This is a genomic window from Deinococcus sp. NW-56, from assembly GCF_002953415.1.
Classification (GTDB): Bacteria; Deinococcota; Deinococci; order Deinococcales; family Deinococcaceae; genus Deinococcus.
This window is the reverse complement of sequence record NZ_CP026518.1, coordinates 115,344-229,545: the sequence shown is the minus strand read 5'-3', so window position 1 is coordinate 229,545 and position 114,202 is coordinate 115,344. Positions and strand designations below refer to the sequence as shown.

The window sequence follows — 114,202 nt, the reverse complement described above, 5'->3', positions numbered from 1 at the left end:
CACCCGGCAGCCTGGTGGGCCGTCGCCACGACCTGTGGGCAGGCATCCCGTCGTCTGGCTGCCTGCCACCGATATATATATTAACATACATATCGGTTCGACCGGATGAGGGGCACCCCTGCTTCTACGGGTGCTTCCCATACGGTCGACGTGCTTTTTGGCACCCGGCGGCTCAGTCGCAGCAGGGGAGCCGTGAGAGACTCCACGTTTGCTCGTCACGTGACGAGCAAGCCAGGTTAGCCCCTAGCTGTACTTCGGGAATATTCAGGGAGGGGACACAGGGGCCAGCATCTCGGATGCTGGCCCCTGTGCTATGGCTCGTTCTCTGCCTCGCTGGACCCGACATTTCCCTACCTGGTTTGCGCCCTTTCTGGTGCATTTTCGCCACCGAGCCCAGCGGACCTGGGCGCCTCTGTACGTCCGTGGATTGTGCAGCACGGTCCACCGAAAAAGCATGCAGCCCTTGGCTGCCGTCGTGGCGCCCGGGAAAGAGGACCATCTCCAGCAGTTCATCACCGACAGCCCCTGGCTGACCGAACCCCTGGAAACCCTGCTCGCTCAGCGGGCTCAGCAGATGCTGGGTGGCAAAGACGCCGTGCTGATCATCGACGACACCTGCTTGACAAAGTTCGGCACCAAGTCTGTCGGCGTCGCCCGTCAGTATTCCGGGCAGGTCGGGAAGATCACCCCCTGTCAATGCCTCGTCTCCCTGACGTTGGCCCAGCACGACTTGCCGGTTCCGCTCGCCCTACGGCTCTTCTTGCCACAGGAGTGGACCAACGATCCCGCTCGGCTCAGGGCGGCTGGTGTTCCGTTGGAACACCAGCCGCCACAGACCAAGTGCGAACTGGCGCTGAAAGAGTTGGACCGGGTGCGTCCACACGTCACCTTCGGCATGGTTCTGGCGGATGCGGGGTACGGCGTGAACGCCCGGTTCCGGCAGGCACTCACCGAGCGAGGACTGCTGTGGTCGGTCGGCATCACCCGCACGCAGACGGTCTATCCCAGGGACGTTCGCTTGATCCCCATCCCTCGGATCTTCCGGGGCAGGAAACCGACGCACCCAACCCCATCCGAGGACCGACTGTCGGTAGAAGAAGTGCTGGCGGGTGCTGCATGGCAGCACCTGGTATGGCGACATGGAACCAAAGGCCCGCTCTCCGGACGCTTCGCGGCTGAATACGTTCGCCTGGCAGACGGGGAGGAGTACGCTCGCAGTCAACATCTGCCGGGTCAAGCCGCCTGGATCATCGGAGAACAGCGACGAGGTGAGGAGCGCAAATACTACGTCTGCAATCTGCCCCTGACACGCCGTTGTCGCGGTTGGTGGAAGTCACCAAGCGCCGCTGGGCGTGTGAGCTGAGCCACCGGGAGCTGAAGGACGAAGTCGGGCTGGACCACTTCGAGGGCCGGTCCTGGCAAGGTCTGCATCACCACGCCGTGCTGTGTATGGTGGCCCTGACCTTCCTGCAATGGCTTCGCCTCACCCAGCCCGACGACCTCAGAGGCGACACCATTCCGGCCATTCGAGCGGAGGTGGCAGGGGACTTGCCCCTGCCACCTCCTTGCCGCCGATGTCACACCTGCACCGCCTTATTCAGCGGCCCCTGAATATCCCCGAAGTACAGCTAGAGGCTGAGAGTATGGGTTTTGAAGCGTGACAGAACTTTTCTGCCCTGAGCAGAGAGGAGTCCTTTTTCCGCGTTCAGATCGATAATCCGAGGATGGACCGGCGAGCCTACCCCAGCGACGTTGACGACGAGATGTGGCTGTTCATGCGCCCGTACCTGACCCTCGTTCCAGAAAACGCACCCCAGCGCAAGTATTCGCTCAGGGAGATGCTCAATGCCACGTTATGGGTCGCTCGCACCGGGAGCCAGTGGGCGTACCTACCGCACGATTTCCCGCCGTACGAGCTGGTGTACCAGCAGGCCAGGCGGTGGATGGAGCACGGGTGCTTCGAGAACATGGCGCACGATCTACGTGCACTCAAACGAGAGGATGCCCTCAGAGAGGGCATTCCCACGGTGGCCATCATCGACAGCCGGACGCTACAGAGCACCGCTGAAAGCGGTGCAAGGGCCGGGTATGACGGGGCCAAACGACGCAAAGGCAGCAAAATTCACGCCGCTGTCGACACGCTCGGGAACGTGTTGACACTGCTCGTGACCCCCGGGAATGAGCAGGATCGAGACCAGGTGTATGACCTGTGCCGGGAGGTGCAGGCGCTCACGGGTGGAAGCATTGACGTGGTGATTGCAGACCAGGGCTATACCGGGGATCAGGCGAGCACCGATGCAGCGGTGAACGACGTCGAGCTGGTGGTCGTGAAAAGGCCGTCTGGGGCGCATGGATTTGTCTTGCTCCCGAGGAGGTGGATTGTGGAGCGGACCTTCGCCTGGACTGCGCGTTTCAGGCGGCTGGCACGGGATTTAGAGCGGTTACCCGAGATGTTGCTCGGCTTTCACTGGTTGGCCTTGTCGGTTCTGTTACTGCACAACCTCAGTCCCATTCTTGGGATGGGTTCCTAGCACGCTCTAAAGCGTCTCAGAAGTTCCGAGCTGGCGCGGGTCAGCAGCAGCACATCCACCCCTACTGCGACGAAGGTGTAGCCCCACTCCAGATACCGCCGGGCCGTTCCCTCGTCGGTGGCAAGGATGCCCGCCGCCTTGCCCGCCGCGCGGATGCGCGAAGCCGCGTTCTGAATGGCGGCCTGCACGTCCGGGTGGGCCGGGTTGCCCAGATGTCCCATGCTCGCGGCGAGGTCGGCGGGGCCTATAAACACGCCGTCCACGCCTTCGACCCCCGCGATGGCGTCCAGCGCTTCTAGTCCAGCGACGGACTCCACCTGAACCAGCAGGCAAAGGCCGTCGTTGGCGTGCTGCAAGTAGGTGGCGTCGCGCGAGAAGCGGCTGGCCCGTACCAGCGCACTCGCCACTCCGCGCACTCCCTGCGGCGGATACCGCGTCGCCGCGACCAGCTCGCGGGCCTGCGCCGCCGACTCCACCATCGGAATGAGCAGATTCCGGGCACCGATATCGAGCACCTGTTTGATCTGCACCGGGTCGCCCACGGGCAGGCGAACCACCGGGGCCGAAGGATATGCGGCCAGTGCCTGAAGCTGTCCGAGGATGCTTCGCAGGTCATTGGGCGCGTGCTCGCCGTCCACGACCAGCCAGTCGAAGCCCGCCCCGGCACAGACCTCGGCGCTGTAGGCATCGGCCAGGGCCAGCCACAGGCCGTAGAGCGGCTGGCCGGATGTCAGCGCGTGTTTGAAGGCGTTGGGAGCCGTCATGCCGTGCGCTCCCGGTGCGGCCCACGCAAGCCCAGCAGATTGCCCCAGGGGTCGCGTACCTGCGCCATTCGCTGCCCGCCTTCTATATCCATCGGTCCACGGTACAGCTCGGCCCCCAGAGCTTGCCATTGGGCGAGCCGTCCTTCAAAGTCGGGCGTGGCCCAGTACACCACGCTGCCCGCCGCCCCCGACGCGACCTTGGCATCCGCGGGTACGAGTTCCAGCGTTGCTCCGCCGAGGTCCAGCAGCGTAAACCCGTTGACCTCACGCCGCTCGGCTTCGGGAAAGGCCCGTGCGTACCAGTCCAGCGCGGCGGGGACGTCCGGCACGTGAATCATCACAGCGGCAATCTGCCCTTTAGGCGCCACGCGGTGTTCCCGCGAACCGGCATGAGAAGCTCCCTAGCGGCCCGTAGTCGAAGGTGAAGACGTCTCCAGAAGCGATGTCCACCGGACGGGTAAACGACCCAGCCAGCACCACCTCTCCGGCTCTCAGCCCTTCTCCGTGCGGCGCGAGGCGGTTCGCCAGCCACGCGATGCCCGCCGCTGGGTGCCCCAGCACGCCCGCTGCCACGCCGGTTTCCTCGACCACCCCGTTGCGGAGGCACAGGGCCGCCGCCCAGCGCAGGTCGAGGTCGTCGGGTCGCATCGCCCGTCCACCCACGATCACGCCTGCATTGGCCGCGTTGTCGCTGATGGTGTCGGTCACCCGGCGAGGCTTGCCCGTTTCCGCGCTGACCCGCTGGATGCGGGCGTCGATGATCTCGGCGGCGGGCGTCACGTATTCGGTGGCCCGCAGCACGTCAAAGATCGTCATGCCGGGGCCGCGCAGGTCCGCTTTGAGCAAGAACGCCAACTCGACCTCCACCTTGGGAGCCACGAAGCGCGAGAGGGGAATGTCCCCGTTCGGCTCGAAGAACATGTCGTCCAGCAGTGCCCCATAGTCCGGCTCGGTGATCTGTGAGGCCATCTGCATCGCCCGCGAGGTCAACCCGATCTTGTGTCCCAGGATGCGCCGCCCGCCCGCGACTTTCCGTGCCATCCAGGCCCGCTGCACCGCGTAAGCGTCGGCAACTGTCATGCCCGGGAAGCGTTCGGAGAAGGGGGCGAGTTGCACGCCCGTCGCCTCCGCCCCCTCCAGCTCGTCGGCCAGGCCGGGCAGGAGGTCGTCGGGAATGACCCGCTCAGATGACATTGATGGGCATCCCCTTCAGCTCGCTCTCGGTCAGCTCCTGCCAGCCGCCGCCGAAGGCCTCCATACGGGAGCCTTCCTCGAACCAGCTTCGCGGTGTCTTGGCCCCCCAGAGGGTCTGTCGCCGGGGGTCGTCGCGCTGCCAGCGGATCGTCTCGAAATCGGGGTCGACCGTGATGTAGTCGGAGGTGTACAGCTCAATGCGGTGCCCGTCGGGATCGCGCACATACAGGAAAAAGGCGTTGGAGATGCCGTGCCGCCCCGGTCCCCGCTCTATGCGCTCAGGCTGCCGCGCCCCGGCCAGGATGTCGCACGCCCGGATAATGCTCACGGCGTCGGGCATCCAGTAGGCCCAGTGGTGCAACCTCGGCCCGGCGCCGTTCGTCATGGCGAGGTCGTGAACCCCGCCCCGGCGCTGAATCCAGGCGGCCCAGATGCGCCCGTCCTCGTCCTCGGTGAGTTCGGAGGCGCGGAAGCCCAGCCGCTCGCCGTACCAGGCCATCATAGAGGCCACGTCGGGGGTCATCACGTTGACGTGGTCCACCCGTTGCAGGCCCGGCCCCCGGTGCAGGTGGTAGTCCTGAAGCAGCCAGCGGTGCGTGCGGCTCTCGCGGTAGAAGGCCACGGGTACGCCGAAGGGGTCCTGCATCCGCAGCACGCGGGGGCGGTCGAGTTCCTCCTCCCAGCGGTAGGGGAGACCCTCGCGCTCGGCCAGGGCGACCAGCCCGTCCAGGCAGGCGTCCGTCCGCACCCGGTAGCCCAGGTGCCGCACGCCCGCTTCGGGGGCCTGCTCCAGCTTCAGCGTCCACTCGCGGTCTTCCACGCCCCGCAGGTAGAGCGCTCCCGGCTCCTCGTGCAGCACATTCAGGCCGAGCAGGTTCACGTAGAAATCACGCGAGGCTTCGAGGTCGGTGACGGTAAAGACGGTGTGCGCGATGCGAATCACGTCCGGGCGGGGATCAGTCATCGGCGGCCACCCCCTCCGGCTTCGCGCTGCGGCTCAGGAACGCCCCGATGCGCTCCACGTAGGGCTGCTTGTTGTAGACCTCGTACAGCGCCGAGTGCATCCGCACCGGGTCCCCGAAGAAGAACTTCTCGTACAAGCTCTGACGTCCGCCGAAAGAACTCATGGACATGTCCCAGGCGAGCCGGAAGAGCTTGAGGCGGTCTTCGGCGCTCGCGTTTCCGGCCTGCAAATACTTGCTGATCTGCGGCCCCAGCGGTCCCTCGCGGTCGGCCTTGCTCGGCATCATGATGATGCCCGACGCGCCGAGGAGTTGCAGCAGCTCGGGCAGGCGGGCATACACCGCCGGGTAGTAGTTGCGGGCGGCGTCCAGCGGGCCACGGGCGGGGGTCATCACCCCGTACTCGTTGACGGTGGCCCCCGCGACGGCGGCGACCTCCAGCGCCTTCATGATCTCCAACATGACGATGATCTCTGCGACCTTGCTCTGGACGTGCTGGAACTGGCCGGAGCCGATGGCGTTCACGATGCTTTGCGCGGTGCCCAGGAAGGCTTCGGTCTTGGCGACCTTCAGGTTGACCACCTGATAGGCCATGTGCAGCACGGCGTCGGTGGCGGCATACGCCTTGTTCGCCAGTTCCACGTCGTACAGCAGGAAGACGCGCTCCCAGGGCACGAGCACGTCGTCGAAGATCACGAAGGCGTCCTGCTCGTCGAAGCGGCTGCCGAGCGGGTGGTCCTCGGGGTCGCGGCCCACGTCGAAGGGTTCGCGGCACTGGAAGCTCAGGCCGGGCGCGTTCGTGGGGATGGCAAAGCCCATCGCATAGCGGCTCTTGTCGGCGTTCTCCTTAAGCACGGTGGACGGAAACACCAGAATCTCGTCCGCGATGGGCAGGGTCGCCATCATGCGGGCGCCGCGCATGACCACGCCGTCCTCGCGCTCCTCCACAATCCCCAGCGCGATGTAGGGGTCGGGCATCTCGGAGGCCATCTTGGCGCGGTTGACCTGCGGGTTGGTCAGCGCGTGCGTCAGGCACAGGTCGTGGTCGCGCACGTACTCGTAGTAGCGGCGCATGTTGCCCGCGAAGTCGGGCTGGTGGTCGCCCTCCACCTCGCAACTGGCGAAGTAACCCGCGCCCATGCCCGCCGCCATCACGTTGGCGTTCATGTAGTCCGGCGCCCGGCCCAGGAAGCCCAGCGAGTAGTTCGCGCGGAGGCGGTGCGCCTCCCCGATGCGGGCGAGGTCCTCCTTGGTGCGCGGCACCATTAGGCTCATGGGGTGGCGCTCGCCGCCCTCCTCGTAGGTGAGCTTCTCGCGCAGCTCCGGCTGGTGCTGGAGGTCATACAGCCCCGCGAGCGAGTGCGCCATGTTGCGGGTCGCGGGGTGGGTGGTGGGGTCCTCGACCCGCTGCCCGTCGATGTAGAGGGTGGGCGGATTCTTCCGCAGGCGGTCGAGGAATTGCTGTCCGGTGATGGCTGCCATAGCGGGTGCCTCCTTACGCCTCTTCGGCGCCGTGGTACTTGAAGACTTTGAGGACGTAGCCGTCGGGATCGGTCACGAAAAAGCCGTAGGGTCCGGTGGCGTGCCGGTACTGCTCGCGCATGTCGCGCTGGATGCTGGTCTGACCGGAGATTCGGGCGAACAGCCGGTCCACCTCGTCAAACGAGTCCAGTTCAAGGCCCAGGTAGGTCACGGCGCGTACGTCGGGGGCCGTCTCGCTGCGGTCGAAGATCAGCCGCGTTCCGCCGTGAAAGGTGGCGAACAGCCGTGCTCCGTGAAGGGACGTTTCCACCCCGAGCAACTCGTAAAAAGCCTGAGTGCGGTCCAGGTCCCTGGCCTTGAAGGCGACATGCTCCAGCACGGCCATATCAGCCCTCCTTCCCCGCCAGCCCCCGATAGTCCGGGTCCACGAAAATGCCGCCCTGCCGCTGCTCGGTGATGTCTCGCGGGTCACCGTGGATGTGCTCCACCTCGGCGGCATAGGCTTCGGCGTCGTCCTGGGGCACGTAATCCAGCACGTCCCAGCCTTCGGGGGTCATCCAGCGGCGGGTGTTGCCGCTGATGCCCGCGACGATCAGGAAGCCCACGTCGGGAACAGTGACCGCCTTTTCAAAAAGCTGTACCGCGTCACGGGGGCTGAGCCAGGTCGAGAGGTGCCGGGCATCCTTCGGCTTGGGTTGGAAAGAACAGATGCGGACGCCGACAAACTCGATGTCGTACCGCTCCCAGTACATGCGGCCCAGTGCCTCACCGAAGACCTTGCTGACGCCGTAGTAGGTGTCGGGGCGCACCGGCACGTCCGGCCCGATCTGCTCCGAGCGGGGATAGAAGCCGACCGCGTGGATGGAGGATGCGAAGGCCACCCGCCGCACGCCCGCCTGCCGCGCTGCTTCGAGGACGTGGTAGGTGCCGTCCACGTTCACGTCGCGGATACGCTCGTAGGTGTGCTCGTCCGCGATGCCGCCGAGGTGGATCACGGCGTCCACCCCTTCCATCGCGGCGCGGACTTCTTCAAAGTTGGTGAGGTCGGCGGAGACGATCTCCTCGCCTGCCTGCGCCTCCCCCAGGTCGCGGTTGTCGGTCAGGCGCAGGACGGGGAAGCGCCCGCGCAGGCCCTCGCGCAGGGCCGAACCGACCTGTCCAGCGGCTCCGGTGAGGAGGACGGTGTGGGGGGTTGGGGTCATTGGGGGCCTCCTTCGTGGGGCAGCCTCCGGCTGCCACCCCCCTCCCAGCCTCCCCCGCAAGGGGGGAGGGGTTTTAGGCTGCACGCGTGGAAAGGTTTTCCCGGTCGGAACAGAACAGGCGGGCGCGGGAGTTGCGGCGCACCATGACGCCGGAGGAGCGGTTGTTGTGGAGTCGCTTGCGGGCGGGTCAGTTGGGCGTGGCATTTCGCAAGCAGCAGGCGCTCGGCTTTTATTTCGCTGACTTCGTGTGCCTGGAGAAAAAGCTCGTCATTGAGCTGGACGGGAGCCAGCACGCCGGAAGAGAGTATGACGCCGTGCGGGACGCCGAACTCACCGCACGAGGGTTCCGCGTTCTGCGCTTCTGGAACAACGAAGTCCGCACCAACTTGAACGGAGTGCTGGAGCGAATAGCCGAGGCGTTGTAACCCCTCCCCCCCTGCGGGGGACTCGTATGAGCTGCTTGCAGAGGCTGGGAGGGGGGTGTCAAGCGCAGCTTGACCGTTAAAGACCCTCACCCCTCCGCCACCTCCTTCTCCACCTTCGGCGCCTGCCCCACGCCCAGCCGCGCCGTCTTGTGCGTCCCCAGCGAAATCGCTATGTTCTTCGTCTCCATGTAGAACTCGAAGGAATAGTCGCCGCCGTCGCGCCCGATGCCGCTGTTTTTCACCCCGCCAAAGGGCGTGGGCAGGTGCCGTACGTTTTCGGAGTTCACCCAGATCATCCCAGCTTCCAGCCCGTGCGCGAAACGGTGCGCCCGCGTGAGGTCGTTCGTCCACAGGTACCCGGCCAGCCCGTATTTCACGTCGTTGGCAAGGGCCAGGGCGTCCGCCTCGTCGGTGAAGGGGATGGCGGTCAGGACCGGCCCGAAAATTTCCTCCTGGCTGATCTGCATGTCGTTGCGTGCCCCGGTAAAGAGGGTGGGGGAGACGTAGTTCCCCTCGCCGCCCACCCGCCCGCCGCCCGCCGCGATGGTGGCCCCTTCCTCGCGGGCCTTGTCGAAGTAGGACAGGACCTTCTCGAAATGGCGGGGGTGAACCAGCGGCCCAACCTCGGTGTCGGGGTCGAGGGGGTCGCCCACCCGGATGTTCCGCGCCCGCTCGGCGATGCGGGCGGTGAACTCGTCGTAGATGCCCTCTTGGATGAGCACGCGGCTGGAGCTGGTGCAGCGTTCCCCGTTCAGGCTGTAGATCATGAAGACCACGGCGTCGAGCGCCTTGTCGAGGTCGGCGTCGTCGAACACTACGACCGGATTCTTGCCCCCCAGCTCGAAATGCACGCGCTTCAGGGTGTCGGCCCCCTGCCGCATGATGTGGCTGCCCGTGACCGTCTCGCCGACGAAGGCGACCGCCTTGATCAGCGGGTGCTCGGTCAGCGCTTTGCCCGCGCTCTCCCCGAAGCCGTGGACGAGGTTGTGGACGCCCTTCGGCAACCCCGCCTCGTCCATGATCTCGGCGAGCAGGGTCGCCGTGACCGGGCTCCATTCGGCGGGCTTGTGGACGACCGTGCAGCCCGCGGCCAGCGCCGGGGCGATCTTCCAGGTGCTCAGCATGAAGGGCGTGTTCCAGGGCGTGATCACTCCCACCGGGCCGATGGGCTGCCGGATGGAGTAGTTCAGGAAGCCGGGGGCGGGCAGGCTCTCCCCGTCCTGAGCACCGGGAGCACGGTCGGCGTAGAAGCGGAAGTTCTCCGCCCCACGCGCCGCCGCCGATTTCATGAAGCGGATGGCCTGCCCGGTGTCCACGCTCTCCAGCACGGCGATTTCCTGCGACCGCTTTTCGATCAGGTCGGCGATCTTGTGCAGGATTTTGCGGCGCTCGGCCCCGCTCACCTCACGCCACGTCTGGAAGGCGTCGTGGGCGGCGCGGGCGGCGCGGTCGATGTCGGTCGCGTCGCCGCTCGCCACGGTCGCCAGCGCGGAGTTGTTGGTGGGCGTGTGGGTCTGGAAAGTTTCGCCGCTTTTAGAGTCCACCCACTCGCCGCCGATGAAGTGGTGCAGGCCGCCGCTGAGCTTGCTTTCACGCAGTTCACGGGCGAGATCGTGGTTGGGGTGCTGTGCCGCTGGGGGAGGGGTCTGGGTCATGGTTGCTCCTGAACGGGTTGGCTGTAGGAGTAGGCGAGGAAGGTCTCGGTCCGCAGGGTGCGTCCGCCCCGCTGCACCCGCACGAAGGCGGCGTAGGGATGGAACTTCACGAGGTAGGTGTAGCTTCCGTTGCGGAAGGTGTACTCCGGCCCGATGTCGTCGGCACTGACCTTCCCGCCCGTCACGTACACCCCCGGCGTCCCGTCGAAATTGCGCGTGGCGTAGGTGGCCGTCCTGCCGTTGTCCCAGACGATCACCGTGCGCTTGGCCGTCGCGCCCATGAACACGGCCTGGGGTTGGTAACGACAGGGAAAGGAGCCTTCCGGCGTGCGGAACTCGTTCACGCGGCTCAGGCGGTAGGCCGGGTCGAGGACGTTCTCTACGTTGCTGGTGCGGATGAAGAAGTTGGCGTTCGTTCCCGAACCATCCGGAAAGGAGAGGCGGGTATAGATGCTCCCGGCGGCCCCCTCACTCGGCCCGAGCAGGAAGGGGGCCGTCAGCTTCCCCGCGTCCGACTCCATTTGTGGGCGCTTGAGCCAGCGGTGAAGGGTGACGGGTTGGGCGGTGGTTCGGGGGTCGTGGGCGGGCTGGGTGACGGCCAGCACCCGGTCCGGGGCGTCGCACCAGGCGAAGGCGGGCTGAACGGCACCGACCCGGCCCTCCACGTTCACGAAGGAGCGCATCTCGAAGCGTGGCGACGCCGCGAAGGCGGCCCCGGCGAGCGCCAGGGCTGTCAGGGTCGCCCCAGTCCGGCTCACCGCCCGTCCCACTCGCCTTCCTTCGCTTCCTTGCCCTTGATGGGTTCAGCGCCCTCGTCCTCCTCCTGAATGTCGTTTTCCAGCACGCCCAGTCCCTCGACCTCCAGCCGCATCACGTCGCCGGGGTGAACGTGCGAGATGCCCTTCGGGGTGCCCGTCAGGATCACGTCGTCCTTCTGGAGGGTCATGAAGCGGCTGATGTGCTCGATCAGTTCGGGAATCGAGAAGATCATGTCGCGGGTGCTGCCCTGCTGCCGCAGCTCGCCGTTGACGTGCGCGGTGAGGGCGAGGTTATGCGGGTCCGCGATCTCATCGGCCGTCACGTAGTACGGTCCCAGCGGGCCAAAGGTGTCCCAGCCCTTGCCGCGCAGGGGCGGACGGAAGGTGTTCGTCACGTAGTCGCGCACCACGAGGTCGTTGCCGATGGTGTAGCCGCCGACGTAGTCCATCGCGTCCTTCGCCTTCACCCGGCGGGCGTCGCGGCCGAGGATCACACCGAGTTCGACCTCGTAGTGCATGAACTCCGCGCCGCGCGGGTAGATCACGGTGCCCCGGTGCGGCAGCAGGGTGGTGTTCGGCTTCCAGAAGAGGGCCGGTTCGCTGGGCTGCGTCAGCCCGAGTTCGCCCGCGTGGTCGTTGTAGTTCAGGGCGAGGGCAATCACCTTGGGGGGGTCCACGGGCAGGCGGAACTGCACCCTGTCCGGATCGTGGGCGACGCCTGCGGCGTCAATGAGGTGGCCGTCGTGCAGGTGACCGTTCAGGGCGCGGCCCCCGGCGATAAAGCGGGCGTATTTCAAGGTGGGTCTCCGTTCGTAGGTGAGAAAACGAGGGGGTCTGCCTTCCAGCATACGGCCCGGCTCCTCACCCTTTCCCTTGTAGGGTGCGTGAATCTCCCCCCACCCTGTTGTAGGTTGGAACAAATGCGGGACACCTCGCCCTCTTCGCCCGAGCTGCTCGCGCTGTCGGGTGTGGCCACTTTGCTGGCCTCCTTGCGAGAAGCCGTCACCGGACCACAACCCGAACGCGAACTGGTGACGCGGCTGGCGCGGCTGACGGGGGGGCGGGCCGAGATTCGCGCGAGTTGGGGAGACGTGGTGGCGGTGGCGGGAGAAGCTGCCGGGCCGGAGGTCACCCGCCGCCTGAGCTACGGGGACGCGAGCGGCGAGCGGCATGTCGGCAGCCTCACCCTGGCGGTGCCGCCGGAGTGGGCCGCCCTGCTTCCTGTGGCGGTGGAATATGCGCTGCTGGCGAGGCTTCAGGCGGCGGCGGCGGGCGCGGCGCGGCGGCGGGTGGGGGAGAGGACGCTGGACGCCCTGCTGTCGGGCACCGTTCCAGAGGCCAGCCTCCCGGATGCCGAACCCATCGCTGTGGCGGTGGCGGCCTTCGCCCGGCCTCCCGCGCCCGGTTCAGCCGCCCGGACGGCCCATGCCCACGCCCTCGACGTGCTCGCGGCGGTGGGGGAGGGCTACTTCCTGGAACGCGGCCTGCCTGCCCATTCCACTGTGCGGGGGGACCGGGCGGTGTGGCTGTGGCCGACCCTCGACCTGGCGCGGGAGGCGCGGGACCTCCACGCCGCGCTGCTGGCGAGCACCGCGCAGGACGTGCGCCTGGGAGTCAGCGCCCCGCACCCCGGTCCCCGGCATGCCCGCACCGCCGAGGGCGAAGCGAGGCACGCCCTCGCCGCCACCCGGCAGGCGCGGGGGTCCACGACCTATCACGCGATGGACCCCCTCTATGCCCTGCTCGCGGACGGTTCCTTCGCCCCGTTGCGGGGGCAGGTGCGGTCGCGGCTGGCCGCGCTGGAGGACGGGGGCCGCATCGAGGCCACCCTGCGGGCCTACCTCGCCCACTCGGGGCCGCTGCCCGACCTCGCCGCTCGGTTGCACGTGCATGTCAACACCCTGCGGTACCGCCTGCGCCGCGCGGAGGAGGTGCTGGGCGGCTCCCTGCGTGACCCCTCGGTGCTGGCCCGGCTGTACCTCGCGTTTGAAGCCGAGGAAAAGGGTTCTGCCGCTCACCGCTAGGGGCCTGCCCTTCTGCTAAGCTTCATGAACCAACCCCCAGTTCATCTTCTGCCCGGTTCCGCCGGGCTGCCCCCTCGCCGTGGAGGTTTACCCATGAAGCACCCGCGCCGCACCACCCGTCTGCTCGTGACCGCCGCCTTGCTCGCTTCGTCGTCCCTTGCCGCTGCCCAGATTCGGGTGGGTGTGGTCGTGTCCTCGACCGGACCAGCGGCCAGCCTGGGCATTCCGGAGAAGAACACGGTCGCCCTGCTTCCCCAGACCATCGGCGGGCAGAAGGTGACCTACACGGTCCTCGACGACGCGTCCGACACGACCGCTGCCGTGACCGCCACCCGCAAGCTGATTCAGGACAACAAGGTGGACGTGATTATCGGCACGACGACCACGCCCGCCAGCCTCGCCATGATCGACGTGGTGGCCGAGGCGAAGGTGCCCATGATCAGCCTCGCCGCGTCCGAGACGATCATCAAGCCGGTGGACGCGCGGCGGCGCTGGGTGTTCAAGACCCCGCAGACCGACGCGATCATGGCGAACGCGATCGTGGCCCACATGGCGCAGAACCGGGTCAAGACGGTGGGCTACATCGGCTTCAACGACGCCTACGGCGAGGGCTGGCTGTCCGAGCTGCAGCGGGCGGCAGCGGCCCGGAATATCCGGGTGGTCGCGGTCGAGAAGTACAACCGCGCCGATACCAGCGTTACCGGCCAGATTCTCAAGATCGTGGCTGCGCGACCCGACGCCGTGCTCGTCGGGGCCTCCGGCGTGCCCGCCGTGCTGCCGCAAAAGACCCTGAACGACCGGGGCTACGCGGGCAAGATCTACCAGACCCACGGGGTCGCCAACGCCGACTTCCTGCGGGTGGGCGGCAAGGACGTGGAGGGCGCGATTCTACCCGCCGGACCCGTGCTGGTGGCCGATCAGCTGCCGAGCACCAACCCCACCCAGCGCGTGGGCCTCGCCTACACCCAGGCCTACGAGCGGCGTTTCGGCCAGAACTCGGTGAGCACCTTCGGGGCGCACATGTGGGACGCGGGGCTGATCCTGCAAAAGGCGATTCCGGCCGCGCTGAAAAAGGCCAAGCCCGGCACCCCGCAGTTCCGTTCGGCGCTGCGCGACGCCATTGAGGGCACCCGCAACGTGATCGGGGCGCACGGCATCTTCAACATGAGCGCGACCGATCACCTCGGCCTCGACGCCCGCAGCCGGGTGATGGTGCAGGTCGTGAACGGCACGTGGAAGATGATCAAGTAATGCAGATTCCGGTTGAACAGTTTTTGTCACTGTTCAACCCGAGCGAAGCGAGAAGGAACGAAACGGTTGCCGGGAAAGGAGTTCTTCCCTCGGCGCTCTCCTGAGGGGAGAACGGATTGGACGGAAACCGTAGAACAGGCTGGCGGGAGGCGTTACGGTCCCGCTTGGGCGAGTGCGTCAGCCTCGCCCCCGGTGACCGGAGCGCCCACGCCCGCGACGAGGGCACTCCGCTGACCTGGGTGCCCGGCGCGGTGGTCTACGCCCGCTCGGAAGGGGACGTGCTGGAGACGCTGGCGGTGGCCCGCGACTGGCGCGTTCCCGTCACTCCCTGGGGTGCGGGCACCAGCCTGGAGGGAGCGGCCCTGCCCGTGCCGGGCGCCATTTCGCTGGACCTGGGCGGAATGGACGGGGTCGGCGAACCGGACCTCCTGGGCTTCACCGTCACCGTGGGGCCGGGGGTGCGGCGCGTGGCCCTGAACCGCCGCCTGCGTCCGCACGGCCTCTTCTTCCCGGTGGACCCCGGAGCGGACGCCTCACTGGGTGGGATGGCGGCCACCAACGCGAGCGGCACAACCACCGTGCGCTACGGAGGGATGCGCGAGAACGTGGCCGCCCTGCGGGTGGCGCTGGCGGATGGCCGGGTACTCACGCTGGGCAATGCGGCCCGCAAGAGCAGCAGCGGCTACGCGCTGAAGCAGCTTTTCTTGGGCTCGGAGGGGACGCTGGGCGTGATCACCGCCCTCACGCTGCGGCTGCATCCCCTGCCACCCGCGACGGCCAGCGTGCAGCTCGCCTTCAGGGACGTGGAGGGGGCCGTCGCCGCCAGCGTGACCCTGCGCGGCCTGGGTCTGACCCCGGAGCGGCTGGAGTTCGTGGATGCCGCGACCGTGGCCGCCGTGAACCGCCACCGTGCCCGCCGCGACCCGGAGGCCCCGACCCTCTGGGTGGAGGTTGCAGGCCGGGACCGGGCCGATCTGGACGCGCAGCTCGCCCTGCTGCGGGAGGCGGCCTCCCTGCATGGCGGCGCCCTCGTCGGCGCGGCCCGCACGCCCGAGGCGCAGACCGAGCTGTGGGCGGCCCGCCACGGCGTGTACGACGCGCTGCGAGCGGCCTGGCCCGGTCACGCGACCCGGATTGGGGACGTGTGCGTGCCCCTCTCGGCGCTGGCAGGAACGGTGGCGCTGGCTCAGGAACTTTTAGAGCAGTACGGCCTGACCGCGCCCCTCGTGGGTCACGTCGGGGACGGCAACCTGCACCTCCTGATGCACGCCCCTCCCGACGACGCGGACGCCTGGACCCGGATCGACCAAGTCCTGCATGCCCTCGCCGCGCACGCCGTCGCGGTGGGCGGCACCTGCACGGGCGAGCATGGGGTGGGGCTGCGCAAACGGGCGTACCTGCGTTCGGAACACGGGGACGCGCTGGACGTGATGCGGGAGGTGAAGGCTATGCTGGACCCGCTGAACCTGCTGAATCCCGGCAAGGTGGTGGGCGACCCGGCCCTCCTCCCCGCCTTTCCCGTTTCCGATCACGGCGCGGCCGACGGCACCGCTGCCGACTGGAGGCCCGATGTTCCAGCCCGACCGTGAGGGCATGCCCCTCCCCGACCTCCGCGCCCTGCAACTTGCCCGCCTTCAGGCCACCGCCGCCCGCATGGATGAGCGGGTGCCCGCCCACCGCGCCCGCTTCGGGGCGGCGGGGGTCACCCCGAACGACCTGCGGACCCTGGAGGACCTCGCCCGTTTTCCGCTGACCCGCAAGAGCGACCTGCGCGACCACTACCCCCTGGGCCTCAGCGCCGTGCCCCGGCACGAGCTGCACCGCCTGCACGCCAGCAGCGGCACGACCGGCAAGCCCACCGTGGTCGCCTACGATGAGAACGACCTCGCCGTCTTTGCAGAGGTCGTCGCCCGCTCGCTGTACGCGGCGGGGGCACGGCCGGGCATGACCTTTCACAATGCCTACGGCTACGGCCTGTTCACCGGGGGCCTGGGCCTGCACGGCGGGGCCGAGCGCCTGGGCCTGTGCACCGTGCCCGTCTCAGGCGGCGGCACCGAGCGGCAGGTCAGCCTGATCCTCGACCTCGAACCCGAGGTGATCGCCTGCACGCCGAGCTACGCCCTGGTCCTCGCGGACGAGTTCACCCGCCGGGGCGTGCGGCCAGAGGACACCTCGCTGCGCTACGCCGTGCTGGGCGCCGAACCCTGGACCGAGAAGACGCGCCGCGAGGTCGAGGCCCGGCTGGGCGTCACGGCGACGAACATCTACGGCCTCTCGGAGATCATCGGCCCCGGCGTCTCCAACGAGGACGCGACCGAGCAGCACGGCAGCTACCTCTGGGAGGACCACTTCTACCCCGAGATCGTCGACCCCGAGACGGGGGAGGTGCTGCCCGACGGTGAGTGGGGCGTGCTGGTGCTGTCCTCCATCAGCCGCACCGCCCTGCCCATGCTGCGCTACTGGACGGGCGATATCACCCGCCTGCTGCCGGAGGCCACCGAACCCAACGCCACCGGGCGCACGATGCGCCGCATGGACGGCATCCGGGGCCGCGCCGACGACCTGATCATCCTGCGCGGGGTCAACGTGTACCCCACCCAGCTGGAGGCCGTGCTGGTCGGCATGGGGCAGGTCAGCCCGCACTACCACGTGGTCCTGACCCGCACGGGCACCCGCGACGACCTGTTGCTGCGCGTGGAGGCGGGCGAGGAGACCGCCGCCCTGCGGGGCGAGATCGAGCGGCTGGTCAAGGTTCAGGTGGGCGTGACCGTGCGCTGCGAGCTGTGCGTGCCCGGCTCCCTGCCCCGCAGCGAGGGGGGCAAGTTGCGGCGGGTGACGGACCTGCGCGGGGAGATGTAAACCGGAGTCCAACGCAAAAGGCCCCTCCCAGTGGTGGAGGGGCCTCGCACTTGCGCCGCTGGGGTCAGCGCACCTCGTACCACTGGGCCGTGAGGGGCGTCAGGCTGCCGGTGACCGCTCCGGCCTTGAGGGTCAGGCTCTTGGCCCGGCCCGCGAAGAGGGGGGTCAGGGTGGTGGCCCCGCCGGGCACCGTGACCTTGACACTCTGGCGCTGGGTTTCGTTCAGGCTCAGCACTTGCAGGTAGCGGCGGCCTCCGTGGGTCCACAGGGTGGCGCGGGCTTCCCCGAGGTTGCCGGTCAGGGCGAGCGTCTGCCGCTGGCCGTTCAGGAGCACGGGTGCGAGCAGCTTGATCTCGGCGGCCAGTTTCTTCAGCTCGGTGCGCAGCCCCGTGTAGGTCGCCAGATCGTTGGCGTTGTCGAGGTAGGTGTAGTACAGGATGCCCTTGACGCCCGCGCCGAGCGCCTGGTTGGTCATCGAGTTCAGCTCGGTGGCGGTGGGGTAACGCCCGCCCGGCCAGCGGAAGCTCTGGAGGTTGGCGATGGGCAGGGTGCCGGTGCGGGCCGATTCGGCCACCAGGCGCTGCATCACCGGGTACACCACGGTCAGTGAGTCGCCGTACCCCGCAGGCCCCACCGGGTAGGACTGGTTGCCCACCGCGTCGGCCCGCCCGAAGAACTCGGGGTGGCTGTTGGAGTAGGAGATCGCCATGCTGGTGTAGGTGAGGTGGTGGGGGTCAAGCGCTTTGGTCGCCAGGTGCCGCCGCTCCAGTTCCTCGGGGGTAATGCGGGCGTTGCAGTCGTCGGCGATCATCCAGCCCAGGGTGGCGGGGTGGGTCTTGAAGGTGTTGATCGAGACGTCCCCGAAATCTTCCACGAACAGCTTCATGCCCCGCCCGTGCGCTGCGTCGAGCAGCTGCCCGAACTGCTGGAGGTCGGCTTCGGGGTCGAACATCGTCACGTTCATGGTGTTGAAGCCCAGGTCGGCCACGGCGTGCATGTCGCGCAGCCGCTTTTGCACCTGCACGCTTCTCTCGGCGGCCCACGACACGTGGTAAAAGCCCATCGGGAACATCGGTGCTTCACCGACGAGAAGTGTGCCGTCGGGACGCACGCTCGCCGCGCCGACGGGAGCCGGGTTCAGGCTGAGCGCTTCAAGGGCGGCGGTGGCGGCGGCGGTTTCCTGCTCGGTGGCGACCCCCTCGGCGGCCACGTCGGTCTGAGGGGCCGGGGTGTCCTGCGGGGCCGGGAGGGCAGGGCTGGTGGGCTGGGGGGCCGAGCAGGCCGCGAGGAACAGGGTCAGGGCACAGGCCAGGGGAGCAAATTTCTGCATGGTTCTTCCTTCGGTGGCCCGGCTGACTTCGGTCAAAGTCCCGTGGCTTTGCGTCCCCTCCTCACGGAGGGTTTGCCTTTGTCGAGAAGACGTGGGGGTAAGGGGTGGGAGACTGCGGCGCTCCGGGGAGGTCTCCGGGGCCTTCAGCTCAAGAACAGGTTAAGACCTGCCTCTGACAAAATCGGCACAATGCGCCGCCAGCGCTGCGTAGAACTTCACAACGGACTCGGGCGCCTGATGGCCCGTGCAGATTCGGGTGGGACAGTTGGAGGGACTATCCTAACCGAGCGGACTGGAGGAGAACCGTATCAGCGGGCGCCGAAGCCGGTCAGGATGGTCAGGATGGTCCTCCAGACGATCAGGAGGTCCAGCGGCGCCGAGAGGTGCTTGACGTAGTAGAAGTCGTACTGCAGCTTCTCGTGCAACTGGTCCACGCTGTCGGTGTAGCCCTGGGTGACCTGTGCCCAACCCGTGATGCCGGGGCGCACCCAGTGCCGGGTGGCGTACAGCGGGATACTTTCCTCGAGGTCGGCGGCGAAGGCGAACTGCTCGGGCCGGGGGCCGATGATGCTCATCTCGCCGCGCAGCACGTTGTAAAACTGCGGCAGTTCGTCCAGCCGGAACTTGCGCAGGAAGGCCCCGCCCCGAATGATGCGGGCGTCTCCCTGCCGCGCGAAGGCCGCGCCCCCCCGTTCGGAGTCGCGGGTCCTGGTGCGGAACTTGACCAGCCGGAAGGGCCGCCCCCCCAGCCCGATGCGCTCCTGCCAGAACAGCACCGGTCGCCCGCCACTCGCCAGCACGACCAGCGCCACCGCCCCCATCAGCGGCAGCAACGCGGGCAGCAGCAGCAGGGTCAGCGCCACGTCCAGTGCCCGCTTGACCGGCATATAGCCCGATTGAAAGCGCTCGGCGTCCAGCCAGTCGCGCTCCACGAGGTCGAGGGACACCCGCCCGGTGAGCACCTCCGCGAGCAGTTCGCGCGAGTACAGCGGCACTCCGGTCACGCGGGCGTGTTCCAGCAGCCGGGCGTGTTCGGCCGGGACCTGCTGACGGTGCCCCACGACCAGCCCGTTCAGGCCGCGCAGCACGTCAGGCTCGTGCGGAGCGACCGGCAGGTAGGTCAGGCGGGGGTGCGGGGGCGGGGGCGGAGTGTCCGGGGCGCTGAGGAGTCCCAGCCGCAGCGGGGGCAGGCGCTCCCGCCAGATCAGCTCCAGCCCTGACAGCGCGAGCCACAGGGCCGCGGCCAGCCCCAGGGCTTCCAGCTGGTGGGTCCAGCCCAGCGCCAGCGCGAGTGCCCCGGCGATACTCGCCCCCCACAGCGGTGGAGCCACCACCGGCCAGCGCGGCGGCAACGGTGAGCGCTGTCCCCCCGGCGCCCGCCCCAGCCGCAGGGCAAGGACCGCGGCGATCGCCCACAGCCACAGGGCGCTGCGCAGTTCCTCACGGGAGACCGGCTGCGTGTTCAGCGTATACCACAGCAGCACACCCGCCGCCACGGGCGCGGCGTAGCGCAGCAGCCGCAGCCACGTCCGGGACGGCAGGCTGGCAGGCGACTGGGCAGAGACCGAGCGGACGTTTTGCTTAGCAGCCACGCCAAGCTATCCGAGAGAAGTCCGGACGCCCCGCCACCTGTCTGGCCGGGGGTGTCCTGCTGGGGTCGGTCGGCTCGGCACCGTGCTCAGCGCTCCGCGGGCAGAGCCGCCTAACCCAGCCGCTCCGGCCGCACGGCCTCCCAGGCCAGGGCGGAGGCGAGCGCCTCGGCGGTGGTGTGCCGGGGTGTCCAATTCAGCAGCTCGCGGGCGCGGGTGATATCGGCATAGGCCCCGGCGCTGTCGCCCGGGCGGCGCGGTCCCTCGCGCACGGTGAGCGGCGTGGGCGACACCTCCGAAAAGGCCGTCACCAGCTCGCGCACGGTCACGCCCTGCCCGGTGCCGACATTGATCGTCAGGAAGCCGCGTGGGTCTGTCCCCTGTCCGGCAGCCCGCTCAAAGGCCGTGTCAAAGCTCTCCAGCGCCGCCACGTGGGCCAGCGCGAGGTCCCAGACATGAACATAGTCACGCAGGCCGGTGCCGTCGCGGGTCGCATAGTCGGTTCCGGTGATCTCGAAGGCCGCCTGCCGCCCCTGCGAGGCCGCCACCAGCCGCCCCAGGATGTGCGACGGCTCGGCGAGGTATGGCCCGGTGCGGAGTCGCGGATCGGCCCCCAGCGGATTGAAGTACCGCAGCGCGACGGCGCGCAGCCCGCTGCCGGGCGCCGCGCAGAGGTCTTCGAGCATCTCCTCGGTCATCCGCTTGGAGCGGGCGTAGGGACTCAGGGGCCGCAGGGGGCTGCTCTCGGTGACCCGGAAGTCGGTGGGCGAGTCGTAGATGCTCGCGCTGGAGCTGAAGACCACCCGCGTCTGCCCCAGGGCCTGAAGCGTCTCGAAGAGGGTCAGGCTGGCGACCACGTTCTCGCGGTAGTAGCGCCCCGGGTGCGCCACCGACTCGGGCACCACGATCAGCGCCGCGAAATGCAGGGTGGCGGCGATCTCCGGGTGCTCGGCGAAGATGCGGCGCACCAGGGCCGAGTCCGCCACGTCCCCCCGGTAGAAGATGCGGTCCCGCGTGAAGGCTTCCGGCCCCGTCACCAGCGAGTCCAGCACCACCGGGGTGTGCCCCGCGTCCTCCAGAGCCGAACAGACCGTGCTGCCGATATACCCGGCGCCGCCGGTCACCAGAACTTTCATGGGGGGCAGCATACCCGCGTGAACCTGACGGAGTTCTTGACGCCCCGCTGCCCGCCGCCCCCTTCTCCTTCACACTTGCCGGGCGGTCCCGCCGCTGCGCCGCAGGAAGCGCCACAGCAGCGCCGCCGCCGCCGTGAACAGCCCCGCCGTCAGACCGAACCACAGCCCACGCGGCCCCAGCCCCAGCCCGAAGGCGAGCAGCGAACCGACCCCCAACCCCACCCCCCAGTAGGACGCGAGCGAGATCAAGAGCGGCACGCGGGTGTCCTGCAGCCCGCGCAGCGCTGCGTTCGCGGTGACCTGCACCCCATCCACCGTCTGGAACAGGGCGGCGATGGCGAGCAGGCCCGCGCCGGTCGCCAGCAAGGCCACGTTTGCGGGGTCTCCCGCGTCCACGAACACGCCCAGCACCAGCCGGGGCGCCAGCAGTTCCAGCGCGGCGAAGGCCAGCATCACGCCCCCCGCCAGCCCAATGCCGGTCAGCCCGGCGCGGCGAACCGCAGCAAGGTTCCCGCCGCCCGCCGTCTGCGCCACCCGAATGCCGGTGGCGGTGGACAGCCCCAGCGGCACCATGAAGACCGCTGTGATGACCTGCAACGCCACGTTATGCGCCGCGAGAGCCTCGGCCCCGAAGCGGGCCATCAGCAGCGAGGTCACGCTGAACATCCCGCCCTCGGCCCCCAGGGTCAGGCCGATGGGCCAGCCCAGGCGCAGCAGCGCCCCCACCTCCGGCCCCACCCGGCCTCCCGGCACGGCGGGAAAGCGGCGCAGCGCCACCGGCAACAGCGTCAGCGCCATCGCCCAGGCGGTCACGGCACTCGCGGCGGCGGCTCCCGGCAGCCCCAGCGCGGGCAGCGGCCCCCACCCGAAGGCGAGCGCGGGACTCAGGAAGGCAACCACCGCCACCCCGCCCAGCGCCGTCACCGTGACCAGACGGGGCTGCCCGGTCCCCTCCAGCGCCCCCCGCAGGGCCACGAAGGCGAGCACCGGGAGCATCCCCAGCGCGTAGAGCCGCAGGTAGCTCGCCGCGAGGTCGCCGCGCACCCCTTCCGGGGCGAGGCCGGGAAGGAGCGCCGCGACGCCCCACATCAGTGGCAGGGCCACCGCCGTCAGGCCCAGGGCCAGCCGCAAGCCCCCGCGCAGGGCGAGGGCCACCCCCGCCGGGTCGCCCCGGCCGTGCGCCTGCGCCGCCCTTGGCCCCACCGCCAGCATGATCCCGCTCAGGATCAGGAACAGCAGGTAGTAGGTCGCGTTCGCGTAGGCCGCCGCCGCGAGTTCCGGGGTGCCCAGCCGTCCGATCACCGCCGTGGAGATCAGCGTCAGCGCGTTGGCCGCGAACTGCGACACGATCACCGGCCCCGCCAGCCGCACGAGGGGGCCGAGTTCGCTTGTGCGGGGGGTGGGAGGAGAGGCCGGGCCGGACGTCACCGGGAGAGTGTAGGCCAACTGGTTGGGTCTAGCCCGCCCTTTCCCCCTCCAGCGCCTCGGGGTCCAGCGGTTCCACCTCGCCCCCGGTAAAGCGCTTGGTGAGCCAGCGGTCGAAGCGGGCCAGCCCCTCGGCCTGCCGGGCATAGGCCTCCTGCAACAGCCGCAGCCGGGCGTGAATCACCCGCAACCGCTCGTCGGAGAGCGGGATATCGGCACGGGTCCAGTCGCGGCGGTAGGTGCCGTCGAGGGTGTGGGTCGCCCGGCGCAGGGTCACCATGTCGCGGGCCTCGTCGAGCGGCACCCCCAGCGCCCGCAGGTCCAGCACGTCGCGGAGTAGCCGCAGGGCGTAGGGACCGTACAGTGCCCGCCCGGACGCCGTGACCTGGTCGGGCGTCAGCAGCCCGAGGTCGGCGTAGTGCATCACCGTGCGCCGGGTCACGCCCGCCTCCCGCGCGAGTTCGGCGGTCGTGTAGAAGGTCAGCGGGGTCAAGGGGTGACGACCACCTTCCCGGTGACTCGCCGTTCCAGCAGCGCCCGCAGCGCCTCCGGGGTGCGCTCCAGCGGGTAGCGCCCACTCACCAGGGGCCGCACCGTGCCGTCCGCCACCCACCCCAGCAGCCGGGCGAGGTTGCGGGCATTGGCGCGGGGGTCGCGCCGGGCGAACTCGCCCCAGAACACGCCCACCAGCGACGCGCCCTTGAGCAGCGGCAGATTCAGCGGCAGCTTCGGAATCCCGCCCCCCGCAAACCCCACCACGAGGTAACGCCCGCCCCAGCCGATGGACCGGAAGGCCGCTTCCGCAAAGTTGCCGCCCACCGGGTCAAAGATCACGTCCGGCCCCCGGCCCCCCGTCAGCGTCTTGATCCGCTCGCGCAGATCCTCCGAGCTGTAGTTCAGCGTCTCATCCGCTCCATGCTCGCGGCAGAGGGCCAGCTTCTCCTCGCTGCTCGCCGCCGCGATCACCCGAGCGCCCAGCGCCTTGCCGATCATGACGGCGGCCAGCCCCACGCCCCCCGCCGCCCCCAGCACCAGCAGCGTCTCGCCTTCCCGGAGGTTCGCCCGGTCGACCAGCGCGTGCATGGTGGTCCCGAAGGCGAGCGGCAGCCCGGCGGCGACTTCGGTGCTGACTCCATCGGGCAGCGGCATGACCGCGTTCGCCGGGGCGAGGAGGTGTTCTGCAAAAGCCCCGGTGCCGGTGAAGGCCGCGACCCGTTGCCCTGGCCGCAGATGCGTCACCCCCTCGCCCAGGGCTGCGACCGTCCCAGCGGCTTCCGCCCCCGGCGTGAAGGGCAGGGGAGGTTTGACCTGATACTGCCCCATCACCATCAGGGCGTCGGGGTAGTTCACGCCCGCTGCCTCCACCCGCAAGACCACCTCGCCGGGGCCGGGGGCAGGGTCGGGAACGGTCTGAACGCTGAGGGCTTCGGGTTCGGCGAAAGCGGTGCAGGTCACGGCACGCATGGAAAACCTCCGGTAGGACGGCGAATGAGGGTCTGAACGTGCCCTATAGTAAACGCCAGCGTTCACAGTTGACGTTCACGGACATTCCGCCTTGAAAGGAGCACCCCCGATGGCCCCCTTCCTGTCCCGCCGCGACCTCCAGTTCCAGCTTTACGAGGTGCTCGACACCGCCGCGCTGCCCTCCCGCCCCCGCTTTGCCGAACACTCGCGCGAGGTCTACGACGACGTGCTGAACCTCGCCTACAGCGTGGCCGAGCGCTACTTCGCCAACCACCTGCGCGAGGCGGATGTCCACGAGCCGCACGTCGTGGACGGCAAGGTCAAGCTGCCCCCGCAGATGGCCGACGCGATGCGGGCCTTCCGGGACGCGGGCTTCTTCAGCGCCCATCACGACGAGGAGCTGGGCGGGCTGCAACTGCCCTGGGTGGTCATGCAAGCGGTGCAGGCGCACTTTCAGGCGGCCAACATTTCCACGAGCGGCTATCCCTTCCTGACCATCGGCAACGCCAACCTGCTGCGTGAGTTCGCGTCCGAGGAACAGCAGGCGAAGTACCTCACCCCACTGCTGGAAGGCCGCTGGTTCGGCACGATGGCCCTCTCCGAGCCGCACGCCGGGTCCGGCCTGGCCGACATCACGACGACGGCCACGCCGCGTGGGGACGGCACCTACAGCCTCACCGGGACCAAGATGTGGATTTCGGGCGGCGAGCACGAACTGTCCGAGAACATCGTCCATCTCGTCCTTGCTCGCATCAAGGGCGCTCCGGCGGGCGTGAAGGGCATCTCGCTCTTCATCGTGCCGCGCTACCGGGTGGGGGAAGACGGAAAGCCCGGCGAGTCCAACCACGTCGTCCTGGCGGGACTGAACCACAAGATGGGCTACCGGGGCACCACGAACACGCTGCTCAATTTCGGGGAGGGCGGCGAGACGGTGGGCGAACTCGTGGGCGAGCCAGGGCAGGGGCTGGCGCAGATGTTCCACATGATGAACGAGGCCCGCATCGGCGTCGGGATGGGCGCGGTGATGCTGGGGTACGCGGGCTACCTCGCCAGCCTGGAATACGCCCGCGAGCGGCGGCAGGGGCGCTCCCCCGGCAACAAGGACCCCCACGCCGAGCCGGTGCCCATCATCCAGCACCCCGACGTGCGCCGGATGCTGCTGCGGCAAAAAAGCTTCGTGGAGGGGGGCCTCGCGCTGGGGCTCTACGCCTCCTCGCTGGTGGACGACCTGCACACCGGGCCGGAGGAAGGGCGGAAGGACACCGGGCTGCTCCTCGACCTGCTGACCCCCATCGTCAAATCGTGGCCCAGCAAGTACAGCCAGGAGGCGCTGAGTGACGCGATTCAGGTCATGGGCGGGGCGGGCTACACCCGCGACTCCCCGGTCGAGCTGTACTACCGCGACAACCGCCTCAACCCCATCCACGAGGGGACAGAAGGGATTCAGGCCCTCGACCTGCTGGGGCGCAAGGTCACCCAGGCGGGTGGGCGCGGCCTGGCCGTGCTGCTGGAACGGATGTCGGCGGACCTGACAGCCTCCGAGGAGCTGGAGGGGGTGGCCGAGATTCGTACCGCGCTCGCCACCGCCGTCGCCCAGAGCACGGCGGCCCTGCGCGGCCTGCTGGCCCAGGCCCCGACCCTCGGCCCCGACCGTTTTCTCGCCAATGCCCACAGTGCCCTGGAGATGCTGGGGCACACGGTCGTGGGCTGGATGTGGCTGCGGCAGGCGGCGGTCGCGGCCCGCAGGCTGCCGCAGGCGCGGGGCGAGGGTGCCGACTTCTACCAGGGCAAGCTCCACGCCGCCCGCTTCTTCGCCGTGCACGAGCTGCCCAAGGTCAAGGCCCACGCCGACCTGCTGGTAAGCGCGGACCCCACGACGCTGGAGATGCAGGAGGCGTGGTTCTGAGGCCAGGTCTTATCCGGCTCCTTCCAGTTGCCGCCGATGGTGGCCGACGTGATAGGCCGCCATCCGCAGCCAGTCCAGCGCGGTCAGGTCGCCCATGAAGGGGTGAAAAAAGGTCCGCTCCGGGTCGTCCCCGGCATGCTCCACCAGCATCAGCAGTTGCGCCCGTACCGCCGCGTGCCGCCCCGCCAGGGCCTCCCAGGACTGATCCGGGCCGGGGCGGGTGCCTTCTGGCGCCTGCCGTTTACCCCCCACCTCCTCACCGGGAACGCGCGGCGTGGGCCGCAGCGGCCGGTCGGAGGCCAGCAGCGCGGCGATCCGGGCACTGCTCTCGTTGACGAGGATGACGTGCTCGGCTTCCTGCGCGGCGGTCCACTCGCGGCCGGAGAGCGGCTGGTGCCAGCGGTCCTGTGACCGCGCAACAACGGCTTCGAAGGCGTCCAGCTCGCGGGTGAGCCGGGCCGCCACCTCGTCCCCCGTCGTGCCCAGGCGGCGCAGCCCGGCGGCGGCCTGTGCCCACGCTTCTTCTTGCTGTCGGGTCATGCCGCAGTGTAGGGCCGGGGCGCCTGCCCGTTACAGGGACGCCCGCAGGATGGCCTCCAGGTCGGCGGCGCTCGGCGTGCGGGGGGCGACCGCCAGCAGCCGCTGCTGTTTCAAGGCCCCCTCCACCAGCGCGGGCAGGTCGGCCTCGCTGTACCCCAGTTCGGTCAGGGTGGTGGGTGCGCCCACGTCGCGCATCAGCTCTGAAAGCGCGTTCGGCAGGGCGTCCTCGTCATCCGGAGCGTACTCACGCCCGGTGAGCAGAGACGCGGCCCGCACATGCTTTTCGGGGTCCGCCGCGAAGGTGAAGCGGAAGGCGGCGGGCGCGGTCACGATCACGCTGTAGCCGTGCGGCACGAAGGCATGGTCCTGCGAATACCCGGTTGCTTGATAGGTCTGCCGCAGTCCCGCGATGGGATAGGCGCAGGCATGCGGGATATGTACCCCCGCCGACCCGAAGCCCACCCCCGCCATCGTCGCGGAAAGCATCATGAAGCCGCGTGCCTCCAGGTCGTCGGGGTCGGCCACCGCCCGGCGCAGGTACTCGCCGCCGAAGCGCAGCGCCTGCGCCGACCACACGTCCGCGACCGGGTTGCTGCCCTGGTAGGGGGGGCGGGCGGCGGGCGACTCCGGCCGGGGGCGCGAGGTGTACGAGCGGCTCAGCAGGCTCTCGGCGGCGTGACACACCACGTCCAGCCCCGCCGACGCGATCACGCCCGCCGGGGCGGTGCGGGTGAGTTCGGGGTCCACCAGCGCCTGTGCGGGCCGCAAATAGCGGTGGCTGATCCCGCTCTTGATTCCCAGGTCCGGCAGGTCGAGGATCGCCACCGTGGTCGCCTCCGACCCCGACCCCGCCGTCGTGGGAATCGCCAGCAGCGGGCGCAGCGGCCCCGGCACCGCCCGCCCGCCGCCCACCGGGGCATTGACCCAGTCCATCACCGCGCCGCCGTGGGTGGCGAGCAGGTTGGCGACCTTTGCCGTGTCGAGCGTCGAGCCGCCCCCCAGCCCCACGAAGCCGTCGGCCCCCGCCTCCCGCGCCGCCGCCCCCGCCCGCTCCAGGCTGGGGAGGTCCGGTTCGACCCGCACGCCCGTGTAGAGGACGACCTCTACCCCCGCCCCGCGCAGGCTGTCCAGCACGCGCCCGGCCGCCTCGCTCCCGGCCAGCGCCGGGTCGACCACCACGAAGGCCCGGCGCATGCCCAGCCGCGCCGCCTCCCAGCCCGCGTCGGCGGACGCACCGGGGCCGAACTTGAAGGGGGTGGCCTCGACGGTAAAGAGGGTCTCAAAGGCGGGGAGCTGGGACATGGGTGAACCTCCTGCGTCCCAGCCTACGGGGTCCGGGCGGGACGGGGCGGGGCAGGCCGGTGACCGCTGCTCGTCACGTGACGAGCAACGCCGCGTATTTGCCGCGGGCGCCCCATGCCCTACACTCGGGGCACGCACAATTCACGCTCCGGCTGCCCGTCTCCCGGCCTCGGGGGCAGGTGGCCCGGCTCTCCCGGAGGTTTTTCATGTCGCACGACCCCGAACTGAACCTGCCCACCGAGCATCCCCGCCCGGTCGCCCCGGCCACCCGCACGGCGGGCCGTTACTGGCCCCCTGGCAAGCCCCGGCAACTGACGCTGCCGCGCACCGGCCTGATGCACAACCTGCGCGTGTCGGCCGAGCGGTATCCCGACAAGACGGCGATGTGGTTCTACGGCCGCGAGCTGAGCTACCGCGAACTGCGCGAATCCGCCGAGCGCCTCGCCGGACACCTCGCCGCGCAGGGGGTCGGGAAAGGCGACCGGGTGGCCGTCTGGCTTCAGAACAGCCCCGCGTGGGCCATCGCCGCGCACGCCGCGTGGCACCTCGGGGCGGTCGTGGTGCCCCTGGCGCCCATGCTCCAGGCCCGCGAGTTCGGCTTCTTTCTGCAAGACGCGGGCATTCGCGCGGGGGTCGTCGGCGCCGAGCTGTACGAGAAAGCCAAGCAGGGAGGCCTCGCCCACGCGGTCGTCGCCAACGTGATGGCCGGGACCGACGCGGAACGTGCCGGAATCCCGCTGCCGGGCGAGCTGGACGTGACCCCCGAGCTGCACTCCGGCGACGTGACGCTGGAAGCGGCATTGGAGGCGGCCTCCGCCCCCGCCGCCGAGGTCGGCCCCGACGATCTGGCCGTCATGCCCTACACCAGCGGCACGACCGGGCTGCCCAAGGGCTGCATGCACACCCACCGCAGCGTGCAGGCGAACGTGTTCGGGGCCGGGGCCTGGGTAGACGGCACGGTCGAGGACGTGTTCCTGGCCTCGCTGCCCTTCTTCCACGTCACCGGCTTCGTCAACAGCCTGCTCGCGCCGCTGAACGGCGGCGGCACGGTCGTCGCGCTGGCCCGCTGGGACCGGGACGCCGCGCGGCAACTCATCCGCGACCGGGGCGTGACCCTCTGGACGAACACCGCCACGATGGTGATCGACCTGATGGCCTCCCCGAACTTCAACCCGGCGGACCTCGCCAGCTTGCGGAACGTGACGGGGGGCGGCGCGAGCCTCCCGGCGGCGATCGGGCAGCGGCTGCTGGACCTCACGGGCATCACCTTCACCGAGGGCTACGGCCTGACCGAGACGATGGCGCAGTCGCACTCCAACCCCAAAGGGCGTCAGAAGCTGCAATGCCTGGGAATCGCCCTGTTCGGGGTCGACGCCCGCGTCCTCGACCTCGACACCGGACGCGAGCTGCCCCCCGGCGAGATCGGCGAGATCGTGATGCACGGCGAACAGGTCATGCAGGGCTACTGGAACCGCCCCGACGCGACTGCCGAAGCGTTCGTGGAGCTGGACGGCAAGCGCTTTTTCCGCTCCGGCGACCTGGGCTACATGGACGAGGAGGGCTACTTCTTCTTCACCGACCGCCTCAAGCGCATGGTGAACGTCTCCGGCATGAAGGTCTGGCCCGCCGAGGTCGAGAACCTGTTGCACGGCCACCCCGCCATTCAGGAAGCCTGCGTGATCTCGGTGCCCGACGAGCGGACCGGGGAACGCGCCCGCGCCCTGATCGTGCTGAAGCCCGGTGGGCAGGCCACCGCCGGGGAGATCGAGGCCTGGGCCAGAACCCAGATGGCGACCTACAAGGTGCCGCGCGACTACGAGTTCGTGGAGAGCCTGCCGCGCGGGGCGACGGGCAAGGTGGCGTGGCGTCCCTTGCAGGAGCAGGCCCGCGCCGCGATGGCGGCCCGGCAGGGCTAACGGCCCCACCCGGCGGACCCACATCCGCAGGAGTGGCCGCGTCCGGCAGGGAGGACGCGGCCACTCTTAAAGACAGGCTTCATGGAAGGGGCACCGATCCGCGGCGGCCGCTCACTATGGTTGGCGTATTTTCAGTCGTCCGAGCGCTGGCGGTGTCCACTCCAGGCTCGCCCAGTTCCAGCCTTCAGGAGTCCGCCTGCCCCATGACCCCCACCAAACCCATCGAAATCCTGCTGGTCGAGGACAACCCGGCCGATATCCTCCTGACCGAAGAAGCCTTCGGGGAGGCGCACTTTCCCCACCGCCTGCACATTGCCCGCGATGGGGTCGACGCGCTGGCCTTCCTGCGGCGCGAGGGTCCCTACGCCGGGGCCGCCACTCCCGACGTGATTCTGCTCGACCTGAACATGCCGCGCATGGGCGGGCTAGAAGTGCTCGACGTGCTGAAGGTCGACGACGCCCTGCGGAATATCCCGGTGGTGGTCCTGACCACGTCACGGGCCGAGAGCGACATCTGGCGGTCGTATAACCTCCACGCGAACGCCTACATCCCCAAGCCCGTGACCATCAGCGAATTCGTGGAGGTCATCAAATCCTTTGGGACCTTCTGGTTCGCCACGGCGGCGCTGTCGCCCAAGGAACGACCTTAGCCTGACCTATCAGCGGTGCAGTTCGGTCAGGGCCGCCTCCAGCACGTCCACCGCCCGCCCGTACTCCGCGAGGCAGAGGTGCTCGTGCGGCGTGTGGTCGAGCGCCGCGTCGCCCGGCCCGTAGGCCACGGCCGGACACCCCCACACCGGGCCGACCACGTTCAGGTCGGCCGTGCCCGTCTTGAGCACCAGCCCCGGCTGCTCTCCCTGCGCCCGAATCGCGCGGGTAAAGGTGCGGACCAGGGGTGAGGTACGGTCCGTCTGAAAGGCCGCGCACTGCCCCACCACCTCCAGCGTAAGGTCGGGGAGGTCGGCGGCCAGCTCCCGCAGGCCCTCCAGCACGGGGCCGGGCGGGTGCGCGGGGGGCAGGCGAAGGTGCAATTCCGCGGCCGCCGTTTCGGTCAGGCCGTCGCTGGCCGTGTTGAGGTGCAGCAGGGTGGGCTGAAGCTGGTCGAAGGCACGGGCCGCGTGCCCGGTGAGGTCGGCGGCCCACCCCTCCACCCGTTGCCAGAAGGCCACCATCGTCTCTGCCGCCGTCTGCCGCTGGTGGGCGGAGTGGCCGCAGGGCACCGAGAGCCGTGCCCGCAGCCGCAGCGACCCCTTGTACCCCAACGTGACCCGCCGCCAGTCGCTGGGCTCGCCCACGATGCAGAAGTCGGGCGTGTACTCGGTCAGCGCGTGGTGTGCCCCCTTGCTGGAGGACGCCTCCTCCTCCACGCAGCCCACGACGACGATCTGGCCGCGCAGGTTCCCCCGACGCGCCAGCCGCGCCGCCGCGCTCACGAAGGCGGCGAGCGCCCCCTTGGCATCCACCGCGCCCCGGCCATGCAGCATGCCACCCTCCACCCGCACCGGGAGGTCGCCGGGGACGGTGTCGATGTGGCCCAGCAGGACGGTCTGCGGGGTGCCTGTGCCCAGCACCCCGACCGCATTTCCCGCTTCGTCCACGTGGGCGGTCAGACCCAGCGCGGTCATCTGGTCCACCAGCCAGGTCACGGCCTCCCCCTCCTGCCCGGAGACGCTGGGAATGGCGACGAGGCCGTAGGCGAGCGCTTCCTCGGCGGTGAGGACGGGGGCGAGCGTCACGCCAGCACCTCGTCCACCGCCCGCACGACCTGTTCCAGTTCGGCGCCAGAGATCACCAGCGGGGGCAGCAGCCGCAGCACGCTCGGCCCGGCGGGCAGGGCGAGGACGCCGCGCTCCTGAAGGGCGGCGAGGTGGGGGGCCACCCGGTCGCGCAGTTCCAGCCCGACCATCAACCCCAGCCCGCGCACCTCGCGGATGCGGCGGTGCGGCAGCGCCCGCAGCCGGTCCAGCAGCCACTCGCCTTTGCGGGCCGCTTCGGCAGGCAGGTTCTCGTCGCGCAAGATGCCCAGCACCGCCCGCGCCGCCGCGCACGCCAGCGGATTGCCGCCGAAGGTCGAGCCGTGGGTGCCCGGCGCCATCTGCGCCACCCGTGGGCCGAGGGCAACCGCCCCCATCGGCACGCCGCCCGCGATGGCCTTCCCGAGGATCAGGATGTCCGGCTCCAGCCCGCTGTGCTCGCAGGCAAACAGCCGCCCGGTGCGCCCGAAGCCCGTCTGTACCTCGTCGATCAGGAGCAGGGCGCCGCGCTCCCGGCAGAGCCGCTCGGCCCCACGCAAAAACTCGTCAGAGGCGGGCCGCACACCGCCCTCGCCCTGCACGACTTCGAGCAAGACGGCGGCGGTCTGGTCGGTAATCGCCCCCTCCAGGGCCTCCAAGTTGCCGTAGGGGACATGGCCGAACTCCGGCACCAGTGGCACGAAGGGCTCGCGGTAGTGGGCTTCCCAGGTCGCGCTGAGCGCTCCCAGCGTGCGCCCGTGAAAGCCGCGCATCGCCGCGACAACGCCAGGCCGCCCAGTGCTCGCGCGGGCGAACTTGACCCCCGCCTCGACCGCCTCCGCGCCGGAGTTGCAGAGGAAGATGCGGTCCAGCCCGGCGGGCAGCACCCCCGCGAGTTCGGAGAGGTACGCCGCCCGCACGTCGTTGTGAACGGCTTCCTGACAGGTGACCAGTGTGGCGGCCTGCGCCTGCACGGCAGCCACGACGCGGGGATGGCTGTGTCCCACGTTCGCCACCCCCTGCCCGGAAGCGCAGTCGAGGTACGTCCGGCCTGCGTCGTCCCAGAGGGTCGCGCCCTGCCCGCGCACCAGCGTGAGGGGCCGCTTGGCATAGACGCCCGTGCCGTGCCGGGCCTCCAGCGTGCGGGGGTCCAGGGTGGCCGTCATGCGGGCACCATTCCGGTCAGCGGAGCGCCCAGCACGGTGCCGCGCCCAGCGAGCGCATCCCCAACAGGTGCAGCCCGGCGACCGTCCCCGATCACGACGGTAGACACGCCCGCCGCGAGGGCCTCACCCGCCCCCAGTACCTTGCGCTTCATCCGGCCCTGCGCCCAGCCCTGCGCCTCCTCCAGCCTGTCGGCCGGGATATGCCCGACCAGACTGTCCTCGTCGGGGTAGGAGCGCAGCAGCCCCGCCACGTTGCTGAGCAGCAGCAGCGTCCCGGCCCCCACCGCTCCAGCGACGGCGGCGGCAGCCCGGTCACCGTCCACATTGAGGAGTTCGCCCCGGTCACTGATCGCCAGCGGCGCGACGACGGGGAGGTATCCGGCCCCCAGCAGCAGGCGCAGAAGGTCGCCATTCGCCGCCGTCACCGTGCCCGTCCAGTCGTCGCGCACGAGCCGCACCCGGCCCCCCTCCACGCTGCGCTGCACCTCCTTGCGCCGTGCCCGCAGCAGTTGTCCGTCCGCTCCGCTGAGGCCCAGCGCGTTCACGCCGAGGCCTTGCAAGGTTTCGACCAGCAGGCGGTTCACGCGGGCCGTCGCCATCGCAAAAATCTCCAGCGTGCGGCGGTCGGTGTAGCGGCTGACGTGGCCCGAGGGGGCGGTCAGCGTACGCGAGGGGTGGCCCAGCGCGGCGGCCAGGGCGTTCGTCTCCGCTGAGCCGCCGTGGACGACGACAAGCGGGCGGCCGGAGCGCCACTGCGCGGCAATGTCCTGGCACAGCGCCTGCTGATCCACGCCTTCGGCGCCGCCGATCTTGATGACGAGGGGGGAAGGGATCATAGGAGGGGAAATCCTTTCACCCTCTCCCCTGGTGGGAGAGGGCCTGGCGAAGCCAGGGGTGAGGGGGCGTACAGACCAACCTGTCCTGCATCACACCGGGTGCAGCCCGATCAGCCGCAGCCCCGCCTGTTCCGGCCAGCCGTGCATCAGGTTGAGGGCCTGCACCGCCGTGCCCGCCGCCCCCTTCATCAGGTTGTCGATGGCGCAGAGGGCGACGACGCGGCCCGTGCGGGGGTCCACGCTCCAGCCCACGTCCGTTAGGTTGGTCCCCGCCAGAATCTTGGGCTCGGGGTGGCGGTAGTTGCCGCCCTTCTCGTGGACGATGCGGACGAAAGGCTCGGCGCCGTAGGTCGCGCGGTACGCCTTCCAGAGCTGGCGGTCCTCCAGCGGCTCCCGCAGCCAGGCGTGAACGGTCGCCAGCGCCCCGCGCACGAGTTCCACCGACGTGACCGACAGCTCGGCGTCGACCCCCAGCACCTGCCGCACCTCGGCGGTGTGGCGGTGCCCGGTGGGGGCGAAGGAGCGCACGACGTGGGAGCGCTCGGGGTGGTGGCTGGACTCGCTGGCCCGGTCGCCGCCCTCCGAGGAGCCGACCTTCACGTCGGCGATGATGGGCCGCGCGGGGTCCAGCAGCCCGGCCCGCACCAGCGGCAGCAGCGCGAGGTTCACGGCGGTCGCGTTGCAGCCCACCCCGGAGACAAAGCGGGCATCCCGAATCGCGTCCCGGTTGGCCTCCGGCAGCCCGTAGGCAAAGCGGGTCAGCCACTCCGGGGCCGCGTGCTCGCGCCCGTACCACTCGCGGTAGGCGTTCGCGTCTTCCAGCCGAAAGTCGGCCGAGCAGTCGATCAGGCGGGGAGCCAGGGTGGAGAGGTGCTCAATCTGCTCTGCTGCATACCCGTGCGGTAAGGCCGTGAACAGCACGTCGCAGGCAGGCAACTCCGCGAGCGGCACGAAACGCAGGTCGGTCCAGCCGCGCAGGTTGGGGTGCGTGGCGGCCACGTACTGCCCGGCGCGGCGCTCGGAGGTGACGGCCACGACCTCCACCTCCGGGTGCCCCAGCAGCAGCCGCAGCAGTTCGCCACCCACGTAGCCCGAGCCGCCCGCGATGGCAGCGCGGATCATGCCACAGCCTCCGGGGTGGGGGTAGCCACCTGTGCCTGCGCGAGCAGGTAGTCGATCATCGCGCCGGGAATGTCCACTCCGGTCGTGTCGATGGAGTTGCGGAATTCCATCGTGTGGTTGACCTCATTGACGAGCAGCTCGCCGTCCGCCGTCTCCAGCAGGTCCACCGCGAGGATGCCGCCGCCCACCGCCCGCGCCGCCCGCAAAGCCAGGTCGCCCACACCGCCCGTCAGCGGGCAGTTCGACGCCAGCCCGCCCCGCGCGGTGTTGGTAATCCAGTGCGCCGAGGTGCGGTAGATAGCCGCGACCGGCTCGTCGCCGACCACGAAGGCGCGGATGTCGCGGCCCGGCTTGCGGACATGCTCCTGCACGTAATAAATGTGCTGCTGCCATGAACCCAGCACTTGCAGGTGTTCCAGCACGGCCTCCGCCGCGTCGCGGTCGTTCACGCGGGACACCAGACGGCCCCACGAGCCGACGACGGGCTTGAGCACCGCCGGATAGCCCAGCCGCTCGATCGCCTCCAGCGCGGCCTCCGGCGTGAAGGCGATCAGGGTCCGGGGAGTGGGCACGCCCGCCACCTCCAGCGCCTGGGTCGTGCGGAACTTGTCGCCGCACGTCTCCACGACCGCCGCCGGGTTCACGCAGCGCACCCCCCGCGCCTCCAGCGCCCGCAGGGTGTAGAGGGTCCGCCCGTAGGAGATGGACCGCTCCAGCACGGTGCCGAAGGGAAACTCGCGCTCGCGCAGGTCGAACACGAGGTCGCCGTCGTCAATGCGGGTGTAGGGCACCCGGCGGCGGTCCAGTTCCGAGAGCAGCAGCTTCTCCTCCGCGCGGATACGCGACACGAGGACACCGAGGCGGGGGGTCACGGTCACTCGCCCCAGTCCTCTTCGACGGAAGGCGCGAGCGCGAGTTCGACGGGCGAGACCGACAGCACTTCCAGCTCGGCGCCGCAGTCGGGGCAGGGAATGATCTCGCCTTCGATCACGTCAGGGGCGATGGTGAGGGGGGCGTCGCATTCGGGGCAGGTCATGGGGACTCCTTGGGGGTCGGAAGGGGTTAAAGGGCCGAGGGCACGCCGGGAAAGCGGCCGTGGGTGCGGTAGTAGGGCACGATGCCGCCCGCCTGCCAGACCTCGCGCATCCAGGCGGGGGGCTGGGGCAGCCGAAGCTCGCCGCGCCCCGTGTACAGCACGGCCGTTTCCAGGTCGAGGTGGACCCGCTCGCCGTCCTCCAGCTCGGTCAGGTCGGCCTCGAAAACGGGGATGCCGAGGTTCAGGGCGTTCCGGAAGAAGATGCGGGCGAAGCTCGGAGCGATGATCGCGCCGACCTCCACGAGCTTCAGCGCTTGCGGGGCGTACTCGCGCGACGACCCGCAGCCGAAGTTGTTGCCCGCGATGATCAGGTCGCCGGGCTGCACGGTGGGCGCAAACTCGGGCCGCGCCTCGATGAAGGGGGCCTTGCGCAGCTCCGCCTCCGAGGTCATGTAGGGGGCGAAGCGTCCCGGCACGATCTGGTCGGTGTTCACGTCGGCGCCGAAGCGCCAGACGCGGGCGGTGAGGGTGGGGGGGGTTTGGGTCGGGGGAGCGGTCAGGGTCATGGCAGGGCCTCCGGAAAGGGAATCAGGCGGAAAGGGGCGCCAGGGTGCGGGGGTCGGTCAGGTACCCCGTTACGGCGGTGGCGGCGGCCACCTCCGGCGAGCCGAGGTAGATCTGGGCTTCCGGGCTGCCCATCCGGCCCCGGAAGTTGCGGTTGCCGGTAAAGAGGCACACGTCGCCGGGAGCCAGCACACCCATGTGCCGCCCGATGCACGCGCCGCAGCCCGGCGTGCCGATGGCCGCGCCCGCCTCCAGCAGCACGCTGAGGGTGCCGTCCTCCGCCGCCTGCGCCAATGCCTGCGACGACGCGGGCACCACGATCAGCCGCACCCCCCGCGCCACCCGCCGCCCGCGCAGGATGCGGGCCGCCGCCGCCATGTCCTCGTGGCGCCCGTTGGTGCAGGTGCCCAGGTACACGACATTCACGGCGATGGGGTCCCCGCCCGCCACCTCGTCCAGGTCGGTCACGTTGTCCACGAAGCTGGGGGCGGCGACTTGCGGCTCCAGGGCGCCGAGGTCGATCTCCAGCACCCGGCGGTAGCTCGCGCCGGGCTGCACGCCGAACCACTCCGGCACGTCGTACTCGGCCAGCGCCGGACCCGTGGGTGCCACGATCCCGGCCTTGGCGCCGACCTCCACCGCCATGCTCGTCAGGGTGGTGCGCTCGCCCAGGGTGAAGGCATCGAAGCCGTGGTATTCAATGGCCTCGTAGGTCGCGCCGTCGGCCCGCAGCTCGCGGGCGATGTGGAGGGCCACGTCCTTGGCCGAGACGCCGGGCCGCAGTTCCCCACGGGCGCGGATCAGCACCGTCTCCGGCACCCGCAGCCACGTCTGCCCGGTCGCCAGCGCGAGCGCGATGTCGGTCGCGCCCATCCCGGTCCCGAAGGCCCCCGCCGCTCCGTACGCCGTCGAGTGCGAGTCCGAGCCGACGACCAGCATGCCGGGCCGCGCCAGCCGCTCCTCCAGGATCACCTGATGGCAGATGCCCCGGCCCGTCTCGAAGAAGTGGGGGAGGTCCTGCTCCAGCGCCCAGCGCCGCACCCCGTCCTGCGCGGTCGCGGTCTGGATGGTGGCGGCGGGCGCGACGTGGTCGATGGCGACGGCCACCCGCTCGCGGTCCCACACGCCCGCGGCGCCCAGCTCCCCGGTCAGGATGCGAATCACGGCGGGCGCGATGGAGTCGTGCACCATCGCGAGGTCCACCGCGCAGGTGACGACCTCGCCCGCGTAGACACGGCGCCCAGAGGCGTGCGAGAGAATTTGTTCAGCGAGGGTTTGGGGAGAAGTGGTCATGGAAGTCCTTTCAGGCGTTCGAGACGAGGGCGGCGGGCACGGGCAGCGTCCGGGCGAAGGCGAGAATCAGCGCGTCCAGCTCGGCATTCCCCAGCGCTCCGGCATCGGCGGCGGCCTTGACCTCGGCAGTCAGGCGGCGCAGGTCGGCGGGAGCGAGGTGAATGCCCAGCCCGGCGGCGCGGTGGGCGACGGCGTGACGCCCGGTGAGACGGCTCCCGCTCAGCAGGTGCCGCTCGCGCCCAAAGACGCCGGGGTCCAGCGCCTCATACGCGCGTGGCTCGCGCAGCACGGCATTGGTGTGCAGCCCGGCTTTATGCGTAAAGGCCGTCTCGCCCGTGATGCACGCGTTGAACGGGATATTCACGCCCACCATCTCCGCGACCAGCGCGTCCAGGGCAGGGAGCGCCGCGAGGTCGTAGGCGCCGACCAGCGCCGGGTTCGAGAGGTACAGCCGGGCGATCAGGCCCGAGAGCGGCGCGATCCCGTTGCGCTCGCCGATGCCCAGCACCGTCACGTTGAGATGGGTGGCCCCCGCCTCGAACGCGGCAGCGGCGTTGGCGACCGCGCAGCCGCCGTCGTTGTGCCCGTGGAATTCGATGTCGCAGCGCACCGCCGCCCGCACGGTGCCCACCAGCCGCTCCACCTCGCGCGGGGTGGCAACCCCCACCGTGTCGGCCACGCCCACCCGGTCCACTCCGCAGGCGTCCACGGCGGTGTAAATCCGCAGCAGGTCGGCCGTCTCGGTACGGAAGGCGTCCTCGCACGAGAAGCGCACCTCCACCCCCGCCCCCTGCGCGAGTCGGATGGCCGTGAGCGCCTCGGCCAGCAGCGCCTCCACGCCCCGTCCGTGGCTGGCCTCCCGCAGCACGGCCGAGGTGCCGAACAGAAGGTTCACCCCGTCCACACCGCAGTCCAGCGCCCGGCGCACGTCGTCTTCGTGACAGCGGACGTGGGTGACCACGCGGGCATTCAGCCCCAGCCCCACCAGCGCCCGCAGGTCGCGCTCGCTGCCCGGCGAGGCCACGGGCGAGGTGTGTTCGAGGTACTCCACCCCGAAGGCGTCGAGGGCGCGGGCCAGCCGCCCCTTCTGCTCGGAGCTGAAGTGCGCGGCGGCGAACTGCTCACCTTCCCGCAGGGTGGTGTCCACGATCAGGGGGCGGCGAGGTGGGGCTGGGGTCATGTCTCTCTCCGGGGATAGGGGGGATGGGGGAGGGGCCAAAACAAGCCCCGCCTGCTCGGGTCAGGCGGGGCACGCGTCTCACGACAGCACTCACCTCACCCAGGGGGCGCGGTGGGTTTTTTGCTGGCGGTCGCAAGGGCGGTCATGCGTTGAAGCTTACAAGCGAATGATAGAGGTGTCAACAGATTTACATTTGATAACCACATCCATGAAAAAAGGGCGTACCCGCAGGCACGCCCCCTCTGACCGGTTCTTCCCTTACTTCGGCTCGTTCACCAGCACGATGCGGCCTTCCGGCTGCGCGTCGATGGTGGGGTTGGCCTTGAAGTAGTTCACCAGAATGTCGATGTCGAGGGTGCCGGTGTCCAGGCGGCGGCCCTTCGCACCTTTGAACACGTCGAACCCGTCGCCGCCGTTGGCGGTGAAGGTGTTCATGGCGACCGTGTAGGTCTGCGTGTCGCTCAGCGGCTGGCCGTTCAGGGTTACCGAGGTGACGCGGCTTCCGGCGGGCTTGGACAGGTCGAAGGTGTAGCTCATGCCCCTGGACACGTGCAGGAACTGGCCCTTGTTCTCGCTCCAGGTCGCCACGCCGTGCTCCAGCGCCCGTTTGATCTCGGCGCCCGTGAGGTCGAGGATCGTCAGCGTGTTGCCGAAGGGCTGCACGGTGATCGCTTCCTCGAAGGTGATCGGCCCCGCGTCGATCGAGGAGCGCACGCCGCCGCCGTTCACGAAGGCGATCTGCGCCCCGGCCCGCTGTCCGGCGGCGAGCGCGGCGTCGGCCAGCACGTTCGCCATGGGGCTCTCGCGCTTGCGGACGATCTCGCGGGCTCCGTTCAGGCCACGGGTGGTCGTGCCCACGACCTGACGGCGCAGGTTGGCGATCGGCACGCTGAGCGTTTCGATCATGCGCTTGGCGGTGGGGTCCTCGGCGACCGCCGCCGACACCACGATGGGGTTGCCCTCAAAGCTGTCCACCGCGCCCGCGTCGTTGAAGGTGACCTTCAGGCGCCCCAGCACCTTGCCCCACTCCCAGGCGGCGACGAGCAGGGTGCGGTTGCCGTCGGGGTTGGGCACGATGGTCGGGTAGGGGCCTTCGGGAGTCGGGAAGTCCTTGTTGTTGAAGGTGCCCAGCAGGGTGTGCGAGTGCCCGCCCACGATCACGTCGATGCCGGGCACCGTCTTGGCGACCTGCTGCTCGACCGTGTAGCCCAGGTGCGACACCAGCACGATCTTGTTGATGCCCTGGGCCTGCAAAGCCTTGACGCTGTTGTTCAGGCTGCCCATCAGTTCCAGCATCTTCACGTTCGGGCCGGGCGAGCTGATCAGGGGCAGGTCGGGCGTCACGGCGCCGATCACACCCACCCGGTCGCCGCCCACGCTCAGGACCGCGTAGGGCTTGATCAGGTCGCGCAGCAGCGGCTCGGCGCTGAGGTCGAGGTTGGAGGCCAGCAGCGGGAACTGCGCTTTCTGCGCGAAGCGGGCCAGCGCCTCGGGGCCGTTGTCGAACTCGTGGTTGCCCACGGCCATGGCCTGATAGCCCTGGTAATTCATGAACAGCACGTCGGCGAGGCCCTGGTAGACGTTGTAAAACAGCGTGCCCTGGAAGGTGTCGCCGCCCGAGAGGACCAGCGGGTTTACGTCCTGCGCGGCGTACTGCTTGATCAGGGTGGTCTGGCGGGCGTAGCCGCCGTAGGTGCCTTCCCCGATCTTGACCGGGTCGAGGTGCCCGTGCAGGTCGTCGGTGTGGAGGATGGTAACGGTGAGGGGCGCGGCCGTGGCGACGGAGCCCAGCAGCGCGGCGGTCAGGAACCAGCGTTTCATAACGGGTTCATGATAGGCGCAAGCGGGCGCCGCCGGGTGATGGCGGGGTCAGCCCGGCGGGGCGGGGCGGCGGCTCCAAGTGTGGGTCGGCCGCCCCGTCCCCTCCCGCTCAGCGCTGGGTCTGGATGTCGACGCCGCTGAGGTTGCCGCTGACCTGCACGCTGCGCGTTCCCGCGGCCGTCTCATTCGGGTTATTCAGCGTGACGCGGGCGGTCAGGGTGTAGCTTCCCGCCGCGAGGCCGTTCAGGCTGTAGTTGATCGCCCGCTGCCCCTGCGACAGCGTGCCCGTGAAGGTCTTGGTCGTCACGGCGCTGCCGCCGCGCCGCGCCTCCACGACGAGGGTGTACGCCCGGTTGGTGGGGGCAGTCGTGAGCCGCTCGGCCTGGGCGACGGCGCCCGCTACGTCCAGAATCCGCTGCCCATTCGCCTGCCGGGCGCCCGCCGTGAGGGCCTGCCGCACCTGCGCCGCCGTCAGGCTGGGAAAGGCGCCGCGCAGCAGTGAGGCCGTCCCGCTGACCTGCGGCGCCGCCTCGCTAGTGCCGACGCGTAATGCGTACCCGCCCAGCGAGGAAGCCGTGAGGGTCAGGATGTTGAAATCAGTGGTCCCGGTGCAGGGAGAGTCTCCGCCCGGCGCCACGATGTCCAACGGCCTCTGGTTGCCTCTCGGGCGGGCGCTGTAGCAGGCCAGGGTGTCGCCCCGCCCGATAGCCCCCACAGCCAAGACGTTAGGATCGCTGGCGGGGTAGTACAGGCCGTCATTCGGCGTGTTGCCCGCCGCCGCGACAACCACCGCGTCGGCCTGCGCGGCGGCGGCCAGGGCTCGGGCGATCTCTGGGTCGGCGGGGGCAAGCTGACCGTTCTCCCCACCAAACCCCAGGCTGAGGTTGATAACCCTAGCCCCCTGCGCCACCGCGTAGTTTAGCCCCGCTGCCAAGCTGGCGCTGGTGGCCCCGACGGTCCCCGCGCCCGCACCGAAGACTTTGACAGGCAACACCGTGCCACCCCAGGTCAGCGCGGCGATGCCGTCGCCGTTGTTGGTGTTCGCGGCGATAATGCCCGCCACCCCGGTCCCGTGTCCCACATCTCCAGCCGTGGCCTCAGCAGGGTCGTCGTCCTGACCCTGACAGGCGTAATTTCCACCACTCACAAGCACTAACTGCGAGCAGAAGTCGCGGCCCGGCCGCAGCCGATCTCTGAGTTCGGGATGCGTGCGGTCCACCCCGGTGTCCAGAACCGCCGTTAGCACGCCTGACTTGGGCCTGCCCAGCGCTTCCAGCCGGTTCCAGCCCTCCAGCGCCCGGATGCGCGTGAGGTAGTCCTGATCGTAGAAATTGGTCCCAACCTGAACACCCCGACGATCTGGCAGCGGGAATCCGGGGTCGTTGGGCACCGCCAGCGGGCGGTAGATCAGGTTGGGCTGCACCTCCAGCCCCGCCGCCGCGAGCCTCTGCGCGAACGCCTCGTCTCGCTCACCTGCCGGGGTCGTCGCCCGGCTGAGGTCAGTGCCCGGCACCGCTTGAAGGGTGACCCCCGACAGCACGGAAAGGGCCTGTGCCCCCAGCCCCCCTTCCCCCGCGTCCCGGACCAGCACCTCGCCGGGGACGTGCGGCAGCGCCCAGAGGGCCTCCAACTCACCCTGCGTCAGCGACGCCGCGCCCGCTCCCGGCAGCAGCACCTGCCCACTGACCGAGTAGGTCGGCGTTCCCGGCGAGGGAGCAGGTGACGGAGCGGGTCCCCCGCAGCCGACGAGCAGGGCACCCAGCAACGCGGAACCGATCAGCTTTTGCATGCTCCCAGTGTGCGCCCGGTGAGAAGCCGCCGGATGACGCGGGCGTGAACGGGGCGGTCAGACGGGCATCAGTTGCCGGGAGCTGGGCTCACTTCCCGGTGTGGCGGTGGGGCACCTCCACCTCCTTGGACTCGGCCGAGCCGCGCTCGCGCAGGAAAATGGTCAGCACCACCATCGCCCCGACCGACAGGAACTCGCTCTGCCAGTTCTGAAAGGACTGCTGCCAGAAGTCCGCGCTGCCCAGGAACTCCAGGACCGAGATGGGGGGAGCGCCGTGCAGGGCCTCTTCCAGATTGTGCTCGGCGGTGCCGCCCAGCAGGTGCATCACGAAGGACACGGCGAAGAGGGTCAGCAGCGTCAGCGACAGCGAGTGGCCGTAGAGTTGCGCTGCCCAGCCGCCGCGCCGCACCGGGCCGGGGACCGGGCCGTCCGGCTTGGGCTGGGGGGGTAGCTCCTCGTCGGGCAATGGGTTCGATTCGGCCGAGCCGCGCTGGTAGAGCCGCGCGGTCAGCAGCACGAAGGCGGCCATCTGGAGAAATTCGCTCTCCCAGTTCTCGCCCGTCGCTTCCCAGAAGTGCCCGGTGCCGAGGTACTGCCCGAACGAAAGCGCCGCGCGGCCGTGTTCCTCCAGGTCGCTGTTGTGGACCTGAAAGCCCGTCAGGGCCTGCGCCGCCCAGAACACCAGGAACAGCCCCAGGGTCACCACCGACAGCCCGTTGTCCCGAAAAAACGTCTTCACGCCGCCCCCCACCTTTCCGGGCCGGTTCGCCCCGTTCACACAACCAGGGCCAGAGGTATCACATCCCACAGTGCTCGGCTAGCGCGAAGCGGGCGGGGGGCGGTACCCCAATGCCCACTCCACCTCCGCCGCCGCCGCGTGCAGGGTGCGCAGCAGCGTCTCGCGTTCCCGCAGCCGGGAGGTCGGCAGGCTGACGCCGAGCGCGGCGAGCACCTCTCCGCCCGCGCCATGCAGGGGTACGGCCAAGCCCCCGGTGCCCACGGCCCATTCGTCGGCAGTGGCCGCGTGCCCGGCGCCCCGGATGGCGGCAGCCTCGGCCTCCCACGCGGCGGGGTCGGTCAGGGTGGCGGCCGTGTAGGCCGGGGCGGGGGAGGGCAGGGGACGCTCTGCCAACGCCAGCAGCAGTTTGCCGCTCGCGGTGGCGTGGGCAGGCAGCTCGAAGTCCAGTTCCCCCGCCACCGGCGGCCCGTCCCGGCCCTGCACGCTGCGGGCGACGCACAGCAGCCGCCCGCTTCCCGCGTCCTGGCCGTCCAGCACGCACAGAAAGGCCAGCAGGTGCGTTCCCCGCGCCACCCGCTCCATCGCCGCGTGGGCGGGGGCATACCACGGCAGGCTCCCGTACAGCGCCGAACTCAGCTTCAGCCGCCGCCAGCCCAGCCGGTAACGGCCCCGGCCCACCCGCGTCAGCAGGCCGGTCGCCGTCAGCGTACTCAGCCCCTCGTGAACGGTCGAGGTGGGCTGCCCCAGATGCCGCGCCAGCTCCCCCAGCGTCCATTCCGTATGGTCCGCGTCGAACAGCTCCAGCAGCCGCACGGCATGAACGACGGTGCTCTGGGTGCGGGACATGGCTCCAGGGTAAGTGGCTGGCGGCGAAGGTGGAGAGCATTCGGGCGCCTTTCTCGGATGCGCGGAACCGGAGCCGCCAGCCACCCCCTGCTTCTCGCTTCGCTCGGGGTGATGACCCGGTCATCACCCGCCAGCTCTTCAGAGCAATTCCGGAAAAGCCGGAAAACAAACTTGTGGGTGGGCGGGGGGCGTTCAAGATGGGCACACCACTCGCCGCGCTCCCGCCCCCCCTCCAGAGGTGTCCCATGACCCAGACCGTCGATCCGTCCGCCCCCGTCATCCGCGCTCCGCGTGGCCCGCACCGCACCGCCAAGGGCTGGATTCAGGAAGCCGCCAAGCGAATGCTGATGAACAACCTCGACCCGGAGGTGGCCGAGCACCCGGCCGAGCTGATCGTGTACGGCGGGCGCGGCAAGGCGGCGCGGAACTGGCCCGCCTTCCACAAGATCGTGGAGACGCTCGACCGCCTGGAAAACGACGAGACGCTGCTGATCCAGTCGGGCAAGCCGGTCGCCGTCCTGAAAACGCACGAGTGGGCGCCGCGCGTGCTGCTCGCCAACTCCAACCTCGTGCCGCACTGGGCGACCTGGGAGGAGTTCGACCGCCTCGACCGCGCGGGCCTCGCCATGTACGGGCAGATGACCGCCGGAAGCTGGATTTACATCGGCACCCAGGGCATTCTCCAGGGCACCTACGAGACGTTCGCGGCGGCGGGCCGCAAGCACTTCGGCGGCTCGCTGAAGGGCACCGTCACCGTGACGGCGGGGCTGGGCGGAATGGGCGGCGCCCAGCCCCTGGCGGTGAAGCTCGCAGGCGGGGTGAGCATCACGGTCGAGATCGACCCCACCCGCGTGCAGAAACGGCTGGACACCCGCTATCTGGACGAGGTGGCCGACTCGCTCGAAGACGCCATCGCACGGGCCGAGCGGTACAAGGCGGCGGGGGAGGCCCGTTCCATCGGCCTCCTCGGCAACGCTGCCGACCTGATTCCCCGACTGGTGGAGATCGGCTATATCCCCGACCTCGTCACCGACCAGACGAGCGCCCACGACCCCATGTGGGGCTATATCCCGCCTGTCGCCGCCGACGAGGACGCCTCCCGCCTGCGGCAGGACGAGCCGGAAGAGTACCGTCGCCGCGCCTACGAGGCGATGGCCGCACATGTCCGGGCGATCCTCGAACTCCAGCGGCGGGGAGCCGTCGCCTTCGACTACGGCAACAACCTGCGGCACCGGGCACGGGAGGCGGGCGTGGAAAACGCCTTCGACTACCCCGGCTTCGTGCCCGCCTTTATCCGCGATTCGTTCTGCGAGGGACGCGGCCCCTTCCGCTGGGTGGCCCTCTCCGGCGACCCCGAGGACATCCGGGCGACCGACCGGGCGCTGCTGGACCTCTTCCCCGAAGATGAACGCCTGCAATCCTGGCTGACCTACGCGGCGGGCGAGATCGCCTTTCAGGGCCTGCCCGCCCGCATCTGCTGGTTAGGCTACCGGGAACGCGACCGCGCCGCGCTGCTGTTCAACGAGATGGTGGCCGACGGGCGGCTGAAGGCGCCTATCGTGATCGGCCGCGACCACCTCGATGCGGGGTCGGTCGCCAGCCCCTACCGGGAGACGGAGGCGATGAAGGACGGCTCGGACGCCGTGTCCGACTGGCCGCTGCTGAACTTCGGGGTGGGCATCGCGTCGGGTGCGGCGTGGATGAGCTTTCACCACGGCGGGGGCGTAGGCCTGGGCTTCTCGCAGCACTCTGGGCTGGTCGCGGTGGCGGACGGAACGCCGGAGGCCGCGAGGCGTCTCAGCCGTTGCCTGACGAACGACCCTGGCATGGGCGTCATCCGCCACGCGGACGCGGGCTACGACCTCGCGCTGGACGTGGCGCGGGAGCGGGGGCTGGACCTGCCGAGCCTGGGCGTTGAGGACCACACGAAGGAGCAGGGGTGAGCCAGCCCGCCCACCTCCCCTACGGGGGCATTCCCACCTTCGCCCGTGCTCCCCACGCGCCCCCGGACGGCGACTGGCGCTCGGACGTGGCCGTCTTGGGCATCCCCTTCGACATCGCGCTGGGTTTCCGTCCCGGCGCCCGCTTCGCGCCGCGTGCGCTGCGGGAGGCCAGCCTGCGCTACGTGCCGCCCTTCACCGGGCTGGACGGGACCTCCCGCTTGGGGGGCGTGACCTTCACCGACGCGGGCGACGTGGTGCTGCCTTCCCTCGAACCCGAACTCGCCCGCGACCGTACCACCGAGGCCGCGCGGCAGGTGCGGGGGCGCTGCCGCGTGCCGGTGTTCCTGGGGGGGGACCACTCCGTCACCTTCCCGCTGCTGCGGGCTTACGACGACGTGCCCGATCTCCACGTCGTGCAACTCGACGCGCACCTCGACTTCACCGACACTCGCAACGACACGCGCTATTCCAACTCCAGCCCCTTTCGCCGGGCGGCGGAGGCCCTGCCGAACCTCGTTCACATCACGACCGTGGGCCTGCGTGGGCTGCGCTTCGACCCCGAGGCGGTGGCGGCGGCGCGGGCACGGGGCCATACCCTGATCCCGATGGAGGACGTATCTGCCGACCTCGCCGGGGTGTTGACACGGTTGCTGACTGGGAAAAACGTCTATCTCAGCGTGGACGCCGATGCCCTTGACCCCGCCGTGCTGCCGGGGACGAGCAGCCCGGAGCCGGATGGACTGAGTTACGGTCAGGCGATGCGCGTGCTGGCGGAAACGGCCCGCCGGAACACGGTCGTGGGCCTCGACCTCGTGGAACTCGCGCCCAACCTCGACCCAACCGGGCGCAGCGAGCTGATCGGGGCGCGGCTGATCATGGAGACGCTGGCGGAGGTCTTCCGTGACTGACACGCTTTACACGGGCATTTCCCTGCTCGTCACCCCCCACCCCGGCCCTCAGCGGGGGCGGGCGATGCGCGAGCTGACCGTGCTGGAGGACGCCGCCCTCCTTGTCTCCGGCGAGCGGATTCGCTGGGTGGGCCACCGCGCCGACGCTCCTGGGGCCGCCAATGAGCGCGACCTCGGCGGGGTGGCAGTCGTTCCCGGCCTGGTGGACCCCCATACCCACGCGGTCTGGGCCGGGGACCGCCTCGCGGATTTCGAGGCGCGGGTGGAGGGGGTCCCCTACGAAACCCTCCTCGCGCGGGGCGGCGGTATCCGCTCGACCATGCGGGCGACGGCGGCAGCGAGTGAAGAGGAGCTGGCAAGGCTGGCCCTTCCACGCCTTGAAGCGCTGCAACATTCAGGCGCGACGACAATAGAGGTCAAGAGCGGTTACGGGCTGGATTTTGATGCTGAGCTTCGGATGCTTCAAGCGGCTTACTTTGCCGAGACGGAATTTGTCGGCGATGTGGTCCGCACCCTCTTGGTCCATGTTCCCCCAACCGAGGGCCGCGCCGAGTACGTCCGCGCGGTTTGCGAGGAACTGATTCCGGAAGTGGCAGAGGACAATCTGGCTCAGGCTGTAGACGTGTTCTGCGAGAAGGAAGCCTTCAGCGTCGCAGAGACGCGGGCCATCCTCGAAGCTGCCAGAGTCTACGGCCTCGCCACCAAGCTCCACGCCGACCAGTTCCACGCCATCGGGGGCACCGAACTCGCCTGTGAGGTGGGGGCGCTCAGTGTGGACCATCTGGAGGCGAGCGGTCCGGCGCAGATCGCGGCGCTGGCCGCCTCATCCACGGTGGCGACCGTCCTCCCCGGCGTCACCCTTCACCTCGGCCTGCCCACCGCCCCCGCCCGTGCGCTGGTGGACGCGGGGGCGTGCGTGGCGGTGGGAACGGACCTCAACCCCGGTTCCTCGCCCGTGTTCAGCTCGCAACTGGCCCTCGCGCTCGCCGTGCGGCTGTGTGGGCTAACCCCCGCTGAGGCACTGACGGCCTGCACCGTCAACGCGGCTGCCGCACTGGGCCTGAGTGACCGGGGTGCCCTCGTGCCCGGGGCGCGGGCTGATTTTCTCGCCCTGCATTCGGCGGACTGGCGCGACCTCGCCTACACGTTGGGGGTCAGTCCGGTGCGCGGCGTGTATGTGGGCGGCCAGCCCGTGAAGGAGACCCCGCTGTGATTCTGGACCGACATCTTGATCTGGACGCTTTTCTCGCCGTGGTGCGCGGTGGCGAACCTGTGCAGCTCGCGGACGCGGCCCGCGAACGCATCCTCCGGGCGCGGGCGGTCGTGGAACGCATCGTGGATGGCGACGAGGCCGTCTATGGCGTGAATACGGGCTTCGGCAAGTTCGCCTCGGTGCGGGTGGGCCGGGATCAACTCGCGCAGCTTCAGCACAACCTGATCGTGTCGCACGCCATCGGGGTGGGGGAGGCCCTGCCCGCCGAGGTCGTGCGCGGCATGCTGCTGCTGCGGGCACAGTCGCTCGCGCTGGGGCACTCGGGGGTGCGGCCGGAGGTCGTGGAGCTGCTGCTCGCGCTGCTGAACGCCCGCGCCCACCCGGTCATCCCCGCGCAGGGCAGCGTGGGGGCATCGGGGGACCTCGCGCCGCTCGCGCACCTCGCGCTGGCGCTGATCGGGCTGGGGGAGGTGGAATACGGGGGAGCAGTGCGCCCCGCCGCCGACGTGCTGGCCGACCTCGGCCTCTCGCCGCTGGTGCTGGAGGCCAAAGAAGGTCTCGCCCTGATCAACGGCACCCAGATGATGGGCAGCCTGCTGGCCCTCGCTCTGGCCGACGCCCGCACCCTGCTGGGCACCGCGAATCTGGCCGCCGCGATGACGGTGGAGGCGCTGTCGGGCTCGCACCGCCCCTTCTCGGCGGGCGTGGTGGCCCTGCGGCCCCACCCCGGCGCGGTGACCGTAGCCGAGGAAGTCCGCGCCTTCTTGCACGGCTCGGAAATCGCCCCCGCCCACGCGAACTGCGGCAAGGTGCAGGACGCCTACAGCCTGCGGGCGGTGCCCCAGGTGCATGGGGCGACGTGGGACGCCTTGGCGCAGGCGGGGCGCGTCCTGGCCGTCGAGTTCGCGTCCGTCACCGACAATCCCCTGATCTTCCCCGACACCGGGGAGGTTATTTCGGGCGGCAATTTCCACGGCCAGCCTCTCGCCCTGACCGCCGATGCGCTCAAGGTGGCGGTGGCCGAACTCGGCAGCATCTCCGAGCGGCGCACCGAGCAACTGCTCAACCCGGCCCTCTCCGGCCTGCCCGCCTTCCTCGCGCCGGAGGGCGGCCTGAACTCCGGCCTGATGATCGCGCAGTACACGGCGGCGGCCCTCGTCAGCGAGAACAAGGTGCTCGCGCATCCCGCCAGCGTGGACTCCATCCCCACCTCGGCCAATCAGGAGGACCACGTCAGCATGGGAGCGCACGGAGCGCGGCACCTGCGGCAGATCGTGGAGAACGTGGCCTCCGTGCTGTCGGTCGAGCTGCTGGCAGGAGCGCAGGCCCTCGACTTCGGCGGCCTGCGGGCGGGCGCGGGCGTGCAGGCGGCGTGGGAGCGACTGCGGGAGGAGGTCGCCCCGATGGAACGTGACCGCTACTACCGCCCCGACCTCCTGCGGGTGCGCGAGCTGATCGTCAGCGGGGAACTGCTGCGGGCAGCGCGGAAGGCCTGACTCCTCAGGCGTTCGCCGCGACCCGCTCCTGCACCTCGGTCAGCACCTCCGCCGCGTGGGTGCCGGGGTCCACGTTGGTCCAGTGCCGCACGACCTGGCCTTCCGGCGAGATCAGGAAGGTTTCGCGGCGGGCCGGACGCACCGGGCTGTCGGGCCAGGCGTCGTCCAGCACGCCGTAGCATTCACTGAGCACATGGTCCGGGTCGGGCACGAGGGGGTAGCTCACCCGGCACACGTCGTGGAAGGTGACGAGCTGGGTGCGGCTGTCGCTGCTCACCCCGATGGGCTGGGCGCCCAGCGCCCGGAACTCGGGCATCAGGGCCTCGAAGCGCCGCGCCTGAAGCTGGCAGTGGGTGGTGTTGGCCCGTGGAAAGAAGAAGAGAACCACCCACTGCCCGCGCAGGGCCGCGAGGTGAATGGGGTCGTTTCGCTCGCTGCGGGCCTGAAAGTCGGGGGCGGGGTCGCCGGGACGCGGACTCATGCGCCCGAGTATAGGGAGGCGGCCGCCTTCCTTCCGCCCCGCCTTCATGCCCCCTGAAGACTGTCTCCAAGCGAAGGAACACCCCGGCGGGGTATGGCAGTCTGGAACTGGAGGCCAGGACACGGCCAGGCACCTCGCCTGCCTGCACGCTGAGCCACAGGAGGACCCATGAGCGACCAGAAGCTTCCCGATCACCCCACCGCCACCGAGGGCGAGCGCACCCTGACCACCCGGCAGGGCCACCCCGTCCGCAACAACCAGCAGCAGCGCACCGTGGGCACGCGCGGCCCCGCCACCCTGGAGAACTACCAGTTCCTCGAGAAGATCAGCCACTTCGACCGCGAACGCATCCCCGAGCGGGTCGTGCACGCCCGAGGCGCCGGGGCGCACGGCTACTTCGAGGCCTACGGCAAGGTGGGCGACGAGCCGGTGAGCAAGTACACCCGCGCCAAGCTCTTCCAGGAGGCGGGCAAGCGCACCCCCGTCTTCGTGCGCTTCTCCACCGTGATCCACTCCAGCCACTCGCCCGAGACGATGCGCGACCCGCGCGGCTTCGCGGTGAAGTTCTACACGGAAGACGGCAACTGGGACCTCGTGGGGAACAACCTCAAGGTCTTTTTCATCCGCGACGCGATCAAGTTCCCCGACGTGATCCACTCCTTGAAGCCCGACCCGGTCACCAACCGGCAGGACGGCGGGCGCATCTTCGACTTCATGAGCCACACGCCCGAAGCGATGCACATGCTGACCCTGCTGTTCTCGCCGTGGGGTATTCCGGCCAACTACCGCCAGATGCAGGGCTCGGGCGTCAACACCTATAAGTGGGTGAACGACAAAGGCGAGGCCGTGCTCGTAAAGTACCACTGGGAGCCGGTGCAGGGCATCAAGAACCTCACCCAGCGCGAGGCCGAGCAGATTCAGGCCAAGAACATCAGCCACGCCACCCAGGACCTCTACGAGGCCATCGAGCGCGGCGACTATCCGCAGTGGGAACTGTTCGTCCAGATCATGTCGGATGACGACCACCCCGAACTCGATTTCGATCCGCTCGACGACACCAAGATCTGGCCGAGGGAGCAGTTCCCCTGGCTTCCGGTCGGCAAAATGACCCTCGACCGCAACCCCGAGAACTACTTCGCGGAAGTCGAGCAGGCCGCCTTCGGTACGGGCGTCCTGGTGGACGGGCTGGACTTCTCCGACGACAAGATGCTGGTGGGCCGCACCTTCTCGTACTCGGACACGCAGCGGTACCGGGTGGGCACGAACTACCTCCAGCTTCCCATCAACGCGCCCAAAAAGCACGTCGCCACCAACCAGCGCGACGGGCAGATGGCCTACCGGGTGGACGTGGCGCCGGGGCAGAACCCGCACGTCAACTACGAACCCAACTCCATGAACGGCCTGCGTGAGGCGCCGCGTGACGTGGTGGAATACACCCCCTGGGTCGAGGGCCACCTCCAGCGGGCACCCCTCGAGCGCACGAACGACTTCCAGCAGGCGGGCGAACAGTACCGCGCCTTCGAGGACTGGGAGCGCGACGACCTGATCGCCAACCTCGTGGAGAACATCTCCGCCGCTACCCCCGAGGTGCAGGCCCGGATGGTCGAACTGTTCACGAAGTGCGACGAGGACTATGGCCGCCGCGTGGCCGAGGGGCTGGCGGAAGTGCGCCGGGGCCGCGAGGAGCGCGAGCGCGAGGCCGTGCGGCAGGCGGAGGAGCGCAGCAAGGAAGCGCAGCCTTACTGACCCCCTCACCCCGCTGCTTCGCAGCGCCCCTCTCCTACCAGGGAGAGGGGTTTTCTATGCTCTCTCTATGAACTGGCGGGCTGTGCTGGAAGACACCTACCGGGAGGCGCTAGAGGCGGTGGCCCCAGCCCGGCTGCTTGCGCCCCATCTGGACGGGCCGCGCCCCGACCTCGTGGTCGCGTTCGGCAAGGCGGCCTTGCCCATGCTGCGGGCGGCGCTGGAGGCCTCCCCAGGGGTTCCCGGTCTCGCTGTTCCGCCCCGCGACTCGGCCGACCTGACGGCTCCACCCGGCGCCGAGGTCTACCCCGCCTCCCACCCCGTCCCCGGCGAGGACAGCGTGCGGGCGGCGGAGGCGGTGCTGGCCCGCGTTTCGGCGCTCCCGGCCGGAAGCCGCCTGCTCGTCCTCGTCTCGGGTGGCGGCAGCGCCCTGCTCTCGGCGCCCTGGGGAGTCACGCTGGCGCAGAAGCAGGCCCTGACCCGTGAACTGCTGGCGGCCGGGGCGGACATCACCGCGATCAACACCGTCCGCAAGCACCTCTCGCGCGTCAAGGGCGGGCGGCTGGCAGCGGCCACCCAGGCCGAGGTGCGGGCGCTCCTGATCTCCGACGTGATCGGGGACGACCCCTCCGTGATCGCGTCGGGGCCGACGGTGCCCGACCCCACGACCTTCGCGGACGCGCTGGCAGTACTGGACCGCTTCGGCATCGCGGCTCCCGAGGCCCGCACCCATCTGGAGGCGGGAGCGCGGGGCGAGGTCCCCGAAACCCCCAAGCCTGGCGAACTGCCCCATGCCCAGACCCAGATCGTCGGCTCCGGGCGGGTGCTGCTGGAAGCGGCCCAAGGCGCCCTCGCCCGGCGCGGGATCGCGGCCCACCTTCTCTCCGCGACCCAGGACGGCGACGTGCGCGACCTCGCGGCCTGGCACGCGGCGGAACTCCGGCGGCGTCTCCCCGGCCTGACCGCTCCATTGGTCCTCCTCTCCGGGGGCGAGGCCACCGTGACCCTACGCGGTGCCGGGGTGGGTGGGCGCAACCAGGAATTCGCGCTGTGGCTGCTGCGCGACCTGGGCGACGCGGGGGTGTATGTCCTCTCCGCCGGGTCGGACGGGGTGGACGGCAGCAGCGCGGCGGCGGGGGCCTTCCTGACGCCTGACTCCCTCGCGCGGGCGCGGCGGCTGGGCCTCGACCTCGACGCTTCTCTCGCCCGCAACGATTCCGGCACCTTCTTTCACCGTCTGGGAGACGCGCTGGTCACCGGACCGACCGGGCACAACCTGGGGGACCTGCGGCTGCTGGTGCTCCTCCCCGTCATCTGAAGAAGGACTCTAGGCTGCCTCTGGAGTCACTGAACGGGAGGCCATGGCAGAGTCGGGGGCCGCTCCGCACACTGGAGGCATGGAACTGACCCTCGTAATGGCCGCGACCACCCTGCTGCTGGTCGTCCTGGGCTTTCTATCGCTGAACGACGAGCCCCGAGTCTCCTCGGCCCGCGCTGAACGCCCAGGTCCTCTTCCGGAGGAGGGGGCCGGGATGCCCCTCGGGGTTCGGCGAGGTTGACAGATGGCCGTGGGCGACAGCGACTTCACTCCAGTGGCCTGCCCTCCGGCTCGCTGAGTGGCCTGTGAGGGCACGGTGACAAACTGCCCATTAGAGTCACCGGGCATGTCTCCCACCCTTCCTGCAGAGGAATTCGCGCGGCTGGAGGCGCTGGCCCGTTACGCCGTCCTCGACGAGCTGCCGGCCGAGGCCTTCGCACGCCTGGCGACCCTGGCCGCTCAGTTTTTCCGGGCACCCATTGCGCTGATCAACTTTGTCGCTGAGGACAGTGCCCGCTGTCAGGCGTGCGTGGGCATCGACCTGCGGGTGCTGGACCGGCAGGTGTCCTTTTGCACCTATACCGTGATGCAGTCCGACGTGCTGGTCGTCCCCGACCTGGGGCAAGACCCACGCTTCGTGGACAATCCGCTCGTGACGGCAGCGGGGGGCTACCGTTTCTACGCCGGAGCACCGCTGACCACGCCGTCGGGCCACAACATCGGGACCCTGTGTGTGCTGGACACCGTGCCGCGTGAAGGCGCCAGTTCCGCCGAACGCGAGGCCCTCCAGAACCTTGCGGCCCTGGCCGTCGATGAACTGGAGCTGCGGCGGGTGGCGACCGAACTGGAGCGCGAGGCCCGCGCCCGTGACCGGCTGATGCAGGAATTGCGCCGGGTGAGCCGCCACAGCGAGACCCTGCTGGCCGTCTTTGAACTCGCCGACCTCGATCTGCTCCCCCATGAACTGGCAGAACACGCCGTCGCCCTCGTCGCGGACGTGACGGACCTCGACTGGGCCGGACTGGTCTCCACAGACGGGGCCACCGGACGTGCCCGTACCCTCTGGCAGGCTCCGGGACTGAATCCCCAACTGGAAGAACAGCTGACCCGGCCGTTCCCTCGGGGTACAGGGTTCGGCAGCGAGTCTGCACTCTTTCTGGACAACCCCGGCAGCCTGGTCCGCCTGCGGCCCGATCTCTCAGGGACCGGAGTCTGTGTCGCGGCACAGGTGCCACTGGGGACCGCCGGTGATCAGGAGTTGCACCTCCTCGCCGTGCGGACCCGGCCGCTCGCCTGGGCCGCTGCCGACCGCATCCTGCTGGAGACCGTGGGCCGCTGCGTGATGACGGGGATACGCCGCCGCGCCGCACTGGCCGCCGCCCAACATGAAGCCACCTTCGACGCCCTCACGGGACTGCCGGGCCGCCGCGCCTTTGAGCGCGACCTTGACGCGCGGGTGGCCGGGGGAGAGCCGTTCGCGCTGGTGCGGTGCGCCTTTACCGACTTTGCTGCCTTGAATGGAGCGTTGGGGCATGTGGAGGGTGACCTGCTGCTGGCGCGGTGCGCCGCAGCACTGGGCAGCAGCCTGAGCGACGGGGACCGGGCCTACCGACTCGACGGCGTGCAGTTCGCCCTGCTGCTGTCGGCCCCCCCGGAAGGCGAGCGGGGAGCTGCCGAGCGCCAGGCCCGCGAGGCCCCCGCCCGCGCCCTGAGCGCCGCACGGGACGCCGGGTTCGAACTGCCCGGCGTCAGCGTCGGCACCGCGCTGTGGCCACGCGACGCCCGCTCGGCCCGTGCCCTGCTGCATCTCGCCAGCCAGCGCCGCCAGGCCGACGAGCGCCGCAACAACTCGGTGGCGGACAGGTAGGAGTAGGGAGGGACCATCCCCACACCCGTGGGGAACACGCCCGCAGCGTGGGCATGATCTCCTCGCCCCACGGACCATCCCCACACCCGTGGGGAACACCACCGCTCATGGACGATAAAGCGCGGGGCGGGCGGACCATCCCCACACCCGTGGGGAAACCCAGCGCCACATCGGCGCGGCCTCCAGCCCCGCCAGCCGGACCCGACCCCCACGCCAGAGGTCGGGTCCGGCTCACATTGTCATGTGGCCCAGGGAGACCCCTTTCCAGTCTAGGGTGCTTCCGCTGACCGCAGGGCTGCTCCTGAGCGGGCGGAAGCGGGCGCGAAAAGCCACCACCAAGTGGGCAAAGGAGGCCCCGGACAACAGGCCACTACGCGGCGACCGGTTTCGTCGCTGAGCTGGCCCACAGTGCGCGGCGTCACCGCGAGGAGCGCCCCGGAGCGCACCGCAGGCGGCGACCCGCCCGGCACGCCTGGCCGCGTGCCCTAGCCCCGCCTCCGCCCACCACAGTCAGGACCCCCAGAGGGTGCCTGAGGGGGAGGCCTGTTGTCCCAGGAGGCCCGCCCATGCGTGCTCTGCGCCTTGTTCTCTCTGCCCTGCTCGTCCTTGCCCCGCTGGCCGGGGGCACCTGCGCCCAGTCGGCCACGCCCCCGGCCACTGGAACCCTGGCCGAGCCGCCCCCACCCCTGCCGCAGGGAGACGACCCGAAGAGTGGAGGTGGCCTGGGCTGAGTTCGGGCCACCAGAGAGTCGCGCACCTGGCACCCGGTCCCTCTCGGGGGGGCCTCTCCCGGCCTAGACTCGCGGGGATGTCGCCCGCCGACCACCCCCCCTCCGGCCTTCCCGTCACTGTCAGCCCTGCCGAGTGGGACGCCTCGGTCCAGGCGCTGCTGGCGGCGGGACGAGCGGAGGACGCCCTTCAGACCCTCACGCGAGCGGCGGAAGGCGTCTCGCAGCCCGCCCGCTTCGGGGAGCTGCTGAATCTCTTCCTGACCCTGCCCCCGCAGGTGCGGGAGGGCCGGGAGGGCGTGCGGCTGCACCTGCGGCTGCTGGGCAACGTGCGCCCGGCGGGCGAGGTGCGGCAGCTGGCCGAATGGGCGCTGGGGCAGGGCCTGGAGGCGCCCTTCGTCCACGCCGTTCTCGCCTGGTCGTTGGCGCGGGAGGACGACTATGCTGGGGCGCTGGTCGCCGCCGACCGTGCCCTGGCCGGGGAGGCCGAACTCGCCCCCCACGAGGCCGGGGCGGCGTGGCGGGTGCGGGGCCGCTCGCTCGCGCACCTGGGGCGGGAGGGCTGGCAGGCGGCCTTCGCGCGGGCAGCGGCCTTCGTGACGGGCCGGGCGCTGGGCATCCTGCGGATGGAAGAAGGCGCGTTGCTGGGCCGCTCGGGCGACCAGGCGGGAGCGCTGCGGGCCTATGCCGAGGCGCTGACCCACTTCCGGCACGACGGGCACCACCGCGCCTGGACGCTGCACAACATGGGGCTGGCCTGCCTGGTATCGGGACGCTTCGAGGAGGCCGAGGGTTACTTCGCGCGGGTCACGGCCATTCGCCGGGGGGCGGAAGCAGCCCGCGCCCGCGCGTGGTGCGGGCAGGCGGCGGCGCGGCGGGCGCTGGGCGAGTGGGCACGGGCAGCGGCCCTCTACCGTCAGGCCGCCGCCGAGGCCGAGCGGCAGGGCGACCTCGACGACGTGCGGCAGGCCCTGCGTGGGCTGGGGCACACCCTGCGGCTCTCGGGGCAGACCTTCGCGGCCCTCGAACCGCTGACCCAGGCCACCCGCGCCGCGCCGGGGGACCGCGCCTCGGGCACGTCCTGGGTCCACGTGGACCTCGCCGCCGCCCACGCCGCGCTGGGGCAAGCCGAGCGGGCCGAGGCCGTGCTCGCCCTCACCGGCCCGCTGGAGGGCGAGGACGAGGGCCGCGCCCGGATCGTGCGGGCCGAACTCGCCCGGCAACGGGGGGACCGGGCCGGAGCGCTGGCGCTGCTGCGGCCGCTGAATCCTGACACGCTCTGGGCGCGCGAGGAGGCGCACGCCTTTCCAGGGCTGTTCGCGCTGCTCTCGGCGGCGGGTCTGCCCACCCCGGCTCCCCTCCCGCGCCCGGCCCGCACGTTGGTCCGGGTGCGGGCGATGGGCACCCCCCGCGTGGAGGTCGGCGGACGCCCGGTGCCCCTGGGTGGCCCCGGTCTCGCGGTGCTGTGTGCGCTGCTCGACGGCGGCGGCGAGGGCCTGACCGACCTGCTCGCGGAAGTCGTGGAGGACGGCACCCCCCGCCCCCCCCGGCTCCAGCGCCAGCGCGTCTCGGCGGCGGTGCGGGCGGTGCGGGACGCGCTGGGCTGGCCGGGGAGCGTGGGGAGCGTCCCCGGCGGCTACCGCCTCGACCCCGCCGCCGAGTGGCACTACGACGTGGGAGAGGCGCTGCGGCGGGGCGACCCGGTCGAGACCTTCCTGCCGGGGGTCTCCCTCCCCTGGGTCCTGGCCCGCGAGCAGGAGTTGAGGCAAAGGGACGCAAATCTGCTGAGTGGGCGGGTGGACTGACCCTCGCGGTGACACTGGCGCGACAGCCGCCCGGCATCCTCCGCGTTGGAGGACCACCGTGGGCGAGCCCCAGCAGACGCACCCTGACAACGACCTTCCGACCCCCCGGCGCCGACCCCTGCCCCGTCAGCCCCTGGTGTGGGACCGGGCCAAACGCCTCGCCGCGCTGGCCGACAAGCTGAAGCAGGCGCCGCGCACCACCGAGCAACTCGCCGCGCACTTCGGCGTGACCCAGCGCAGCATCCAGCGCGACCTGCTGGCCCTCTCGCAGATGGAACACCGGGTCATCCGGGACCATCAGGGCGCCTACCACATCCCGCAGGGGGGCCGGGCGCTGAATCCCGCCGAGGCCCTCGCCGTCTACACCGCCGTGCGGCTCCTGCACCACCACGCGCCCGTGACCAGCGGACATTACCTCAGCGCCCTGGAAACGGTCGCGGCGGACCTGCCGCAGCACCTGCGCCATCTGCTGCACCGCTCGCTGCTGGAAACCGGGGCCACCCACGCGACCGACCGCGCCCTGGACTTCGTGGCCGCCGCGTGGACCCACCGCGAGGTGCTGCGCTTCGACTACCGCAAGCCCGGCGGCGAGGCCCTGCGCGGCAACGAGCTGGAGGTCTACTTCGTGGAGATCAGCCGCGACAACCTCGCGCCCTACGTGATCGGGTGCGAGACGCGGCACCGGGGGGCCATCCGCACCTTCAAGGTGAGCCGGATGGAGAACCTCGCCCGGCTGGCGCGGACCTACGACATCCCCGAGGACTTCGACCCCCGCGACTACCTCTCGGACGCCTGGGGCGTGATCGGCGGCAAAAACCCGGTCACCGTGCGGGTGCGCTTCGCGCCGGAAGCCGCCTACCGGGTGCTGGAGGGCGGCTACCCCAACGCCACGCGGGTGGACACCACCCTGATTCACCGCGACGGCAGCGTCGAACTCGACATCCGCGCCGGAACCGACGCCAGCGGCCTGCCGCGTGAACTGATCCCCTTCCTGCTGGGCTGGGGACCCAGGGTCGAGGTCCTCTCGCCGCCCCACGTCCGCGACCACTGGCTGGGAGAACTGCGGGCGGCCCTGGCCCGGCACGACCCGACCTATCCGGGGATGCTGTTGGATGTGATGGAGGGACGGCGGTAGGGGACCCCTCACCCCTTGGCTCCGCTAGGCCCCTCTGACCGAGGGAAGACTCGTAGAGCTGTGAAGCCGAGGGTGGGGAGAGGAGTCTGCGCGGCTTTCCCTGCCGTTCACGCCTTCACGTACACCAGCCCCTGTTCCGGGTCCAGGCGCACCTGAAGCCCTTGCACCTCGGCCACTCCAGCCTTGAACACGAGCGGCACGGCGTCACGCAGGAGGGGATGCGCCCGCCAGCCCCGGTGCTGCGTGCCCAGTGAGCCTTCCCAGAGGGTTCCTTGCTTGGCAGCCTTGAGAAGTTCCCAGCGCGAGACGCTCAGGGAGCGGCGGTAAATCTGGCGGGCGTGGTCGGTGTCGCGTTTGTCCAACTCAGCGAATTGAGGACGCAGAGGCGACCGTTTGTCTTCCGGGGTGGCGAAGGCAGAGACACAAACCTGCCAGATGTTGTTCTCGGCCCGCTCCACCGGCACGATCCGCACCCCTTCCTCGCCCAGGCGGGTGCGGGGGCGCTCCGGATCGTCCCCGGCTCCCACGGCGGCGGGGTCGTCGCTGAGGCTTTCGCTGTCGGGGTTGGCGTCGGGGCGGCGGTGCAGGAGCGTCTGCCAGAAGTCGGCGGGGCGGCCGATATGGGCGAACAGGCCGGTCGTGGCCTCGTTGCCGCGCCGGTTCTCCAGGTCCGCCTCGGCCGCTGCCAGTTGCTCACGCTGCTCCGGGGCCAGTTCGGGCGCGGCGAACTCGGGGGCGTAGACCTCCTGCACCAATTCGTCCAGATCGTCGGGCAAGGTCAGGCCTGCCTCCAGCCGCCGCCGCAGCGAGAGCCACGAGCGGTAGAGCAACGCGGGGGCGTAGACGCGGCCCCAGAACTCGCGCTCCATGCTGGCGTCCGGCCACTCGTCCAGCCCGGCGACGTACAGCACGGCGTCGTCGTGGCCGTGCCGCTTGCCCTGATTGGCCGCGTGGCGGTGCAGCCGTCCGGCCCGTTGCAGCACGAGGTCGGCGGGGGCGAGGTCGGTGAGCATCACGTCCGCGTCGAAATCCAGGCTCTGCTCGGCCACCTGGGTGGCGATCAAGATGAAGCGGTCGGGACGGAAAAAGCCTTCGACCTTCTGACCATCCTCTTCTTCCGTGTACGGCTGCTTGCCCAGGAACTTCCGCACTCTCTTTTCACGCTGCAAACGCTCGTCCGCCGGGTAGCGGGCGTGGTAGAGCAGCACGTTGACGGCCCGTGGGTCCTTGCTGCCGCCCTTCGTGCAGGTCCGGGCGGTCATCCCCCGCGCCTCCAGCTCGGCCAGCACCTGCGCCTGCACCGCCTGCGCCCGCGCCACCGTGTTCACGATCACCGCCACGCACCCACCGTCCGCCGCGAGGTCCACCGCCTGCCGGGCCATCTCCTCCGCCGCGCTGCCCAGGGGCCGCAGGGTGACGTGCTGGCGCGGTCGGCTGGCGTTGCCGTCCTCGTCGTGGTCAGGGATGGTCACGGTCTGGACCTCTCCTTGCGCCGGGGCCACCGTCAGGCGCGGGTAGGCCGCCGTGGGCGCGTCCTCCACCCCCCAGGCCCGCAGCAGGGCGCGGCGGCCCGACTCGGGAAGGGTCGCGCTCATGATGACCACGCTGGACCCCAGCGCCCGCAGCCACGCGACGAGGGCGGCAATCAACTCGGAGGTGTAGGTGTCGTAGGCGTGGACCTCGTCCAGCACGACCACCCGGTTGCCCAGGCCCCAGAGGCGCACGAACTGGTGCGACACGCCCAGCACCCCCAGCAGCGCCTGATCCACTGTGCCCACCCCGTACTCGGAGAGCAGCGCCCGCTTGCGGTTGGTGAACCATTCCTCGGCGCGGACCCCGTAGCCCCCCGCCTCGGCGGGGTCGCACTCGGCGTTGCGGGTGCGCTGGACGGTCGCCTGGAAGTCCTTGTTCAGCAGGGTGCCCCCGTGTGCGAGTTGCAGGTCGGGCGGCGTCTCCCGGCCCTGCGCCTTCAGGAACTCCGCGAACCGCTCGTACATCGCGTTCCCGGTCGCCTGGGTCGGCAGCGCCACGTACATGCCCCGGTGCCCCGCCGCCCGCTGAAGCTGGAGGTGCGCGTAAAAGGCCGCCTCCGTCTTGCCCTCGCCCATCGGGGCCTCGACGAGCACCAGGGCCGGGCCGCTCACGTCCGCCAGAGCCTGCGCCAGTGCCGTCTGGAGGGGGCGGGGTGGGAAGCCGAAGACCTCGGGGAAGGGGGGCAGTTCCTCGCGTAGAGGGGCGAACACGGGCCAGCGAATCCCGGCCAGCGTCTGCCGCGCCCGTTCCCGCGCCCGCGCGAAGTAGGCCGCCGGGTCCTCGTAGGCCGAGAAATCCGTGACCGTGGGCAGTGGAAAGGAACTCCCCAGCCAGTCCGCGAAACTGGTCAGCCCGGCGAGGCGCATGAAGGCGGCGGCGGTGAGGGTGGAGATGGTGGGGACGGCGTCGTAGCGAGCACCCGTCCCCTGTGTCACGAGGCGGCACAGCTCCTTGCGAACCTGCGCCCAGCGGGCGTCCCCGGTCTGCGCCTGCGCGAGGTTGAGTTCGCGGTCCTCCACCCGGAAGCCGTGATGGCACCCCACCGCGTCCGCGACGCCCCGCGCCACCGGCCCCGGCCACCCCAACCCGGTCAGGAAGTCCGGCAGCACCGCCTGGGTCACGACTCCGTGCGGTGCATAAGGCTCGCGCAACTCGGCGGGAAAGCGTAGGGCCGGGTCCACCCCACTTTTTCCCTCCGCCCACAGCACCTGAAAAGCCGGGCTCGCCTTTCCCAGGTCGTGCAGGGCCACCAGCGCCAGCGTCCAGGCCAGCGCCTGCTCGCCCTCCAGCCCTAAGTCGCCCTCAAACAGCGCCCGCGTCTGCGGCGGCTCCAGGCTCAAAATCTCGGCCGCGCACGCCGCCACGTCCAGCAGGTGATTGAGGACGGGCAGCCACGCGCCCTGCGTGCCGTCCGCGTTCTTCTTCGCACTCTTGGCCCACAGGGTCCGCGCCGCCGACGTGATGGGGTGGAGTTGAGTCATGCGGGGAGGGTACATGGGGGAGGCGACGAAACCGGTCGCGGAGCCGTGCCCTATCGCCCATGAGGAAGGCAGGCTCAACTTTCATGCCTGTATGGGAGCGGCGAAAACACCTGTGACAGTTCAGCGACACCCCATCCCGACAATGACGGTGGAGGTGAACCGTTGGACACTTTTTCCCTGCTGGACAGGGAGTGGATTCCTGTTGTCGCCCGCAGCGGCGAGCGGCGGCACGTCTCCCTGCGGGATTCCCTGCTGCGGGCCGCCGACTTCTGCCGCATCGACGCCGGGCACCCCTTGCAGACTGCCGCGCTCTACCGGCTCCATCTGACCCTCCTGTACCGGTCGCTTCGGGGACCCAGGGACGCCGAGCAGGGGGCCGACTGGTATCTGGCCGGGCAGTTTCCGGACGACGTGGCCCGCTATCTGGACCAGTACGCCGACCGCTTCTGCCTCTTCGGGCCGCAGCCCTTTATGCAGGTCGCGGGGCTGGACCCGGCCGTGGTGGGCGAGAACTTCCGCAGCCACTGGACCCGCCTCAGCACCGAGGAGGGCAGCCCGAACACGACCGCCCTCTTCAACGTGGAGGCCCGACCCGGCGGCAACCGCAGCGACGCCCTCACGCCCGCGCAGGCGGCGCTGCAACTGGTGGCCCACCAGACCTTCGCGCTGGGGGGGCTGATCAAACGCTTCACCACGGCGGCGCGGGCGGCTCCGGTGGCGACGGCGGGCCTCTTTCTGGCGGAGGGAGCGAACCTGCACCAGACCCTCTGCCTGAACCTCGTGCCCTACCCAGCGGCCATGCAGGAGCAGGACCTGCCCCCCTGGGAGGAGGAGCCGCTGACCGTGGAGCAGATTCGCGCCCGGTATGATCCCGAAAAACCCCGTGTGGCCGCTGGGTACGCCAGCCGTTACGCCTGGCCGAGCCGCAGCGTCCTGCTGTTGCCCGAGGAAACGCCAGAGGGCGTGGTCGTGCGCTCAGTCGGCTTCGGCGCCGGGATTCCGCTGGAGGGGGCGGGCGAGGGCAGCGGCACGGGCACCGACCCGATGGTCAGCCTACGCCCCAGCCGCGACCCCAAGAACGAGCAACCCTTTCCCTACAAACTGCGCCGAGAGCGGATGCTGTGGCGCGATATGACCGCCCTGCTCCCCGATCCCGCCGCTCAGGTGTCCGAGGACCGCAAGGGTGGGGTGAAGGTGAAGGCAGGTACGCCGCCCAAGACCGTCACGCACGCCCGCGCCGTGATGCTGGCCGCCGCCGAGCGGCTGGGGCAGACGAGAAGGCCGAAGCCCGCCTCCTCCCAGGACACGCCCGACGACGGCTGGGAGGAGGAAGGCACCCCCGACGCCCGCGCCCCACACCCGGTTATTCCCGTCGTCGTTTTTGGCCAACTGACCGACCAGGGCAAAGCCTTTGCCATGCGCCAGGAAACCTACACGCTGCCGGAAGCCTTTATCCAGAACCCGGAGGCGTTCCGCGACCACGTGCAGGCGGCCCTGACCGACGCGGGCACCGTGGGCGAGGGCCTGCGCCGCTCGGTTCACCTCCTCGCCCACGCGCTGCTGAAAAAGGACGGCGAGCGCGACCCCCACAAGGACGACGTGGGCAAGCTGGCCGCCCAGATTCCCGCCGAGCCGACCTACTGGGCCGGGCTGGACACCCCCTTCCGCACCTACCTGCTGGCGCTGGACAGGGACCCGAAAGTCGCTCTGGCGGGCTGGCACGCCGCCCTGAGCCGCGCCGCGTGGGCAGGTTGGCGCACCGCTGAGCAAGCCGCCGGGATGAACGCGGTGGGCCTGCGGGCCATAGAGAAATCGCAGGGACCGCTCCTCAAGGCCCTGGGCACCCTCAAAAATGGAGACACCCCATGACCAAGCAAGTGGCGGATGACCGCCCCGCCCGCTTCGTGGCCGAGCTTTCCCGGCTGGAACGCGGCTCCCTCGCGCAGCTCCGGCGGGGGCTGAGCGGCGACGAACGCGGCGTGTACTGGCTGGAGGGGCTGTATACCCGCACCGGCTATGGCACGGCGGAACCCTATCAGAAGGAGGCCCTGGGACTCGTCGCGGGCCTGTACGCCCTCAAGCCCCAGGCCCGGCAGGACGAGGGGGACGCGGCGGAGGTGGAGACGCCGCCCGCCGAGAACACCGATGCGGAAAAAGGCCCTTCCATCGGCCTGCTGATGGGCAAACTCTACCTCGCCCAAGGCAGCCGCCCCAGCACCGAGAAACGCTTCCTGGCGCTGCTGGACGCCGACCGCGACGGCCTGAACTACCAGATGCGGCAGGCGGTGACCCTGCTCGCCACCGAGGACCTGACGCCCGACTGGGTGCGCCTGACCACGGACCTCCTGTACTGGGGCGACCGCGTGCGCCGTCAGTGGGCGCAGGACTTCTACCGCGAGATCAGCCGAGAGGCGAAGGACACCGCTGCCGCCCCCTCCGACACCACCACTGCCCCCCCAGGAGCCGAAGAATGAAAGCCCTCCTCGAACTGCACTACCTCCAGAACTTTGCCCCCAGCAACCTCAACCGCGACGACACCGGCAGCCCCAAAGACGCTTTTTTCGGTGGCACGCGGCGGCTGCGGATTTCCTCGCAGTCGTTCAAGCGGGCGATGCGGCAGGACTTCGGGGGGCGGCAGCTTCTCCAGCCGGACGAGATGGGCGTCAGGACCAAGCGGGCGCACGAGGCGATTGCCGAATTGCTCGCGGGCGAGGGCCGCACGGGGGAGCAGCGCCGCGCCGCCGCCGAACTCGCGCTGGGCGGGCTGGGATTGCCCGTCAAGGACGGCAAGAACCAGTACCTCCTCTTCCTGGGCCGCGACGAGCTGCGCCGGGTGGCCGACATCATCGGCGCCCACTGGGCCGAGTTCCAGGCGGCAGCCCCCGCGCCCGAGGAGGGCGGCAAGAAGAAGGTCAGCAAGAAGGCGACCCTGGGCGGCGACCTCGGCAAGCAACTCGCGGGGGCGCTCAACGGCAGCAAGGCGGTGGACGTGGCCCTCTTCGGGCGGATGCTGGCGGACCTCCCCGACAAGAACGCGGACGCGGCGGCGCAGGTCGCGCACGCGATCAGCACCCACGCCCTGCGCGAGCGGCAGTACGACTTTTACACGGCGGTGGACGACCTCAAGCCCGACGACAACGCCGGGGCCGACATGCTGGGCACGGTGGAGTTCGCCAGCGCGACCGTCTACCGCTACGCCTGCATCGACCTGGGCAAGCTGCTGGAAAACCTGCAGGGCGACCGCGAGCTGCTGGAGCGGGGCTTGCGGGCTTTCCTGTACGCCTCGGTCTTCGCCGCGCCGACGGGCAAACAGAACACCTTCGCCGCACACAACCTGCCGGGGCTGATGGTGCAGGTGGTTCGCCGGAACACCTCGCCGCGCAACCTCGCCAACGCCTTCGAGAAGGGCGTGCGGGCCGAGGGCGGGCAGGGCTACCTAGCCCCCAGTATCGCGGCACTGGCCGGGGAGATGGGCTGGCAGAACGGCGTGTTCGGGGACGCCGGGCAGGCCCGCTTCGTGGCGCGGGAGGGCGGGCACGAGGTCTTCGGGGAGGCGATGCCGGACGTGACGGCATTGATCGACGCGACGGTCGCGGACGCCCTGCACGCGCTGGGGGCCTGACGGTGGCGACCCTGCTGCTGCGGCTGGCAGCGCCCATGCAGGCGTGGGGCACGCGCAGCCGCTTCGACGACCGCGACACCGAGGCCGAACCCAGCCGCTCGGGCGTACTGGGCCTGTGCGCGGCGGCGCTGGGCATCGACCGGGCCGACTCCGTGGACCACCTGACCCGCCTCGCGTTCGGGGTGCGGGTGGACCGCGCGGGGGTGGCCGCCAGCGACTACCACACCGCCCAACTGCGCCCCGGCGACCCGAAGACGAGGACCGACATCACCCGCCGCGCCTACCTCGCGGACGCCGCGTTCTGGGCCGGGCTGGAGGGGGACGCGGGCCTGCTGGCCGATCTACACGCCGCCCTGAAAAATCCGCACTGGCCGCTGTCGCTGGGACGCAAAGCCTTTGTGCCGAGCCTGCCCCTGTTCGACCGCCCCCCGCTGGACCTGCCCCTCTGGGGGGCGCTGCTGATCGCCCCCAGCCTGCGCCGCGAGGACTGGGCGGAACCTTACCGCCTCGTCCTTGACCGGGAAGCGGTGCCCGAACGCCTGCGAGCTTCTGCGTCCCCTTCCCGGCGGCAGGACGTACCCGACGGCCCCTTCGCCCGGCGGCGCTACGTGTCCCGCGACGTGCTGACGGTGACGCTGCCCCTGACCCCGGAACCCGACCCCTGGCTGCGGCTGTCCCCGCCCGAGGAGGTGGGCGCGTGACGCCGCTGCACCTCTCCCGCCTGACCTTCGACGACCGCGACCCCCGCACCGCCCGCGACCTCGCCAGCCCCTACGCGCTGCACCAGACCCTGCGCTGGGCCTTTCCGGGGGCGGGGGTGGAGGGGGCACCCCTGCCGGACGGCGAACGGCTGCTGTGGCGTCAGGAGGACCGCGAGACCCTCCTCGTCCAGAGCCTGACCCCGCCCGACTGGGAGGCGCTGAACGCCCGGCATCCCGGCTCGCTGCGGGGCTGGGAGGTCAAGGCGGTGGACCTGACCGGAGCGCTGACCCCCGGCCGCGCCCTGCGCTTCCGCCTGCGGGCGAATGTGACCGTGCGGAAGCTGGACGAGCGGGGCCGCAGTCGCCGCCACGCCCTGCGCGGCCCGCACGAGCAGCTCGGATGGCTGGAGCGGCAGGGCGGTCAGCACGGCTTCGACCTGCTCGCCGCCGACATCGCCCACAGCGGCACCGTCCGCACCCGCAAGGGCGCTCAGACCCTGACCCTTCACACCGTGACCTTCGAGGGTCGCCTCTGTGTGACCGACCCGGCCGCCCTACAAGGCGCGGTGTGCGGCGGCCTGGGCCACGCCAAGGCGCTGGGCTGCGGGCTGTTGAGCCTGGGGCCGGGCTGACCCCCTCCCCACCGAGGTACTCCATGACCGATCCCACCTCCATTCCGCCGACCTCGAACGCCATCATCTGGCAGCGGCAGAATCTGCGCGAGCTGCCCAAGTTCCGCGACGGCACGACCTATCTCTACCTCGACCACACCCGCCTGGAGCAAGATGGGCGGGGCGTGCGGGCCTATCACCCGGAGGGCATGGTGACCATCCCGGCGGCCAGCCTCAGCGTGCTGCTGCTGGGGCCGGGTTGCTCGGTCAGCCACGAGGCGGTCAAGGCCCTGTCCGACACCGGCTGCTCGCTGCTGTGGGTGGGCGAGGAGGGCGTGCGGCTCTACGCCAGCGGCCTGGGCGAGACGCGCAGCGCGGCGCGGCTTCAGCGGCAGGCGCTGCTGTGGGCCAATCCCCAGAGCCGATTGCGGGTGGTACGGCAGATGTACGCGATGCGCTTTCCGGAAGGGCTGCCCCCGGACCTCACCCTCCAGCAGATTCGTGGGCGCGAGGGGGCACGGGTGCGGGATGCCTACGCCCGCTACAGCCGGGCGCACGGAGTCAAGTGGGACACGCGCCAGTACAAGCAGCAGGACTGGAACCGCGCCACGCCGGTGAACAAGGCGGTCAGCGCCGGGAATGCTTGCCTCTATGGCCTCGCGCACGCGGCGATCCTGAGCATGGGCTACAGCCCCGCGCTGGGCTTCGTCCACACCGGCAAGATGCTGAGCTTCGTCTACGACGTGGCCGACCTCTACAAGCTGGAGGTGGTGCTGCCCGTTGCCTTCCGCGAGGCCGCCACCCCCGGCGACGATCTGGAGAGGCGTGTCCGCACCGGCCTGCGCGACCACATGACGCGGTTGCGCCTGCTGGAGCGCATGGCCGCCGACCTGCTGCACCTGCTGGGCGGCGACGACCCCGACCCTGAGCCGATGGCCCCCGGCGACCTGTGGGACCCGGAGGGCAACGCGGCGGGAGGAGTGAACCATGCTGGTCATGACTCTTGAGGCCGTCCCCGAGAGCCTGCGCGGTGAGCTTTCGCGCTGGCTGATCGAAGTCCAGCCCGGGGTGTACGTGGGCAACGCCTCGGCCCTCGTGCGCGACCTGCTGTGGGACAAGGCCGTGGGGCATACCCGCCGGGGCCGCTGCACCCAGGTCTACCGTGCCAGCAATGAGCAGGGCTTCGTCATCCGCACCCACGGCGACGCGACCCGGCGGGTGGTCAGCCTCGACGGATACCAGCTCGTTGCCGTCCGCAACGCGCGTCATGCAGAATTGGCCCAGGAGTACGACCCTCCAGAGGACGATGACAAATTGTGATGTGAATTGGGGAGGGGGCAGGGGCCTTCTCCGGGGATGAGGAGCGGAAAGGGCCGCGTTTCTAAAGTGTTTTCCCCACGGGTGTGGGGATGGTCCGCCCCGCCGTACATCGTCCATCCCGACGCCCATGTTTTCCCCACGGGTGTGGGGATGGTCCGTTGTCGCCACTATATTCATGCCCTTTTGCGCAGTTTTCCCCACGGGTGTGGGGATGGTCCGGGCTGGCGCAGAACGGCCTGAGCATCGTGCAGGTTTTCCCCACGGGTGTGGGGATGGTCCGTTCAAGCCTGCGGAGGGCGTGGGCCTCAATCCGTTTTCCCCACGGGTGTGGGGATGGTCCGATTGTTGCTGTAATGGAAGAGACCGAGTACCAGTTTTCCCCACGGGTGTGGGGATGGTCCGGCGGGCGCGTGCTTGTCCAGCCACGCCCCCACGTTTTCCCCACGGGTGTGGGGATGGTCCGCCTGCCCGCGCCCCCTCTCCCACCGTGCGGAGGTTTTCCCCACGGGTGTGGGGATGGTCCGAACCCGCTCCCTGCCACCGGAAGCAGCGTTGGGTTTTCCCCACGGGTGTGGGGATGGTCCTGTTCCGCCGCGATGTACTCCGGCGTTCCTGCCGTTTTCCCCACGGGTGTGGGGATGGTCCGCGAGAAACGCCATGTAGCACGCGGTTCTAATGGTTTTCCCCACGGGTGTGGGGATGGTCCGCCCTCGGCCTACGTGTACCCCACGCATGTGGTGTTTTCCCCACGGGTGTGGGGATGGTCCGCGCTACCGGCTGATTCCCGGCGGACGCCTGGTGTTTTCCCCACGGGTGTGGGGATGGTCCGATCACCCCGCTGCACCCCCTCACCGTCGAGAAGTTTTCCCCACGGGTGTGGGGATGGTCCGGAATACACCGGCCTCTGGTACAAGCGGTTCATGTTTTCCCCACGGGTGTGGGGATGGTCCGATCGTGATCGACAAGCAGAGCCCGGACAACCCGTTTTCCCCACGGGTGTGGGGATGGTCCGGTGACCACCACGAATCGGCCCAGGACGCCTACGTTTTCCCCACGGGTGTGGGGATGGTCCTCCAGAAGGTCGACCTCACCCTGAACAGCACCCGTTTTCCCCACGGGTGTGGGGATGGTCCGGCGGCGGGGGTCCTGACCTGACACCACACAGCAGTTTTCCCCACGGGTGTGGGGATGGTCCGCTCAGGATGCACGCCTGCGCCGCGCGGCGGTGGTTTTCCCCACGGGTGTGGGGATGGTCCGTTCACGCCCGCGCCCGCCTCGGCGTCCCCGAAGTTTTCCCCACGGGTGTGGGGATGGTCCGGTCACCGGCCCGCGCAGGGCAGGGTCGGTGGGGTTTTCCCCACGGGTGTGGGGATGGTCCGGCGGTGGCCTCGGCCAGGGAGAGCAGCTTGGCGTTTTCCCCACGGGTGTGGGGATGGTCCATGGGCTGACACCTGGTTTGACGTGGGCGACAGGTTTTCCCCACGGGTGTGGGGATGGTCCGCTGAAAGAGGACGATACCGACGAACTCGGCGGGTTTTCCCCACGGGTGTGGGGATGGTCCGACGCTTGCCTACCGGGGCAGCGTTTTTGTGCAGTTTTCCCCACGGGTGTGGGGATGGTCCGCTCCCCGCCGATGTGGACACCGACAGCGAGAGGTTTTCCCCACGGGTGTGGGGATGGTCCGCCCCTGGCGAGCCTCCAGAGTGACGCCTACAAGTTTTCCCCACGGGTGTGGGGATGGTCCGGCAGCTTCATTGAGGCCAGCGACTTCCACGAGGTTTTCCCCACGGGTGTGGGGATGGTCCGCCGTTCAGAGCGTGCTGAACGGCTTCGGAGTAGTTTTCCCCACGGGTGTGGGGATGGTCCGTCCCAGGCCGGTAGCAGAGAGCCAGACGGTAAGTTTTCCCCACGGGTGTGGGGATGGTCCGTCGGACTGGTCGAGTTTGCCGACGACGCGGAGCGGACGCGTTTTCCCCACGGGTGTGGGGATGGTCCGGCGGGATCCAGCCGCGCGGCAAGCGCGTCTTCGTTTTCCCCACGGGTGTGGGGATGGTCCGACGGGCAAGAAAGGGCTGCCACTCAAGCAGTCGTTTTCCCCACGGGTGTGGGGATGGTCCGCGCACCGACGACCAAGACGCCGCCGAGTGGCGGTTTTCCCCATGGGTGTGGGGATGGTCCGGGTCAGAGGTGGCGTTCCGAGCAAACTTCTCAGTTTTCCCCACGGCTGCAGGCGTGGCCGAACCTCAGTGCGCTTTTGCCCCGCGCCCCGGCCGCAGGTGCAGCACCGCCACGATCACGGCGCCCACCAGCAGCCCGAACAGGCCCGATCCCAGCGTCTCGACCAGCCACTCGACGAAGCCTTGCGCGAAGGGGACCGCGTGCCCCGCCGCCACGGCGAGACCGTGGAAGAAGTGGAGGGGGCCGCCCAGGCCGAAATCCTCCAGCCCCGCGAGGATGATGTGCCCGCCCACCCACAGCATGGCGGCGGTGCCGATCACCGAGAGGGCCGAGAGCACCTTGGGCATGCCGCGCACCAGCCCACGCCCGAAGGTGCGCCCCGCGCCCGACGCGCCGTTCGCCAGCCGCAGGCCGAAGTCGTCCATTTTCACGATGAGTCCCACGACCCCGTACACCAGCGCGGTGATCAGCAGTGCCACGACCACCAGGGTCGCCGCCCGCAGCCAGAAGGTCTGGTCGGCCACCTCCGCGAGCGAGATCGCCATGATCTCGGCCGAGAGGATGAAGTCCGTGCGGATCGCTCCCGCGACCATCTGTTCCTCGTGGGCCTGCCCCGTCAGGGCGGCGGGGTCCTCGCTCCCGTGGCCTTCCTCGTGGCCGCTGACAGCTTCATAGACCTTCTCGGCGCCCTCAAAGCAGAGGTAGGCCCCGCCCAGCATCAGGATCGGGGGGATCGCGCCGGGCAGAAACTGGCTGAGCAGCAGCGCGGCAGGGAGGATAAACACCACCTTGTTGCGCAGCGATCCCCGCGCGATCCGCCAGATGATGGGCAGCTCGCGGTCGGGGGTAAAGCCCGTCACGTAGCGGGGGGTGACCGCCGTGTCGTCCACGACCACGCCCACCGCCTTGCTGCCCGCCTTGGCGGCGGCGGCCCCGATATCGTCGACCGACGCCGCCGCGAGCTTGGCGATGGCCGCCACGTCGTCGAGCAGCGCGACGAGGCCGCCGCTCACAGGTGGGCCTCTGGGCGGGGGGGGACGGGGGGGGCAGCGGGCACGAATCTGGCGACCATCAGGCCCACAGCCTAGTGCATCGGCCCCGCCGCCCCAGGCTGCACCTCCGCCGGGGAAACGGCACCGTATCCTGCGCGTATGGTCTGTCCGCCCGCCCCCGTCCACACCGATCTCCTGCTCGTCGTCGCCGAGGCCCTCGCCGCGGCCAGGCGGCCGCAGGAGGTGGTGGAGGTTCTGCTCGCGCACGCCCACGCGGCCCTGCGCGTGCCCGTCGCCGCGTGGCTGGTGCCGGGAGGGGAGCAGGAGATCGCCCCGGCGCCCACTGCCCAGGAGGGAGACGGGGTGGCGTGGCCGGACCTCGCGACCCTGCGGGCCGTGTGGCAGCGCCGCGAGCCTGTCTTGCTGGAGGGGAGCGGCGCCGCCCTGCTGCCCCTTCAGGTCGGGGAGGAACCCGTGCGGGGCCTGCTGGGGTTGGCGTGGCCGCAGGCGCCAGACGCGGCCGGGATACGTCTCGCGCGGGCACTCGCGGGGCAGGCGGCGCTGCACCTCGGGCGGCTGTCGCGGGAGGGCCGCGCTGACCCGGAGGGCACCGATCCGGTGGGTGGGCTGGCGCGGGCGGCGCTGCGGATCGGGCAGGCGCCGGGTCTACAAGCGGCCCTGGAGGTCATCACCGAGGAAGCCCGCCTGCTGGTGGGGGCACACCAGTCGGTCGTGAGCCTGACCGTCAGCGAGGACTGGGCGCAGGCGATCACGGCGGTGTCTCTCAGCGACAAGTACGCCGCGTGGCAGGACTACGCCGTGCCCCCGGACGGGAGCGGTATCTACGCGCTGGTGTGCCGGGTCAACGGGCCGCTGCGGCTGACCCAGGCCGAGCTGGAAGCGCATCCGGCGTGGCGCGGCTTTGGCCAACACGCCGACCAGCATCCCCCCATGCGCGGCTGGCTGGCAGTGCCGCTGGTGGGCAAGGGCGGGCGCAACATCGGCCTGATTCAGCTCAGCGACCGCGAGGAAGGCGAGTTCTCCGCGCGGGACGAGCAGATTCTCGTGCAGCTCGCGCAGTTCGCCGCCGTGACGGTCGAGAACGCCCGGTTGATCGAACTCGCGCAGGCCGAGCTGGAGCGGCGCGAGCAGGCCGAGGCCCGGCTGCGCGTCCTGAACATGGAGCTGGAAGGCCGGATCGGGGCCGCCACCCATGAGTTGCAATCCCGCGCGGCGGCGCTCGACGCCTTTGTGGCCTTCAGCGAGGCCGTGGGTACCCAAACCGACGTGGCGGCGCTGGCCCGGCAGGCTGTCCGGGTCATGCGGACCACCCTGGGACATGTCAGCGTGGGCTACTACGAGCCGGAGGGGGGGCTGTGGCGGGCACAGGTGTGGTCGGACGACATGACCCCCGAGGTCGTCGCGCAGATCCGGGCGGGCATCCCGGCCGAAGCCCCCAACCTGGCCCGCGCGGTGGCGTCCGGCGAGGCCGCGTTCGTGGACGGCTGGGACGCCGAGGCCAATGCCCTGTCCACCACCGTGAACTACGGGGCGGGGGCCTTCGTGCCCGTCGTGATCGGGGGCGAGGTCCGCTGCCTGCTCGCGGTGGGCACCCGCGCCGCGCGGCGCTGGACCGAGCACGAGCGCTCCGTGATGCGGGCGGTGGGCCGCAGCTTTCAGCTCGCGCTCGAGCGGGCCGAGGCCACCGCGCTGCTGGAGCGCCGGAACGGCGAACTCGCGGCCCGCACCCGCGCCCTGGAGGGCTTCGCGCACCTCACGGGCGACCTCGCGGCGCAGGGCGATCCCCGCCTGTTCGTGCGGCGGGCACAGGAGGTGATCCTCTCGCTGCTGCCGCCCGGCTACGCCCTGTACTACGAGCGCGGGGGCGACCACTGGCGCAACCGGGTGCAGGTCGGGGAGGTGGGAAACGCGGCCCTTCAGGCCTTTATCGACGCCGGGCCGCGGGTGGGCGCGACCCCCAGCGTGGACGTGCCCTGGCAGACCCGGCGGCCCTTTTATCAGGACGCCTACGCGCGGGGCAGTGACACCCCCGAGGAGATGGTGCAGCACGTGAGCACCGTGGCCTCGCTGCCCGTCCTGCGCCACGGCGAGGTGGTCGGCGTCCTGATCGCCGTGATCTTCGAGGGTCGGCCCTGGAGCCACACCGACCGCATCATTCTGGAGACGGTCGTGAGCAGCCTGGGCCTCGCGCTGGAGCGGGCCGAGAGCGTGGCCCTCTTGGCCGAGCGCACCGCCGAACTGGAGCAGACCAACGCCGAACTCGCCCGCAGCAACGCGGAACTCGAACAGTTCGCCTACGTCGCCTCGCACGACCTGCAAGCGCCCATCCGGGCGATGACCAGTTTCGCCGGGCTGACCCAGCGCCGCTACGGCGACGTGCTCGACGACCGGGGCCGGATGTACCTCACCCAGATCGCTGAGAGCGGCGAGCACATGAAGCGCCTGGTGGACGACCTGCTCACCTTCTCGCGCGTTCACACGACCCAGCGCGAGCCGGAGCGGGTCGACAGCGGCGCCGTCTTCGACGCGGTGCGCCGCCGCCTGGAGACGGGAGCGGACCTCGCAGGCGCCCGCCTCACCCGTGGGCCACTGCCCCCCGTCCTGGCCGACCCGCAGCAGCTCGACCAGCTCCTGCAGAACCTGATCTCGAACGGGCTGAAGTACCGCCGGGGGGGAGTGACTCCCGAAGTCCACGTCTGGGCCGAGCGCGAGGGCGACTTCTGGCGCTTCGGAGTGCGCGACAACGGCATCGGGATCGAACCGCAGTATTTCGGGCGCATCTTCGAGATTTTCCAGCGCCTGCACGGCCGCGAGCAGTACGAGGGAACGGGCATCGGCCTCGCCGTGTGCAAGAAGATCGTCGAGCGCCACGGCGGGCGGTTGTGGGTCGAGAGCGAGGTCGGGCGGGGGACCACCTTCTTCTTCACCCTGCCCGCCGTGCCCGGCGACGCGGGTCCACCTTTCGCCGGATGACCCCTCCCGGACCCTGGCGCGTATGCTGGGACCATGCCCAGACGACTCCTGCTGGCGGCCCTCCTCGTGGGGGTCACGTCCTGGCCCGTCCTCGCGCAGCCTGCCCCGGCCCCCACCGCCGCGCAGTCGGCGCAGCTCGTCGAGCGCCTGCTGCGGAACATGACCGGGCCGAGTGGCGACACCCAGGTCACCTACGGGGCGGTGCCGGGCACGCTGCCGCTGCGCCTGGGGCCGCCGCTGGAGGTCCTCGCCAGCATCCGCACCCGCCAGCAGGGGGGCGCTTACGTCTACTGGCGCATCCTGGCGGGCAGCGCCCTCCCCGCCGAGGAGACCCGCGCGGCGCTGCAAGGGAGCCTGGAGGCGGGCGGCTGGAAGCCCCAGCCCTTCTACGGTCAACCGATCGGCTTCGCCACCCAGCAGACGCCCCGCAATCAGGGCTTCTACCGCGAGGGGAGCACCAACTTCGTCCTGAACGCCAACCTCGTCGAGCGGGAAGGCCGCACCGAGATCGAGCTGGGCGTCAACGTGGTGCCCGCGCAGGCCATCGCCAACCTGAAAAAGGCTCCCACCTACCGTCCGCAGTCCAGCCTGCCGCTGCTGCGGGCCTTTCCGGGAGCGGTGGTGAAGGGCAGCTTCACGCCCACCTATCCCAACGGGGCCATCAGCTCCGCCCACGTGATCACCACCCGCCCAGCGGGCGAGGTCTTCAATTTCTACTCGGCCCAGCTCAAGGCCGCCGGGTGGAAGGCCCGCACCGACACCACCGACGGCCCCTTGCGGGTGGTGACCTACAGCCTGCGGGACCTCAACGGGCGCGAGGCGCTGGGCACCCTGGGCATCCGCCCCTGGGAGAAGGAGGGCGGCGGGTACGTGCTGACCGTGAGCGTGCAGGGCTTCAAGCCCTGAAGTGAGGCGGCCCGGCGGTGGCTGCGCCCTATACTGCCCCCACCGTGCAACCTGTGTCCCCACCCGCCGGGCTGGCCCCGGCCCCTCCGACTCCGGCCCTGCCCCCGCCCACCTTTCTGGAGGTCTCCGGCGTCCGCACCCGCCATGTCCACGCGGGAACCGGGCCGCCCGCCGTCCTGCTGCACGGCATCGGCCGCAGCCTGGAGGACTGGTCGGAGACGGTGGGGCCGCTGGCCGCGCGGCATACGGTCTATGCTCCCGACCTGATCGGCTTCGGCCTGACCGACAAGCCCGACGTGCCCTACACGCTGGCGGGGCTGGCCCGGTTCGTGCGGCACTATCTCGGCGCGGTGGGGGAGACCCGGCCCGTCACCTTGATCGGCAACTCGCTGGGCGGGGCGGTCGCGGCGCAGTTCGCGCTGCTGTACCCCGAGCGGACGCGGGCGCTGGTGCTGGTGGGCAGCGCGGGCTTCGGCCAGAGCGTGGCCCTCACCCTGCGCCTCGTCACGGTGCCCCGACTGGGCGAGGTGCTGCTGCGGCCCTCCCCCCTGTCGGCGCGGCGCACGGTGGAGAGCCTCTTTCACGATCCCCGGCACGTCACCCCCGAGCGGGTGCGCTGGGCCGAGCACCTGGGTTGGCAGCCCGGCGCCGCGCGGGCCTTTCTGCGGGTGGCGCGGCACCTGGGGGCGTGGCGGGGCCTGCACCCGGAGTGGCGCCGTACCCTGGCCGGGGGCCTCGCGGGCCGGAATCTCCCCACCCTGATCGTCTGGGGCGACCGCGACCGCATCGTGCCCGCCGACCATCTGGAAGAGGCTCGCCGCATCCATCCCCACGCCCAAGTCCACCTCTTTCCCGACACCGGCCATGTTCCGCAGATCGAGCGGGCGGCCGACTTTAACCGCCTCGTCCTGGACTTTCTGGAGGAGCAGGCATGACTCAGGCCGCCGTGACACGTACCCAGATCGCCATCATCGGCACCGGCTTCGCAGGGTTGGGGATGGGGGTGCGCCTGGGGGAGCGCGGCACCGAGGACTTCGTGCTGTTCGAGCGGGCGCACGAGGTCGGCGGCACCTGGCGCGACAACACCTACCCGGGCTGCGCCTGCGACGTGAAGAGCGACCTCTACTCCTTTTCCTTCGCGCCCAACCCCGACTGGTCGCACCGCTACGCCCGCCAGCCCGAGATTCTGGATTACCTGCGCGGGGTGGCCGACCGCTTCGGCCTCCGGTCCCACATCCGCTTCGGACACGAGGTCGAGCGGGCCGAGTGGGACGACGGGGAAGGGCTGTGGCGCATCCGCACGAGCGGCGGCGAGTATGCGGCGCGGGTCCTCGTCTCCGGGCACGGGCCGCTGATCGATCCCAGGTGGCCCGACCTTCCCGGCCTGGAGAGCTTCACCGGGCCGCGCTTCCACTCGGCCCGCTGGGACCACTCGGTGGACCTGGGCGGAAAAAGGGTCGCGGTGATCGGCACCGGGGCCTCCGCGATTCAGTTCATTCCGGAGGTGCAGAAGGTGGCCCGGCAGCTCACCGTCTTCCAGCGCACGCCCCCCTGGGTCATGCCCGGGATGGACGCCGAGACCAGCGAGCGGCGGCGCGAGCTGTTCCGGCGCGTGCCTGCCCTGCAACGGGCCTCACGCGGCTGGATTTTCGGGCTGGCCGAGGCCCGCTTCCTGACCTTCACGAGCGAGCGGGCCGGGCGGCTCGCCGAGGGGCTGGCCCGGAAGCATCTGGAGGCGCAGGTCGCGGACCCGGCGTTGCGGGCCAAGCTCACGCCCGACTACCGCCTGGGGTGCAAGCGCATCCTCGTCAGCGACGACTATTACCCGGCGATCGGGCAGCCCAACGTCGAACTCGTCACCGACCCCATCCGCGAGGTCCGGGAGTCGGAGGTCGTCACGGCAGACGGCGTGGCCCGGCCCTTCGACGTGCTGATCGCCGGAACGGGCTTCAACGCGACCCGGCCGCCGATGGCCCGCCTGATTCACGGGCGGGGGGGCGTGTCGCTGGCCGATGCCTGGAGCGATCATCTGGAGGCGCTGCGGGGGACCACCGTGGCGGGCTTTCCCAACCTCTTCCTGCTGGTGGGGCCGAACACCGCGCTGGGACACAACTCCATCGTGTACATCATCGAATCACAGCTCGAGTACGTGTTGCAGGCGCTGGAGTACCTCGACCGCCACGACCTCGCGGCGCTGGAGGCCCGTCCGGAGGCGCAGGCTGCCTACAGCGACGCCCTGCAGGCCGAGCTGCGGGAGTCGGTGTGGGTGCAGGGGGGCTGCACGAGCTACTACCTGGACGCGCAGGGCCGCAACAGCACCCTCTGGCCCCGGCGGGCGGCGGCCTTCCGGCGGGCACTGCGGCGCTTCGATCCCGGCGAGTACGCGGTGCGCCTGAGTCCGACCCGCCCCCGGCCCCTGGTCCGGCGGGAGGGCGCCGCGTGAGGCCCTACGTCTTCGCGGGCGGGGTCGCCGCCGTGACGGGCGCGGCGAGCGGCATCGGGCAGGCGCTCGCGCACGGGCTGGCGGCGAGGGGCAGCCACCTCGCCCTGATCGACCGGGACGGGCCGGGGCTGGAACGGGTCGCGGCGGCCATCCGCGCCCGGTACCCGGCGCTGCGGGTCACGGTCCATCCCTCCGACCTCGCCCACACCGGGGGCATCCCCGCCCTGGCGGATGAGGTCGTGCGCCCGCACGGCCGGGTCACCCTGCTCGTGAACAACGCGGGCGTGGCGCTGGGCGGCACCTTCGAGCAGGTCACGCCGGAGCAGTTCGACCGCGTGCTGGCGATCAATTTCGGGGCGACGGTGGCCCTGTGCCGGGCCATGCTGCCCGCGCTGCGCTCGTCGCTGGGGGGGCAGATCGTGAACCTGTCGAGCCTCTACGGGATCATCGGCCCGCCGGGACAGGCGGCCTACAGCGCGAGCAAGTTCGCCGTGCGCGGCTTTTCCGAGGCGCTGCGCCACGAACTCGCCCCGCACGGCATCGGGGTGACGGTGGTGCATCCGGGCGGCGTCCGCACGGGCATCGCCCGCCACGCCGACGTGGCCCCCGGAACCAGCCCCGCCGAGATCGAGGCCGGGCGCCGCGCCCAGGACCGGTTGCTGCGGATGCCGCCCGAACAGGCCGCCGAGACGATCCTGCGGGCCACCGAACGCCGCGCCCCCCGCGTCCTCGTCGGCAACGACGCCCGCGCGGTGGACCTGCTCGCGCGGCTGCGGCCGGGGGACTACTGGGGGGTGCTGGGGCGGCTCTTTCGGGGGGAGGGAGGCTAGGCCTGCAGGGCCGACCCCTGCGGCACGCAGCGCCTCAGGGCGGCCACCACCGCCGGGTCGAAGTGGCGCCCCGAGTGCGCGCTGAGTTCGGCCCACACCTCGTCGGCGGGCCACGCGGCCTTGTAGGCGCGGGGCGAACTCAGCGCGTCGTACACGTCGCAGGCGGCCAGGATGCGGGCCAGCAGCGGCACGGCGTCCCCGGCGAGGCGGTCGGGGTACCCGCTGCCGTCGAGCCGCTCGTGGTGGTGCCGCACCGCCCGCCAGACGGCAGCGGGCACGCCGGGCACCAGCCGCGAGAGGCCCGCGCTGTACACCGGGTGGCGCTGCATTTGCCGCCACTCGCGCGGGTCAAGCGGCCCCGCCTTGCGCCGCACCTGCCGGGAAACGAGCAGCTTGCCGCTGTCGTGCAGCAGCCCGGCGAGGTACGCCTCCCGAATCTGCGCGGGGGACAGCCCCAGGTCCTGGGCCACTGCCCCCGCCAGGCAGGCCACCCGCCCCGAGTGCGCGGTGGGCGGCCAGCCGATGGCCCGGTCGACCACCCCCCGGTAGGCGCGACACCGCCAGCCGGGCCGCTCCAGCGGGGGCGGCGGCGGGGCTGGGTGGTGGGGCCGGGGGGCAGGCAGGGAAGCGGTCGGGCACAGCGGCATGCGGAAGCAACCTTTCGAGTGGAGGCGGCAGGACTAGGGCAGGACAAGGCCCCCTCCCACGGTCCCCGGCGGGGGGCGGGAGCAGGCCGGGCGGGGTCAGAGGGGGGAGAAGACGAACTTGTCGCAGCTTCCGCCGCGCAGCACGCTCTCGGTGTGCTCGCCCAGGTACGTCTGGCCGGTGATGGCCTCCAGAGCGCCCCAGACGGCCCCCAGCGTGAAGGTGCACTTGCGGTCGCTGCCCAGCGGCTCGCCCGCCGAGCAGGCCGTGTCCTGGGTCTCGATCACGATGTCCTCGCCCTGCTGGTAGGACCGGGTGACGGCGGCCAGGCAGGTGCCGTTCTTGCCGATGGCGGCGTCCAGCAGGGGCGCGATCTGCTCGACCGGCACGTTGCTGCCCGCGACGCCGAGGTCACTGGCGAGGTTGCGGCCGCGCACCTTGCCCGCGCGGGTAAAGACCACGGCGGCGCCGTCCTCGCCGAGGGTGTCCTCGACGCCGACGATCACGGCCTTGAAGCAGACGATGGAGTTGAAGTCCCCGACAAGGGGGCGCAGGGGCTGGGTGGCGGTTGCAGTCATGGGGGTCTCCTGGCAGAGCGGGGATAGAGGGAGGCGGGCGAGGTGGCTGGGAAAAGGGGCCTTACAGGATGCTGGCGACGTCCTGGGCGGTGTCGCGGGCTTCCATGTGCAGCAGGCCGAGGTTCATGCCGGGGGGCGTCACCACGGCCAGCACGCCCTTGGTGCCCGCCGCGTAGATGTAGACCTGCCCGGAAGCGCCGCTCACGCTCATGTCGGTGAGCTGGCCCGAGCCCAGGGTGTCGTTGATGCGCTTGCCCAGGCCCAGGGCGGTCGCGGCCATCGCGGCCACGCGGTTGGCGTCGGTGCCGTCGCTCATCGCCTGCGCGATGGGGAGGCCGTCCACGGTGGCGATCAATGCGCCGCGCAGTTCGGGCATGGAGGTGCGCAGATTGGTCAGGGAGGCGTTGAGGCGGTCTTGCTTGCTGAGAATCGCGGTCATGGGGGTCTCCTGGGACTTCAGCCGAACGTGGGCTGAGACGAGAGGGTGGATTCGAGGAGGAGCGCCAGCACGTCACGGGCCTGGGCGGGGTCAGTGGCGTTGAGCCCCACGACCTGCTCCTGGGGCAGCCCGAAGTACAGCGCCACGTCGGCCGGGTCCCACACGCGGTCCTGGTCCTGACGGGTCACGCCGACCAGAAAGGGCACCGGGATGCGGCTGGTGATGAAATCGAGGATGCTGCGGGCGTGCGCGAAGTCCTGCGGGCGGTCCCCGGCGACGAGCAGCACCAGCCCCAGGGCGCCTTCGCACAGCACCTCCCACATGAAGCTGAAGCGGTCCTGGCCGGGGGTGCCGTAGAGGTGCAGGTCGTGTCCGCCGAGGTGCAGGGTGCCGAAGTCGAAGGCGACGGTGGTGTTCGTCTTGCCGATGTCCTCGCTGGCCTCGGCCTCGGTGGCGACCACCGGGGTTTGCGAGAGCGTCTGTACGAAGGTGGTCTTGCCCGCCCCGACCGGGCCGGACACCACGAGCTTGAGGGGGGCCTGGGAGGACAGGGAGTTGGAGAGTGCAGTCATGCCCGTGCCCCCCCACCCAGGCGGCGCAGGGCGCCCAGCAGCCGCTGAACCAGGGGTGCCGAGACGGCGGGAACGGGCGCGGCCTCCAGGGTGGCGACGGGTCCCGCCGGGGCGGCGGCGGCCCGCAGCGGCGTGACGAGGCTCGCGCCTCGCAAGCGGTAGAGTGCCGTTTGCACGTCCTGCTCGCTCCAACCCACCTGCCGGGACAGCTCGGCAGCGCTCGCTCCCGTCTCCAGCGCGGGGCGCAGCACAGCCCACGCTCCGGCCAGCGGCGCGGGCACGGGAAGGGTGCCAGACACGGCCACGAAGCGGGTCTCGGCGTGCGGCAGGTGCTCGGGGGCGACCTCCGTTTCGGCCTCCAGCACGCCAGCCAGCGGCAGGTCGTAGAACAGCAGCGCTCCGGCGGCCTGCTCCCGGCGCTGGAACTCGAAGGCTCCGCGGCCCTGCGCCGCGAGTTCGCGCAGGATCTCCCGCGCCCGCTCGCTGTCCATCACCGGAAAGCCGTCGAGGTACAGGGCGCGGAGTTGACCCCGCGTGACCGTGAGTTCCAGGGTGCGGCTGTGGTAGGCCTCGTGGAAGTAGAGCGTGCCCGTCTGAACGGCGAGGACCTTGAGCAGATCGGTCAGCGCGTGGTCTTGCAGGTTGCCGAAGAGGGCCATATCAACTCCTTTCTGCATCGTGAGGGGAGGGAGGATGGAACCGGCGACGCCGAGCCGCCGTTCCTGAACGTGCGAGCAGAGTTTTAGAAATTCTCCAATCACACGTCTGTCACATGTGATGAGGCGTTGATGAGGTGCGCGGTGTCGGTTGGTCCGCTTTTCCAGGGGTGCTGTAAGGTCTGAAGACTCGACATGAAACTTTCTCGTCTAACACACACCCCAGGCTTCTCATTTAATGAGTAATAAATGAGAACAGGCTCCTTAGTTCGGCCGCCGCCAACGCAAACTGTTGGCTGCCCGCACTTCCGCTAGGCTGCCGGGGCGATGCCGCATGACCCGACCACTGACCTCCAGCAACGCGTGCAGGTTCTTGAGGCCGAGCGCGAGGCCTGGCAACACGCCCTGACGCTGTTCAGCGAGGCGCCCGCGCCCTACCTGCTGCTCAACTCACAGGGCCGGGTGCAGGAGGCCAACGCGGCGGCCTGCACCCTGCTGGGGTATGGGGCCGAGGCTTTGCGGGGACGGCCATTCGCGCGGTTCCTGTCCCCAGGAGGGCAGGGCACCTTCGAGTGGCTGCTGGGGCAGGCGGGCGGGCCGGCGCCGCGGGCGCGCGCCGAGGCCCAGCTGCTGCATGCCGACGGCACCCTGCTGGACGTGCTGCTCGACCTCGCCGCCCCGGCACCGGGCAGTGGGCCAGGGCCGCTGCGGTTGATCGTCACCGACATCACGCCCTACAAGGAGGCGCACCGCAGCCTGCTCGACACGGCGGCCAGTCAGGACGCCCAACTGCAGGCCGGGGCCACGCGCTTCCGGGCCGCCCAGCAGGAACTGGAGGGCGTGGTCACGGTGGTCGTGCAGCAACTACAGCTTCCGGTCGCGCGGGCGATGAACTACCTGGGACTGACCCGGCGCGCCCTGGGCGAGGAGGTGCCGGAAGCGGTCGCCCGGCCGCTGCTCCAGAGCGAGCGGGCCGTGCAGCAGATCATCGCGCTGCTCGCCTCGGTCGACCGTTACCTCCAGATGCGCCGAATGCGGCTCGGGCTGCGCCGGGTGGACCTGGAACGGGTGCTCCGGGAGGTCCTCAAGCACGCCCAGCCGATGATGGCCGACCGCCATGTCCATATCACCCACGACCCGCTGCCCACGGTGCAGGGCGACAGTCAGGCGCTGTTTGTGATTCTCGACGAGTACGTCGCCAACGCCCTGAAGTACAGCAAGGGCCGCGAGATCGCCCGCATCCACCTGCGGGTGCGCGAGACGGACACCGAGTACCACATCGGCGTGGAGGACAACGGCGCGGGCTTCAACATGCGCCAGAAAGACCGCCTCTTTCACCTGTTCGGCCGCCTGCACCCCTCGCGCAGCTACGAGGGCACCGGGGTCGGGCTGGTCACCGTGCGGCGGCTGTGCGAACGCTTCGGCGGGCGCGTCTGGGCCGAGGGCAAACCGGACCAGGGGGCGACGTTCTGGTTCGCGTGGCCCAAGCCGCCCGTCCTGCTGGACTGAGGGCCGCTCAGCTCGGGCCAGCGTCCGCTCCGGCCCCCAGTTCCTCAGCACTTCCCCAGCGGGCCATCGCGGCGATGATCTCACCCAGGGCTTCGCCGCGCGGGGTCAGGGTGTAGTCCACGCGGGGCGGGACCTGGGCGTACACGGTGCGGGTCAGCACCCCCCGCTCTTCGAGGTCGCGCAGCCGGGCCGTCAGCGTCTTGGGGGAGATGCGGACCAGGGCGCGGCGCAGCTCGCTGAAGCGCCGGGTTCCCCCCAGCAGTTCACGCACGATCAGGGTGGTCCAGCGCCCACCCAGCACGTCCATCGTGCGCTCCACCCCGCACTCGGGGCGCCGGACCGCCGCGTTGCCGTATTTCATGGTGCCTCCTGGGCCGGTTGCTTTTGGGCCGGTGACTTTCCCAGAGGATACCGGGTTTCACCTTGCCGCCTCCCTTTCCGGCGGGGCAAGGTGCCCTCTAGCGTGGGGCCATGACGGCTGGACTTTCGGAAACGCTGGGGGCCGGGACGACGCTGGCCCTGCTGGGGGGCACCGGGCGCACCGGCCGCCTGCTGATCGACCAGGCGCTGACCCAGGGCCACGCGCTGCGGGTCCTCGCCCGTGACCCGGAGCGGCTGCACCGCCGCGCCGAGGCCCTGCTCCCGGTGCCCGGCGACGCCCGCAACGCCGACGACGTGTTCCGGCTGCTGGAGGGCGCGGACGCGGTCCTGAGCGCCCTCGGCCCGGTACGCGGCGACGGGGCGGGCGTGATGGCGCAGGCGGCGGGGCACCTCGTCGCCGTGATGCCGGGGCTGGGGCTTTCGCGCCTGATCACGCTCACGGGCGCCGGAGTGCGGCAGCCCGGCGACCGCCCCAAGCTGAGCGACCGCCTGATTCGCCGGGCGCTGGCGACCCTGCAGCCTGGCGTCCTGCGTGACGCCGAGGCCCATGTGGCGACGATCACCGCCAGCCCGCTGGACTGGACGGTCGTGCGTGCCCCCCGGCTGGGCGACGGGCCGATTCGACCGCTGAAAGTGGGCCTGGTCGGGGACATCGGCCCCTTCGTCTCCCGCGCCAGCGTGGCGGACTTCATGCTGCGCGAACTGCGGGAGGGCCGCTGGGTGCGGCAGGCCCCGGCGGTGAGCCACTGATGGAGGGCGCGGTCCTGCCGCCCCTGCCCGCGCCGGGAGGCTGGCCCGGCCCGGTCTTCGTGATGGGCGCGGCGGGCCGGGTGGGCGGAGAGATCGTGCGGCAGCTCGCGCCGACCGGGGCCGAACTGTGGGCCGCCGTCCGCGATCCGCAGCGGGCAACGTTGCCTCCCGGCGTGCGTCCGGTGCGCTTCGACGTGACCGACCCGGCGACCTCCCCGGCCCTGCGGGGCGTGGCGGTCCTCTTCGCCATGTGGCCGCCCGGCACCGGGGTCGGTGACCTGGAGCGGCTGTTCGCGGCGGCGCGGGCCGAGGGGGTACGCAGGGTGGTTTTCCTGTCCATCCTGGGGGCCGAGCGCCTGCCCTTCTTGCCCCACCGCCGGATCGAGCGGGCGCTGGAGGCGTCGGGCCTGGACGCCGTGCTGCTGCGCTCGGGGTACTTCATGCAGAACCTGACCGGCATCCACGCGCCCGAGGTCCGCCGGGGCGAACTGCTGATCCCCTCCGGCGAAGGCCGCACCAGCGTGGTGGACGTGCGCGACGTGGCCGCCGTCGCCGGGCGCGAACTGGCCCGGCCCCTCACGGCCCCGGCGGTCCGCGCCTGGAGTCTCACCGGACCGCAGGCCCTGACCTTCACCGAGATGGGGCATCTGCTGGGGGTCGCCCTGAACCGCCCGGTGCGGCACGTCAGCCCTGACCCCGTCACCTTCGTGCGGACCGTGACCGGGTGGGGCATCCCGCGCGGGCTGGCCCTCTTCATGCTCGCGGAGTACACCGTGGCCCGCCTGGGCCTCGCCGCCCGGCTGACCGGCGACGTGCAGGCCGCGCTGGGCCGCCCGCCCATCCCCTTTGCCCGCTTCGCCGAGGACCACCGAGAGGTCTGGTTGGGAGGGGCGACCGCGGAGTCCGGTTAGGCGGTTGTCCCAGCTGTTCACCCCAGGCGGCCCTGCTGGACCGCGAGGCAAAGCGGGCAGGAGCGAAGCGGTCGCCGGGAACGGGAGCCTTCTCTCGGGAGGGTTGGACAGGAACCAGGTGAGGCCGGGGCCTCAGGCCGAGGCGCGGACGATCAGGGGGCCTTCCTCTCCACCGCCCCCGGCGGGGAGGGCCGGCGCGTGGCCCAGGACCACGAGCGCCTCGCGGACCACGGCCGGGTCGAACTGCCACCCGATCTGCGCGGTGAGTTCGGCGAGCGCCTGTTCCTGCGGCCACGCGGCCTTGTAGGCGCGGCGGTGGGTCAGGGCGTCGTACACGTCGGCCACCGCCACGATGCGGGCGACGAGGGGAATGTCCTCGCCGGAAAGCCCACAGGGGTAGCCCCGACCGTTCCAGTGTTCATGATGGTTCTGGGCGATGGTCTCGGCCATCTGCAGCAGGCGGCTCTGGCCCCCGGCCAGGATGCGGGCACCGATCACGGTATGGCGCTGCATCTGGCGGTACTCCTCGGAGGTCAGCGGCCCCTGCTTGAGCAGGATACTGTCGGGAATCCCGATCTTGCCCACGTCGTGCAGCCGCGCGGCGATTCGCAGCAACTCGACCTCCTCCGGCGGCAGTCCCAGCCGCGCCCCGATGGCCGCCGAAAGCTGGCCCACCCGCTGGGTGTGGTCCCCGGTGGTGTCGTCGCGGTACTCGGCCGCCACCGCCAGCCGGGTGACCACCTCGATCTGCGCGAGTTCCAGGCTGCGGGTCCGGTCGCGCACCTCGGCCTCGGCGTCCGCGCGGGCCTCCTCGGCGGCCACCATGCGCAGGCGGTTGAGTTCGGCCTGGTGCTGCGCCCGCTCCACCTCGAAGCGGGCGGTCATGCCCTGGACCCGCTCGTCGACCTCGGCGTTGAGCAGACTGCGTTCACGCCCGTACAGCTGCTCGAGCGCCTGAAAGGCCCGCTCGGTCTGCCCCAGCCGGGCGTGCAACTGGTACAGGCAGCGCAGCGCGTCGCAGCTCGCCTTGGGTCGCCCGATCTCGTCGGCGAGGCCCAGTGCCCGCTCGAATGTGCTCGTGGCCTCGGGCAGGGCTTCCTGCCGGACATAGACCTCGCCCAGATGCAGCAGCACCTCGAGCTGGCCCTCGACATCCCCGGTGTCCAGGGCGATCTGCTCGGCTTCCCGCAGCGCCTCCTGGGCCTCGCCCACCCGGTCCCAGGCCAGCAGCACGCGGGCAAGGCCGTCGAGCGCCGACAGCTCGCCGTAACGGTTCTGCACGGCCCGGGCCAGCTCCAGTGCCCGGCCATAGTGCTGGTGCGCGTCGGCGAGGCGGCCGAGTTCAAAGTCCACGCCCGCCATGTTGAGGACGGCGATGGACTCTGCGTTCTGGTTCCTGCACTTGCAGGCCAGCGACAGCGCTTCCACGAAATAGTCGTAGGCCTTGCCGGGGTCGCGCAGGTCCTGATACAGATTGCCGATATTCAGCAGCAAGCCGTTCTGGACCTTGAGGACAGACTCGTCGGTCTCCGCCAGACTGGTCGAAAGGGTGTAGGCCAAGGTCAGGCAGTGCAGGGCTTCCGGGTACTCTCCCGACTTGGTCAGGAGGTTGCCCATATTGCCCAGGGTTTTCACCTGTCCCAGAAGGGAGTCCCAGGCGCGGTAGGAAGCCAAGATCGTTTCAAGTTCAGCCAGCGCTTTTTGGGACTCACCGGTGGCGTGGTAACAGGCGGCCAACAGATTCCGGAGTTCCACCTGCCGGTCCCGGCAAGGCTCCAGGCGGAGCGCGGCCTGAGCATGGTCATGGGCCGCCGGCCACTCGCCCATATCGGTCAGCAGGTCAGCCAGCAGATAGTGCGTTTCGGCCTGTTCGCCGTCACAGGCCAACTGCCCATACAGGCCCAGGGCCAGTTCGTAGTGCGCGCGGGCCGCTGCGTGATCCTCCCGGGCGCTGTCCCAACGACCAAGCCGGGAAGCGGCGTCGGCCACTTCCCGCAGGTTCCCCCCGGCCTGAGCATCCGTCAATGCCGCCAGCGCGGTTGTATAAGCTTGATCCTCGCCCACGCCTGTCAGGGTAGCGGGGACGCCTCTCAAGACTCTTACTTCCTCAGGCGTCCAGCTTGGAGCTGGCCGGCCTGGGTCAACCGCCGCGCACGGGAGGCGAGGTCAGACGGGGGGGACCCACGGCGAGCCTCCCAGCCTGAACGGCGGGAAGGCTCCACCGCTACTTGACCACGTCCTTGAGGAAGGCTTCGAGGTTCAGCAGGCCCTTTTTGCCCAGCTTGTCCTTGTAGGGCGCGTTCAGGCCGTTGTTGTAGACGTCGTAGGCCTTCTCCGCCATCTTCTTGGTGAGGTCCTTGAGCGGCACGTCGGTCCCCTGCGAGAGCGCGAGGGCCAGCCCACCGGCCGCCATCGGGGTCGCCATCGAGGTGCCGCTCCACGACACCAGCAGCCCGTCCGGGCCGGGCGTGTAGACGTTCTCGCCCAGAGCGACCAGCTCGAGGTTGGCGCTGTAGTTCGAGAAGGAGGACTTGAGCCACCCGGTCGTCACGCTGCCCACGCTGAGGCTGCGCTCGCCCGCGCCGCCGGACACCATGTCATGGGCGGGGTAGCTGATCGCCGGGCGATTCTCGTTGCCCGCCGACGCCACCACAAGGGCGCCGCGCTCGGTCGCCCGCTTGATCGCGTCTTGCACGATGGCCGAACGCTCAGCGCTGCCCAGACTGAGATTGATGATCTGGGCACCCTTGGCCGACGCCCAGTCGATGGCCTGCGCCACCGTCAGCACGTCCCCGGAGCCGTCCGGCCCCAGTACCCGCAGCGGCAGGATCGTCGCCGCCGGCGCGACCTGCAGCACGATGCCCGCCACGCCCGTGCCGTGGCCATAGCCGCCCTCGCCCAGCACGCCTTCCTCGTCGGGAAGGTTGTCTCCCGCATAGAAGTCGCGCCATTCCTCGGCGGGCGCCAGCGACCCGGCGAAGGCTGGATGCTCCAGATCGACCCCCGTATCGATCACGGCGACCTTGATGCCCTGCCCCAGCTTGGGCGCCAGGGTGTGCGCCTGCTCCAGCCGGATGGTCTGGAAATTCAGGGTGTTTTCGGGAATCAGGCTGTACTGCCCCTTGAGCCAGATGGCCCGGCCCTCGGCGGTCCAGCTGCCCAGGTCACCCTTGAGCCAGATGGCCCGGCCCTGCACCGTGGCGGTCATGCCCGCCGAGAAGGCCCCCAGGTTGCTCTCGGGGGTGCCCGCCAGGCTCAAGGTCCGCAGGCCCGGGCCGCTCGCCTGCGCGGCCGAGAGGCCCAGCACGGCGTAGCCCTCGGCCGCGTCAAACATCAGGACCGGGGCGCCGTAGGCAGCTCCCAGCTGCTCGCGGGTCGTGCCCTCGGGAACGCGGACCTGCAGCACGTGGCTGGGCCGGGCCGCCGCCCGCTCCGGCGCGGTGGCCGCTGGTCCCTGCTGCGAGCAACCCGCCAACGCGAGGGCGGAAAGGACAAGGAGTAGTGCGGTAGAGCGCTTGACCATGACAACCTCCGTGAGAATTGACCGGGAAAGCCAACTCGCTTCTCAGAATCCTAACCCACTTCATGCTGGTGGACCCGGTTCAGGAATGGGCATCCTCTTCAGAGTTCGGGGGGAGACGTGGGGGCAGGAGCAGCCCAGCCGCGTTGGCAGGCGCAGCACTGCCCCTACAGAGACATCCCACCTCCAGAAAACTGTCCCGAACCGATCGCCACGTTATCAGGCCCGCCGCACTCATGAGGCGCAAACAGAATCGTCGGCTTGTGAGAACGCTCATGTTTCTTACACGAGAAAGGGCGGGCCGGGTGGCCCACCCCCGCGCCGCATTCGTCAGCCCCCCACGTGAACCTTGGGGCGCCGGGTCAGGTCCGGCTCGGCCACCCGCAGCACCTCGTGGGTGAGGGGCGGGATGTCGCCCGCGCCCGCGAGGAGAAAGCGCAGGGCGTTTTGCGCGGGGCCTTTCTCGCTCCACTCGAAGTAGACGTGTGGGGGCACGCCGGTGTGGTCGCGCACCCACAGCAGCACGGCGGCGAGCGTGTTGGGCACGCTGCTGCCCCGCGCCCGCAGGATGCCGTGCGGTCCCACCCGGACTCCGCAGACCGGGACCACCGCGCTGAAGTCGCTCGCGTCGGTGATCGCCACCTCCAGAAAGAGGGCGGCGTCTCCCGGCGAAAGGTGGTTGTCGAGCCGCACCTCCAGCGCCTTGAGCCGGTATTCCTCGGCGTCGCCCTCGTTGAGGCGGTTGGCGATAAAGCGCAGCGGCAGCCCCCGCGCGACCACGTCCCGGACCATCCGCTGCGCTTCCTCGTCGAGCACCACGCTCTGCACCCGCAGCTCGGTGCTGCGCTGCACGCGCGACGCCGCGCTCACCAGCACGATGGCGAGGACGAACAGCAGGGCGATCCACAGGCCCTCGGGCCGCTCGCGGACCGTGACCACGCTGGTGTAAATGAACAGCAGGCTGATCAGGCCGAAGGCGAGGGCCGCCCCCCGGTGCCCGCGCCGCCGCTCGGTGAGGAAGACCGCGATCGCCGCCGAGGTCATCAGGGCCAGCACGCCCGTCGCGTAGGCCCCCGCCTGCGCGTCCACGTCGGCGCGGAACAGGCCGGTGACCAGGGCGCTGACCCCCACGAACAGCACGACGAGCGGCCGGGTGGCCCGCGTCCAGTCGGGCGCCATGCCGTAACGCGGCAGGTAGCGCGGGACGATGTTGAGCAGCCCCGCCATCGCGGACGCCCCCGCGAACCACAGAATCAGGATGGTGGCGAGGTCGTAGAGACTCCCGAAGCCGTCCCCGAGCCGCTCGTGCGCGAGGTAGGCCAGGGCGCGGCCGTTCGCCTTGCCGGGAGGGGTCTGCACCGTCACGCGGGCGGCCCCGCCCTGCGGGGTCACCGTGACCGTGAAGGGCACCCGGCCCCCCACCGTGTCGGCCTCCAGGGTGTAGGTGCCCGTGCGCCCGGCGGGCAGGGTCAGGGCCTGGACCTCGCGCGGGCGGGTGGGGTGGTCGAGCGGCACGTTCGCCACCGCGCGGCCCGAGCGCAGGTCGGCCGTGCTCACGGTCTTGGTGACGGTGGTCGCCGCCCAGAACTCGTGGCGGGGAATCAGCAGGGTGGTCACCAGGCTGGAGCCCAGCAGCATCACGCTCATGGTCAGGGCAGCGGTGGTGAGCAGCTTGCGGGTGTTGCGGATGCGGCCGCGCGGCTTCTCCGGCCGGTCCCCCGCTTCCCCGCGCACCAGCGGCATCACGACCACGCCGGTCTCGAAGCCCGAGAGGCCTAGCGCAAGTGCCGGAAAGACCAGTAGCGCTGCCCCCGCCAGCGCCAGGGGCGAGAGGTAGGTCCCGCTCAGCGCCCCCCACCAGCCGCCCAGCAGCTCGGGCCGGGCGAGCACCTCGGTCAGCCCGTGCCCCACGACCACCAGGCTGAGGCCCAGGTACACGGCCACGATGCCCACCGCCAGCCCGATGGCCTCCTTGAATCCCTTCAGGAACACGGCCCCCAGCAGGGCCAGCAGCCCCAGGGTCACCCCAACCCGCTGGCCTTCGAGCACGTCGCGCAGCAGGGGCGTTTCCAGCAGGTGCGCGGTGGCGTCGGCGGCCGAGAGCGTGATGGTGATCACGAAGCCGGTGGCGACGAAGCCCAGCAGCGAGAGCACGAGCAGCTTGCCCGGCCAGTACGCCAGCAGCCGCTCGAGCATGGAGAGGCTGCCGTCCCCGTGCGGACTCTCGCCCGCCACCCGGCGGTACATGGGGAGCGCTCCGAAGAGGGTCACGAGGACGAGCACCAGCGTTGCCACGGGCGCGAGTGCTCCTGCCGCGAGCGCGGCGATGCCCGGCTGGTAGCCCAGGGTGGAGAAGTAGTCCACCCCGGTGAGGCACATGACCTTCCACCAGGGCTGGGTGCGGTGGTCCTGCCGGACCTCCTGTTCGCCCTCGTAAAAGCCTTCCGGCTCGGGCGTGTCGGTTTCCAGAAACCAGCGCCGAAAGGCGCCGGAGGGCGCGTGGGACGAACTCATCGGGGGGAGTCTAGGCCCGCCCCGCCCAGCCGCCCACTGGCCAGATGGCCAATCCGGTCGGCCTGCCCTCACGCCAGGCTCACGCGGGTGAGGGTTCTGTGGGACGCCCCCGCCTACAGTGCGCCCATGACGCTGCCCTCTCCTGCCCCTGTCTTCCCGGGGGCCGCCTCGCGCCTCCACGACCGCTCGCAGACCGCCGAGGCGATCGTCTCGCTGACCCGCCTCGCGCTGGGCGCCGGGGACCTCGCGGCGGGGGTGGTGCCCACCCTGGAGCAGCTCGTGCGCGAGACGGCCGCCGTGGGGTCGGCGTACTTCCAGACGGGCGGCGGAGCGCTGAACTACCACGTCCGCGCGGCCACGGGCGAGATGCCGTCCTCGGCGGGGATGCAGGCCATCGCCGCCCACGGCCTCCCCGCAGAGACGCCGCTGCTGCGGGCGCTGGAGGGCACACCCGGTCCCCTGTTTTTCGACGACACGGCCCGCGACCCCCGCGCGGCGGGCTTTCCGGAACTCGGCGTCGCCAGCCTCGCGGCGGCCCCGGTGCGGCGGGGAGACGGGCACCTGCTGGGGGCCTTCCTGATGCACACCTTCGAGCCGCACGTGTGGCAACCGGACGAGGCCGCGCTCTTTACCCTGGTGTCGGGTACCATCGCCTCGCTCGCCGGGCGCCTCGCCGCCGAGGAGCAGGCCAGCGAGGCCCGTGAGGCGGCCCTGCGGGCGCTGGGGCTGGCGCTCGAGGCCCGCGACGGCGAGACCCAGGGCCACACCGACCGGGTCACCGCCCTCGCCCTGCGCTTCGCGGCGGCCCAGGGCTGGAGCGAGGGCGACCGGCAGGCCCTGAAGTGGGGCGCGTACCTGCACGACATCGGCAAGATCGCCATTCCCGACGCGGTGCTGCTCAAGCCCGGCCGCCTCACCCCCGAGGAGTGGGCCACCATGCGCTCGCATGTGCCCGCCGGGGTCGCCTTCGCCGGGGCGCTCACCTTTCTGCCGCCGGGAGCGCTCGCCGTGATCGCCGACCACCACGAGCGCTGGGACGGCGCGGGCTATCCGGCGGGCAAGGCGGGCGAACTCATCAGCCCCGGCGGACGCCTCTTTGCCCTGTGCGACGTATACGACGCCCTGACCAGCCCCCGTCCCTACAAGGCCGCCTGGACGCACGCGGAAGCGGTGGCCGAGCTGCGGGCACAGGCCGGGCGCCAGTTCGACCCGGCTTCCGTGGAGGCGTTCGTCGCGCTGCTGGAAGAGGGTGACCTCCCGGCCTGACCCGGCGCGGCCCGGTCCGCCCCTTCCACGGGGAGGGGGCGGCCTGCCCTGGTGAAGTCCCACCTCCACGCCCGGACCCCGCCGGGTGCCCACCCGTCCTGCCGCGCGGCGTTGCCGGACTGGGTCAGGGAGCCGTGGACCGTGCTTCTCCCAGCGCCTCGCCGGAGCTGACCGCCGCGAGGTCCACCGTCTCCACGATCTCTAGAAAGGCCGCCACGACTGCCGGGTCGAAGTGCCGTCCTGACTGCGCCTGCAGCTCGGCGAGCGCTTCCCCGTGGCTCCAGGCCCGCTTGTAGGGCCGGGCCTGGGTGAGGGCGTCGTACACGTCGCAGATGGCGAAGACGCGGGCGGCGAGGGGAATCGCCTCGCCCGCGAGGCCGTCGGGGTAGCCGCTGCCGTCCCACTTCTCGTGGTGGCTGCGAATCACGTCCAGGGTGCCGGGCAAGAGGCCGCGCAGCCGCCCGGCGATGGCGGCTCCGCGTTCGGCATGCGACTGCATGACCGCCCATTCTTCCGGGGTGAGCTTGCCCGGCTTGAGGAGCACCGCGTCGGGAATGGTCAGCTTGCCGATGTCGTGCAGGGAGGCCCCCTGCCGCAGGGCTTCGAGCCGCTGCCCGCCCAGCCCCAGCCGCTCGCCCAGCGCCACGCTGAGCGCGACCACCCGCTCGGTGTGCCCGGCAGTCTCGAGGTCGCGGGCCTCGAGCGCCACCCCCAAGCGCGAGGACGCCGCTGTGCAGGGCGTGCCGCACCTCTGCCACCGCCCGTTGCTGCTCGGCGGCGTGCCCCAGGCGCCACGCGACCGCCTCCAGCAGGCGGCGAACCTGCGGGGTGATCACCCGCCACGACCCGAAGTTCAGCAGGCCCACCGCGCCCGTCACCCGCCCCCCGCCCCGCACGGGCACGATCACCACGCTCTTGAGTCCGCAGCGGCGCCACGGCGAGAGTGCCGCAGGCTCGGAGGCGTAGTCGCTGCTCCAGACGGTGGTGCCGCGCAGCAGGGCCTGACCGGCCAGCCCGACTCCCTCCCGGTAGATCATCCCCTGCAGTACGGCCAGCGCCTGCGGCTCCAGCGTGCCGTCCACATGCCGGGCCACGAAGCGGTCCCCGTCGCACTCCAGCCGGGCGCTGACATCGAAGCCCAGCAGCCGCCGGGCCAGCGAGAGGCCCTCCTGCACGACCTCCTGGGGGGTCTCCAGCGCTTCGAGCCGGGCGGTGAACTCCTCGACGGTGGGGCCTGGCCCGGCCCCGCCGCCCGCCGCGAGGGCCTGGCGCTCCTTGCTCTCGTACATCGCCGCGTCGGCCAGGGTCAGGGCGCGTTCGAGGGGCGTCCCCTGGCCCACCGCCACCGTGCCGTGCGCGAAGGGGGGGTGAGGGCCGTCGCCTCCCAGGGCCTCCAGCGCCCGGCCCAGCCCCTCCTGCGCTCCCGGCAGGTCGCCTCCGGGACGCAGCACCACGAACTCGTCGCCGCCCCAGCGGGCCGCCACGCCGTCCGGCCCGGCCTCCGTCCGCAGCGCCCGCGCGACCCGGCGCAGGTAAGCGTCGCCCGCCGCGTGGCCCCCCGCGTCGTTGATCGCCCGCAGCCGGTTGAGGTCCAGCATGGTGACCGTGAGGTCGCCCGCCGCCGACAGCTCGGCGTAGCGCCGCGCCAGCCCCTGGCGGTTGGGCAGTCCGGTCAGCGAGTCCCGGTGTTCGCGCTCCCGCTCCTCCTGACGCTCGCGTTCCAGCGCCTCGGCCCGCAGGCGGCCGAGCTGAGAGCGCCGTGCCAGCAGCGTCACCGTCAGCAGCGTGCAGACCAGCGCGAGGACGCTCATGCCCGCCGCCAGGGCCGTGACCCGCCGGGCTTCTTCCTCCCGCGCCGCCCGCATCCCCGCGACGAGGCGGCTCAGCCGCGCGGTATGCAGGTCCTGTGGGGCCGCGCTGTCCTCCCGCAGCACCCCGCCGAGTTCCGCTGCGACCGGGGCCAGCGACCACGGCTCCCCGCGGCTGCGGCTGGGCGGAAAGCCCGGCAACGTGAGGGGCACCGGGGCCGTGCGCTCGCGCACTTCGGTCGCCAGCAGCCGGGTGTGCAGGGTCCGCAGACGCGCGCGGCTCTCCCGCACCTCCCCCCGGGTCCCCGGCGTCAGCTCGCCGGGCGCCGCCGCCTGCCACTCCAGGGCGCGGTGCTGCTGGAGGGCCGCCGTGGTGTCGGCCAGCAGCAGCAGGGTGGTCCGCTCGTGTTCGGCCGAGCGCAGCAGCAGCAGCGTCGATCCCGCGGTCAGCAACGTCAGGCCCAGCAGCGCGGCGGCCCAGCGGCGCGGTCCGGAGTGGGCACGAGCGGGAGGGGCGGCGCCCGGCGTCTCGCGGGTCCCGGCCTGCCACAGGTTGTCCTTCCGCGCTCCGGTCACCTCACCCCCAGGCTGCCCGCCCCCCCCTCACAGGGGTCTGACAGTCCAGCTTCGGCCTACGGCACCACCCGCCGCGCCCGGCCGTCCCCGGCGCCCAGGGCCACGTCCCCCACTGCCGCCGCCGTCCCCACCCGCACCAGCGCGACGAGCGAGCCGCCGAAGCCTGCCCCGGTCATCCGCGCCCCGTACACGTCCGGGTGGGCTTGCAGGGCCGCGACGAGGGCGTCCACGACCGGGTGCGAGACGGCGTAGTCGCCGCGCAGGCTCGCGTGCGAGGCGTTCATCAGTTCCCCGAAGCGCTCCGGGGGCACGCCCGGCTGCACGGCCTCCAGTACCCGCGCGTTCTCGGTGACAACGTGCCGGGCACGCTCGCGCAGGGGAGAAGGCAATCCCTCCACCGCCGCCGGGTCCGTCACGTCCCGCAGCTCGGGCACGCCCAGGAGCCGCGCGGCCTCCTCGACCTGGGCGCGGCGCTCGTTGTAGCCGGAATCGGCGAGCTGACGGGGCACGCCGGAGTCGATCACCAGCACCTCGGACCCTTCCGGAAGGGGCAGCGTCTTGCGGTGCAGGGTTCGGGTGTCCAGAAAGAGCATCTGCCCCGCCCGCGCGAAGGTGCTCGCCATCTGGTCCAGAATCCCCGACTTGACCCCCACGTATTCGTGTTCGACCCGCTGGGCGAGGAGGGCCAGCGCCTCGTCGTCGGCCGTCAGCACGCCGAGTTCGCGCAGCGCCCGCAGCGAGGCCACCTCCAGTGCTGCGCTGCTGGAGAGTCCGGCGGCCATCGGCACGTCGCTCGTCACGTGGACGTTCAGGCCCTCCCGCGCTCCCCCCAGCGCGAGCGCCCCCGCCACGTAGCGGGCAAAGCCCCCGGCCGCGTTCTGCCCGACCCCGAAGGTCGCGTGTTCGTCCAGATCGGCGGCGTAGACGTGGTGCTCGCCCGTCCCGTTGGGCGCCAGGCGCACGGTCGCCTGCTGGGGAATGGCGGTGGGCAGGACATACCCACCCTGGTAGTCGGTGTGTTCGCCCAGCAGATTGACGCGTCCCGGAGCGCGGGCGGTGACGGTGGGGGCGTGGCCGAAAACGTCTTCAAAGCTGTTCATTGGACCTCCAGCCCCCGCAACTCGGCGGCGGCGGCTTCCGGGAATTTGTCGTTGGCGAACTCACCCGCGCCCTGCTCGGTTCCGGCGAGGTACTTCATCCGGCCGGGTGCCCGCAGGTAGGGGTACAGCTCGATGTGGAGGGGAAACTCGGGATGGGCTTCGCCGTCCAGCGGGGCCTGATGCACCGTCAGCAGGTAGGGCATCCGCACGCCGAACAGGGCGTCGAGCCGCAGCAGGGCGTCTTTCAGCACGCGGGCAAAGGCCAGCCGCTCGGTGTCCGTCAGGTCCGACAGCCGCCCCACCGGGCGCGTCGGCAGCACCCACGTCTCGTAGGTATAGCGGGCAAAGGGGGGCACCACGCTGAGAGCCTCACTCCCGTCGCGGATGAGCCGCACCCCTACTTCCCGCTCGGCGGCCACGAAGTCGGCCAGCCAGGGGCGCCCGTGCTCCTCCAGATGCGCCCGCGCTCCCTCCAGCATTCGCGCCTGCACCGGCGGGACATGGTCATAGGCGTAGATCTGCCCATGCGGGTGGTGCAGGGTCACGCCCACCTCCATGCCCCGGTTCTCGAAGGCGAGGACGCTGCGAATCTTGCCGGTCGCCGCCAGCCGGGTGGTGCGGTCGGCCCACACCGCCAGCAGCAGGGCCATCTGCGCTTCCGAGAGGTCCGCCAGCCGCCCCGAGGGGTCCTGGCTGAACACGACCACCTCGCATTTGCCGGTCCCCGCCCGCTCGGAGGGGTGGGCGGGGTGCTCGGGCGGCGGCGCGTCCAGCGTGAGACTGGGAAAGCGGTTGTCAAAGACGGCGAGGTCGTAGCGGCCCTGCGGCAGCTCGGTGGGGTGCTCGGGATTCGTGGTCGGCGCCAGCGGGTTGTACTCCGGCGGCGGGAGGAAGGTGCGGCCCAGGCGGTGCGAGGCGTACATCACCCACTCGCCGCGCAGGGGGTGCCAGCGCATCGTGGGGCGCGGGACCGGGGGGTCCCCGGCGGGGCTGGGAATCTCACCCCGCACCTCAATGGGCTGGAGGCCGTAGAGGGTCAGCGCCCGGCCATCCGGCTTGGTGAAGTCGGCGGCGTGAAAGGGGAGGGGGGCCGTCTCAGTCATGGAACACCTCGCGGTAGCCGTGGGCGGGGACGCCCCCGTCGGCCTTCGGGGTCAGGTTGAAGGTGCCGCGCCCGAAATGGGTCACGGCCCCGCCGAGGCTGCGGGTCAGGGTGCGGGGGCGGTCGGGCGTGCTGATTTCCAGACAGCGCCGCAGCAGCGTCAGCTCGCGCTCGTCCAGCCCGCCCAGGGGGTCGCTGCTCGCCCGCAGGCCGCCGATCACGTCCAGCATCCCGGCGACCGCGCCCCGCTCCTCTTCCGTGAGCAAGCTGCGCTCCCGCCGCACGATGGCGACATCGGGGTCAGGCTGGTACCACGCGTGCTGATACCAGCGCGACAGCGCCGTGTGCAGCGCGTTGCGGGCTGAGGGGCCAGTCGCGTCCCCCAGCCACACCCGCCGCGATTCCTCCTCCCAGTAGGGGGCCACGTCCGGCCCGGTCCGCATGGCGTCTACCAGCCCCACCGAGGCGGCGAGTGGTGCCCCACAGCCCAGCAGGAAGGCATCGTCGCCCGCGCCGTCCCGCAGGGCCTGGAGGCCCATCCGGTACGCCTGCGCCCGGCTCACCGTGGGGTCGTGCCGCACCCCCGGCAGCGCCCCCCCGAACAGGAAGTCCAGCTTGAGATACGGGTAGCCCCACCCCCGCACCGTCGCCGCGAGGTCACGCAGCCAGACGAGCACCTCCGGGTGGGTGGTGTCCAGCGCGTGATGCGGCGTGCCCCAGTTGTGACCGGCGAGCAGCGGCGTGCCGTCCTCCCCGCGCAGCAGCCACTCCGGGTGCTCGGCGGCCAGCCGCGACGTCGGCGCGGCCAGGAAGGGCGCCAGCCACAGCCCCGGCGTGAAGCCCAGCTCCGAGAGCGGCCCCGGCAGGTCGCGGGCGTGCCCGCCGAAGTGGGGGGAGGGGTCCAGCCAGTCCCCGATGCCCGCCTGAAAGCCGTCGTCGAGCTGGAACACGTCGAAGGGGAGGTCGAGGTCGCGGGCCAGCCGGGCATTGTCCAGCACCGCCTCCAGCGTCACGTCCCGGTAGTACGAGTACCAACTGCACCAGACCCGCAGCGGCGGCGGGGTGCGGGCGTTCATGGTCTGCCCCAGCCGCGCGGTCAGGGCTTCCACGGTGCTGATCACGTCGCCGGTTTCCTCCCAGGCGACCTCGGTGGGCGGTCCCTCCTGGGTGCAGGTCACTTCGACGCACCCTTGCCCGGCGCGGGCCTCCCAGTGGGTGAAGGTGCTCGTAGCGTCCCCCGCGCAGCCCACCCAGCCGCCCCCGTCCGGGCGAACCAGGGCAATCAGGGTGTGCGAGCGCCACACGCCCGCCTCGCCGCTGGGGAGGAAGGCGGGGTCGTGGCCCTGTTCGTGCCGCCAGCGCATCAGCGGGACGCTCTGGCGCTCGGTCAGGGGCCGCAGCTCGGCCTCGCTCCACGACTGGTAGCCGCTGACGAGCACGCGCACCTCCTCGGGCGGGAGGGGGAGGGTCCACTGGGTGGGGGGGTGCATGCCGCAGGATACGGTGGGGGAGGCCCACGGCCGGGACCGGGAAGGCTGAAAGGGAAGTTCATCCTCCTGGGGACTGGGGAGTGCCGGGAGTCACCTCCGAGCGGCTCAGCCCCCCTCGTCCTCCTCCCCCTCCGCCCAGCCCCGGCTGCGTTCGACGGCCTGCCGCCAGCGGGCGAGGCGGTGCTCGCGCTCGTCTCCTGCCAGAACAGGCTCGAAGACGCGCTCCCGCTGCCACAGCCGCGCCACATCCTCCACACCCTCCCAGAAGCCCACCGCCAGTCCGGCGAGCAGGGCCGCACCCAGGGCCGTCGTCTCGGTCACGCGCGGGCGCACCACGGGCACGCCCAGCAGATCGGCCTGTACCTGCATGAGGAGGTCGTTGCGGCTGCCCCCACCGTCCACCCGCAGCTCGCGCAGCGGGGCGGCGTGGTCCCCCCGCATGGCGAGCAGCACCTCGGCCGACTGGAAGGCGGTCGCCTCCAGCGCGGCGCGGGCGATATGCGCCCCGGTCGTCCCCCGCGTCAGCCCCACCAGCGTGCCCCGCGCGTAGGGGTCCCAGTGGGGTGCTCCCAGCCCCACGAAGGCGGGCACGAAATACACGCCCCCCGACGTGGGCACGCTGGCCGCCAGCGCCTCCACCTCCCCCGCCTCGCGGATCAGGCCCAGCCCGTCGCGCAGCCAGCCCACCGCCGCCCCCGCCACGAAGACGCTGCCCTCCAGCGCGTAGGTGCGACTGTCCTCCAGATGCCCGGCCCCCAGCTCCCACGCCACGGTCGTGAGCAGGCGGTGTGCGCTGGGCACGGCCTGGGCGCCCGTGTTCAGCAGCAGGAAACAGCCGGTCCCGTAGGTATTCTTCGCCATTCCCGGCGTCAGGCACGCCTGCCCGAAGGTCGCCGCCTGCTGGTCCCCCGCGATCCCCGCGACCGGAATCCGGTGCCCGAAGAGGTGTGCGGCGGTGTGCCCGTAGACCTCCGAGCTGGGGCGGACCTCCGGCAGCAGGGCGCGGGGCACGTCCAGCAGCCCGAGCAACTCGTCGTCCCAGTCCCCGGTATGGAGGTTGTACAGCAGGGTCCGGCTGGCGTTCGTCGCGTCGGTGATGTGCAACTCGCCGCCCGTGAGCTGATAGACCAGCCACGAGTCCACCGTCCCGAAGGCCAGCTCGCCCTGCTCGGCCCTCTGGCGTGCTCCGGGCACATGGTCGAGCAGCCAGCGTACCTTGGTGCCGCTGAAGTAGGGGTCGAGGAGAAGGCCGGTCTTTTCCCGGAAGGTGGCCTCCAGCCCCCGGCCCCGCAGCTCCTCGCACAGCCCGGCCGTGCGGCGGTCCTGCCACACGATGGCCCGGTGCAGCGGCTCCCCGGTGCGGCGGTCCCACAGCAGCGTGGTCTCGCGCTGGTTGGTGATCCCGATGGCCGCCACGTCGGCGGGCCGTGCCCCGGCGCGGGCCAGGGCTTCCTGCGCCACGCCGATCTGGGTGCTCCACAGCTCGGCGGGGTCGTGTTCGACCCAGCCGGGCCGGGGAAAGTGCGGCGGCACCTCCTTCTGCGCGAGAGCCTGCACGGTGCCCTCCCGGTCAAAGAGCAGCGCCCGGCTGCTGGTGGTGCCCTGATCGAGCGCGAGGACGTAACGGGTCATGGAATCTCCGAAGCGGCGGGGCGGGCGAGCAGATCAGGGGAGGAGCGGGTCATGCCCCCGTTCTACAGCGGCGCCCGGGCCGGAGGGGTGGGGCAGCAAGGGTTCTGTCAGGAGTCGGTCTTTCCGCGCTGTTCCTGGCCGCCCGAGGGGGGACTTCGGTGGGAGGTTCGACCCGGTGGCGCGTCCTGCACGGCCTTTTCCCCGGCCCCGATTTGCCGTGGGGTGTGTGACGGGGCTGTGATGGACGGTCTTCTACAGTGGTCCACGATGCGCCGCTCCCGGCTTCAGGTTCCGCTCCTCGAGCCGCTGAGGCTGGTGCTGTGGGCACCCCTGCTCTCCGCGTTGATCGGGCTGGCGATCCTGTTCGGGCGCGGGATCGCCTCGCCCTTTTATGTGGGGCTGCTGGTCCTCGTGATCGTCTTCGACGTGCTGGGGCTGTTCGGACCCGCGTGGCTGCGTGCTCGGCTGCGCGAGCAGTTTCCGGTCGCGTACCTGCTGGTGCTGCTGAGTGCCTGGACCGCGTCGTTCTACCTGTTGCCGGACCACCCCGCCTCCCCGATGGTCCGGCTCGCGGCGCTGATGCACGCGACCACCCTGTACGTCTTCCTGTTCGGGCGGCGTTCGCCCCTGGTGGCCGAGTGCTGACTACTCTTCAAAACGGATGACAGGCAGCAGAAAGTCGGCTCCTATACGGTGTTTCTGCGATGAAAGCACCCAAGAGCCGACCCCCTCACGATACCTTGCAGACCGTTCTGCGGTCTGCCTTCCCCCTTGATGCCCGCCGCTTGATGGTCTTCACCGCCTTGGTCCTGGCGGTCATTCAGGCTCGCACGGTCGTCCTCTACACCCTCAAGACCCATGTTCCGTTGCCAGGTACGCTCACAGCTCGCTACCAGCGACTCTGTCGCTTCGTCCAATTTCCTTTCCCCGAGGGTTTGTTTCCCAGATTTGCGCTGTCCTTCCTGCCGGACGGTCCCGTCGATCTGATCCTCGACCGGACCAACTGGCGACTCGGCCAGCAGGACGTGAACATCCTGCTGCTTTCTGCTGTGTGGAACGGGTTCAGTCTGCCCCTCATGTGGGCATTGCTCCCACATGGTGGGGCGAGTGATTCCCGTACTCGGGAATCACTCGTGTTGCGCTTCCTGACGTTTTGCCCGGATCGGCAGGTCCGGTGCCTGCTGGCAGACCGAGAATTCATCGGCCAGCACTGGTTTCGTTTCCTCGATCAGCACAGCATCGCTCCCTGTATTCGCTTGCCTGCACGCGCCACCATCGGCCAACACCGTCTGCCCGTGTGGGCTGTGTTCAACAAGCTCCAAGTGGGCGAAGTCAGGGTCTGGCGACGCCAGACCCTGATCTACGGTGTGTCACTCCGGGTGGCCGCGACGAAGAACGCGGCCGGGGAGACGCTGTACCTCGCTTATCGGGGGCACGTGGGACCGAATCTCCGACGGTATGCCCAGCGTTGGCAGGCAGAAAACTTGCACTCCGCGCTCAAAACGAGGGGCTTCAATCTGGAAGACACCGGGCTAACCCGTGCTGAACGGGTCTCCACCCTGCTGACGGTGGTCGGTGTGGCGTTTATCTGGGCCTGTGTAACTGGGGAGCTGCTGGTAACCGAGAAAGGCGTACGGATCAAGAAACACGGACACCGCACGGTGTCCGTGTTCCGGCTTGGCCTCGACCATCTTCAAGATCTGCTGCTGCATCCCTCTCGGTCGTCTTGGCACACCCTCGCGACTCTCATGCCGCGTTTTGAAGGGTAGTCAGGGCCGAGTGGCAATCGCTGCTCACGCTGGCCCTCTTCGTAGCGTCGGTGCTGCCCTACAGCGCCCAGAGCTACGGGGGCGGCGGGGCCTTCGACGGGCCGACCCTGCCCCTGACCCTGCTGTTCACCCATGGCCCGCTGATTCTGGCCCTGCGTTCTTTCGCCGAGGCGCGGGTGGCGCTCTCCGAGGCCCGCGTCCGCGCCCAGACCATGCACGACCTCGCGCACCGCGACTCGCTCACCGGGCTGCTCAACCGCCGCGCCCTCGAACGCGACCTCGTGGGATACCCGCGCCGGGCGGGGGCCGTCCTCGCCGTGATCGACGTGGACGGTCTCAAGGGGGTCAACGATTCCCTGGGCCACGCCGCCGGAGACGACCTGCTGCGGCGTTTCGCGGCCGGGTTCGCCCGCGCCGTGGGACCGGGGGGCCGCGCCTACCGCATCAGCGGCGACGAGTTCGCCCTGCTGATTCCCGGCCCGGCCTCTCCCGACCTGGAAGAACTCGCCGAGTCAGTCGCCGCAGAGGTGCGCCGGACCTACCCCCAGGCCGGGGCCAGCGTGGGGGGTGCCCCCTGGCAGGCAGGCGAGAGCGCGAGTGCCTGGCTCGCCCGCGCCGACCGCGCCATGTACCGCCACAAGGAACGGGAACGCCCGCCCGCGCCGCCGGAACATCTGAATTGACCCTCGCCGCCGCCCCGTCGCCCTATCCTGGCCCCATGCCTGCCCCCCAGCCGTCCCCCGAGGCCCAGCGCCTCCTCACCCACCTGCGCGGCCTCGTGGCCCTGACCGGCCCCAGCGGCTCGGAGGAGGACGTGATTCGTGCCGTGCACCGCGCCGCCGCGCCGCTGGCCGACCGGGCAGAGGTGGACGCCTTCGGCAACGTGGTCGCCGTGCGCGAGGCCGCCGACCCGGAGGCCCGACGCCTGATCCTCGCCGCGCACCTCGACGAGGTGGGCTTCCGGGTGCGGGCCGTCACGCCGGGGGGCTTTCTGCGGCTGGAAAAGGTGGGCGGCACCGACGACCGCATCCTGCTCGCCCAGCGGGTGCAGGTGCGGACCGCTGAAGGGCCACTGCTGGGCGTGATCGGCACGAGGAGCGCCCATCTCCTCACCGACGCCGACCGTTCCCGCGTGGTGCCGCAGGCCGAGCTGTACGTGGACGTGGGCGCCCGCAGCGCCGAGGAAGCGGCGGGGATGGGCATCCGCGTGGGCGACCCGGTAGGCTTCGTGGGCGAGCTGACCGAACTCGGGCGCGGCAGCGGCCGTTTCGTGGCCCACGCTCTCGACGACCGCGCGGGGGCGGCGGTGCTGCTCGCCCTGCTGGAGCGTTACCGCGAGACGCCGCCGCCCGTCACCCTGATCGTGGCCTTCACCACCCAGGAGGAAGTCGGCCTGCGCGGGGCCACCGCCGTCGCCCGCACCCATGAGGCGGACGTGGCCCTCGCACTGGACATGACGGCCGCCGACGACACCCCCGAGTTCGCCGCGCCGCATCTGCGGCTGGGGGAGGGTCCCACCGTCAAGGTGATGGACTTTTCCACCCTCTCGCACCCCGCCGTGCGCCGGGGGCTGGAGGCCGCCGCCCAGGCCCGTGGCCTGAGCGTGCAGCCCGAGCTGCTGCGCGGCATCGGCACCGACGCGGGGGCACTGCAACACGCGGGCCGGGGCATTCCGGCGGGCGCGGTGTCGGTCGCCAACCGTTACACCCACAGCCCGGTGGAGGTGCTGGACCTCGCGGACCTGCTCGGGGCGCTGGAACTCTTGGACGGCTTCGTGCAGGGGTTGCCGGACCTCGACCTGCGCTTCGTGGCGTTGGAGGAGTAACAGCAAGCCCCAGAGCGGGTCTTTCGCTTGGAGGCTTGTGGTTTGAGGGGAGTCAGGGCCGCGCCGGGGCCACCTGAGGCGTCAGGCTGGGGCCTTTTAACACCGCCAGCCCGTTTTTCCAGGTCAGGGCGTCGATCCGCATGGACCGCTGCCCGCCGTTCTCGTAGCCGATCTGCCCCGCCGTCCAGGCGTGGTAGTACAGCCACGGGTTGCCCTTGCCGTCCGTGATGATGCCCTGCCCGCCGGGTCCGGCGACCTTGCCCTTCGTCGCCAGCCACGCTTCCTCGCGGCTGAGCTTGCGGAAGGGTCCGGTCGGGCTGGAGGCCACCGCGTAGCCCACCGCGTAGGTGTCGCTGTTGTAGTCGGCGGCGCTGTAGAAGAGGTAGTACTTGCCCGCCCGCGTGTACACCTGCGGCGCCTCGATCAGGTTGCCCTCCCACAGCGCCCCGTTGTACAGCAGGTCCTTCGGTGCTCCGATGAGCTTCAGCCCGTCCGCGCTGAGCTTCTGCACCCAGATGCCGGTGAACTGGTTGCAGCAGTTGCCGTCATTTTTCCAGTACAGGTAGCGCTGCCCGTTTTTGTCCTGAAAGGGGCTGGCGTCAATGCTTCCCCCAAGGTCGAGTTGGCACACCAGCGGGGCTTTGTTCGTGTCGTTGAAGGGGCCGGTGGGCAGCTTGCTCACCGCCACGCCGATGCACTGGCGCCCGCTCTCGGTGTGGCGGGCGGTGTAGTACAGGACATATCCGGCGCTCGTGCGGGCGACCTCGGGTGCCCAGGTATACCCGCCCGTCGCCCACGCCCCCAGCCGTCCCATGCCCTCGCCCACCCGCTGCCACCGCACGAGGTCGCTGCTTTTCAGCACGGGCAGGTCCACCCCGCCGCTGTTCGTGCCGTAGGCGTAGTAGGTACTTCCGACCCGCAGGATATAGGGATCGGGGAAATCGTCGGGAATGACGGGATTGGTGTACGTCGCGGGCTTGGCGGCGGGCCGGGCCTGCGCGAGCGGCCCACTGCCCACAGCTCCGGCGGGCGCCCCGCTCGTGCCCAGCCCCAGCAGCAGGGCGGCGAGCAGGGGAGAGGCGGGGGAACACAGTCTCAGGCGCATGTCACTCCTTCATCCCGGTGGTCGAGAGGCCCGCGATCAGGTACCGCTGCGCGAGCAGGTAGGCGATCAGCACCGGGATGCTGGCGATGGCGGTCGAGGCCATCAGCTTGCCGTAGTCGGTCACGTAGCGCTGCGAGAAGGTGTTCACGCCGACCGGCAGCGTGAGCTTGTCGATATCGGTCACCACGAAGGTCGGCCAGATGAAGTTGTTCCACGACCCCATGAACGAGAACACCGCCAACGTTACCAGTGACGGAATGCTCAGCGGCAGAATCACGTGCCACAGCACCTGCAGGCTGTTCGCCCCGTCGAGCCGCGCCGCTTCCTCCAGCTCACGCGGCAGCCCCAGGAAAAACTGCCGCAGCAGAAAGACCCCGAAGGCGCCCGCCAGCCCCGGCCAGATCAGCGAGTGGAAGGAGTTGATCCAGTCGAAGCGGATCATCATCAGGTAGCTGGGAATCAGCGTCACGATTCCCGGAATCATCATCGACCCCAGGATGAACCAGAAGATCGCCTCGCGCCCCGGAAAACGCATCCGGGCGAGCGGGTAGGCCGTCAGCGCACACAGCGCCACATGCAGCACCGTGAACACCGTCGCCACGAAAAACGAGTTCCACATCCAGCGCAGGATGTTCCCGTCGGGCGAGGTCAGCACCTCGCGGTAGTTGTCCAGCGTGGGGTTGGCGGGCACCCACTGGGTCGGCGTGGAGATCACGTCCACCTCGGGTTTCACCGAGGTCGCCAGCATCCAGTACACCGGGGCCAGGAAGATCACCGCCAGCACGCACAGCAGGGCGAAGCGCGGGATATCACGCGGGGGCCGGAAGCGGCGGGGGGGCCGGGCGGTCGCGGTGGCGACCGGGGCCGACGCATGCGCCCCGGCACGGGTCGAGGGTGTCACCATCCTAATTCTCCCCTCTGGCGTCTCTCGCCATGATGCGGAATTGCAGGTAGGTAAAGATCAGCATCACCAGCCCGAACAGGAACGCCATCGCTGAGGCGCTGGAGAACTGGTTGTTGGAAAAGGCCTCTTCCGTGATGTACTGGATGGTGCTCTGGGTGGTGCGGTTGGGGCCGCCCGCCGTGATCACCAGCGTCTGCCCGAACAGCTGGAAGCTCGCCAGCACGGTGGTCACGAACACGAACAGGGTCACCGGGGCCAGCAGCGGCCAGGTGATGAAGCGGAACTTGGCCCAGGGAGTCGCCCCGTCGATCTCGGCGGCCTCGTAGTAGCTCTGCGAGATGTTGCCCAGCCCCGCGAGGTACAGGGTCATGTTGAAGCCGATGGTCCACCACACCGTCCCCACGATGATGGGCACCCAGGCCAGCCCCTCGGTCGAGAGGAAGGGCAGCGGCTGCATGCCCAGCAGGTCGGTCCGCACCGCGTTCACCAGCCCGATCTGGTTGTCGAACATCCAGCGCCACAGGATGCCCATCACCGAGACGGTGAGAATGCCCGGCAGAAAGAACACCGAGCGGAAAAAGGCCCGCCCGAAGATGGGCCTATGCAGCAGCAGCGCCAGCCCCAGCGACGTGCCGATTAGCAGGGGCACGCTCACCAACGTGAAAAAGCCGGTGTTCTTCATCGAGTTCCAGAAAAACTGCGACTGCGGCGTCTCCGGGTCAAACAGGTTGCGGTAGTACTCCAGCCCCACGAAAGGCCGCGTCTCGGCCAGCAGGTCCCAGCGGTGCAGGCTCACGAAGAGGCCGTAGCCCACCGGGTACACCACGAACACCAGAAAGAGGGCCATGAAGGGCAGCAGATAGAGGTAGGGCGTCAGGGCGCTGCCCTCGCGCCCTCCCCGGCGGCGCCGACCCTCGCGGGGGCGGGCCGCCTCGCCCGGCAGGCTGAGGCTCATGGGCGGCCCCCGTGCAGGGCCAAAGGGTGCAGGGCCAAAGGTCGCCGCGAGCACCGGATCAGGCGGCGCTCGCGGGCGAGGGGCGTGGGTTGCGGGTGGGTCATGGGGCACCTCCTCCGGTGCGGGGGAGGCGGGGTCCGGCGCAGGTGCGCCCGGCCAGACCCCGCCACCGGGTGAACTTGCCGGGGGCTTACTGGAAGGTCTTGCGGGCCTGCTGAATCTGCTTGTTGGCCTCGCTGACCCCGGCGTCGAGCGCCGCCTTCACGCTCTGCTTGCCGCTGTAGGCGTTGGCCCAGGCGTTGTCGAAGGGGCCGAGCACCTGCCCGCCCCAGGGGAAGCCGGAGGTCGCGTAGATGTTGCCCAGCTTCTCGAACACGCCCGCGATCGGCCGGTTCTCGAACTTCTTGTTGTTGGCGACGGCGGGCATCACCGGGAGGCTCCCGGCTTCCGTCCAGGCGAGGTTCTGGTTCGGCGAGGTCATCCAGTTGACAAAGGCCAGCGCGGCGCGGCGCTTGTTGGCGTCGTACCCGGCCCGCTGCTTGGGCAGCGTGAGGTGGCTGCTGCCGCCCCAGGCCGCGTCCTGCTTGGTGCCGACGCGCGGCACAAAGGCCACCCCGAAGTTCATCTTCTGCTGCTCGAAGCGGTCGAGGTACCACTGCCCCGAGGGGAAGAAGCACACCTTGCCCTGGCTGAAGGCCGCGAGTTCGGCTTCCTCGGTGCTGTTCGGGCGGGCCACGTTCTGCTTCTGCACGAGGTCCACCAGGAACTGCACCGCCTCCACCGCCTGCGGCGAGTTGAAGCTGGCGTTGAGGTTCTTGTCGACCAGCGAGCCGCCGTTTTGCAGGATCGCCGCGTAGGCCAGGCGCGAGCCCACCCAGTTGTTGTACAGGCTGATGCCCCAGGTGTTCAGGGCCTTGGGATCGAAGCCCGCCTGCCCCGGCTTGCGGCCACTGCGGTCGGTCGTGCAGGCGCGGGCCGCCGCGAGCAGCTCGGTGCGGTTGGTGGGCACCTTGGTCACGCCCGACTTCTTCATCAGGTCCTTGTTGTAGAACATCACGTAGGCGACCGAGGAGATCGGCACCCCGTAGGACTTGCCCTCGTAGTCGGCGGTCTTGAACAGCGGGCCGTAAAAGCGCGACTTGCTGATCCCCGCCGATTGCAATTCCGCGTTCGTGAGCGGCGAGACGGCCCCCCGCGCGATGAAGTTGGTGATCTGGTCCTCGTTGATGACGACCACGTCGGGCGCCCGGCCCGAGGCCACCAGCGAGGGCAGTTGCTGCCAGGTCGTGCCCCAGGGCTGCGCCTGCGCCCGCACCTGGATATTGGGGTGCGCCGCGTTGAACTGCGCGATCAGCCGCTCCATCACCGGGCGGTCGGCGCCGGTAAAGCCGTGCAGGTAGGTCAGCGTGACCTTGGGTCCCTTGTACGAGGTCTGGGTCTGGGCGGCGGCGACTCCGCCGAGACCGGCGGCGAGCAGCAGGGCGGTGACAGTAAGGGTCCGGTTCATGGTGCCTCCAGGCTGAGAAAGGGGAGAGGTGGCGCAACCTTCAGGCGGTTCCGGCCTCCTTCCCGCATGGGGCCAGGCAACCGGGCTGGGACGGGCAGGCCCAGCGAAGCCGTTTCTAAAGGATTGCTTGGCGGGAGCATAGCACCCGGCCCTCCCCCTCTCCTGCGACACTGCCCCTGTCAGGTTGACCGAATCTTTATCCCCACCCAGACGCCCCCAACGCCCCCTTCTGCCCCGGAGACCCCATGCCCGATGCTGCCCGGCCCCGCACCTATACCAACCCCGTCTACCCGCACTACTTCGCCGACCCCTTCGTGCTGCGTCACGGCGACGGCTATTACGCCTACGGCACCAGCGGGCGCCCCCACGAGTCGGGCCGCGTCTTCGAGGTGCTGCACTCGCGCGACCTGCTGCACTGGACACCGCTGGGCGGGGCCTTGGAGCCCCTGGGAGGCGAGAATGCCCGCGACTACTGGGCGCCGGAGGTGGCCTTTCACGCGGGCGAGTTCTACATGTACTACTCGGCGGGGGTGGGCGATAAGAGCCACCAGCTCCGGGTCGCCGTCTCCGGGCGCCCCGAGGGTCCTTTCCGCGACGCCGGGGTCATCCTGACGCCGGAAGACCCCTTCACCATCGACGCCAGCCCCTTTCAGGACGAGGACGGGGAGTGGTACCTCTACTACGCCCGCGATTTCCTCGACGGGGAGCGGGTGGGCACCGCGCTCGCGGTAGACCGCCTGGAGGGGATGACCCGGCTGGCCGGGGAGCCCCGCACGGTCCTGCGGGCCACCGCCGACTGGCAGATTTTCCGGCGCAGCCGCGAGATGTACGGGGCGACCTACGACTGGTACACGCTGGAGGGGCCTTTCGTGGTCAGGCGGGGTGGGCGCTACTACTGCTTTTACTCCGGCGGCGCGTGGGAGGAACCCAACTACGGCGTGTCCTACGCCGTGGCCGACCATCCCCTCGGCCCCTGGACCGAGCCCCAGGCAGACGGCCCCACCCTGCTACGCTCGGTGCCGGGTCAGGTGGTCGGTCCCGGCCACAACTCGGTGGTGACGGGTCCCGATGGGCGCGATTATCTCGTCTACCACGCCTGGGACCCGCAGAAGACGGCGCGGCGGATGTGCATCGACGCCATTGAATGGACGCCGGACGGCCCACGGGTGGATGGTCCCAGCTTTACCCCGCGCCCGCCGCCTGCGCTCCGTCAGAGCTGACGCGGCGCAGGCGGCGGGGTGGGGGAGGGCCGCGCCCCCTCGTCCCCTGGCCCCGCTTCGCCCAGGTGCAGCGAGCGCAGCGCGGGCACTCGCCACGCGACGAGGGCCACGACCAATAGCGTGACCAGCCCGCCCGCCCACACCGAGCGCACGGTGCCCAGGGCACTCGCGGCCACCCCGCTTTCCAGGGCACCGAGTTCGTTGCTCGACCCGATAAACAGCAGGCTGACCGCCGCCACCCGCCCGCGCAGGTGATCCGGGGTCCGCAGCCGCAGGATCGCCTTGCGAATCACCATGTTCACCCCGTCGAAGACCCCGGTGAAAAAGAGGGCCACCAGCGATAGGTAAAAGTCCCGCGACAGGGCGAACACGATGATGCTGACTCCGAACCCCGCCACCCCCAGCAGCAGGGTGCGCCCGCTGTTCCGCAGCGGCGGGTGCCGGGTGGCCCACAGCATCACCAGCAGGGCACCGACCGCCGGGGCCGCCAGCATCAGTCCCAACCCGCGCGGTCCCACCCCCAGGATGTCGGAGGCGAAGACGGGCAGCAGCGCCACGACTCCCCCGAACAGCACCGCAAACAGGTCCAGCGCCATCGACCCCAGAATCACCGGGTCGCGCCGCACGAACCTCAGGCCGCCCCGGATGCTCTCGGCCATATTCTCGCGTTCCGGGGGGGCGGGCTGCGACTTGGGCGCGATGCGCCACAGCGCCGCCCAAGCGGTGAGCGTCAGCCCCGCGATCAGCGCATAGGTGCCGCTCGCACTCCAAGTGGCGAGCAGCAGGCCTCCCAGCGCCGGGCCGATGATCCCGGTTGCCTGCCCCACGCTGCCCAGCCACGCCGAGGCATTCACGAAGGCGGACGCCGGGACAATCCGCGTCTCGAACGCCGACGACGCCGGGTCCCCGAACCCCCGCGCCACCCCCGCCACGAACACCAGCCCGTAGAGGAGCGTCACGGTGTCCCCATCGGCTCCCCGTGAGGCCAGCGCCAGCCCCAGGGTACACGCCGCGAAGACCAACCGTGTGACGAGCAGGATCGACCGCCGGTCCAGCCGGTCGGCGTAGTGCCCGCCGATCAGGGCCAGCCCCAGCGCCGGGATCGCCTCCACCAGCCCCAGCAGCCCCAGGGCGAGCGGGCTGCGGGTCAGCTCGTACACCTGATACCCGATGGCGACCGCCAGCATCCGGCTCGCCAGCGAGGAAAAGGTGGAGGAGAGCAGCAGCGCCCGGAACTCCGGGAACCGCAGGGCGGCGGCAGCGTCGGCGGGGGCGGTCATGCGGGGAGACAGCCTAGTGCAGCCGGGCCTCCCGGACCGTGGGGCGCGGCGTCTCTTCGGAAGGGACGGACCAGGGCAGAACCTCTAGGATGCCTCCCATGCTCCCTGCCCTCCGCGACCGCCTGCGCGAGCTGTGCGACATCGGCGCCGTCTCCGGCGACGAGCGGCCCCTGCTGCGATACCTCCGTACCGCCCTCGCCGGGCGGGTGGACGAGTTCCAGATCGACGTGGCGGGGAACGCCTACGCGCTGCGGCGCGGCCCCGCTCCCGGCCCCACCGTCCTGATCGCTGCCCACACCGACGAGATCGGCCTGATGGTGAAAAGCATCGAACCTGGCGGCTTCGTCCGCTTCGAGAAGATCGGCGGCGTGATCGACAGCCTGCTGCCCGCGCGGGCGGTGCGGGTGCGGGGCGTGAACGGCGTGATCGGCATGAAGTCGGGCCACTACCAGACCGAGGCCGAACGCACCCAGGGCCGCAAGGCGAACGACCTCTACATCGACCTGGGTTGCTCCAGTGCCGCCGAGGTGGAAGCCCTGGGCGTACGGATTGGGGACCCGGTCGCCTTTGTCAGCCCCCTGCTGGAGATCGGCGGCCAGCCCCACCTCGTCGCCGGGAAGGCCATCGACAACCGCCTGGGCTGTGCGGTGCTGCTCGAACTCGTGCTGGGCGAGGCACCCGCTGCCGGGACGGTCGTCTACACCTTCACCGCCCAGGAGGAGGTGGGCCTCAAGGGCGCGAAGCTTGCCGCCGAACGTTTCCGCCCCGACCTCGCCCTCGCGCTGGACACCATGCCCACCGGGGATACGCCCGACATGAGCGAGCACCGTGACCTGAATGTGCGGCTGGGTGCGGGTCCGGCGTTGCAGGTCATGGCCGGTCCGGGAGGCCGGGCGAACCTGCTGCACCCCGGCGTGCGCGACTTTCTGGAAGAAGTGGCCGGGGAGCGCGGAGTACCGTTGCAAGCCTGCACCTTCAGCGGCGGCTCCAACGACTCCGCCGCGATGGCCTGGGCCGGGCTGGGGATCGCGGCCGGGTCGCTGACCCTCCCCAGGCGCTACTCGCACTCGCCCCTCGAACTCGCCGACCTGCGCGACGCGGTCGGCGCCCTGGAGGTGCTGCGCGGCGTGGTGGGGCGCCTGCCCGCCCTCCCCGACTTCACCTTTCTCCCCGATGACGCCTGACCCCGGTCCATCTGGTACGGGCGACCTCTGGCACGTCTACACCGATGGCAGCACCCGCCACGAGCGGCGGCAGACCTTTTCCGGCTGGGCGGCGCGGGCGGTGCAGCCCAGTGCGCGCGAGGTGCGTCAGGTCAGCGGGGCGCGGCCCGGCGGCACTTCGCTGGAGGCGGAGACGGAAGCCATCCTCGCCGGACTGCGGCTGGTGCCCGGCGGCGCTCCGGCGCGGCTGCACAGCGACCTCGACCTCCCCGCGCTGCTGGAGGTGCTGCATTCCCCAGCGGGCGAAGCGGCCCGCGCCCACCTCGCGGACGTGTGGGTCCAGCCCGTCGCCCGCAACCGGGGCCGTCATCCCACCGACATGCACCGGGTCGCCCGAGCGGAGGAGGCGGACGTGCGGGCCGGGGAGTCTCCGGGCAGCGCGGGCCTTCCCAATGCCGTTCAGAACGCCCTTGACCTCGCCCGCACCGGGCCAGCCGCCCCTCCGATTCCCCTGGGCGAGCCTCGGCGCCTTCCTGGACAGGCTGGGCCGCTTCAGCTGCGAGTCTCCGGTTTGCCCCCCAGTCCCGGCAACGGGACCAGCGCCCTCAGCCTGACCCTGGGGCTGGGTTCTGTGGCAGGACGTGGGCGTACCCCAGGCGAGGCCCTCCAGGCCGCCATAGGTCCCCTCCTGACGCTGCTCACGCGCGGCGCCCTCATTGACCTGCGGGTGCCGGAGGCCTGGGAAGCCACCGCCCGGAAAGCGTTCGCCGAGCTGCCGGGTGTGCAGGTCCTCCCCGAACCGGAGGAATAGGTGGGGGCGACGCAAGGCAAGCCAGATCATCCTCTTTCAATATATACAAGTCAGCATATCACCACCCGCTTTCCTCTCCCACTTCGCGACTCTCCAGCCCACCGGCCAAGCCTCCGAAGTCCTCCGTTTCCGGGAGGAGGGCGACTTTACAAGGGGTCGGGTTGGTGTGCCTGATATGAACGCATATGAACGCAAGCGCCGGGGCAGGGGTGCTGCCAGCTCGGAACACCAGCCAGAGGATGAAGCTCCGCTCAAGCCGCAGCAGAAATTGTGAGGCCGTCTTCAGCGTGTGGGCGGCCGGTTGCCAGGGTTGAGTAAGCGCGGACCTGATACACCAGACAGAATGTCGTCCCCCTCCGGCCCCTCCCTCAGCAGCCCAGTTTCTCCACCGGTGACCTGCGACTGCGACCTGCTCGCGCCTCCTGTCGGCTCCCCCACCACCGGGCTGTACCTGCGCTCCACCTCCCGGCACGTGGAGCGGCGGCTGACCGCGTGGCTCGCCGCCCTGGACATTCGCCACGAGCAGCGGCCGGAGGGGTCCCTGGTCCTGCGAGAAGGGTTCGGAACCCTGGAGGCCCTGCTGGACGCCTTCAGCCCCACCGAACGCGCTGACCTGTTCGCGGCGCCCTGCCGGGGGGACGGAGCGCCGGACCCCTGGCAGATGGCCCCGCTGGAACGCTGGGTGCAGCGGCTGGGCAGCGACTGGTTTTTCGCGGCCAGCGAGCAGCTCTGCTTTCACATGCAGCCCATCGTGCATCTGCGCGGGGGCGAGGTCTACGGGTACGAGGCGCTCGTGCGGGCGCCAGGGCAGGCGGGCCTGATCGGGGCGGGGGCGCTGCTGCAGGCGGCCAGCGCCCACGGTCAGGCCCGCGCCTTTGATGCTCAGGCCCGGCGCGGAGCGATCCGGCAACTCTACCCGCAGCTCGCGCCGCAGCAGGTGCTGTTCATCAACTTCGCGCCCGGCGTGGTCTACAACCCCGACGTGTGCCTGCAAACGACCTTCCAGACCTGCCGGGAGGTCGGCGCCGACTTCTCGCGGCTGCTGTTCGAGGTTACCGAGAGCGAGGCCTTTCCCGACCTCGGTCTGCTGCGCCGGATTCTCGACCGCTACCGGGCCGAGGGAGCGCAGGTGGCCCTCGACGATCTGGGGGCCGGGCACACCAGTCTGACCTACCTCGCCGAGCTGCGACCCGACGTGGTCAAGCTCGACCGCGCCCTGATCAGCGGGCTGCACGCGGATGACCGCCGCACGCCGCTGGTCCTTGCCCTGATCGAGTACGCCCACGACCTCGGCATCCGGGTGGTCGCCGAGGGCATCGAGACCGGGACCGAACTGTGCGTGGTGCGGGACCTCGGCGCCGACTACGCGCAGGGCTACTTCCTGGGCCGCCCCGCTCCCACCCCCGCCGGAGTCGCCCCCGGCGCCGCCGGGCTGTGGAGCGGGCGGTGAAGCTGCCGGCCAGACCCCCTCTGTCTGAACCTGCGCGGCCAGCCCTGGGGGGCACCGGGCTGCCTGGCGAGCTGCTGTGGCAAGTGCTCGACACGGCTGACATCGGCCTGCTCGTCACCGACGCCCAGCGGCGCATCCTCTATGTCAATGAGACCTTTACCCGCGAGACGGGCTACTCGCTCCCCGAGGTGCAGGGCCGAACCTGCCGCTTCCTGCAAGGCCCCGCGACCGACCCCGCCGACATCCTGGCGATGCGCACCGCCCTCGACCGGGGCGAACCCTTCTCGCGGGTGGTGCTGAACTACCGCAAGGACGGCAGCCTGCTGCACTACCGCCTGCGGGTGCGGCCGCTGCGCCAAGACGGTGAGGTGCGCTACTTCGTGGGCGTGCAGGAGGACTTCACCGAAGCCTACGAGGCCCAGCGCCAGCTCGAGCGCTGGGCCTACATCGACGGCCTGACCGGGCTGGGCAACCGCCGCGCCTTTGACGAGGCGCTCGCGGGTGCCCTGGCCCGCCGTGAAGCCACGCGGCTAGTCCTCATTGACCTCAACGACTTCAAGCGGATCAACGACGAGCGCGGGCACCTCGCTGGAGACGCGCTGCTGGGCGAGGTCGCCCGCTGCCTGGCCCGGCATATCCCCCTGCCCGGCACCGCCTACCGTCTGGGTGGAGACGA

98 protein-coding genes, 2 pseudogenes, 2 CRISPR repeat arrays and 1 riboswitch (1 of these 103 running past the window's edge) are annotated in these 114,202 nt (G+C 70.6%); of the genes and pseudogenes, 46 read left to right on the top strand and 54 right to left on the bottom strand.

Annotated elements, in window-relative coordinates; genetic code table 11:
* Positions 1-313: 313 nt before the first annotated feature.
* Together C3K08_RS16655 and C3K08_RS16650 are read left to right on the top strand one after the other, a co-directional pair.
* A pseudogene (locus C3K08_RS16655) lies at positions 314-1,611 on the top strand (IS701 family transposase).
* A 113-nt stretch (positions 1,612-1,724) separates the two neighbouring features.
* Complete coding sequence (locus tag C3K08_RS16650; protein WP_104991608.1) at positions 1,725-2,531, top strand: IS5 family transposase; 807 nt, start codon at positions 1,725-1,727, stop codon at positions 2,529-2,531.
* Here C3K08_RS16650 and hpaI read toward each other — a convergent pair.
* From hpaI to C3K08_RS16615, 7 genes are read right to left on the bottom strand one after another with little or no spacing between them, the layout of a single operon-like run.
* Positions 2,528-3,295 (bottom strand): 4-hydroxy-2-oxoheptanedioate aldolase, encoded by a 768-nt coding sequence (gene hpaI / locus C3K08_RS16645; protein WP_104992560.1) that lies wholly within the window; start codon positions 3,293-3,295, stop codon positions 2,528-2,530. The genes C3K08_RS16650 and hpaI overlap by 4 nt on opposite strands.
* Complete coding sequence (locus C3K08_RS16640; protein WP_104992682.1) at positions 3,292-3,633, bottom strand: VOC family protein; 342 nt, start codon at positions 3,631-3,633, stop codon at positions 3,292-3,294. Before C3K08_RS16640 ends, hpaI begins: the two co-directional genes overlap by 4 nt.
* Before the next feature lie 19 nt (positions 3,634-3,652).
* Complete coding sequence (gene hpaH / locus C3K08_RS16635) at positions 3,653-4,489, bottom strand: 2-oxo-hept-4-ene-1,7-dioate hydratase (protein WP_104992559.1); 837 nt, start codon at positions 4,487-4,489, stop codon at positions 3,653-3,655.
* Positions 4,479-5,453, bottom strand: a complete 975-nt coding sequence (gene hpaD / locus C3K08_RS16630; protein ID WP_104992558.1) for a 3,4-dihydroxyphenylacetate 2,3-dioxygenase — start codon at positions 5,451-5,453, stop codon at positions 4,479-4,481. The genes hpaH and hpaD overlap by 11 nt, the downstream gene beginning before the upstream one ends.
* Positions 5,446-6,933 carry a 4-hydroxyphenylacetate 3-monooxygenase, oxygenase component gene (gene hpaB, locus C3K08_RS16625; protein WP_104992557.1) on the bottom strand — a complete coding sequence of 496 codons (1,488 nt, stop codon included), beginning with the start codon at positions 6,931-6,933 and terminating at the stop codon, positions 5,446-5,448. The genes hpaD and hpaB overlap by 8 nt, the downstream gene beginning before the upstream one ends.
* Positions 6,934-6,946: 13 nt before the next feature.
* The gene (locus C3K08_RS16620; protein ID WP_104992556.1) at positions 6,947-7,318 is read right to left on the bottom strand and encodes a VOC family protein; all 372 of its coding nucleotides are present in this window, start codon (positions 7,316-7,318) and stop codon (positions 6,947-6,949) included.
* 1 nt (position 7,319) lies between these two features.
* A complete protein-coding gene (locus C3K08_RS16615; protein ID WP_104992555.1) occupies positions 7,320-8,135 on the bottom strand; it encodes an NAD(P)-dependent oxidoreductase in 816 nt (271 codons plus the stop codon).
* 86 nt (positions 8,136-8,221) lie between these two features.
* Here C3K08_RS16615 and C3K08_RS16610 point away from each other — a divergent pair, with 86 nt between their 5' ends.
* On the top strand, positions 8,222-8,560 hold the full coding sequence (locus C3K08_RS16610) for an endonuclease domain-containing protein (protein WP_104992554.1): 339 nt from the start codon (positions 8,222-8,224) through the stop codon (positions 8,558-8,560).
* An 86-nt stretch (positions 8,561-8,646) separates the two neighbouring features.
* Here the strand turns inward: C3K08_RS16610 and hpaE are convergent, their stop codons facing one another.
* The 3 genes from hpaE to C3K08_RS16595 are packed head-to-tail and all read right to left on the bottom strand — an operon-like array spanning position 8,647 to position 11,770.
* Positions 8,647-10,215, bottom strand: a complete 1,569-nt coding sequence (gene hpaE, locus C3K08_RS16605) for a 5-carboxymethyl-2-hydroxymuconate semialdehyde dehydrogenase (RefSeq protein WP_104992553.1) — start codon at positions 10,213-10,215, stop codon at positions 8,647-8,649.
* Complete coding sequence (locus C3K08_RS16600; RefSeq protein ID WP_158680043.1) at positions 10,212-10,973, bottom strand: hypothetical protein; 762 nt, start codon at positions 10,971-10,973, stop codon at positions 10,212-10,214. Before C3K08_RS16600 ends, hpaE begins: the two co-directional genes overlap by 4 nt.
* Positions 10,970-11,770, bottom strand: a complete 801-nt coding sequence (locus C3K08_RS16595; RefSeq protein WP_104992681.1) for a fumarylacetoacetate hydrolase family protein — start codon at positions 11,768-11,770, stop codon at positions 10,970-10,972. Before C3K08_RS16595 ends, C3K08_RS16600 begins: the two co-directional genes overlap by 4 nt.
* A gap of 123 nt (positions 11,771-11,893) precedes the next feature.
* Between C3K08_RS16595 and C3K08_RS16590 the strand changes: the two genes are divergently transcribed.
* The 4 genes from C3K08_RS16590 (at position 11,894) to C3K08_RS16575 (ending at position 17,107) form a co-directional block, all read left to right on the top strand.
* Positions 11,894-12,997 carry a helix-turn-helix domain-containing protein gene (locus C3K08_RS16590; protein ID WP_104992551.1) on the top strand — a complete coding sequence of 368 codons (1,104 nt, stop codon included), beginning with the start codon at positions 11,894-11,896 and terminating at the stop codon, positions 12,995-12,997.
* A 93-nt stretch (positions 12,998-13,090) separates the two neighbouring features.
* Complete coding sequence (locus C3K08_RS16585) at positions 13,091-14,248, top strand: ABC transporter substrate-binding protein (RefSeq protein WP_199777065.1); 1,158 nt, start codon at positions 13,091-13,093, stop codon at positions 14,246-14,248.
* A 164-nt stretch (positions 14,249-14,412) separates the two neighbouring features.
* A complete protein-coding gene (locus C3K08_RS16580; protein WP_234009269.1) occupies positions 14,413-15,837 on the top strand; it encodes an FAD-binding oxidoreductase in 1,425 nt (474 codons plus the stop codon).
* Entirely contained in the window at positions 15,818-17,107 is a 1,290-nt protein-coding gene (locus C3K08_RS16575; RefSeq protein ID WP_104992548.1) for an AMP-binding protein, read from the top strand. Before C3K08_RS16580 ends, C3K08_RS16575 begins: the two co-directional genes overlap by 20 nt.
* A 64-nt stretch (positions 17,108-17,171) precedes the next feature.
* Here C3K08_RS16575 and C3K08_RS16570 read toward each other — a convergent pair whose 3' ends face one another.
* The 6 genes from C3K08_RS16570 to C3K08_RS16545 all read right to left on the bottom strand — a co-directional run bounded on the left by C3K08_RS16570 (position 17,172) and on the right by C3K08_RS16545 (position 24,051).
* Positions 17,172-18,437 carry a hypothetical protein gene (locus C3K08_RS16570; protein WP_104992547.1) on the bottom strand — a complete coding sequence of 422 codons (1,266 nt, stop codon included), beginning with the start codon at positions 18,435-18,437 and terminating at the stop codon, positions 17,172-17,174.
* Between the two features lie 9 nt (positions 18,438-18,446).
* Positions 18,447-18,524, bottom strand: a riboswitch (cyclic di-GMP riboswitch).
* A gap of 221 nt (positions 18,525-18,745) precedes the next feature.
* Positions 18,746-20,029, bottom strand: a complete 1,284-nt coding sequence (locus C3K08_RS18675) for a sugar transferase (RefSeq protein WP_234009268.1) — start codon at positions 20,027-20,029, stop codon at positions 18,746-18,748.
* 110 nt (positions 20,030-20,139) lie between these two features.
* The gene (gene galE / locus C3K08_RS16560; RefSeq protein ID WP_104992546.1) at positions 20,140-21,162 is read right to left on the bottom strand and encodes a UDP-glucose 4-epimerase GalE; all 1,023 of its coding nucleotides are present in this window, start codon (positions 21,160-21,162) and stop codon (positions 20,140-20,142) included.
* Positions 21,163-21,231: 69 nt separating this feature from the next.
* Complete coding sequence (locus tag C3K08_RS16555) at positions 21,232-22,590, bottom strand: MATE family efflux transporter (RefSeq protein ID WP_234009267.1); 1,359 nt, start codon at positions 22,588-22,590, stop codon at positions 21,232-21,234.
* A 28-nt stretch (positions 22,591-22,618) separates the two neighbouring features.
* Positions 22,619-23,071 carry a MerR family transcriptional regulator gene (locus C3K08_RS16550; protein WP_369848651.1) on the bottom strand — a complete coding sequence of 151 codons (453 nt, stop codon included), beginning with the start codon at positions 23,069-23,071 and terminating at the stop codon, positions 22,619-22,621.
* 5 nt (positions 23,072-23,076) lie between these two features.
* Positions 23,077-24,051: an NADPH:quinone oxidoreductase family protein gene (locus C3K08_RS16545; protein ID WP_104992543.1), complete on the bottom strand. Its 975-nt coding sequence runs from the start codon at positions 24,049-24,051 to the stop codon at positions 23,077-23,079.
* A gap of 109 nt (positions 24,052-24,160) precedes the next feature.
* On the opposite strand from C3K08_RS16545, the gene C3K08_RS16540 reads away from it, so the two are divergent.
* A complete protein-coding gene (locus C3K08_RS16540; protein ID WP_104992542.1) occupies positions 24,161-25,957 on the top strand; it encodes an acyl-CoA dehydrogenase in 1,797 nt (598 codons plus the stop codon).
* A 9-nt stretch (positions 25,958-25,966) separates the two neighbouring features.
* Here the strand turns inward: C3K08_RS16540 and C3K08_RS16535 are convergent, their stop codons facing one another.
* Positions 25,967-26,497: a DinB family protein gene (locus C3K08_RS16535; RefSeq protein WP_104992541.1), complete on the bottom strand. Its 531-nt coding sequence runs from the start codon at positions 26,495-26,497 to the stop codon at positions 25,967-25,969.
* A 30-nt stretch (positions 26,498-26,527) separates the two neighbouring features.
* Positions 26,528-27,799 (bottom strand): hydroxyacid-oxoacid transhydrogenase, encoded by a 1,272-nt coding sequence (locus C3K08_RS16530; protein ID WP_104992540.1) that lies wholly within the window; start codon positions 27,797-27,799, stop codon positions 26,528-26,530.
* Positions 27,800-28,005: 206 nt separating this feature from the next.
* Between C3K08_RS16530 and C3K08_RS16525 the strand changes: the two genes are divergently transcribed.
* Positions 28,006-29,715, top strand: a complete 1,710-nt coding sequence (locus C3K08_RS16525) for a long-chain-fatty-acid--CoA ligase (protein WP_104992539.1) — start codon at positions 28,006-28,008, stop codon at positions 29,713-29,715.
* Between the two features lie 203 nt (positions 29,716-29,918).
* Positions 29,919-30,365, top strand: coding sequence for a response regulator (locus C3K08_RS16520; protein ID WP_104992538.1), 447 nt, complete (start codon positions 29,919-29,921; stop codon positions 30,363-30,365).
* A gap of 9 nt (positions 30,366-30,374) precedes the next feature.
* Here C3K08_RS16520 and C3K08_RS16515 read toward each other — a convergent pair whose 3' ends face one another.
* The 13 genes from C3K08_RS16515 to C3K08_RS16455 form a co-directional block, all read right to left on the bottom strand.
* Positions 30,375-31,451, bottom strand: coding sequence for a [LysW]-lysine hydrolase (locus C3K08_RS16515; RefSeq protein ID WP_104992537.1), 1,077 nt, complete (start codon positions 31,449-31,451; stop codon positions 30,375-30,377).
* Positions 31,448-32,614: an aspartate aminotransferase family protein gene (locus C3K08_RS16510; RefSeq protein WP_104992536.1), complete on the bottom strand. Its 1,167-nt coding sequence runs from the start codon at positions 32,612-32,614 to the stop codon at positions 31,448-31,450. The genes C3K08_RS16515 and C3K08_RS16510 overlap by 4 nt, the downstream gene beginning before the upstream one ends.
* Complete coding sequence (locus C3K08_RS16505) at positions 32,611-33,450, bottom strand: [LysW]-aminoadipate kinase (protein WP_104992535.1); 840 nt, start codon at positions 33,448-33,450, stop codon at positions 32,611-32,613. The genes C3K08_RS16510 and C3K08_RS16505 overlap by 4 nt, the downstream gene beginning before the upstream one ends.
* A gap of 90 nt (positions 33,451-33,540) precedes the next feature.
* Complete coding sequence (gene argC, locus C3K08_RS16500; protein ID WP_104992534.1) at positions 33,541-34,572, bottom strand: N-acetyl-gamma-glutamyl-phosphate reductase; 1,032 nt, start codon at positions 34,570-34,572, stop codon at positions 33,541-33,543.
* Entirely contained in the window at positions 34,569-35,450 is an 882-nt protein-coding gene (lysX, locus tag C3K08_RS16495; protein WP_234009266.1) for a lysine biosynthesis protein LysX, read from the bottom strand. Before lysX ends, argC begins: the two co-directional genes overlap by 4 nt.
* The gene (locus C3K08_RS16490; RefSeq protein WP_104992533.1) at positions 35,447-35,608 is read right to left on the bottom strand and encodes an alpha-aminoadipate/glutamate carrier protein LysW; all 162 of its coding nucleotides are present in this window, start codon (positions 35,606-35,608) and stop codon (positions 35,447-35,449) included. The genes lysX and C3K08_RS16490 overlap by 4 nt, the downstream gene beginning before the upstream one ends.
* Positions 35,609-35,634: 26 nt before the next feature.
* Complete coding sequence (locus tag C3K08_RS16485) at positions 35,635-36,174, bottom strand: homoaconitate hydratase (RefSeq protein WP_104992532.1); 540 nt, start codon at positions 36,172-36,174, stop codon at positions 35,635-35,637.
* A 22-nt stretch (positions 36,175-36,196) separates the two neighbouring features.
* Positions 36,197-37,465 carry a 3-isopropylmalate dehydratase large subunit gene (locus C3K08_RS16480; protein WP_104992531.1) on the bottom strand — a complete coding sequence of 423 codons (1,269 nt, stop codon included), beginning with the start codon at positions 37,463-37,465 and terminating at the stop codon, positions 36,197-36,199.
* Positions 37,466-37,475: 10 nt separating this feature from the next.
* The gene (lysS, locus tag C3K08_RS16475) at positions 37,476-38,645 is read right to left on the bottom strand and encodes a homocitrate synthase (protein ID WP_104992530.1); all 1,170 of its coding nucleotides are present in this window, start codon (positions 38,643-38,645) and stop codon (positions 37,476-37,478) included.
* A 258-nt stretch (positions 38,646-38,903) separates the two neighbouring features.
* Positions 38,904-40,466 carry a bifunctional UDP-sugar hydrolase/5'-nucleotidase gene (locus C3K08_RS16470; RefSeq protein WP_104992529.1) on the bottom strand — a complete coding sequence of 521 codons (1,563 nt, stop codon included), beginning with the start codon at positions 40,464-40,466 and terminating at the stop codon, positions 38,904-38,906.
* Between the two features lie 109 nt (positions 40,467-40,575).
* On the bottom strand, positions 40,576-42,255 hold the full coding sequence (locus tag C3K08_RS16465; protein WP_158680042.1) for a S8 family serine peptidase: 1,680 nt from the start codon (positions 42,253-42,255) through the stop codon (positions 40,576-40,578).
* 88 nt (positions 42,256-42,343) lie between these two features.
* Positions 42,344-42,994: a DUF6766 family protein gene (locus C3K08_RS16460; protein WP_104992677.1), complete on the bottom strand. Its 651-nt coding sequence runs from the start codon at positions 42,992-42,994 to the stop codon at positions 42,344-42,346.
* Positions 42,995-43,072: 78 nt separating this feature from the next.
* Complete coding sequence (locus tag C3K08_RS16455) at positions 43,073-43,840, bottom strand: IclR family transcriptional regulator (RefSeq protein ID WP_104992528.1); 768 nt, start codon at positions 43,838-43,840, stop codon at positions 43,073-43,075.
* A gap of 245 nt (positions 43,841-44,085) precedes the next feature.
* Between C3K08_RS16455 and hutU the strand changes: the two genes are divergently transcribed.
* The 4 genes from hutU to hutH are packed head-to-tail and all read left to right on the top strand — an operon-like array spanning position 44,086 to position 49,400.
* Complete coding sequence (hutU, locus tag C3K08_RS16450) at positions 44,086-45,783, top strand: urocanate hydratase (RefSeq protein ID WP_104992527.1); 1,698 nt, start codon at positions 44,086-44,088, stop codon at positions 45,781-45,783.
* The gene (locus C3K08_RS16445) at positions 45,780-46,691 is read left to right on the top strand and encodes an arginase family protein (RefSeq protein ID WP_104992526.1); all 912 of its coding nucleotides are present in this window, start codon (positions 45,780-45,782) and stop codon (positions 46,689-46,691) included. Before hutU ends, C3K08_RS16445 begins: the two co-directional genes overlap by 4 nt.
* Entirely contained in the window at positions 46,684-47,904 is a 1,221-nt protein-coding gene (gene hutI / locus C3K08_RS16440) for an imidazolonepropionase (protein WP_104992525.1), read from the top strand. The genes C3K08_RS16445 and hutI overlap by 8 nt, the downstream gene beginning before the upstream one ends.
* Entirely contained in the window at positions 47,901-49,400 is a 1,500-nt protein-coding gene (gene hutH / locus C3K08_RS16435; RefSeq protein WP_104992524.1) for a histidine ammonia-lyase, read from the top strand. Before hutI ends, hutH begins: the two co-directional genes overlap by 4 nt.
* Positions 49,401-49,404: 4 nt before the next feature.
* Here the strand turns inward: hutH and C3K08_RS16430 are convergent, their stop codons facing one another.
* Entirely contained in the window at positions 49,405-49,881 is a 477-nt protein-coding gene (locus C3K08_RS16430; RefSeq protein ID WP_104992523.1) for a peroxiredoxin, read from the bottom strand.
* 168 nt (positions 49,882-50,049) lie between these two features.
* On the opposite strand from C3K08_RS16430, the gene C3K08_RS16425 reads away from it, so the two are divergent.
* From C3K08_RS16425 to C3K08_RS16405, 7 genes are all read left to right on the top strand, one after another.
* Entirely contained in the window at positions 50,050-51,627 is a 1,578-nt protein-coding gene (locus C3K08_RS16425) for a catalase (protein WP_104992522.1), read from the top strand.
* Positions 51,628-51,694: 67 nt separating this feature from the next.
* Positions 51,695-52,942: a glycerate kinase gene (locus C3K08_RS16420; protein ID WP_104992521.1), complete on the top strand. Its 1,248-nt coding sequence runs from the start codon at positions 51,695-51,697 to the stop codon at positions 52,940-52,942.
* A gap of 79 nt (positions 52,943-53,021) precedes the next feature.
* Positions 53,022-53,183: a hypothetical protein gene (locus tag C3K08_RS18125; RefSeq protein WP_158680041.1), complete on the top strand. Its 162-nt coding sequence runs from the start codon at positions 53,022-53,024 to the stop codon at positions 53,181-53,183.
* A 105-nt stretch (positions 53,184-53,288) separates the two neighbouring features.
* Positions 53,289-54,809, top strand: coding sequence for a diguanylate cyclase domain-containing protein (locus C3K08_RS16415; RefSeq protein WP_104992520.1), 1,521 nt, complete (start codon positions 53,289-53,291; stop codon positions 54,807-54,809).
* 10 nt (positions 54,810-54,819) lie between these two features.
* A CRISPR array of direct repeats spans positions 54,820-54,975; the repeat unit is 25 nt; unit sequence GGACCATCCCCACACCCGTGGGGAA.
* A gap of 400 nt (positions 54,976-55,375) precedes the next feature.
* Positions 55,376-55,540, top strand: coding sequence for a hypothetical protein (locus C3K08_RS18120; protein WP_158680040.1), 165 nt, complete (start codon positions 55,376-55,378; stop codon positions 55,538-55,540).
* A gap of 77 nt (positions 55,541-55,617) precedes the next feature.
* Positions 55,618-57,342, top strand: a complete 1,725-nt coding sequence (locus C3K08_RS16410) for a tetratricopeptide repeat protein (RefSeq protein WP_158680039.1) — start codon at positions 55,618-55,620, stop codon at positions 57,340-57,342.
* Between the two features lie 58 nt (positions 57,343-57,400).
* On the top strand, positions 57,401-58,477 hold the full coding sequence (locus C3K08_RS16405) for a YafY family protein (protein ID WP_104992519.1): 1,077 nt from the start codon (positions 57,401-57,403) through the stop codon (positions 58,475-58,477).
* Between the two features lie 107 nt (positions 58,478-58,584).
* On the opposite strand, the gene C3K08_RS16400 is transcribed toward C3K08_RS16405, so the two are convergent.
* On the bottom strand, positions 58,585-61,491 hold the full coding sequence (locus C3K08_RS16400; protein WP_104992518.1) for a CRISPR-associated helicase/endonuclease Cas3: 2,907 nt from the start codon (positions 61,489-61,491) through the stop codon (positions 58,585-58,587).
* Positions 61,492-61,653: 162 nt separating this feature from the next.
* On the opposite strand from C3K08_RS16400, the gene casA reads away from it, so the two are divergent.
* From casA to cas2e, 7 genes are read left to right on the top strand one after another with little or no spacing between them, the layout of a single operon-like run.
* The gene (gene casA / locus C3K08_RS16395) at positions 61,654-63,360 is read left to right on the top strand and encodes a type I-E CRISPR-associated protein Cse1/CasA (protein WP_104992517.1); all 1,707 of its coding nucleotides are present in this window, start codon (positions 61,654-61,656) and stop codon (positions 63,358-63,360) included.
* On the top strand, positions 63,357-63,965 hold the full coding sequence (gene casB / locus C3K08_RS16390; RefSeq protein ID WP_234009290.1) for a type I-E CRISPR-associated protein Cse2/CasB: 609 nt from the start codon (positions 63,357-63,359) through the stop codon (positions 63,963-63,965). The genes casA and casB overlap by 4 nt, the downstream gene beginning before the upstream one ends.
* On the top strand, positions 63,962-65,113 hold the full coding sequence (gene cas7e, locus C3K08_RS16385; protein WP_104992516.1) for a type I-E CRISPR-associated protein Cas7/Cse4/CasC: 1,152 nt from the start codon (positions 63,962-63,964) through the stop codon (positions 65,111-65,113). Before casB ends, cas7e begins: the two co-directional genes overlap by 4 nt.
* A 2-nt stretch (positions 65,114-65,115) precedes the next feature.
* Positions 65,116-65,814, top strand: a complete 699-nt coding sequence (cas5e, locus tag C3K08_RS16380; RefSeq protein ID WP_104992515.1) for a type I-E CRISPR-associated protein Cas5/CasD — start codon at positions 65,116-65,118, stop codon at positions 65,812-65,814.
* Positions 65,811-66,446, top strand: a complete 636-nt coding sequence (gene cas6e / locus C3K08_RS16375; RefSeq protein ID WP_104992514.1) for a type I-E CRISPR-associated protein Cas6/Cse3/CasE — start codon at positions 65,811-65,813, stop codon at positions 66,444-66,446. Before cas5e ends, cas6e begins: the two co-directional genes overlap by 4 nt.
* 23 nt (positions 66,447-66,469) lie before the next feature.
* Positions 66,470-67,432: a type I-E CRISPR-associated endonuclease Cas1e gene (gene cas1e / locus C3K08_RS16370; RefSeq protein WP_104992513.1), complete on the top strand. Its 963-nt coding sequence runs from the start codon at positions 66,470-66,472 to the stop codon at positions 67,430-67,432.
* Positions 67,422-67,745 carry a type I-E CRISPR-associated endoribonuclease Cas2e gene (gene cas2e / locus C3K08_RS16365; protein ID WP_104992512.1) on the top strand — a complete coding sequence of 108 codons (324 nt, stop codon included), beginning with the start codon at positions 67,422-67,424 and terminating at the stop codon, positions 67,743-67,745. The genes cas1e and cas2e overlap by 11 nt, the downstream gene beginning before the upstream one ends.
* 68 nt (positions 67,746-67,813) lie before the next feature.
* Positions 67,814-69,985: a CRISPR direct-repeat array (repeat unit 29 nt; unit sequence GTTTTCCCCACGGGTGTGGGGATGGTCCG).
* Positions 69,986-69,988: 3 nt separating this feature from the next.
* Here the strand turns inward: cas2e and C3K08_RS16360 are convergent.
* A complete protein-coding gene (locus C3K08_RS16360; protein ID WP_104992511.1) occupies positions 69,989-70,936 on the bottom strand; it encodes a DUF808 domain-containing protein in 948 nt (315 codons plus the stop codon).
* A 138-nt stretch (positions 70,937-71,074) separates the two neighbouring features.
* Between C3K08_RS16360 and C3K08_RS16355 the strand changes: the two genes are divergently transcribed.
* Genes C3K08_RS16355 through C3K08_RS16335 form a run of 5 tightly spaced genes read left to right on the top strand, consistent with a single transcriptional unit; the run spans position 71,075 to position 78,088 of the window.
* Positions 71,075-73,909, top strand: coding sequence for an ATP-binding protein (locus C3K08_RS16355; protein ID WP_104992510.1), 2,835 nt, complete (start codon positions 71,075-71,077; stop codon positions 73,907-73,909).
* Between the two features lie 33 nt (positions 73,910-73,942).
* Positions 73,943-74,815 (top strand): hypothetical protein, encoded by an 873-nt coding sequence (locus tag C3K08_RS16350; RefSeq protein WP_104992509.1) that lies wholly within the window; start codon positions 73,943-73,945, stop codon positions 74,813-74,815.
* Positions 74,816-74,859: 44 nt separating this feature from the next.
* Positions 74,860-75,750, top strand: a complete 891-nt coding sequence (locus tag C3K08_RS16345) for an alpha/beta fold hydrolase (RefSeq protein ID WP_234009289.1) — start codon at positions 74,860-74,862, stop codon at positions 75,748-75,750.
* Positions 75,747-77,258, top strand: a complete 1,512-nt coding sequence (locus C3K08_RS16340; protein WP_104992508.1) for an NAD(P)/FAD-dependent oxidoreductase — start codon at positions 75,747-75,749, stop codon at positions 77,256-77,258. The genes C3K08_RS16345 and C3K08_RS16340 overlap by 4 nt, the downstream gene beginning before the upstream one ends.
* Positions 77,255-78,088 carry an SDR family oxidoreductase gene (locus tag C3K08_RS16335; RefSeq protein ID WP_104992507.1) on the top strand — a complete coding sequence of 278 codons (834 nt, stop codon included), beginning with the start codon at positions 77,255-77,257 and terminating at the stop codon, positions 78,086-78,088. The genes C3K08_RS16340 and C3K08_RS16335 overlap by 4 nt, the downstream gene beginning before the upstream one ends.
* On the opposite strand, the gene C3K08_RS16330 is transcribed toward C3K08_RS16335, so the two are convergent.
* The 5 genes from C3K08_RS16330 to C3K08_RS16310 all read right to left on the bottom strand — a co-directional run bounded on the left by C3K08_RS16330 (position 78,085) and on the right by C3K08_RS16310 (position 80,981).
* A complete protein-coding gene (locus tag C3K08_RS16330) occupies positions 78,085-78,735 on the bottom strand; it encodes an HD-GYP domain-containing protein (RefSeq protein WP_104992506.1) in 651 nt (216 codons plus the stop codon). The genes C3K08_RS16335 and C3K08_RS16330 overlap by 4 nt on opposite strands.
* A gap of 96 nt (positions 78,736-78,831) precedes the next feature.
* Positions 78,832-79,311, bottom strand: a complete 480-nt coding sequence (locus C3K08_RS16325; RefSeq protein WP_104992505.1) for a hypothetical protein — start codon at positions 79,309-79,311, stop codon at positions 78,832-78,834.
* A 61-nt stretch (positions 79,312-79,372) separates the two neighbouring features.
* Positions 79,373-79,750, bottom strand: a complete 378-nt coding sequence (locus C3K08_RS16320; RefSeq protein WP_104992504.1) for a roadblock/LC7 domain-containing protein — start codon at positions 79,748-79,750, stop codon at positions 79,373-79,375.
* 17 nt (positions 79,751-79,767) lie between these two features.
* A complete protein-coding gene (locus tag C3K08_RS16315) occupies positions 79,768-80,322 on the bottom strand; it encodes an ATP/GTP-binding protein (RefSeq protein ID WP_104992503.1) in 555 nt (184 codons plus the stop codon).
* A complete protein-coding gene (locus C3K08_RS16310) occupies positions 80,319-80,981 on the bottom strand; it encodes a hypothetical protein (RefSeq protein ID WP_104992502.1) in 663 nt (220 codons plus the stop codon). The genes C3K08_RS16315 and C3K08_RS16310 overlap by 4 nt, the downstream gene beginning before the upstream one ends.
* Positions 80,982-81,305: 324 nt before the next feature.
* On the opposite strand from C3K08_RS16310, the gene C3K08_RS16305 reads away from it, so the two are divergent.
* A complete protein-coding gene (locus C3K08_RS16305; protein WP_234009288.1) occupies positions 81,306-82,487 on the top strand; it encodes an ATP-binding protein in 1,182 nt (393 codons plus the stop codon).
* Positions 82,488-82,494: 7 nt separating this feature from the next.
* On the opposite strand, the gene C3K08_RS16300 is transcribed toward C3K08_RS16305, so the two are convergent.
* Positions 82,495-82,848, bottom strand: coding sequence for a helix-turn-helix domain-containing protein (locus tag C3K08_RS16300; protein WP_104992501.1), 354 nt, complete (start codon positions 82,846-82,848; stop codon positions 82,495-82,497).
* 110 nt (positions 82,849-82,958) lie between these two features.
* On the opposite strand from C3K08_RS16300, the gene C3K08_RS16295 reads away from it, so the two are divergent.
* Together C3K08_RS16295 and C3K08_RS16290 are read left to right on the top strand one after the other, a co-directional pair.
* Positions 82,959-83,618, top strand: coding sequence for an NAD(P)-dependent oxidoreductase (locus tag C3K08_RS16295; protein ID WP_104992500.1), 660 nt, complete (start codon positions 82,959-82,961; stop codon positions 83,616-83,618).
* The gene (locus C3K08_RS16290; protein ID WP_104992499.1) at positions 83,618-84,529 is read left to right on the top strand and encodes an NAD(P)H-binding protein; all 912 of its coding nucleotides are present in this window, start codon (positions 83,618-83,620) and stop codon (positions 84,527-84,529) included. Before C3K08_RS16295 ends, C3K08_RS16290 begins: the two co-directional genes overlap by 1 nt.
* A gap of 132 nt (positions 84,530-84,661) precedes the next feature.
* On the opposite strand, the gene C3K08_RS16285 is transcribed toward C3K08_RS16290, so the two are convergent.
* The 3 genes from C3K08_RS16285 to C3K08_RS16275 all read right to left on the bottom strand — a co-directional run bounded on the left by C3K08_RS16285 (position 84,662) and on the right by C3K08_RS16275 (position 90,563).
* A complete protein-coding gene (locus C3K08_RS16285; protein ID WP_104992498.1) occupies positions 84,662-86,593 on the bottom strand; it encodes an HD domain-containing phosphohydrolase in 1,932 nt (643 codons plus the stop codon).
* 160 nt (positions 86,594-86,753) lie between these two features.
* Positions 86,754-88,052 (bottom strand): S8 family serine peptidase, encoded by a 1,299-nt coding sequence (locus C3K08_RS16280; RefSeq protein WP_104992497.1) that lies wholly within the window; start codon positions 88,050-88,052, stop codon positions 86,754-86,756.
* A gap of 327 nt (positions 88,053-88,379) precedes the next feature.
* The gene (locus tag C3K08_RS16275) at positions 88,380-90,563 is read right to left on the bottom strand and encodes an amino acid transporter (RefSeq protein WP_104992496.1); all 2,184 of its coding nucleotides are present in this window, start codon (positions 90,561-90,563) and stop codon (positions 88,380-88,382) included.
* A 126-nt stretch (positions 90,564-90,689) separates the two neighbouring features.
* Here C3K08_RS16275 and C3K08_RS16270 point away from each other — a divergent pair, with 126 nt between their 5' ends.
* Positions 90,690-91,829 (top strand): HD domain-containing phosphohydrolase, encoded by a 1,140-nt coding sequence (locus tag C3K08_RS16270; protein WP_104992495.1) that lies wholly within the window; start codon positions 90,690-90,692, stop codon positions 91,827-91,829.
* 124 nt (positions 91,830-91,953) lie between these two features.
* Here the strand turns inward: C3K08_RS16270 and C3K08_RS18325 are convergent, their stop codons facing one another.
* The 6 genes and pseudogenes from C3K08_RS18325 to glpK form a co-directional block, all read right to left on the bottom strand.
* On the bottom strand, positions 91,954-92,475 hold the full coding sequence (locus C3K08_RS18325) for an HD-GYP domain-containing protein (RefSeq protein WP_234009291.1): 522 nt from the start codon (positions 92,473-92,475) through the stop codon (positions 91,954-91,956).
* Positions 92,476-92,626: 151 nt separating this feature from the next.
* Positions 92,627-93,640, bottom strand: a pseudogene (locus C3K08_RS18665) (diguanylate cyclase domain-containing protein); the annotation flags it as partial.
* A 629-nt stretch (positions 93,641-94,269) separates the two neighbouring features.
* Positions 94,270-95,313: a galactokinase gene (galK, locus tag C3K08_RS16255; RefSeq protein WP_104992493.1), complete on the bottom strand. Its 1,044-nt coding sequence runs from the start codon at positions 95,311-95,313 to the stop codon at positions 94,270-94,272.
* Positions 95,310-96,416, bottom strand: a complete 1,107-nt coding sequence (gene galT / locus C3K08_RS16250; RefSeq protein ID WP_104992492.1) for a galactose-1-phosphate uridylyltransferase — start codon at positions 96,414-96,416, stop codon at positions 95,310-95,312. Before galT ends, galK begins: the two co-directional genes overlap by 4 nt.
* Positions 96,409-97,905 carry a glycoside hydrolase family 36 protein gene (locus tag C3K08_RS16245; RefSeq protein ID WP_104992491.1) on the bottom strand — a complete coding sequence of 499 codons (1,497 nt, stop codon included), beginning with the start codon at positions 97,903-97,905 and terminating at the stop codon, positions 96,409-96,411. Before C3K08_RS16245 ends, galT begins: the two co-directional genes overlap by 8 nt.
* A gap of 105 nt (positions 97,906-98,010) precedes the next feature.
* Positions 98,011-99,537: a glycerol kinase GlpK gene (glpK, locus tag C3K08_RS16240; RefSeq protein WP_104992490.1), complete on the bottom strand. Its 1,527-nt coding sequence runs from the start codon at positions 99,535-99,537 to the stop codon at positions 98,011-98,013.
* A gap of 267 nt (positions 99,538-99,804) precedes the next feature.
* Here glpK and C3K08_RS16235 point away from each other — a divergent pair, with 267 nt between their 5' ends.
* The 4 genes from C3K08_RS16235 to C3K08_RS16220 are packed head-to-tail and all read left to right on the top strand — an operon-like array spanning position 99,805 to position 103,131.
* Positions 99,805-100,182, top strand: coding sequence for a hypothetical protein (locus C3K08_RS16235; protein ID WP_104992489.1), 378 nt, complete (start codon positions 99,805-99,807; stop codon positions 100,180-100,182).
* A 59-nt stretch (positions 100,183-100,241) separates the two neighbouring features.
* Entirely contained in the window at positions 100,242-101,306 is a 1,065-nt protein-coding gene (locus C3K08_RS16230) for an IS4 family transposase (protein ID WP_104992488.1), read from the top strand.
* A 50-nt stretch (positions 101,307-101,356) separates the two neighbouring features.
* Positions 101,357-101,989, top strand: a complete 633-nt coding sequence (locus C3K08_RS16225; RefSeq protein WP_104992487.1) for a GGDEF domain-containing protein — start codon at positions 101,357-101,359, stop codon at positions 101,987-101,989.
* A gap of 35 nt (positions 101,990-102,024) precedes the next feature.
* Entirely contained in the window at positions 102,025-103,131 is a 1,107-nt protein-coding gene (locus C3K08_RS16220) for a M42 family metallopeptidase (RefSeq protein WP_104992486.1), read from the top strand.
* Positions 103,132-103,183: 52 nt separating this feature from the next.
* Here C3K08_RS16220 and C3K08_RS16215 read toward each other — a convergent pair whose 3' ends face one another.
* The 4 genes from C3K08_RS16215 to C3K08_RS16200 all read right to left on the bottom strand — a co-directional run bounded on the left by C3K08_RS16215 (position 103,184) and on the right by C3K08_RS16200 (position 107,602).
* Positions 103,184-104,236, bottom strand: coding sequence for a glycoside hydrolase family 43 protein (locus C3K08_RS16215; protein ID WP_104992485.1), 1,053 nt, complete (start codon positions 104,234-104,236; stop codon positions 103,184-103,186).
* A gap of 1 nt (position 104,237) precedes the next feature.
* Positions 104,238-105,140 carry a carbohydrate ABC transporter permease gene (locus C3K08_RS16210; protein ID WP_104992484.1) on the bottom strand — a complete coding sequence of 301 codons (903 nt, stop codon included), beginning with the start codon at positions 105,138-105,140 and terminating at the stop codon, positions 104,238-104,240.
* Between the two features lies 1 nt (position 105,141).
* A complete protein-coding gene (locus tag C3K08_RS16205) occupies positions 105,142-106,095 on the bottom strand; it encodes a carbohydrate ABC transporter permease (RefSeq protein ID WP_104992483.1) in 954 nt (317 codons plus the stop codon).
* A gap of 190 nt (positions 106,096-106,285) precedes the next feature.
* On the bottom strand, positions 106,286-107,602 hold the full coding sequence (locus C3K08_RS16200) for an ABC transporter substrate-binding protein (RefSeq protein ID WP_104992482.1): 1,317 nt from the start codon (positions 107,600-107,602) through the stop codon (positions 106,286-106,288).
* Between the two features lie 245 nt (positions 107,603-107,847).
* On the opposite strand from C3K08_RS16200, the gene C3K08_RS16195 reads away from it, so the two are divergent.
* A complete protein-coding gene (locus C3K08_RS16195) occupies positions 107,848-108,822 on the top strand; it encodes a glycoside hydrolase family 43 protein (RefSeq protein ID WP_104992481.1) in 975 nt (324 codons plus the stop codon).
* Here the strand turns inward: C3K08_RS16195 and C3K08_RS16190 are convergent.
* Complete coding sequence (locus C3K08_RS16190) at positions 108,813-110,102, bottom strand: MFS transporter (RefSeq protein ID WP_104992480.1); 1,290 nt, start codon at positions 110,100-110,102, stop codon at positions 108,813-108,815. The genes C3K08_RS16195 and C3K08_RS16190 overlap by 10 nt on opposite strands.
* Positions 110,103-110,200: 98 nt before the next feature.
* On the opposite strand from C3K08_RS16190, the gene C3K08_RS16185 reads away from it, so the two are divergent.
* From C3K08_RS16185 to C3K08_RS16170, 4 genes are all read left to right on the top strand, one after another.
* Entirely contained in the window at positions 110,201-111,286 is a 1,086-nt protein-coding gene (locus C3K08_RS16185; protein ID WP_104992479.1) for a M42 family metallopeptidase, read from the top strand.
* Positions 111,276-112,076 carry a hypothetical protein gene (locus C3K08_RS16180; RefSeq protein WP_104992478.1) on the top strand — a complete coding sequence of 267 codons (801 nt, stop codon included), beginning with the start codon at positions 111,276-111,278 and terminating at the stop codon, positions 112,074-112,076. The genes C3K08_RS16185 and C3K08_RS16180 overlap by 11 nt, the downstream gene beginning before the upstream one ends.
* Positions 112,077-112,419: 343 nt before the next feature.
* Positions 112,420-113,526, top strand: coding sequence for an EAL domain-containing protein (locus C3K08_RS16175; RefSeq protein ID WP_234009287.1), 1,107 nt, complete (start codon positions 112,420-112,422; stop codon positions 113,524-113,526).
* A gap of 83 nt (positions 113,527-113,609) precedes the next feature.
* Positions 113,610-114,202: the 5' portion of a GGDEF domain-containing protein gene (locus C3K08_RS16170; protein ID WP_158680037.1), read on the top strand. 205 nt of this gene lie beyond the right edge of the window; the window shows 593 of its 798 coding nt (coding positions 1-593); its start codon is at positions 113,610-113,612; its stop codon lies off the right edge, out of view.

Coding starts and splice junctions, on each gene's coding strand:
- C3K08_RS16295 (WP_104992500.1), top strand. CDS start 82,959: ATGACGGCTGGACTTTCGGAAACGCTGGGGGCCGGGACGACGCTGGCC.
- C3K08_RS16530 (WP_104992540.1), bottom strand. CDS start 27,799: ATGTCCCAGCTCCCCGCCTTTGAGACCCTCTTTACCGTCGAGGCCACC.
- galK (WP_104992493.1), bottom strand. CDS start 95,313: ATGAACAGCTTTGAAGACGTTTTCGGCCACGCCCCCACCGTCACCGCC.
- C3K08_RS16195 (WP_104992481.1), top strand. CDS start 107,848: ATGCCCGATGCTGCCCGGCCCCGCACCTATACCAACCCCGTCTACCCG.
- cas2e (WP_104992512.1), top strand. CDS start 67,422: ATGACTCTTGAGGCCGTCCCCGAGAGCCTGCGCGGTGAGCTTTCGCGC.
- C3K08_RS16210 (WP_104992484.1), bottom strand. CDS start 105,140: ATGGTGACACCCTCGACCCGTGCCGGGGCGCATGCGTCGGCCCCGGTC.
- C3K08_RS16350 (WP_104992509.1), top strand. CDS start 73,943: ATGCCCAGACGACTCCTGCTGGCGGCCCTCCTCGTGGGGGTCACGTCC.
- C3K08_RS16650 (WP_104991608.1), top strand. CDS start 1,725: ATGGACCGGCGAGCCTACCCCAGCGACGTTGACGACGAGATGTGGCTG.
- C3K08_RS16230 (WP_104992488.1), top strand. CDS start 100,242: ATGAAAGCACCCAAGAGCCGACCCCCTCACGATACCTTGCAGACCGTT.
- argC (WP_104992534.1), bottom strand. CDS start 34,572: ATGATCCGCGCTGCCATCGCGGGCGGCTCGGGCTACGTGGGTGGCGAA.
- C3K08_RS16275 (WP_104992496.1), bottom strand. CDS start 90,563: ATGAGTTCGTCCCACGCGCCCTCCGGCGCCTTTCGGCGCTGGTTTCTG.
- cas1e (WP_104992513.1), top strand. CDS start 66,470: ATGACCGATCCCACCTCCATTCCGCCGACCTCGAACGCCATCATCTGG.
- C3K08_RS16430 (WP_104992523.1), bottom strand. CDS start 49,881: ATGAGTCCGCGTCCCGGCGACCCCGCCCCCGACTTTCAGGCCCGCAGC.
- hpaE (WP_104992553.1), bottom strand. CDS start 10,215: ATGACCCAGACCCCTCCCCCAGCGGCACAGCACCCCAACCACGATCTC.
- C3K08_RS16490 (WP_104992533.1), bottom strand. CDS start 35,608: ATGACCTGCCCCGAATGCGACGCCCCCCTCACCATCGCCCCTGACGTG.
- cas7e (WP_104992516.1), top strand. CDS start 63,962: ATGAAAGCCCTCCTCGAACTGCACTACCTCCAGAACTTTGCCCCCAGC.
- C3K08_RS16400 (WP_104992518.1), bottom strand. CDS start 61,491: ATGACTCAACTCCACCCCATCACGTCGGCGGCGCGGACCCTGTGGGCC.
- glpK (WP_104992490.1), bottom strand. CDS start 99,537: ATGACCCGTTACGTCCTCGCGCTCGATCAGGGCACCACCAGCAGCCGG.
- C3K08_RS16410 (WP_158680039.1), top strand. CDS start 55,618: ATGTCGCCCGCCGACCACCCCCCCTCCGGCCTTCCCGTCACTGTCAGC.
- C3K08_RS16330 (WP_104992506.1), bottom strand. CDS start 78,735: ATGCCGCTGTGCCCGACCGCTTCCCTGCCTGCCCCCCGGCCCCACCAC.
- C3K08_RS16190 (WP_104992480.1), bottom strand. CDS start 110,102: ATGACCGCCCCCGCCGACGCTGCCGCCGCCCTGCGGTTCCCGGAGTTC.
- C3K08_RS16510 (WP_104992536.1), bottom strand. CDS start 32,614: ATGACGGCCACCCTGGACCCCCGCACGCTGGAGGCCCGGCACGGCACG.
- hpaD (WP_104992558.1), bottom strand. CDS start 5,453: ATGACTGATCCCCGCCCGGACGTGATTCGCATCGCGCACACCGTCTTT.
- C3K08_RS16465 (WP_158680042.1), bottom strand. CDS start 42,255: ATGCAAAAGCTGATCGGTTCCGCGTTGCTGGGTGCCCTGCTCGTCGGC.
- lysS (WP_104992530.1), bottom strand. CDS start 38,645: ATGACCCCAGCCCCACCTCGCCGCCCCCTGATCGTGGACACCACCCTG.
- C3K08_RS16235 (WP_104992489.1), top strand. CDS start 99,805: ATGCGCCGCTCCCGGCTTCAGGTTCCGCTCCTCGAGCCGCTGAGGCTG.
- C3K08_RS16305 (WP_234009288.1), top strand. CDS start 81,306: ATGCCGCATGACCCGACCACTGACCTCCAGCAACGCGTGCAGGTTCTT.
- C3K08_RS16505 (WP_104992535.1), bottom strand. CDS start 33,450: ATGATCCCTTCCCCCCTCGTCATCAAGATCGGCGGCGCCGAAGGCGTG.
- C3K08_RS16520 (WP_104992538.1), top strand. CDS start 29,919: ATGACCCCCACCAAACCCATCGAAATCCTGCTGGTCGAGGACAACCCG.
- hpaI (WP_104992560.1), bottom strand. CDS start 3,295: ATGACGGCTCCCAACGCCTTCAAACACGCGCTGACATCCGGCCAGCCG.
- C3K08_RS16480 (WP_104992531.1), bottom strand. CDS start 37,465: ATGACCACTTCTCCCCAAACCCTCGCTGAACAAATTCTCTCGCACGCC.
- C3K08_RS16290 (WP_104992499.1), top strand. CDS start 83,618: ATGGAGGGCGCGGTCCTGCCGCCCCTGCCCGCGCCGGGAGGCTGGCCC.
- C3K08_RS16585 (WP_199777065.1), top strand. CDS start 13,091: ATGAAGCACCCGCGCCGCACCACCCGTCTGCTCGTGACCGCCGCCTTG.
- C3K08_RS16200 (WP_104992482.1), bottom strand. CDS start 107,602: ATGAACCGGACCCTTACTGTCACCGCCCTGCTGCTCGCCGCCGGTCTC.
- galE (WP_104992546.1), bottom strand. CDS start 21,162: ATGAAAGTTCTGGTGACCGGCGGCGCCGGGTATATCGGCAGCACGGTC.
- hpaH (WP_104992559.1), bottom strand. CDS start 4,489: ATGTCATCTGAGCGGGTCATTCCCGACGACCTCCTGCCCGGCCTGGCC.
- C3K08_RS16215 (WP_104992485.1), bottom strand. CDS start 104,236: ATGCGCCTGAGACTGTGTTCCCCCGCCTCTCCCCTGCTCGCCGCCCTG.
- hutU (WP_104992527.1), top strand. CDS start 44,086: ATGACCCAGACCGTCGATCCGTCCGCCCCCGTCATCCGCGCTCCGCGT.
- C3K08_RS16175 (WP_234009287.1), top strand. CDS start 112,420: ATGTCGTCCCCCTCCGGCCCCTCCCTCAGCAGCCCAGTTTCTCCACCG.
- C3K08_RS18120 (WP_158680040.1), top strand. CDS start 55,376: ATGCGTGCTCTGCGCCTTGTTCTCTCTGCCCTGCTCGTCCTTGCCCCG.
- C3K08_RS16525 (WP_104992539.1), top strand. CDS start 28,006: ATGTCGCACGACCCCGAACTGAACCTGCCCACCGAGCATCCCCGCCCG.
- C3K08_RS16185 (WP_104992479.1), top strand. CDS start 110,201: ATGCTCCCTGCCCTCCGCGACCGCCTGCGCGAGCTGTGCGACATCGGC.
- C3K08_RS16540 (WP_104992542.1), top strand. CDS start 24,161: ATGGCCCCCTTCCTGTCCCGCCGCGACCTCCAGTTCCAGCTTTACGAG.
- C3K08_RS16535 (WP_104992541.1), bottom strand. CDS start 26,497: ATGACCCGACAGCAAGAAGAAGCGTGGGCACAGGCCGCCGCCGGGCTG.
- C3K08_RS16280 (WP_104992497.1), bottom strand. CDS start 88,052: ATGGTCAAGCGCTCTACCGCACTACTCCTTGTCCTTTCCGCCCTCGCG.
- C3K08_RS16545 (WP_104992543.1), bottom strand. CDS start 24,051: ATGCGTGCCGTGACCTGCACCGCTTTCGCCGAACCCGAAGCCCTCAGC.
- galT (WP_104992492.1), bottom strand. CDS start 96,416: ATGACTGAGACGGCCCCCCTCCCCTTTCACGCCGCCGACTTCACCAAG.
- C3K08_RS16620 (WP_104992556.1), bottom strand. CDS start 7,318: ATGGCCGTGCTGGAGCATGTCGCCTTCAAGGCCAGGGACCTGGACCGC.
- C3K08_RS18125 (WP_158680041.1), top strand. CDS start 53,022: ATGGAACTGACCCTCGTAATGGCCGCGACCACCCTGCTGCTGGTCGTC.
- C3K08_RS16270 (WP_104992495.1), top strand. CDS start 90,690: ATGACGCTGCCCTCTCCTGCCCCTGTCTTCCCGGGGGCCGCCTCGCGC.
- C3K08_RS16355 (WP_104992510.1), top strand. CDS start 71,075: ATGGTCTGTCCGCCCGCCCCCGTCCACACCGATCTCCTGCTCGTCGTC.
- C3K08_RS16320 (WP_104992504.1), bottom strand. CDS start 79,750: ATGACCGCGATTCTCAGCAAGCAAGACCGCCTCAACGCCTCCCTGACC.
- hpaB (WP_104992557.1), bottom strand. CDS start 6,933: ATGGCAGCCATCACCGGACAGCAATTCCTCGACCGCCTGCGGAAGAAT.
- C3K08_RS16455 (WP_104992528.1), bottom strand. CDS start 43,840: ATGTCCCGCACCCAGAGCACCGTCGTTCATGCCGTGCGGCTGCTGGAG.
- C3K08_RS16340 (WP_104992508.1), top strand. CDS start 75,747: ATGACTCAGGCCGCCGTGACACGTACCCAGATCGCCATCATCGGCACC.
- C3K08_RS16325 (WP_104992505.1), bottom strand. CDS start 79,311: ATGACTGCAACCGCCACCCAGCCCCTGCGCCCCCTTGTCGGGGACTTC.
- C3K08_RS16180 (WP_104992478.1), top strand. CDS start 111,276: ATGACGCCTGACCCCGGTCCATCTGGTACGGGCGACCTCTGGCACGTC.
- C3K08_RS16245 (WP_104992491.1), bottom strand. CDS start 97,905: ATGCACCCCCCCACCCAGTGGACCCTCCCCCTCCCGCCCGAGGAGGTG.
- C3K08_RS16485 (WP_104992532.1), bottom strand. CDS start 36,174: ATGACCCTGACCGCTCCCCCGACCCAAACCCCCCCCACCCTCACCGCC.
- C3K08_RS16615 (WP_104992555.1), bottom strand. CDS start 8,135: ATGACCCCAACCCCCCACACCGTCCTCCTCACCGGAGCCGCTGGACAG.
- C3K08_RS16300 (WP_104992501.1), bottom strand. CDS start 82,848: ATGAAATACGGCAACGCGGCGGTCCGGCGCCCCGAGTGCGGGGTGGAG.
- C3K08_RS16415 (WP_104992520.1), top strand. CDS start 53,289: ATGTCTCCCACCCTTCCTGCAGAGGAATTCGCGCGGCTGGAGGCGCTG.
- C3K08_RS16220 (WP_104992486.1), top strand. CDS start 102,025: ATGCCTGCCCCCCAGCCGTCCCCCGAGGCCCAGCGCCTCCTCACCCAC.
- C3K08_RS16640 (WP_104992682.1), bottom strand. CDS start 3,633: ATGATTCACGTGCCGGACGTCCCCGCCGCGCTGGACTGGTACGCACGG.
- C3K08_RS16470 (WP_104992529.1), bottom strand. CDS start 40,466: ATGAAACGCTGGTTCCTGACCGCCGCGCTGCTGGGCTCCGTCGCCACG.
- C3K08_RS16205 (WP_104992483.1), bottom strand. CDS start 106,095: ATGAGCCTCAGCCTGCCGGGCGAGGCGGCCCGCCCCCGCGAGGGTCGG.
- C3K08_RS16420 (WP_104992521.1), top strand. CDS start 51,695: ATGAACTGGCGGGCTGTGCTGGAAGACACCTACCGGGAGGCGCTAGAG.
- C3K08_RS16575 (WP_104992548.1), top strand. CDS start 15,818: ATGTTCCAGCCCGACCGTGAGGGCATGCCCCTCCCCGACCTCCGCGCC.
- C3K08_RS16310 (WP_104992502.1), bottom strand. CDS start 80,981: ATGGCCCTCTTCGGCAACCTGCAAGACCACGCGCTGACCGATCTGCTC.
- C3K08_RS16425 (WP_104992522.1), top strand. CDS start 50,050: ATGAGCGACCAGAAGCTTCCCGATCACCCCACCGCCACCGAGGGCGAG.
- casB (WP_234009290.1), top strand. CDS start 63,357: ATGACCAAGCAAGTGGCGGATGACCGCCCCGCCCGCTTCGTGGCCGAG.
- C3K08_RS16315 (WP_104992503.1), bottom strand. CDS start 80,322: ATGACTGCACTCTCCAACTCCCTGTCCTCCCAGGCCCCCCTCAAGCTC.
- C3K08_RS16590 (WP_104992551.1), top strand. CDS start 11,894: ATGCGGGACACCTCGCCCTCTTCGCCCGAGCTGCTCGCGCTGTCGGGT.
- C3K08_RS16570 (WP_104992547.1), bottom strand. CDS start 18,437: ATGCAGAAATTTGCTCCCCTGGCCTGTGCCCTGACCCTGTTCCTCGCG.